The 109,598-nt window shown below is 58.8% G+C and carries 103 protein-coding genes and 1 pseudogene (1 of these 104 only partly in view); 54 read left to right on the top strand and 50 right to left on the bottom strand.

Features of this window, described 5'->3' with window-relative positions:
* Positions 1 to 92 precede the first annotated feature (92 nt).
* From PH5382_RS07960 to PH5382_RS07945, 4 genes are read left to right on the top strand one after another with little or no spacing between them, the layout of a single operon-like run.
* Complete coding sequence (locus tag PH5382_RS07960; RefSeq protein ID WP_304438336.1) at positions 93 to 833, top strand: ABC transporter ATP-binding protein; 741 nt, start codon at positions 93 to 95, stop codon at positions 831 to 833.
* A 39-nt stretch (positions 834 to 872) separates the two neighbouring features.
* Complete coding sequence (locus PH5382_RS07955) at positions 873 to 1,637, top strand: transporter substrate-binding domain-containing protein (protein WP_058333820.1); 765 nt, start codon at positions 873 to 875, stop codon at positions 1,635 to 1,637.
* A gap of 9 nt (positions 1,638 to 1,646) precedes the next feature.
* Entirely contained in the window at positions 1,647 to 2,399 is a 753-nt protein-coding gene (locus PH5382_RS07950; protein ID WP_058333819.1) for an ABC transporter permease, read from the top strand.
* Positions 2,396 to 3,172 (top strand): ABC transporter permease, encoded by a 777-nt coding sequence (locus tag PH5382_RS07945; RefSeq protein WP_058333818.1) that lies wholly within the window; start codon positions 2,396 to 2,398, stop codon positions 3,170 to 3,172. Before PH5382_RS07950 ends, PH5382_RS07945 begins: the two co-directional genes overlap by 4 nt.
* 78 nt (positions 3,173 to 3,250) lie before the next feature.
* Here PH5382_RS07945 and PH5382_RS07940 read toward each other — a convergent pair whose 3' ends face one another.
* Complete coding sequence (locus PH5382_RS07940) at positions 3,251 to 3,943, bottom strand: cysteate racemase (protein ID WP_058333846.1); 693 nt, start codon at positions 3,941 to 3,943, stop codon at positions 3,251 to 3,253.
* A gap of 87 nt (positions 3,944 to 4,030) precedes the next feature.
* The gene (locus PH5382_RS07935) at positions 4,031 to 5,050 is read right to left on the bottom strand and encodes a D-cysteate sulfo-lyase (RefSeq protein ID WP_058333817.1); all 1,020 of its coding nucleotides are present in this window, start codon (positions 5,048 to 5,050) and stop codon (positions 4,031 to 4,033) included.
* 117 nt (positions 5,051 to 5,167) lie between these two features.
* On the opposite strand from PH5382_RS07935, the gene PH5382_RS07930 reads away from it, so the two are divergent.
* Positions 5,168 to 6,157: a LysR family transcriptional regulator gene (locus tag PH5382_RS07930; protein ID WP_058333816.1), complete on the top strand. Its 990-nt coding sequence runs from the start codon at positions 5,168 to 5,170 to the stop codon at positions 6,155 to 6,157.
* Here PH5382_RS07930 and hisD read toward each other — a convergent pair.
* The 4 genes from hisD to PH5382_RS07910 all read right to left on the bottom strand — a co-directional run bounded on the left by hisD (position 6,143) and on the right by PH5382_RS07910 (position 11,331).
* Positions 6,143 to 7,426: a histidinol dehydrogenase gene (gene hisD, locus PH5382_RS07925; protein WP_058333815.1), complete on the bottom strand. Its 1,284-nt coding sequence runs from the start codon at positions 7,424 to 7,426 to the stop codon at positions 6,143 to 6,145. The genes PH5382_RS07930 and hisD overlap by 15 nt on opposite strands.
* Positions 7,427 to 7,430: 4 nt before the next feature.
* Positions 7,431 to 9,866, bottom strand: a complete 2,436-nt coding sequence (locus PH5382_RS07920; protein WP_058333814.1) for a GcvT family protein — start codon at positions 9,864 to 9,866, stop codon at positions 7,431 to 7,433.
* Between the two features lie 149 nt (positions 9,867 to 10,015).
* Positions 10,016 to 11,020, bottom strand: coding sequence for a LysR family transcriptional regulator (locus tag PH5382_RS07915; protein WP_231751826.1), 1,005 nt, complete (start codon positions 11,018 to 11,020; stop codon positions 10,016 to 10,018).
* Entirely contained in the window at positions 11,017 to 11,331 is a 315-nt protein-coding gene (locus PH5382_RS07910) for a hypothetical protein (RefSeq protein WP_231751825.1), read from the bottom strand. The genes PH5382_RS07915 and PH5382_RS07910 overlap by 4 nt, the downstream gene beginning before the upstream one ends.
* An 18-nt stretch (positions 11,332 to 11,349) precedes the next feature.
* Here PH5382_RS07910 and PH5382_RS07905 point away from each other — a divergent pair, with 18 nt between their 5' ends.
* From PH5382_RS07905 to PH5382_RS07885, 5 genes are all read left to right on the top strand, one after another.
* Positions 11,350 to 12,354 (top strand): taurine ABC transporter substrate-binding protein, encoded by a 1,005-nt coding sequence (locus PH5382_RS07905; protein ID WP_082645598.1) that lies wholly within the window; start codon positions 11,350 to 11,352, stop codon positions 12,352 to 12,354.
* Between the two features lie 73 nt (positions 12,355 to 12,427).
* Entirely contained in the window at positions 12,428 to 13,234 is an 807-nt protein-coding gene (locus PH5382_RS07900) for a taurine ABC transporter ATP-binding protein (RefSeq protein ID WP_058333843.1), read from the top strand.
* Positions 13,231 to 14,496 (top strand): ABC transporter permease subunit, encoded by a 1,266-nt coding sequence (locus PH5382_RS07895; RefSeq protein ID WP_058333812.1) that lies wholly within the window; start codon positions 13,231 to 13,233, stop codon positions 14,494 to 14,496. The genes PH5382_RS07900 and PH5382_RS07895 overlap by 4 nt, the downstream gene beginning before the upstream one ends.
* Positions 14,497 to 14,875: 379 nt before the next feature.
* Positions 14,876 to 15,424, top strand: a complete 549-nt coding sequence (locus PH5382_RS07890; RefSeq protein WP_231751824.1) for a TRAP transporter small permease — start codon at positions 14,876 to 14,878, stop codon at positions 15,422 to 15,424.
* Positions 15,424 to 16,737 (top strand): TRAP transporter large permease, encoded by a 1,314-nt coding sequence (locus PH5382_RS07885; protein ID WP_058333811.1) that lies wholly within the window; start codon positions 15,424 to 15,426, stop codon positions 16,735 to 16,737. The genes PH5382_RS07890 and PH5382_RS07885 overlap by 1 nt, the downstream gene beginning before the upstream one ends.
* A 32-nt stretch (positions 16,738 to 16,769) precedes the next feature.
* Here the strand turns inward: PH5382_RS07885 and PH5382_RS07880 are convergent, their stop codons facing one another.
* Entirely contained in the window at positions 16,770 to 17,795 is a 1,026-nt protein-coding gene (locus PH5382_RS07880) for an AraC family transcriptional regulator (RefSeq protein WP_058333810.1), read from the bottom strand.
* A gap of 121 nt (positions 17,796 to 17,916) precedes the next feature.
* Between PH5382_RS07880 and PH5382_RS07875 the strand changes: the two genes are divergently transcribed.
* From PH5382_RS07875 to PH5382_RS07865, 3 genes are all read left to right on the top strand, one after another.
* Positions 17,917 to 19,686: an acyl-CoA dehydrogenase gene (locus PH5382_RS07875; protein ID WP_058333809.1), complete on the top strand. Its 1,770-nt coding sequence runs from the start codon at positions 17,917 to 17,919 to the stop codon at positions 19,684 to 19,686.
* A 75-nt stretch (positions 19,687 to 19,761) separates the two neighbouring features.
* Entirely contained in the window at positions 19,762 to 20,568 is an 807-nt protein-coding gene (dmdD, locus tag PH5382_RS07870) for a methylthioacryloyl-CoA hydratase (protein ID WP_058333808.1), read from the top strand.
* A gap of 213 nt (positions 20,569 to 20,781) precedes the next feature.
* Positions 20,782 to 21,153 (top strand): VOC family protein, encoded by a 372-nt coding sequence (locus PH5382_RS07865; protein ID WP_058333807.1) that lies wholly within the window; start codon positions 20,782 to 20,784, stop codon positions 21,151 to 21,153.
* Positions 21,154 to 21,474: 321 nt separating this feature from the next.
* Here PH5382_RS07865 and PH5382_RS07860 read toward each other — a convergent pair whose 3' ends face one another.
* Complete coding sequence (locus PH5382_RS07860; protein WP_058333806.1) at positions 21,475 to 21,948, bottom strand: GatB/YqeY domain-containing protein; 474 nt, start codon at positions 21,946 to 21,948, stop codon at positions 21,475 to 21,477.
* 374 nt (positions 21,949 to 22,322) lie between these two features.
* On the opposite strand from PH5382_RS07860, the gene carA reads away from it, so the two are divergent.
* Both carA and PH5382_RS07850 read left to right on the top strand, forming a co-directional pair.
* Complete coding sequence (gene carA, locus PH5382_RS07855) at positions 22,323 to 23,486, top strand: glutamine-hydrolyzing carbamoyl-phosphate synthase small subunit (protein ID WP_058333805.1); 1,164 nt, start codon at positions 22,323 to 22,325, stop codon at positions 23,484 to 23,486.
* Between the two features lie 425 nt (positions 23,487 to 23,911).
* Positions 23,912 to 25,699 (top strand): glycosyltransferase, encoded by a 1,788-nt coding sequence (locus PH5382_RS07850; protein ID WP_231751823.1) that lies wholly within the window; start codon positions 23,912 to 23,914, stop codon positions 25,697 to 25,699.
* An 82-nt stretch (positions 25,700 to 25,781) separates the two neighbouring features.
* On the opposite strand, the gene PH5382_RS07845 is transcribed toward PH5382_RS07850, so the two are convergent.
* Entirely contained in the window at positions 25,782 to 26,432 is a 651-nt protein-coding gene (locus PH5382_RS07845) for a GntR family transcriptional regulator (RefSeq protein ID WP_058333804.1), read from the bottom strand.
* A gap of 158 nt (positions 26,433 to 26,590) precedes the next feature.
* Between PH5382_RS07845 and PH5382_RS07840 the strand changes: the two genes are divergently transcribed.
* The 3 genes from PH5382_RS07840 to PH5382_RS07830 all read left to right on the top strand — a co-directional run bounded on the left by PH5382_RS07840 (position 26,591) and on the right by PH5382_RS07830 (position 29,002).
* Positions 26,591 to 27,235, top strand: coding sequence for a pyrimidine 5'-nucleotidase (locus PH5382_RS07840; RefSeq protein WP_058333803.1), 645 nt, complete (start codon positions 26,591 to 26,593; stop codon positions 27,233 to 27,235).
* A 164-nt stretch (positions 27,236 to 27,399) separates the two neighbouring features.
* Positions 27,400 to 27,651: a hypothetical protein gene (locus tag PH5382_RS07835; RefSeq protein WP_058333840.1), complete on the top strand. Its 252-nt coding sequence runs from the start codon at positions 27,400 to 27,402 to the stop codon at positions 27,649 to 27,651.
* A gap of 124 nt (positions 27,652 to 27,775) precedes the next feature.
* Positions 27,776 to 29,002 (top strand): UbiH/UbiF family hydroxylase, encoded by a 1,227-nt coding sequence (locus tag PH5382_RS07830; RefSeq protein WP_058333802.1) that lies wholly within the window; start codon positions 27,776 to 27,778, stop codon positions 29,000 to 29,002.
* 86 nt (positions 29,003 to 29,088) lie between these two features.
* Here PH5382_RS07830 and PH5382_RS07825 read toward each other — a convergent pair whose 3' ends face one another.
* The 3 genes from PH5382_RS07825 to PH5382_RS07815 form a co-directional block, all read right to left on the bottom strand.
* Positions 29,089 to 30,213 carry an aminotransferase class V-fold PLP-dependent enzyme gene (locus PH5382_RS07825; RefSeq protein WP_058333801.1) on the bottom strand — a complete coding sequence of 375 codons (1,125 nt, stop codon included), beginning with the start codon at positions 30,211 to 30,213 and terminating at the stop codon, positions 29,089 to 29,091.
* A 167-nt stretch (positions 30,214 to 30,380) separates the two neighbouring features.
* The gene (locus PH5382_RS07820) at positions 30,381 to 30,857 is read right to left on the bottom strand and encodes an Lrp/AsnC family transcriptional regulator (protein ID WP_058333800.1); all 477 of its coding nucleotides are present in this window, start codon (positions 30,855 to 30,857) and stop codon (positions 30,381 to 30,383) included.
* Positions 30,854 to 31,309, bottom strand: a complete 456-nt coding sequence (locus PH5382_RS07815; protein WP_058333799.1) for an Lrp/AsnC family transcriptional regulator — start codon at positions 31,307 to 31,309, stop codon at positions 30,854 to 30,856. The genes PH5382_RS07820 and PH5382_RS07815 overlap by 4 nt, the downstream gene beginning before the upstream one ends.
* 131 nt (positions 31,310 to 31,440) lie before the next feature.
* Between PH5382_RS07815 and ilvC the strand changes: the two genes are divergently transcribed.
* The 3 genes from ilvC to PH5382_RS07800 all read left to right on the top strand — a co-directional run bounded on the left by ilvC (position 31,441) and on the right by PH5382_RS07800 (position 34,531).
* Positions 31,441 to 32,463 (top strand): ketol-acid reductoisomerase, encoded by a 1,023-nt coding sequence (ilvC, locus tag PH5382_RS07810; protein ID WP_058333798.1) that lies wholly within the window; start codon positions 31,441 to 31,443, stop codon positions 32,461 to 32,463.
* A gap of 109 nt (positions 32,464 to 32,572) precedes the next feature.
* Complete coding sequence (locus PH5382_RS07805) at positions 32,573 to 33,496, top strand: DMT family transporter (RefSeq protein WP_058333797.1); 924 nt, start codon at positions 32,573 to 32,575, stop codon at positions 33,494 to 33,496.
* Positions 33,497 to 33,604: 108 nt separating this feature from the next.
* A complete protein-coding gene (locus tag PH5382_RS07800) occupies positions 33,605 to 34,531 on the top strand; it encodes a DMT family transporter (protein ID WP_231751822.1) in 927 nt (308 codons plus the stop codon).
* A gap of 26 nt (positions 34,532 to 34,557) precedes the next feature.
* On the opposite strand, the gene folP is transcribed toward PH5382_RS07800, so the two are convergent.
* The 7 genes and pseudogenes from folP to PH5382_RS07765 all read right to left on the bottom strand — a co-directional run bounded on the left by folP (position 34,558) and on the right by PH5382_RS07765 (position 44,502).
* A complete protein-coding gene (gene folP / locus PH5382_RS07795) occupies positions 34,558 to 35,553 on the bottom strand; it encodes a dihydropteroate synthase (protein ID WP_058333796.1) in 996 nt (331 codons plus the stop codon).
* Positions 35,550 to 36,470 (bottom strand): dihydroneopterin aldolase, encoded by a 921-nt coding sequence (locus PH5382_RS07790; RefSeq protein WP_058333795.1) that lies wholly within the window; start codon positions 36,468 to 36,470, stop codon positions 35,550 to 35,552. The genes folP and PH5382_RS07790 overlap by 4 nt, the downstream gene beginning before the upstream one ends.
* A 208-nt stretch (positions 36,471 to 36,678) precedes the next feature.
* On the bottom strand, positions 36,679 to 37,329 hold the full coding sequence (locus tag PH5382_RS07785) for a cell wall hydrolase (protein ID WP_058333794.1): 651 nt from the start codon (positions 37,327 to 37,329) through the stop codon (positions 36,679 to 36,681).
* Positions 37,330 to 37,506: 177 nt separating this feature from the next.
* Positions 37,507 to 40,078, bottom strand: a pseudogene (locus PH5382_RS07780) (putative PEP-binding protein).
* 341 nt (positions 40,079 to 40,419) lie between these two features.
* On the bottom strand, positions 40,420 to 42,645 hold the full coding sequence (gene glyS / locus PH5382_RS07775) for a glycine--tRNA ligase subunit beta (protein ID WP_058333793.1): 2,226 nt from the start codon (positions 42,643 to 42,645) through the stop codon (positions 40,420 to 40,422).
* Between the two features lie 9 nt (positions 42,646 to 42,654).
* Positions 42,655 to 43,863, bottom strand: coding sequence for a sodium/glutamate symporter (gene gltS / locus PH5382_RS07770; protein WP_058333837.1), 1,209 nt, complete (start codon positions 43,861 to 43,863; stop codon positions 42,655 to 42,657).
* Between the two features lie 111 nt (positions 43,864 to 43,974).
* On the bottom strand, positions 43,975 to 44,502 hold the full coding sequence (locus PH5382_RS07765; RefSeq protein ID WP_058333792.1) for a DUF6446 family protein: 528 nt from the start codon (positions 44,500 to 44,502) through the stop codon (positions 43,975 to 43,977).
* Positions 44,503 to 44,596: 94 nt separating this feature from the next.
* Here PH5382_RS07765 and PH5382_RS07760 point away from each other — a divergent pair, with 94 nt between their 5' ends.
* Positions 44,597 to 45,319: a MarC family protein gene (locus tag PH5382_RS07760; RefSeq protein ID WP_082645596.1), complete on the top strand. Its 723-nt coding sequence runs from the start codon at positions 44,597 to 44,599 to the stop codon at positions 45,317 to 45,319.
* Here the strand turns inward: PH5382_RS07760 and PH5382_RS07755 are convergent.
* Entirely contained in the window at positions 45,307 to 46,260 is a 954-nt protein-coding gene (locus PH5382_RS07755) for a glycine--tRNA ligase subunit alpha (RefSeq protein ID WP_058333791.1), read from the bottom strand. The genes PH5382_RS07760 and PH5382_RS07755 overlap by 13 nt on opposite strands.
* Positions 46,261 to 46,536: 276 nt before the next feature.
* Between PH5382_RS07755 and PH5382_RS07750 the strand changes: the two genes are divergently transcribed.
* Positions 46,537 to 48,354 carry a trypsin-like peptidase domain-containing protein gene (locus tag PH5382_RS07750; protein WP_058333790.1) on the top strand — a complete coding sequence of 606 codons (1,818 nt, stop codon included), beginning with the start codon at positions 46,537 to 46,539 and terminating at the stop codon, positions 48,352 to 48,354.
* Positions 48,355 to 48,512: 158 nt separating this feature from the next.
* Here PH5382_RS07750 and PH5382_RS07745 read toward each other — a convergent pair whose 3' ends face one another.
* The 4 genes from PH5382_RS07745 to PH5382_RS07730 all read right to left on the bottom strand — a co-directional run bounded on the left by PH5382_RS07745 (position 48,513) and on the right by PH5382_RS07730 (position 51,290).
* The gene (locus PH5382_RS07745) at positions 48,513 to 49,154 is read right to left on the bottom strand and encodes an SDR family oxidoreductase (RefSeq protein WP_058333789.1); all 642 of its coding nucleotides are present in this window, start codon (positions 49,152 to 49,154) and stop codon (positions 48,513 to 48,515) included.
* A 26-nt stretch (positions 49,155 to 49,180) separates the two neighbouring features.
* Complete coding sequence (locus PH5382_RS07740) at positions 49,181 to 49,783, bottom strand: DUF1178 family protein (RefSeq protein WP_058333788.1); 603 nt, start codon at positions 49,781 to 49,783, stop codon at positions 49,181 to 49,183.
* Between the two features lie 145 nt (positions 49,784 to 49,928).
* Positions 49,929 to 50,696 (bottom strand): EcsC family protein, encoded by a 768-nt coding sequence (locus tag PH5382_RS07735; protein ID WP_058333787.1) that lies wholly within the window; start codon positions 50,694 to 50,696, stop codon positions 49,929 to 49,931.
* An 84-nt stretch (positions 50,697 to 50,780) separates the two neighbouring features.
* Positions 50,781 to 51,290: a GNAT family N-acetyltransferase gene (locus PH5382_RS07730; RefSeq protein WP_058333786.1), complete on the bottom strand. Its 510-nt coding sequence runs from the start codon at positions 51,288 to 51,290 to the stop codon at positions 50,781 to 50,783.
* A 136-nt stretch (positions 51,291 to 51,426) separates the two neighbouring features.
* On the opposite strand from PH5382_RS07730, the gene PH5382_RS07725 reads away from it, so the two are divergent.
* Positions 51,427 to 52,032 carry a flavin reductase family protein gene (locus PH5382_RS07725; RefSeq protein WP_058333785.1) on the top strand — a complete coding sequence of 202 codons (606 nt, stop codon included), beginning with the start codon at positions 51,427 to 51,429 and terminating at the stop codon, positions 52,030 to 52,032.
* Positions 52,033 to 52,065: 33 nt separating this feature from the next.
* Entirely contained in the window at positions 52,066 to 52,707 is a 642-nt protein-coding gene (locus tag PH5382_RS07720) for a CatB-related O-acetyltransferase (RefSeq protein WP_058333784.1), read from the top strand.
* 172 nt (positions 52,708 to 52,879) lie between these two features.
* Here the strand turns inward: PH5382_RS07720 and PH5382_RS07715 are convergent, their stop codons facing one another.
* Entirely contained in the window at positions 52,880 to 54,523 is a 1,644-nt protein-coding gene (locus tag PH5382_RS07715; protein WP_058333783.1) for a SulP family inorganic anion transporter, read from the bottom strand.
* A 105-nt stretch (positions 54,524 to 54,628) separates the two neighbouring features.
* Positions 54,629 to 55,138, bottom strand: a complete 510-nt coding sequence (locus tag PH5382_RS07710) for a DUF2938 family protein (RefSeq protein WP_197410016.1) — start codon at positions 55,136 to 55,138, stop codon at positions 54,629 to 54,631.
* Between the two features lie 74 nt (positions 55,139 to 55,212).
* Between PH5382_RS07710 and PH5382_RS07705 the strand changes: the two genes are divergently transcribed.
* The 5 genes from PH5382_RS07705 (at position 55,213) to PH5382_RS07685 (ending at position 59,361) form a co-directional block, all read left to right on the top strand.
* On the top strand, positions 55,213 to 55,641 hold the full coding sequence (locus PH5382_RS07705) for a helix-turn-helix domain-containing protein (protein ID WP_058333781.1): 429 nt from the start codon (positions 55,213 to 55,215) through the stop codon (positions 55,639 to 55,641).
* A gap of 177 nt (positions 55,642 to 55,818) precedes the next feature.
* Positions 55,819 to 56,706 (top strand): S-methyl-5'-thioadenosine phosphorylase, encoded by an 888-nt coding sequence (locus tag PH5382_RS07700; protein WP_058333780.1) that lies wholly within the window; start codon positions 55,819 to 55,821, stop codon positions 56,704 to 56,706.
* A gap of 165 nt (positions 56,707 to 56,871) precedes the next feature.
* Entirely contained in the window at positions 56,872 to 57,897 is a 1,026-nt protein-coding gene (locus tag PH5382_RS07695) for a DUF418 domain-containing protein (protein WP_058333779.1), read from the top strand.
* A gap of 53 nt (positions 57,898 to 57,950) precedes the next feature.
* Positions 57,951 to 58,583, top strand: coding sequence for a LysE family translocator (locus tag PH5382_RS07690; RefSeq protein ID WP_058333778.1), 633 nt, complete (start codon positions 57,951 to 57,953; stop codon positions 58,581 to 58,583).
* 238 nt (positions 58,584 to 58,821) lie between these two features.
* Complete coding sequence (locus PH5382_RS07685) at positions 58,822 to 59,361, top strand: adenine phosphoribosyltransferase (protein WP_058333836.1); 540 nt, start codon at positions 58,822 to 58,824, stop codon at positions 59,359 to 59,361.
* A 380-nt stretch (positions 59,362 to 59,741) separates the two neighbouring features.
* Here the strand turns inward: PH5382_RS07685 and PH5382_RS07680 are convergent, their stop codons facing one another.
* From PH5382_RS07680 to coxB, 10 genes are all read right to left on the bottom strand, one after another.
* The gene (locus PH5382_RS07680; protein ID WP_058333777.1) at positions 59,742 to 61,169 is read right to left on the bottom strand and encodes an FAD-binding oxidoreductase; all 1,428 of its coding nucleotides are present in this window, start codon (positions 61,167 to 61,169) and stop codon (positions 59,742 to 59,744) included.
* Positions 61,170 to 61,472: 303 nt separating this feature from the next.
* Positions 61,473 to 62,057 (bottom strand): GNAT family N-acetyltransferase, encoded by a 585-nt coding sequence (locus tag PH5382_RS07670; protein WP_058333775.1) that lies wholly within the window; start codon positions 62,055 to 62,057, stop codon positions 61,473 to 61,475.
* Entirely contained in the window at positions 62,057 to 63,322 is a 1,266-nt protein-coding gene (locus PH5382_RS07665; protein ID WP_058333774.1) for a M16 family metallopeptidase, read from the bottom strand. Before PH5382_RS07665 ends, PH5382_RS07670 begins: the two co-directional genes overlap by 1 nt.
* Before the next feature lie 10 nt (positions 63,323 to 63,332).
* Positions 63,333 to 64,721 (bottom strand): threonine synthase, encoded by a 1,389-nt coding sequence (gene thrC / locus PH5382_RS07660; RefSeq protein ID WP_058333773.1) that lies wholly within the window; start codon positions 64,719 to 64,721, stop codon positions 63,333 to 63,335.
* A 4-nt stretch (positions 64,722 to 64,725) separates the two neighbouring features.
* A complete protein-coding gene (locus PH5382_RS07655; protein WP_058333772.1) occupies positions 64,726 to 65,400 on the bottom strand; it encodes an SURF1 family protein in 675 nt (224 codons plus the stop codon).
* 107 nt (positions 65,401 to 65,507) lie between these two features.
* Positions 65,508 to 66,320, bottom strand: a complete 813-nt coding sequence (locus PH5382_RS07650; RefSeq protein WP_058333771.1) for a cytochrome c oxidase subunit 3 — start codon at positions 66,318 to 66,320, stop codon at positions 65,508 to 65,510.
* Positions 66,321 to 66,331: 11 nt separating this feature from the next.
* Positions 66,332 to 66,931, bottom strand: a complete 600-nt coding sequence (locus PH5382_RS07645) for a cytochrome c oxidase assembly protein (RefSeq protein ID WP_058333770.1) — start codon at positions 66,929 to 66,931, stop codon at positions 66,332 to 66,334.
* Complete coding sequence (locus PH5382_RS07640) at positions 66,931 to 67,119, bottom strand: hypothetical protein (RefSeq protein ID WP_058333769.1); 189 nt, start codon at positions 67,117 to 67,119, stop codon at positions 66,931 to 66,933. Before PH5382_RS07640 ends, PH5382_RS07645 begins: the two co-directional genes overlap by 1 nt.
* Position 67,120: 1 nt before the next feature.
* Complete coding sequence (gene cyoE, locus PH5382_RS07635) at positions 67,121 to 68,077, bottom strand: heme o synthase (protein ID WP_058333768.1); 957 nt, start codon at positions 68,075 to 68,077, stop codon at positions 67,121 to 67,123.
* Positions 68,078 to 68,184: 107 nt separating this feature from the next.
* On the bottom strand, positions 68,185 to 69,105 hold the full coding sequence (gene coxB, locus PH5382_RS07630) for a cytochrome c oxidase subunit II (protein ID WP_058333767.1): 921 nt from the start codon (positions 69,103 to 69,105) through the stop codon (positions 68,185 to 68,187).
* A gap of 198 nt (positions 69,106 to 69,303) precedes the next feature.
* On the opposite strand from coxB, the gene tldD reads away from it, so the two are divergent.
* From tldD to PH5382_RS07600, 6 genes are all read left to right on the top strand, one after another.
* A complete protein-coding gene (gene tldD, locus PH5382_RS07625) occupies positions 69,304 to 70,725 on the top strand; it encodes a metalloprotease TldD (protein ID WP_058333766.1) in 1,422 nt (473 codons plus the stop codon).
* Positions 70,726 to 71,079: 354 nt separating this feature from the next.
* Positions 71,080 to 72,351 carry a DNA-processing protein DprA gene (dprA, locus tag PH5382_RS07620; protein ID WP_058333765.1) on the top strand — a complete coding sequence of 424 codons (1,272 nt, stop codon included), beginning with the start codon at positions 71,080 to 71,082 and terminating at the stop codon, positions 72,349 to 72,351.
* A gap of 273 nt (positions 72,352 to 72,624) precedes the next feature.
* Positions 72,625 to 75,312 (top strand): type I DNA topoisomerase, encoded by a 2,688-nt coding sequence (gene topA / locus PH5382_RS07615; protein ID WP_058333764.1) that lies wholly within the window; start codon positions 72,625 to 72,627, stop codon positions 75,310 to 75,312.
* A 386-nt stretch (positions 75,313 to 75,698) separates the two neighbouring features.
* The gene (locus PH5382_RS07610; protein ID WP_058333763.1) at positions 75,699 to 76,418 is read left to right on the top strand and encodes a CoA transferase subunit A; all 720 of its coding nucleotides are present in this window, start codon (positions 75,699 to 75,701) and stop codon (positions 76,416 to 76,418) included.
* A gap of 2 nt (positions 76,419 to 76,420) precedes the next feature.
* A complete protein-coding gene (locus PH5382_RS07605) occupies positions 76,421 to 77,050 on the top strand; it encodes a 3-oxoacid CoA-transferase subunit B (RefSeq protein ID WP_058333762.1) in 630 nt (209 codons plus the stop codon).
* A gap of 320 nt (positions 77,051 to 77,370) precedes the next feature.
* On the top strand, positions 77,371 to 78,405 hold the full coding sequence (locus PH5382_RS07600; RefSeq protein WP_058333761.1) for a fatty acid desaturase: 1,035 nt from the start codon (positions 77,371 to 77,373) through the stop codon (positions 78,403 to 78,405).
* Between the two features lie 205 nt (positions 78,406 to 78,610).
* Here the strand turns inward: PH5382_RS07600 and PH5382_RS07595 are convergent, their stop codons facing one another.
* Entirely contained in the window at positions 78,611 to 79,429 is an 819-nt protein-coding gene (locus tag PH5382_RS07595) for a lytic transglycosylase domain-containing protein (protein ID WP_231751821.1), read from the bottom strand.
* Between the two features lie 412 nt (positions 79,430 to 79,841).
* On the opposite strand from PH5382_RS07595, the gene PH5382_RS07590 reads away from it, so the two are divergent.
* From PH5382_RS07590 to PH5382_RS07535, 13 genes are all read left to right on the top strand, one after another.
* A complete protein-coding gene (locus PH5382_RS07590) occupies positions 79,842 to 80,030 on the top strand; it encodes a hypothetical protein (RefSeq protein WP_058333760.1) in 189 nt (62 codons plus the stop codon).
* 91 nt (positions 80,031 to 80,121) lie between these two features.
* The gene (locus PH5382_RS19975; RefSeq protein ID WP_197410015.1) at positions 80,122 to 80,298 is read left to right on the top strand and encodes a hypothetical protein; all 177 of its coding nucleotides are present in this window, start codon (positions 80,122 to 80,124) and stop codon (positions 80,296 to 80,298) included.
* A 110-nt stretch (positions 80,299 to 80,408) separates the two neighbouring features.
* On the top strand, positions 80,409 to 81,269 hold the full coding sequence (gene cpaB, locus PH5382_RS07585; protein ID WP_058333759.1) for a Flp pilus assembly protein CpaB: 861 nt from the start codon (positions 80,409 to 80,411) through the stop codon (positions 81,267 to 81,269).
* A gap of 246 nt (positions 81,270 to 81,515) precedes the next feature.
* On the top strand, positions 81,516 to 82,910 hold the full coding sequence (locus PH5382_RS07580) for a type II and III secretion system protein family protein (protein ID WP_058333758.1): 1,395 nt from the start codon (positions 81,516 to 81,518) through the stop codon (positions 82,908 to 82,910).
* A gap of 21 nt (positions 82,911 to 82,931) precedes the next feature.
* Positions 82,932 to 83,561: an OmpA family protein gene (locus PH5382_RS07575; RefSeq protein WP_058333757.1), complete on the top strand. Its 630-nt coding sequence runs from the start codon at positions 82,932 to 82,934 to the stop codon at positions 83,559 to 83,561.
* A gap of 149 nt (positions 83,562 to 83,710) precedes the next feature.
* Positions 83,711 to 84,949, top strand: a complete 1,239-nt coding sequence (locus tag PH5382_RS07570) for an AAA family ATPase (protein WP_058333756.1) — start codon at positions 83,711 to 83,713, stop codon at positions 84,947 to 84,949.
* A 43-nt stretch (positions 84,950 to 84,992) separates the two neighbouring features.
* A complete protein-coding gene (locus PH5382_RS07565) occupies positions 84,993 to 86,429 on the top strand; it encodes a CpaF family protein (protein ID WP_058333755.1) in 1,437 nt (478 codons plus the stop codon).
* A gap of 2 nt (positions 86,430 to 86,431) precedes the next feature.
* Positions 86,432 to 87,400 (top strand): type II secretion system F family protein, encoded by a 969-nt coding sequence (locus tag PH5382_RS07560; RefSeq protein WP_058333754.1) that lies wholly within the window; start codon positions 86,432 to 86,434, stop codon positions 87,398 to 87,400.
* A 10-nt stretch (positions 87,401 to 87,410) separates the two neighbouring features.
* Positions 87,411 to 88,391, top strand: a complete 981-nt coding sequence (locus PH5382_RS07555) for a type II secretion system F family protein (RefSeq protein WP_058333753.1) — start codon at positions 87,411 to 87,413, stop codon at positions 88,389 to 88,391.
* An 11-nt stretch (positions 88,392 to 88,402) separates the two neighbouring features.
* Positions 88,403 to 89,005 carry a tetratricopeptide repeat protein gene (locus PH5382_RS07550; protein ID WP_058333752.1) on the top strand — a complete coding sequence of 201 codons (603 nt, stop codon included), beginning with the start codon at positions 88,403 to 88,405 and terminating at the stop codon, positions 89,003 to 89,005.
* A gap of 34 nt (positions 89,006 to 89,039) precedes the next feature.
* On the top strand, positions 89,040 to 89,888 hold the full coding sequence (locus tag PH5382_RS07545) for a tetratricopeptide repeat protein (protein ID WP_058333751.1): 849 nt from the start codon (positions 89,040 to 89,042) through the stop codon (positions 89,886 to 89,888).
* Between the two features lie 2 nt (positions 89,889 to 89,890).
* On the top strand, positions 89,891 to 90,397 hold the full coding sequence (locus tag PH5382_RS07540) for a prepilin peptidase (RefSeq protein ID WP_058333750.1): 507 nt from the start codon (positions 89,891 to 89,893) through the stop codon (positions 90,395 to 90,397).
* A 188-nt stretch (positions 90,398 to 90,585) separates the two neighbouring features.
* Positions 90,586 to 91,893: a hypothetical protein gene (locus PH5382_RS07535; RefSeq protein ID WP_058333749.1), complete on the top strand. Its 1,308-nt coding sequence runs from the start codon at positions 90,586 to 90,588 to the stop codon at positions 91,891 to 91,893.
* An 86-nt stretch (positions 91,894 to 91,979) separates the two neighbouring features.
* Here the strand turns inward: PH5382_RS07535 and PH5382_RS07530 are convergent, their stop codons facing one another.
* Entirely contained in the window at positions 91,980 to 92,462 is a 483-nt protein-coding gene (locus PH5382_RS07530) for a DUF4405 domain-containing protein (protein WP_058333748.1), read from the bottom strand.
* A 113-nt stretch (positions 92,463 to 92,575) separates the two neighbouring features.
* On the opposite strand from PH5382_RS07530, the gene PH5382_RS07525 reads away from it, so the two are divergent.
* The 3 genes from PH5382_RS07525 to PH5382_RS07515 all read left to right on the top strand — a co-directional run bounded on the left by PH5382_RS07525 (position 92,576) and on the right by PH5382_RS07515 (position 96,174).
* Entirely contained in the window at positions 92,576 to 94,990 is a 2,415-nt protein-coding gene (locus tag PH5382_RS07525) for a ligase-associated DNA damage response DEXH box helicase (RefSeq protein ID WP_058333747.1), read from the top strand.
* 43 nt (positions 94,991 to 95,033) lie between these two features.
* Complete coding sequence (pdeM, locus tag PH5382_RS07520; RefSeq protein WP_058333746.1) at positions 95,034 to 95,684, top strand: ligase-associated DNA damage response endonuclease PdeM; 651 nt, start codon at positions 95,034 to 95,036, stop codon at positions 95,682 to 95,684.
* 82 nt (positions 95,685 to 95,766) lie between these two features.
* Positions 95,767 to 96,174, top strand: coding sequence for a PaaI family thioesterase (locus PH5382_RS07515; RefSeq protein ID WP_058333745.1), 408 nt, complete (start codon positions 95,767 to 95,769; stop codon positions 96,172 to 96,174).
* A 56-nt stretch (positions 96,175 to 96,230) separates the two neighbouring features.
* Here PH5382_RS07515 and PH5382_RS07510 read toward each other — a convergent pair whose 3' ends face one another.
* Positions 96,231 to 97,007, bottom strand: a complete 777-nt coding sequence (locus PH5382_RS07510) for a LytTR family DNA-binding domain-containing protein (RefSeq protein WP_231751820.1) — start codon at positions 97,005 to 97,007, stop codon at positions 96,231 to 96,233.
* A 127-nt stretch (positions 97,008 to 97,134) separates the two neighbouring features.
* Between PH5382_RS07510 and PH5382_RS07505 the strand changes: the two genes are divergently transcribed.
* Together PH5382_RS07505 and PH5382_RS07500 are read left to right on the top strand one after the other, a co-directional pair.
* Positions 97,135 to 97,548 carry a DUF2306 domain-containing protein gene (locus PH5382_RS07505; RefSeq protein WP_058333743.1) on the top strand — a complete coding sequence of 138 codons (414 nt, stop codon included), beginning with the start codon at positions 97,135 to 97,137 and terminating at the stop codon, positions 97,546 to 97,548.
* A gap of 16 nt (positions 97,549 to 97,564) precedes the next feature.
* Positions 97,565 to 98,101: a hypothetical protein gene (locus PH5382_RS07500; protein WP_058333742.1), complete on the top strand. Its 537-nt coding sequence runs from the start codon at positions 97,565 to 97,567 to the stop codon at positions 98,099 to 98,101.
* Between the two features lie 64 nt (positions 98,102 to 98,165).
* Here PH5382_RS07500 and folD read toward each other — a convergent pair whose 3' ends face one another.
* The 11 genes from folD to tolR form a co-directional block, all read right to left on the bottom strand.
* On the bottom strand, positions 98,166 to 99,068 hold the full coding sequence (gene folD / locus PH5382_RS07495) for a bifunctional methylenetetrahydrofolate dehydrogenase/methenyltetrahydrofolate cyclohydrolase FolD (RefSeq protein WP_058333741.1): 903 nt from the start codon (positions 99,066 to 99,068) through the stop codon (positions 98,166 to 98,168).
* A 51-nt stretch (positions 99,069 to 99,119) separates the two neighbouring features.
* Positions 99,120 to 99,425, bottom strand: a complete 306-nt coding sequence (locus tag PH5382_RS07490; RefSeq protein ID WP_058333740.1) for a chorismate mutase — start codon at positions 99,423 to 99,425, stop codon at positions 99,120 to 99,122.
* Positions 99,426 to 99,485: 60 nt separating this feature from the next.
* Positions 99,486 to 101,162, bottom strand: coding sequence for a formate--tetrahydrofolate ligase (locus PH5382_RS07485; protein ID WP_058333739.1), 1,677 nt, complete (start codon positions 101,160 to 101,162; stop codon positions 99,486 to 99,488).
* Between the two features lie 186 nt (positions 101,163 to 101,348).
* Positions 101,349 to 101,924 (bottom strand): MOSC domain-containing protein, encoded by a 576-nt coding sequence (locus PH5382_RS07480; RefSeq protein ID WP_058333738.1) that lies wholly within the window; start codon positions 101,922 to 101,924, stop codon positions 101,349 to 101,351.
* Between the two features lie 263 nt (positions 101,925 to 102,187).
* A complete protein-coding gene (ftsH, locus tag PH5382_RS07475; protein ID WP_058333737.1) occupies positions 102,188 to 104,116 on the bottom strand; it encodes an ATP-dependent zinc metalloprotease FtsH in 1,929 nt (642 codons plus the stop codon).
* A 75-nt stretch (positions 104,117 to 104,191) separates the two neighbouring features.
* A complete protein-coding gene (tilS, locus tag PH5382_RS07470) occupies positions 104,192 to 105,442 on the bottom strand; it encodes a tRNA lysidine(34) synthetase TilS (protein ID WP_082645600.1) in 1,251 nt (416 codons plus the stop codon).
* A gap of 17 nt (positions 105,443 to 105,459) precedes the next feature.
* Positions 105,460 to 106,299, bottom strand: coding sequence for a tol-pal system protein YbgF (gene ybgF / locus PH5382_RS07465; protein WP_058333736.1), 840 nt, complete (start codon positions 106,297 to 106,299; stop codon positions 105,460 to 105,462).
* 4 nt (positions 106,300 to 106,303) lie between these two features.
* Positions 106,304 to 106,804, bottom strand: coding sequence for a peptidoglycan-associated lipoprotein Pal (gene pal / locus PH5382_RS07460; RefSeq protein ID WP_058333735.1), 501 nt, complete (start codon positions 106,802 to 106,804; stop codon positions 106,304 to 106,306).
* Between the two features lie 114 nt (positions 106,805 to 106,918).
* Positions 106,919 to 108,205 carry a Tol-Pal system beta propeller repeat protein TolB gene (gene tolB / locus PH5382_RS07455; protein WP_231751828.1) on the bottom strand — a complete coding sequence of 429 codons (1,287 nt, stop codon included), beginning with the start codon at positions 108,203 to 108,205 and terminating at the stop codon, positions 106,919 to 106,921.
* Positions 108,206 to 108,386: 181 nt separating this feature from the next.
* A complete protein-coding gene (locus PH5382_RS07450; protein WP_058333833.1) occupies positions 108,387 to 109,526 on the bottom strand; it encodes a hypothetical protein in 1,140 nt (379 codons plus the stop codon).
* Positions 109,527 to 109,552: 26 nt separating this feature from the next.
* Positions 109,553 to 109,598 carry the 3' portion of a protein TolR gene (tolR, locus tag PH5382_RS07445; protein WP_058333733.1) on the bottom strand. The gene runs 455 nt beyond the window's last position, so 46 of the gene's 501 nt are visible here — the last part of the coding sequence; its start codon lies off the right edge, out of view; the stop codon is at positions 109,553 to 109,555.

Genomic DNA, 109,598 nt, shown 5'->3' with positions numbered 1-109,598 from the left:
TGTACTTCGTAGGGGCCCAACTGCTCATATACTCCAGCTACCATGCTGGATTCACAAAATGAATCCCTCACCCGATTTGTGCAACAAAGCCCGTGCGCATTACCGACCTGCACAAATCCTTCGGCACGCTAGAGGTGCTCAAAGGGGTTTCTCTGACGGCCAAACAGGGGGATGTGGTGGCGATTATCGGTGGCAGCGGTTCAGGCAAGTCCACCATGCTGCGCTGCACCAATTTCCTTGAAACACCAACCTCCGGCAAGATTGAAATCGACGGCGAAGAGATCCAGATGCGCGCGGATGGCACCCCCGCCAACCAGCGCCAGATCGAGCGTATTCGCACCCGCCTGGCCATGGTGTTTCAGTCGTTTAACCTGTGGACCCATCGCAGCCTGCTCGAAAATGTCATCGAAGTCCCGGTCTATGTGCTCAAGCAGCCCCGTGCCGAAGCCATCGCATCCGCCCGAAAACTGCTGCAGCGGGTCGGCCTGGCCGACAAAGAAGACGCCTTTCCCGCCTTTTTGTCTGGTGGACAGCAACAGCGCGCCGCCATTGCGCGGGCACTCGCTGTGGATCCATCCGTCATGCTGTTTGACGAACCCACCAGCGCGCTGGATCCGGAACTGGTCGGCGAAGTTCTCACCGTGATCCGCGATCTGGCCGCCGAAGGGCGCACCATGCTGCTGGTCACCCATGAGATGCGATTTGCCCGCGAGGTCGCGGATCATGTCGTCTATCTTTACCAGGGACGCATCGAAGAGCAGGGTCCACCTGCCGAGGTCTTTGGCAACCCCCAGTCCGAGCGTTTGCAACAGTTCCTCAAATCCGTCTCGTGACAAAATCAACAAAACAAATCCATAACAGGGAGATACACAATGTCTATGAAAGCAATTCTGGCCGCTGGCCTGACCTTTGCCAGCCTCACAGCCGGTGCCGTCCAGGCCGAACAGGTCAAGATCGGTATCGCGGCTGAACCCTACCCTCCCTTTGCCTCGTTGGACTCCTCAGGCAAATGGGTTGGCTGGGAAGTTGACGTGATCGGTGCTGTCTGCGCCGCCGCCAACCTTGACTGCGTGCTGACGCCAGTTGCCTGGGATGGCATCATCCCCTCACTGACCGGCCAGCAGATCGACGCCATCATGGCCTCGATGTCGATCACCGAAGAACGCCTGAAGACCATCGACTTCTCCGACCCCTACTACAACACGCCCGCCGTGGTGGTTGCGGATAAATCCATGGATATCGCGGCGACCCCTGAAGGGCTCGCAGGCAAGATCATCGGCATTCAGGCCTCCACAATCCACCAGGCCTATGCGCAGGAATATTTCAAGGACTCTGAGATCCGCGTCTACCAGACCCAGGACGAGGCCAATCAGGACCTCTATGCCGGGCGCATTGACGCGACCCAGGCCGACAGCATCGCCATGGCCGATTTTGTTGCCTCCGACACCGGGGCCTGCTGTGAAATCAAGGGCACTGTTGCCGATGATCCGGAGATCCTTGGTCGCGGTGCAGGTGCGGGCGTGCGCAAAGGCGATGACGCCCTGCGCGAAGCGATCAATGCAGGCATTGCCAAGATCCTTGAGGACGGCACTCACGCCGAGATCACTTCGCGCTATTTCTCTGCCAGCATTTACTAAGGCACTGACGTGACGATGGTCCTCGAATGGCTCGGCCTGGCCGAAAGCGCGGCTTTGCTGTCGCTCTCGGCTCCCGGCTGGGGCATGAACCTTTTGCGCGGTCTGGCAAACTCTCTGCAGATCGCGTTTGGCGCCTTTGGCATGGGGCTGATGATCGGGCTTTTCGGGGCCTATGGAAAACTCTATGGCGGGCCAATCCTACGGGACCTGCTCGCCATATATACCACTGTTATCCGCGCGGTACCGGAATTGGTACTGATCCTGATCCTGTATTACGTCGGCACCGATCTCATCAATAAGGTCGCGCAGATGCTGGGCTATGGCCGGGTCGAGATCAGCGGCGTTGTGGCCGGCATCTGGGTCTTGGGCATCGTCCAAGGAGCCTATGCCACAGAGGTCTTGCGCGGCGCCATTCAGGCAGTACCTCCGGGCCAGATCGAAGCCGCCCGCGCCTATGGCATGCCGGCCTTTCTGACCATGCGCCGTGTGACTATCCCCGCCATGATGAGCTTTGCCACACCCGGTCTGGCCAATCTCTGGCTGATTGCAACCAAAGACACAGCGCTGCTGGCTGTCGTCGGCTTTAACGAGCTGACACTGGAAACCAAGCAGGCCGCCAGCTCTACCCGCGCTTATTTCACCTTCTTCCTCGCCGCAGGCGGGCTGTACCTGATGGTGACGCTTTGCTCCGGGGCCGTGTTTGCCCGGATTGAGAAATGGGCGCGGCGCGGCCAGCCCTCCCTGCGAGAGGGCGGATCATGAGCGGTCTGAAATCCCTGATGCAGCCCCATCGTATCCTGCTGATGGCGCTGTTTGGCGCTTTCGTGTTGTGGTGTGCGCTGTCGCTTCGCTGGGATTGGATTCCCAAATATGCTCCACTTGCGCTCGAAGGGCTCTGGACCACGATCTGGATCCTTGTCGTGACCACGGTTCTGGGGTTTTTACTGGCAATCCCGCTGGGCCTCGCACAGGCGATTGGGCCTTGGTATCTGTCGGCCCCGGCGCGGTTGTTTTGCACGGTCATCCGCGGCACGCCGCTGCTACTGCAGATCTGGTTGCTGTACTATGGGCTAGGCTCCCTGTTTCCACAGTTCCCCTGGATCCGCAGCAGCGAGCTGTGGCCCTATCTGCGTCAGGCCTGGCCCTATGCGGTGCTGGCGCTGACCCTGTCTTATGCAGGCTATGAGGGCGAAGTGATGCGCGGCGCCTTTTCCGGCGTCGCCAAGGGCCAGCTGGAGGCGGCGAAATCCTTTGGCATGCCGCGCTTTACCATGTTCCGTCGCATCTGGCTGCCACAGGCCATTCGCAACGTGCTGCCGACGCTGGGTGGAGAAACCATTCTGCAACTGAAGGCAACACCGCTGGTAGCCACCATCACCGTGGTGGAGATCTACGCCGTGTCTTCGCGTGTGCGGTCGGATACCTTCATCGTCTACGAGCCGCTTTTGCTGCTGGCTGCCGCCTATATGGTGATCGCAGGGCTGATCGCCCTTGCGTTCAAACGGTTCGAGAACCAAGTGCCAGAGCGGCGCTGACGGAAAGCGCACCTGTTCAAAAAGTAAAAGCCCTCGCAGGGATGCGGGGGCACTCTTTGCAAGCTTAGCTGCCCGGTTTCAGTCTTCGGCAAAACGCAGGGCTTCGGCCACAACGACATCCAGACTGTCCACAACTGGAACGGCCGCCGTGATGTCGCGGCTCTGCAACGAAAATTCGCTGCAGGCCACCAGAAGGCAACAGGCACCATCAGCGACCAACGCCTGCCCGGCTGCATTCAGTCCAGCAAGTGCCTCCTGCGAGGGCCCCTGTGCCTTGACGCTTTGAATGATCTGCAACAGCGTACTATCATCGGGAAGGTAGCAGGCCCGCAGCCCAAGCTCGCCCAAAGCCCGGTCAAACAATCCGGTGAGGCGCACAGCCGGTGAGGCCAGAATGCCAATCTTGCTGCCCACCGGAATCTCTGTTGCAATCTGCGCGCAGCTGCATTCGATCATACTGAGAAAGGGCACAGGCGTTGCCGCCTTTATCTGCGCTGCATAGTGATGCGCGGTATTGCAGGGCATGATCAGGGCTTCTGCCCCGGCCCGCTCCAAGCCCTGCGCCATGTTGGCCAGAACCGGACCGGGATCCGCGCCGGTGCCATGAATGAGCGCGTCGATACGCGACGGGACCTGGGTGTTGTTGTCGACAATCATTGGCACGTGATCGCAGTCGTCCGCAGCTTTCGTCGCAGCAATGATCCGCTGCATCATCAGCACTGTGGCTTCGGGGCCCATGCCCCCCAAAATACCGATCTTCCGCTTTGTCATTGCCTGCTCCTTTCGCCGACCCTCTGGATAGGCGAAGGGCGCAATGCTGCCATTGCGCCGCTCCAGTGTCACCTTTCGATATGCTGTTTAATTCGCAACCCAACGCCCAGAAAAGTCAAACGCCGCATCATAGCCAAACAGAGCCGCAGCGCCACCGGTGTGGATGAAGACAACGCGTTCGCCTTTCTTGAAATACCCCTTGCGAATGAGATCAATCAGACCTGCCGCCCCCTTGGCGGAATAGACAGGATCCAACAAAATGCTTTCGAGTTCGGCAAACATCTGGATCGCCTCCATGCCGCCTGCGGTGGGGATGCCGTAGCCTTCGCCAACGTAGTCTGTATTGGCCACCACATCCTCGCGGCTGACCACCCCGGCACAGCCCAGTTTTTCCGCCGTCTTCACCGCCAGATTATAGACGTTTTCTTCCTGCTTAGCCTTGGGCGCGCGCACGCCGATCCCCAGCAGTGGAATATTGGCGTTGGTGGCTTTCAAACCGGTGATCAGCCCCGCCTGTGTGCCGGCAGAGCCAGTCGCATGCACGATATGGTCGATCTTGGTGCCGGAGTTATTGACCTGCCCCAGTAGCTCATAAGCGCAGTTCACATAGCCCAGCGCGCCCGTCGGGTTGGAGCCGCCACCGGGAATCGTATAGACTTTTTTGCCAGTCGCGCGCATTTTTTCTGCGACGGCTTCCATCTCCGCCGCCATATCGGCGCCGCCTGGACGGGTTTCGGTTGTGGCGCCATGCAGATGGTCCAGCAGCACATTACCGTTGTTTTTGTAATTGGCATTGTTGGATCCGGTGCGATCCTCCAGCAGCAGATGACACTGCAGGCCCAGTTTGGCGGCAAACGCTGCGGTCTGGCGCGCGTGGTTGGACTGGGTCGCGCCCTGGGTGATCACAACATCGGCGCCTTCCATCTCGGCCTCAGCCATCAGAAACTCCAGCTTACGGGTCTTATTGCCGCCCGTGGACAGCCCCGTGCAATCATCACGTTTGATCCAAATCTCTGGCCCACCCAGTTCCTTGCTCAGGCGATCCATGCGCTCAAGCGGGGTGGGCAGATGGGCAATAAACCGGCGGGGGTAGCGAGCGAGATGCATGAGAGAGCCCTTATAAAGATGATATTTTCGCCAGTATGTGGCGGTGAAATTCGCATTTCAAATGCGAAATCTTACGTTTATAATGCACAGAATGCATATTAAGCACAGGAGAGGCCAATGCGGCTGGAATGGATCGAAGATATTCTGGCGGTGCTCAAAACCGGATCTCTGGCACAGGCCGCCGAAGAACGGCTGCGCACGCAGTCCGCTTTCAGCCGTCGCATTGCCGCACTCGAAAACCATCTTGGCGCGCCCCTGTTTGACCGCACCGCAAAACCATTGCGACCTCTGCCTGCAGTCTTGGCACAGGAAAGCACGCTGCGGGAGCTGGCAAGCCAGTTGCGCGCAGTGGAACAAGCATTGGGGCCAAAGGCTGCGGCACAACGCCCCCGTGTGACCATTGCCGGATCGCATTCACTGGCCACCACGCAGGCGCCTTTGCTGGTGCGCGGTATCCACGCGAAGTTTGGCCTGGGCGTTACTGTACAATCTGCGGATCGCGATCAGGCCATCCTGTCGCTCCTCTCCGGGGAGGCAGATTTTGCCCTGTTTTTTCAAAGCGCCGAAGGGAACGAAGTGCTGAGCCGTCTTGATGTGGATGTGGCTTCGATCGGAGAGGACATGTTGCTACCGGTCGCCACCAGAGATCTTTTTGAGCAGGTGATGACCTTACCTGATGCGCCCGATGAGCCTGATGCCCCTGCCCAGCCCTCCCATCCTTCTGTTACTTGTCCGGTTATCACCTACCCGGATGAGGTCTTTTTTGGGCGCCTGATCAACCAACGCCTGTTACCACAGCTTGCGAAAGAGAGGACACTCGATCTGGTGGCGACCACACCGCTGTCACATGCGGTATTGCAATTGGTGTTGCAGGGGTCAGGGGTTGGCTGGCTGCCAAGTTCCCTTGTCGACCAGCATCTAGCTGAGGGCACATTGCGGCAGTTGACCGCTCCCTTCCCGACGGCCCCTCTACAACTGGTTTTGGTACGCATGGCGCAGGCACAAAGCTCCGAGATCGCAGAGATCTGGGATTTCCTGCGCTCCACTTTTTCGAAAGAAGTTCGAAAGAAGACGGGGGCGCTGCCTGAAAGCTCAGCGCCGTTTTAGACGCTGCTCGGCCGACCTCGCGTGGCCCTCCATGCCTTCCATTCGACTGATCCGTGCCGTGCGCAGCGCCAGTTCCTGCGCCGCTTCTGCTGTGCAGCGCTGCCAGGTCACGGTCTTGGTGAATTTATGCACTGAAAGCCCGCCCGTATAGCGCGCCGCGCCACTGGTGGGCAGCACATGGTTTGGCCCCGCCGATTTATCGCCAAAGGGCACGGTTGTTTCCGCCCCCAGAAACAGCGAACCATAGGCGCTGAGCCGGGCCAGCCACCAATCCAGATCCGCCGCCTGCACATGCAGGTGCTCAGGCGCATAGCTATCAGCGACCTGAGCCATTTCTTCACGGGTCGTACAAAGCACCACCTCGGCGCGTTCGGCCCAGGCGATGCTGGCCACAGATCCGTTCGGCTCTGGCAAGGATCTTGCCAGCCTAGGTGCCAGCTCCAATACCGTATGGGCCAGATCCACATCTGTGGTGACCAGCCAGACCGGGCTGTCGGCGCCATGTTCCGCCTGCCCGATCAGATCCCAGGCGACGGTTTCGGGATCGGCAGTCGCATCGGCAATCACCAGTGTATCCGTAGGGCCTGCGAACATGTCGATACCGACCTGGCCAAACAGCATGCGCTTCGCCTCGGCCACGTAGCTATTGCCGGGACCGACCAGAATATCTGCCGCCTTGCCGCCAAACAGTCCCTCGGCCATGGCAGCAATTCCCTGCACACCACCCAGGTTCAGGATCCGGTCGGCTCCGCACAGATCCATCGCATAAAGAATTGCATCCGGAATGCCGCCTCCCAGCTCGAGCCCAGGTTTAGGTGGCGACACGGCTGTGATATCGGCAACCCCGGCCACCTTGGCTGTGGTGACAGACATAACCGCACTGGCGATATGACTGTAGCGCCCCCCCGGCACATAGCAGCCCGCACTGGACACCGGGATCTGCTTTTGGCCTGCGACATGTCCGGGGAACAGCTCGACCTCGCACTCCCCCATGGTGGCCAATTGGGCCTCGGCGAATTTGCGGATGTTATCATGAGCGAATTGAATGTCCGCCTTCACCTGGTCTGACACCCTTGCGCAGGCTGCTTGAAGCTCTTCTTGCGAGACCACGATATCACCGGTCCAGCCATCCAACGTCTCGCTGTAACGACGTACGGCCTGTTCGCCCTCGGATTTGATATTGGCAAGCATAATCGCCACGGTGTCGCGCAGATCGGAGTTTTCGCTAGCGGGCCGGGGATCAGCCTGTTTCAGATAGGTTATGGTCATAGGATCAGCTCCGCATCCGGGTGAAGTCTGGGTCATAGGGGCAAGGTGCGATGACACGCGCAGACACCTGTGCGCCATAGTGATCCAGCGACATATCAGTGCCGTGGCCTGCCAGATCCGGATCGACAAATGCGTAGGCCAGGTTCTGAGTCACCCGGTGCCCCCAGTCCCCCGAGGTGACAGTGCCAACCACCTTGCCATCCAACATCAGCGAGGCACCGAGATGAGCTGGCGATTTGCGACAGTCCACCTCCAGGCTCACCAACCGCTTTGTTGGCCCTGCTTCGACACGCGCCGTCAGCGCCTCTTTGCCGATGAATTCTGGCTTGTCCAGTTTGACAAACCGATCCAGCCCGGTCTCAAAGGGGTCAAATTCGGTGATCAAGTCAGCCTTCCAATGTAGGAAACCCATTTCCATCCGCATGGCATCCACCGCCCGTGCGCCAAACAGTTTTAACCCATGGGTCTCTCCAGCCTCTCGCAGGGCCTGATAGGCCGCATAGAGCGAGGCATTAGGCACGTGGATCTCATAGGCCAACTCACCGGAAAAACTGACCCCCAACACCGTGGCCGGGGCATAGCCGATGAAACATTCACGCGCCGAAAGCCAAGGAAAGCCTTCCTTTGACCAGTCGCCCCGGGCGCAGGCTGAGAGCACCGCCCTTGCCCGGGGGCCAGCCAAGACCAGAATGGTCTGGTCATTGGTCAGGCTTTTGATCTGCACATCCTCGTCACGGCGCAGATGCGCTTGCAGCCAGTCCATGTCATGCAGTTCGGATGCGGCGGCAGAGCCATACCAGATACGATCAGGTCCGCGATCAGAGGCAGGCAGGTTGGCCAGTGTCGCCTCGCCCTTGACCATGCCCTGATGGTTGAGCAGATAGCCCAACCCCACACGACCGGCTTTCTTTGGCGTGCGTCCGCAAAACATCCGATCTAGAAATGCAGCGGCATCCGTGCCGGTGATCTCAAACCGGTTGAAGCCGTTGACCTCGCAGAGGCCCACGTTTTCCTGCACATTCTTGACCTCGGCGGCGACAAGATCAAAGGCTTCGTCAAAGTCAAAGCTCAAGGAGGGATGGAAATCGGCGCTTGGTTTTATGTAGTCAACCCGTTCCCAACCGTTGACCACAGTGAATTCGGCTCCCTCAGCCGCCATTACCGGTGTCAGCGGCGTGGTGCGGGCATTGCGCCCGGCAGGGCGATGTTCATGTGGGAAGTGAAAACGGAACTCGTTCTGGTAGTCCTCGATCGCCTTTAGCGCTGTGAGTTCAACGTTGCTGTGCGGTCCAAAGCGGCGCGGATCAATGCACCAGGTGTCATACTGCGCCTCACCCTGCACGATTTGCTGCGCCAATAGCCAGCCATGTCCGCCACCCTCGCCTAGCCCGGCGCGCAGGCCGATAATGCAGTAAGCATTGCGCTTTCCGGGGATCGGCCCCACCAGCGGTGCCCCGTCGATGGTATAGGTGATTGGCCCGTTGACCACGGTGTGAATGCCGGTCTCCATCAGCGCGGGCATCCGCTCAAAGGCGCCTTCGAGCACATCCGTCACGCGGTCCAGATCATCTGGACACAGCGCGTTGACAAATTTGGGATCGATCCCGTCCATGCCCCATGTTTTGCAGTCCTGTTCATAGAACCCGACCAGCAGACCATTTTTTTCCTGACGGCAGTAGTAGTCAGAAATCGGACAGCGCAGCAGCGGCATCCGGTGGCCTGCATCCCGGATCGCGGGGATCTCTTCGGTCAGGAAATACTGATGCTCCATCGAGGCCACGGGGTGATGTACCCCCATCATCGAGGCCACCTCGTTCACCCGATAGCCGCAGGCATTGACCACGATATCGCAGTCGATATTGCCCTTGGTGGTTTCCACCGTCCAGGTGTCGTCTTTGTGCTGGATCAGGCCGGTGACGGGCGTGTTGCGATAGACCTCTGCCCCGGCGTTGCGTGCGCGGCGGGCCAGCGCCTGACACAGTTGCGCCGGGTCGATATCGCCATCCATCGGATCCCACAGCCCGCCAATCAGATTGTCAGTGGAAATCAGCGGATGACGCCGCGCGCATTCTTCGGCATTGATCACCTCAAACTCGACATCCATGCCCCGCGCCATCGAGGTGAAATGCCGGTAGCCCTGCATTTGGGCCTCGGTATTGGCAAGGCGAATGCCGCCATCGCCGTGGTGATAGTTGATCGGATAATCCGGGTCTTCGGCCAGCTCTTTGTACAGGTTGATGGAATGGGTTTTGAGTCCCACCATGGTCTGATTCATGCCAAAGTTGGTCACCTGTGCGGCTGAATGCCAGGTGGTGCCGCTGGTCAGCTCGTCACGTTCGACCAGCACCACATCGCTCCAGCCTTCCTGGGTCAGGTGATACAGGGTCGAACAGCCAGCAATGCCGCCGCCGATGACAACTACTTTGGTACGTGATTTCATGATTGGTGCTCCAGGAAGGTCTCTCCCAGAGATCAGTCGTTTTCAGCAGGATTGGTCAAGCTGCCGCCCCCCTGATCCTAAAAAACCGAAACTGACTTACGAATTGCCGCGACTTTTCCGAAAGTCGCAACCACAACCCAGACCGTGACCTAATCCTCGGTTTCCGTCTTGGCTGGCCCCGGCTCATCGCCCCCCAAAACCATGAATTCATGTGCCAACCAAGGAACCTTTGAGACCACCGGCTCGGTGAAATTGCGCGCAATCAGGCGACGCAGCGCGCTCGCGACGACCTCAGCCATGCCGGGCGGAAAAACATCGGTGCTGAACAGGGACAGGTTGCGGGCAAAGCCTTTGGCCGGAAACGGCAACAACGTCACCCGGTCGTGAAACCGCTTGGCGCGAAAGTAGCTGGCGGGGGTGCTGATCGCCCAACCGCTGCCCTCGGCCACCAATCCCATCAGGGAATGGTTGCTCTCCATCTCAAACCGGTTGGGAAGCGTCACCTTGAGGCGACGCAGATGGATTTCGATCAGATTGCCAATGATCTGCGCCCCGGAGTAACGCAAAAACGGCAGGCCGGATTTGCCACTTAGAAACTCTTCTGCGTTGAAGGTCGAACTCGACGGAACCGCCAACACGAAAGGGTCGCGAAGCAGCCGGTATTCCACCAATCCCGGCATATCGTTCAACGGCCGCGTGGCGACGGCGGCATCAAGTTTTTGCTCCACTAACAGCTGCAAAATCGCATGGCTTGGACGGGTGTAGTGCATGAAGCGGCATTTCGGCAGTGCCGTGGCTAGAAATTGGGCCAATTCCGGCGCCACTTCGCTGTCGAAATCATCAACCATGCCAAACCGCAGGTCACGTGATTCTGCCCAGTTGCCGGTCGTCAGTTCGGTCTCGCCGCGACGGATCAGGCGAATGCCGTCTTCCACGTAGCGCGCAAAGATCACCCCCGCCGAGGTCAGCTGCATCGGCCGTTTGGAATGATCCAGCAGCGCCACCCCCAGACTGCTTTGCAGACTATGCAGATGCTGCGAGACCGTGCTGGCAGACAGCCCGCTTTCGGCAGCGGTCTTTTGAATAGACCCCGTGCGCGCCGCCAAAAGAAATATCTCCAGCCAGCGCATACTCAGCTTTGAGCGATCCATCATCTGCAGGTTTCTCCTAAAGTTTGGTCACCAGTATCCATCAGCCTACCCTTCTTCGCGCCCAGCTGGGTCATCAGCCTATTGATCAGCTTTTGAAAGCACCGCCCTGCCCATTTTTCCAGCAACACCTCTATTTCGGTTTTTCCGATACTAGATTTCGACTTTCCAGAAAGACAGCGATTTGTGAAGCCATGGCCGCTTTGTTCGTTAGTTTTTTCGTACCGATAGCGCACGTTCGCGCCAATCAGCCAAAACACAGCAACAAGGCAGGCCAAACTGCCGCATGCCAAAGACCAACGATCCTCAAGGATCAAAGACAACAGGGTGAAAAAATGAAACTGACCAAAATGAAATCCGTGATGACATCGACAGCAGCTGCTGCCGCTATGCTCACTGCTTCACAGGCCGCAGCCCTAGATGAGCTGACAGTGGCCTATTTCCTCGAATGGCCAATGCCCTTCCAGTATGGCAAAGCCGAAGGCATCTATGAAAAAGAACTGGGTGTCAAAATCAACTGGGTTGCCTTTGATACCGGCACCGCGATGTCTGCGGCGATGGCCTCGGGGGATGTGCAAATCGCGGTCAGCCAGGGTGTTCCGCCTTTCGTTGTTGCCACATCGGCAGGTCAGGATCTGCAGACCCTGGATGTTGCGGTTAGCTATTCCGAAAATGACAATTGCGTCGTTGCCGAAGGCCTTGAGATCGACAAGGAAAACGCAGCTGAGCTGGCAGGCAAGAAGGTTGGTGTTCCAATCGGCACCGCCGCTCACTATGGCTTCCTGTCGCAGATGAAGCATTTCGGTGTTGACGTGAACTCGATGGAAATCGTCGACATGGCACCACCGGATGGCGCTGCTGCCTTTGCCCAGGGCAACCTGGACATGGTCTGCGGCTGGGGTGGCGCGTTGCGCCGCATGAAAGAGCACGGCAACATCCTGCTGACCGGTGCCGAAAAAGAAGCACTGGGTATTTTGGTGTTTGACGTTACTGCTGCGCCGTCGAACTTTGTTACGCAGGAACCTGATCTGGTATCGGGCTTCCTGAAAGTCACCGCCGACATGAATGCCATGTGGAACGCAGGCGACAAAAAAGACGTGATGCTGCCGGTGATCGCCAAGGACGCGGGCATGGATCTAGCCGATACCGAGGCCACCATCGCCACCTTCAGCTTCCCTTCCGTGGATGACCAGCTGTCGGACAAGTGGCTGGGTGGTGCAGCCCAAAACTTTATGCTGGGTGTCGCCAACGTCTTTGTTGACGCAGGCAGCATCGAAGGCGCACTCGATTCCTATGCAGCCACGGTCGAGACCGCCCCACTTGCTGCGGCTGGCAACTAGGCCCCTGCAAACTTTGATTTGGCCCGGATTTTTCCGGGCCATTTTCCACATAAAAAACAGCTAGGGGATGGCCATGACAGGATTGGACATCAGCGGGCTTTCTATGCGCTTTGATCTGCCCAATGGCAGTTCGGTACAGGCGCTGAAAGACGTGTCGATTTCACTAAAACCGGGGGAGCTCATGTCGGTGCTGGGGCCATCCGGCTGCGGCAAGACAACGCTTCTGAATATTCTGGCAGGCTTTCTTGCCCCGACCGAAGGTAAGATTGAGCTGAATGGCCATCTTGTCACCGGTCCCGATGCCGAACGCGGCATGGTGTTCCAAAAGGGCGCTTTGTTTGAATGGATGAGCGTGCGCGAAAACGTCGATTTTGGCCCCCGCATGAAGGGCATGCCCAAAGCCGAGCGCGACAAGATCGCCGACCACCTGCTGGAGGTCGTTGGCCTGCAGGATTTCAAGGAAAAGGCAGTTTACGAACTGTCAGGCGGCATGCAGCAACGCGTCGCCCTGGCCCGGTGCCTGGCTAATGAGCCAGATATTATCCTGATGGATGAACCCCTTGGCGCGCTGGATGCACTGACCCGCGAGAAGATGCAGGGGCTGGTGCTGAAGCTCTGGAAAGAGACCGGCAAGACCATCATCCTGATCACTCACTCGGTTGAAGAGGCCCTGCTCCTGGGCGAGCGCCTGCTGGTCATGGCACCACGCCCCGGCCGTATTCACAAAGAATACCGCCTGCCCTTTGCCGAACGTGGCGTCAACGCCGACCTGCGGGACGTGAAAAAATCCGAAGGCTTTGCCGAAACCCGCGATGAAATCCTGTCGATGATCTGGGAAATGGAAGAAGAGATCATGGGCCGCACGGAGGACGTGGCATGAGTGTACTTCTCTTCTACATCGGGCTGTTCGTAGGGGCATTTTTGCTGGTCAAAATGATCCGCAAGGGCATGACCGCTCAAAAAAGTTTCACCAGTCTCAAGACTGTGACCTTTGGCGATGAAAGCGCTGTGACACCCGATCGCGCGGCTTCGGTGATTTCAGTTCTGGTGATCTTTTTGATCTGGGCTGCCTTCACCGGCTCCAAGCTGTTGCCCTTCCACGTGCCCGGCCCGTTCACTGGCGAGACGGACTTCACCTATACCGTCGAAGACACGGATGGGCAGCGCCACGACGCAACCGTGTTCCTGCGCGTTGCCCCCTTTGGCGAGGATGCGGAAAAATTCGACGTCGACCCCGGCGATGGATTGGCCAAAAATGACTCCATTGCCATGACAGCCTCGCGTTCGGCGACGATCCTGTTTGACAAAAACGATGAGATCAAACGCAAAGCAGGTGCAAAAATAGTCGCGATCAATGGTGCCGCAGCTGCCTCCGACGGCAGCTTTGACGCAGGCGACGGCACCATCACCCTCAGCGGCAAGGGGGCCATCATCTATACGCCGGATCTAGGCATGCAGATGAACCCGATCTGGTTGCCCTCCCCCGAAAAGGTCGTCGCGCGGTTTTTCGAAATTTCCCGCGAAGGCTACCAGAATTTTTCTCTTTGGGAGCATCTCGGCTGGTCGCTTACCCGCGTTATAGCAGGCTTCATTCTTGGCTCGCTTGTTGGCATTCCACTGGGCTACGCCATGGGTCTGTCCGGCTGGTTCCGGGGCTGGTTTGACCCGATTGTGGAATTCATGCGCCCGGTGCCACCGCTGGCACTGATCCCGCTGGTGATCATCTGGTTCGGCATTTGGGAGACAGGCAAAATCGTGCTGCTGTTCCTGGCGGCCCTGTGGATCATGACCATTGCCGCACGGGCCGGTGTGTCCGGGGTGAATATCTCAAAGATCCACGCGGCCTACTCGTTGGGCGCATCCAAGGCACAGATCATGCGCTATGTGATCGTTCCCAATTCCCTGCCCGAGATCTTTACCGGGGCCCGGGTTGCCATGGGCGTCTGCTGGGGCACGGTTGTTGCGGCCGAATTGGTTGCGGCGCAAAAAGGTGCCGGGATGATGATCATTGCCGCCTCCAAGTTCCAGCTCACGGATATCGTGATCCTCGGCATCGTTTTGATCGGCATCATCGGCTACGGCATCGATATCCTGATGCGCAAAGCCGAAAACATCCTGGTGCCCTGGAAAGGCCGCAGCTGACCCCTGACTGGCTTTTGGGCAACCGATTGGCAACAACGCAAAAAGGCCCCTGATTTCAGGGGCCTTTTTTATAGGCCTCGCGGGCATTGCCCTGCGCGGCTGCCACCCAAGGTGCCAGACAAATTCACCTGCCGGACAAGACATTGATCTGCTGTCGTGGCCTGACGGGGCTTGACGGAAGGTAATGGGTAATGAAATATGATTATTAATATACATTTCAAATCGCAGGAGATCTCTGCCAGGAAATCTATGCCCAGGCAGGGCACTGCCTGACCAGGCAAAGGGCCTGCCTTGAACCCGAGACATGGCCGACCTGTGGTCTTGCTCTCGCTCTCCCGGCCCGGCTAGGGTCGGCCCAGACGCTGGAAAGATATCTCTTGTGAAACCCGACGACACCACATCCGACAGTGCAGCTCTGTTCCCCTGGGACATGCGGCTGCGACAGCCAAGCCTCTGGCGCTATATCGCGATTCTGCCGACATGGCTGGGGGCGGCCAGCCTGTTTGGCCTGATGACCATGACCTTTGCCGATGTGATTTTGCGCAGTCTGTTCAACAACCCGATCGAGGCCGCCACCGAATTGACCCGGCTGGCCATGGCCATCATCGTGTTTTCCTCTTTGCCGATCGTCAGCTGGAAAGGGGCCCATATCGTTGTGGATCTGATGGACCCGCTGTTTTCGCGCCGCTTAGCTTTACTGCGCGACATTCTGATTGACCTTCTGTGTGGCGTGATCCTGCTGTGGCCGGCAAAACGCGTTTGGGAGCTGGCTGAGCGCGCACGGTCTTATGGCGATATGACCGAATACCTTCACCTGCCCCAACACTATGCCGGATGGTTCATTGCCGGCTTTACCCTGCTGACCGCGCTGACCTTGCTGGCGCGCGGTGTTGCCCGAATAATTGCCCCCTCAAAGGTCCGTTTCTGATGCTTGCCTCTCTTATCGGCCTTGCTGCCGTGCTTGCCCTGGTATTCCTGCGGATGCCCATTGCCATTGCCATGGGTTTGGTTGGTTTTGCCGGCTACGCCGAACTGCGCGGATTTCGCGCCTCGATCTCCATGGTGGGGCGCCTGATAATCGACACCGCTCAGGACTATGGGCTGTCGGTGGTGCCACTGTTCATCCTGATGGGTCTTTTCGTCAACAAAGGCGGGCTATCGCGAGAGCTCTATCAGGTCTCCTATGCATTCCTTGGCCATATGCGCGGCGGACTGGCGATGGCAACGATTGTGGCCTGCGCCGGCTTTTCTGCCATCTGCGGCTCGTCCTTGGCGACGGCCGCGACCATGTCCAAGGTCGCCATGCCACAGATGCGCAAATACAAATACGCCGATAGTCTTTCGACGGCCTCGATTGCGGCGGGGGGCACCTTGGGAATTCTGATCCCGCCTTCGGTCATTTTGGTGATCTATGGCCTGCTCACGGAAACCAGCATCGGCAAGCTCTTCATCGCCGGGATCATCCCCGGCCTGTTGGGGGTCCTGCTCTATTTGGCTGCAGTCCGCTACACCATTTTGCGCAACCCGGAGGCAGGTCCTGCGGGCGCGCCGACCACCTGGACCGACCGTGCTGCTGCCCTGCGTGGAGTCTGGGCTGTGCTGTTGTTGTTCTTTGTCGTCATCGGTGGCCTCTATGGGGCGCTCGATTTCTGGCCACTGCATCTGACGTTCTCGCCGACCGAGGCTGCGGGCATGGGCGCTGCCGGGGCTTTTCTAATCGCCCTGTCACGGCGCAGTCTGACCTTTGAAGGCACCCTGCAGGTGCTGATCGAGACCGTTCAGACGACTGCCTCGCTGTTTGCCGTGCTGATTGGCGCCTGGGTCTTTTCCAATTTCGTCAATCTGGCTGGCCTGCCAGAGGCCCTGACCGAGCTGGTGCAATCCGCCGGGCTGGCCCCGATGGTAGTGATGTTGATGATCCTGGCGATCTATGTGGTGCTGGGCTGCGTTTTTGAGAGCCTGTCGATGCTGCTGCTGACGGTGCCAATCTTTTTCCCTCTGGTCACCGACCTTGGCTTTGATCCGGTCTGGTTCGGTATCATTGTTGTGGTCGTGACCGAGATCAGCCTGATCACACCCCCCGTGGGGCTCAATGTTTTTGTGCTCAAAGGAGTGGTTGGGGATGTCACGACAGCCACAATCTTTCGCGGTGTGACCCCCTTCTGGATTGTCGATGTCATTCGTCTGGCGCTGCTGGTGTTGCTGCCATCGCTGGTATTGTTCCTGCCCAATTCGATGTAGCGACCGTACAGCGTCAAAGACCTCACCCCACCTCAGGTCTTGGTATTTTGCTTGCGATAGGCCCCTGGGGTCACATTGGTCCATCGCCGAAACGCTCGGTGGAAATTCGCCGCCGAGGCGAAACCGATATCTTGTGAAATCGCCTCGATGCTCTTGATCCCCCGGGACAGATCGCGGATGGCAATATCGCGGCGCAGCCCGTCCTTGATCGCCTGAAAAGAGGTACCTTCGGCATCGAGCCGCCGGATCAAAGTGCGCGGCGTCAGGTTCAACGCCTGCGCCGCATCATCGAGACGAAAATCGAGCTGATCCGCCTGTTGCAACATCTCGCGCAGGCGCAGTGGCAGGGCATGTTCGCGGTAGCTGGTAAAGATCCAGTCCCGCGGAGCCCGCAACAAAAACTCCTGCATTTCAGCCTCGCTGCGAGCCACTGGCAGATCTCCTAGCTGAGCCTCGAATACGATCGACGAGACCCCCTGCCCGAACCGGATCGGCGCCGGGAACAGCACCAGATAGTCTTCGGCGAAATCAGGGCGCTCAAAGGCAAAGCCTACATCGCGCAGAGGCACCTCCTGCCCGGTCAGCCAGGATGCAATGCCATGTGCCAGTTTCAGCAACAACATATGGCCAAAACGCTGTGCTACAGCCCCGTCGCGCGGCTCCAAGACAATGCGCATTCGCTCAGATTCGGTTTCAAACACCAGGCTGAAATCGTCCAGCAACAGGTTCCAAAAGGAGGTAAACCGATACAGGGCTGCCGACAGGGACGACGCACCGCGCACCGAGGCACAGAGATGTTTCAGTGCCCCCGTACGCACTGGGCGGCTCCAGAGCCCCATCATTTCGTCGCCGGTTTCGACCGCCACCAGCTGATACAGACGCACGATCTGGTCATGGGTGACGCGACCGCCGGGCCGGACAGCACCGGTCAGCCCGATCTGCGCCATAAAACCCGCCAACTGCTGCGGCGGGCACTGCTGCCGCAGGGCCGTCAGCCAGTCTTCGAGAAAGGCCCGTGAAACGGTTGGCAGCACCGGAGAAGTCTGTTCAAAGTTCATAGCCCTGCTTCTACGCCGGTTTTGTCACTTTTGGCAAATTTGTCGTCTGCTGGGGAGATTGCGGGGCCGTAATAGCCTTCTTATCTGGCAGTAATAGCCAGCCAGTTGTAGGAGCCGACCCTTGACCTTTGTTGCCCCCGTGAAAGACATGCTTTTCAATATTGAACATCTCTCAAGGTGGTCAGAGGTCGTTGGCCTGGAAAAATACGCCTCTGTTGAAAAGGACGACGCGGCTGCGGTTCTCGAAGAACTGGGCCGGTTCTGCGCCGAAGAAATCGCCCCGCTGAATGCCCCCGGCGACCAGGCAGGCTCCCATTTCACTGATGGCAAAGTGATCTTGCCCGACGGGTTCAGCGCCGCCTACCAGCAGTTTGTCGAAATGGGCTGGCAAAGCCTACCACACCCCGGCGAATTCGGCGGACAGGACCTGCCCCGCGCTGTTGGTGCGGCCGCCACCGAGGTGCTGAACGCCGCCAACCTGAGCTTTGCACTGTGCCCGCTGCTAACCGATGGCGCGATCGAGGCACTGCTGACAGCTGGCTCGGCAGAAATCAAAGCGACCTATCTGGAAAATCTCGTCAGCGGCAAATGGACCGGCACCATGAACCTGACAGAACCGCAGGCCGGCAGTGATCTGGCCCTGCTGCGCAGCCGCGCCGAGGCGGCAGGCGATGGCAGCTACAAGGTTAGCGGCACCAAAATCTTCATCACCTATGGTGAGCACGACATGGCGGAAAATACCGTGCATCTGGTGCTGGCCCGCACCCCGGGAGCCCCCGCAGGCGTCAAAGGCATCAGCCTGTTTCTGGTGCCCAAATACATGGTCAATGCCGATGGCAGCCTTGGCGCGCGCAACACCGTGCAATGCCAGAGCGTCGAACACAAACTGGGGATCAAGGCGAGCCCAACAGCCGTGCTGGAATTTGACGGCGCCACCGGCTTTCTGATTGGCGAAGAAAATGCTGGCCTGACCTATATGTTTGAAATGATGAATTCCGCGCGCTACGCCGTTGGCCTGCAAGGGATTGCAGTTGGGGAACGCGCCTACCAGCAAGCGCTCGCATTTGCCCGTGAACGCGTCCAGAGCGCGCCTGTTGATGGCTCAACCCGCGAGGCGGTGACCATCATTCATCACCCCGATGTGCGCCGCATGCTGATGCGGATGCGCGGCCTCACTGAAGGCGCTCGCGCCATGGCGACCTATGCGGCGGGCTGTCAGGATCTCGCCCGGCACGCCCCCAGCGCTGAGGAACGCGCCGAGGCCAAGGCGATCTCGGAATTCCTTACCCCGCTGGTCAAAGGCTTCTCGACTGAAAACGGCGTCGAGGTTGCCTCGCTCGGTGTGCAGGTGCATGGCGGCATGGGCTTCATTGAGGAAACGGGCGCTGCGCAGCACTACCGTGATGCCCGCATCCTGCCGATCTATGAAGGCACCACCGCCATTCAGGCCAATGATCTGGTTGGGCGTAAAACCCTGCGCGATGGTGGTAAAACTGCGCTTCGCCTGGCCGCACTGATCGCTGAAACCGAACAAGAGCTGCAGCAGGGATCTGCCGCAGCACAGGCGGTCGCGGCACGTCTGGGTACTGCACGCAGCGCCTATGAAGAGGTGGTGACCCATCTTCTGGGTCTCGGCAAAAGTAAAATGCCTGCCGCTTTTGGCGCTGGTGTTCCCTATCTGATGCTGGCGGGGAATCTTGTTTCCGGCTGGCAGATGGCACGGTCATTGCTGGCTGCCGAAGCCGCCCTGGCGCGCGGTGAGGATCCCGACTTCATGGCGGCCAAGATTGCCACCGCCCGGTTCTACGCCGACCACATCCTCTGCGAAGCCGAGATGCAGCGCACCCGCTGTGTGGAGGGCGGCGACAGCCTGCTTTCTGCCCTGCTTTAAGGCCCGTTCCGGTGGCCCGGTTCCGGGGCCCCGACCTGAGCACATAGACTATATTAGTATACCAAGGATCAGATGATGACCCCAACCATTGATATCGCCCGCTACACCAATCTCGACCTCAAAGCCCATGACGATGGGGTCTGGGTGGTGACGCTGAACCGCCCGACCAAACGCAACGCGCTGGACATCGACACCATCGAAGAGCTGGTGGATTTCTTCTCGACCGCGCCACGCGCTGGGGTCAAGGCCGTGGTTCTGGCCGGTTCTGGCGATCACTTCTGTGCAGGCCTCGACCTAATCGAACATCACGACGAAGATCGCAGCCCTGCCGATTTCATGCATGTCTGCCTGCGCTGGCATGAGGCCTTCAACAAGATGGAATATGGCGGTGTTCCGGTGATTGCAGCCCTGCAGGGCGCCGTTGTCGGTGGCGGCTTGGAGCTGGCGAGCTCTGCCCATATCCGGGTGATGGACCAGACCACCTATTTCGCCCTGCCCGAAGGCCAGCGCGGCCTGTTCACTGGCGGTGGTGCCACCATTCGCGTCACCGATCTGGTGGGCAAATCGCGCATGATCGACATGATGCTCACCGGTCGGGTCTATCAGGGCCAGGAAGCCTGCGATCTGGGTCTGGCGCAATATATCGTCGAAGGCTCCAGCTTTGATAAGGCGCTGGAACTGGCACAACGTGCTGCGCAGAACCTACCCCTGTCGAATTTCGCCATCTGTTCCGCCGTGAGCCACATGCAGAACATGTCGGCCATGGATGCCGCCTACGCCGAGGCGGTGGTTGCCGGTGTGGTCAACACCCAGCCAGACGCACGCGCGCGGCTTGCCGCCTTTGCCGACAAGAGTGCTGCGCGCGTCCGTCCCAACAGCTAAAAACGAGCGAACAGGTCAGCCGAACAGATATCAAAGGCTGACCTGATCAAGATCGGAACACGTCCCAGGGCTCTTTCCCGAACCAGGATGTCTAAATACCGGGATGTCACAATCCGGTGAAACGACCCAAGGTCATTCAATCCCGCCCCCGTTCAGGGCTACTCAGATAAGATCGCACACGATAGCCTTTGGCAAACTTCAAAGGAAAATCTGATGATTGGATATGTCACCGTTGGCGTTTCGGACCTCGAAAAAGCCAAAGCATTCTACTGCGATCTCTTTGCCGAAAGAGGCGCAAAAGTTCTGATTGATGCAGGTCGCATCGCCATGATCGGAGCAACCCCGAAGGAGCCAATGATCTCGGTCTGCGTGCCGTTTGACGGCAACGACCCGCTCCCGGGGAACGGCAACATGATTGCCTTCAGGGCCGAAAACAAGGCCGAGGCGGATGCGCTGTATCACAAGGCCTTGTCCCTTGGTGCAACCTGTGAAGGTGAGCCGGGACAGCGTATCCCTGATCGCTTTTATGGCGCTTATGTCCGCGATCCTGACGGCAACAAGATGACTTTTTACGTCTTCGGTTAGTCGAGCATCCGGACCAGCGCCCTTTCGCAGGAACGGTTGAGCCGCCCTCTTTTGAGGTGGCTCAACCCAGATTTCGAAACCCAAAGATCCATAGATGATGGTCAATTGACCTAAGCCTGAAAAGTCCCCGTGAATTCACAACGGTTTGCTATTTTCAGCAGTGTGAGGCCAGCCTTCAATTGTGAAATCCCTCAGGTCGGCGTGACAGAGCATTTTACCAACGCCGACAGCCCAATGGAGCCCTTGAGGGCGCCACCCGGCAAATCGACAGCATCAAATCGACAGCATTGCTCGCCATCATTGTTCGCGGTCCACTACCGCCTAGCAGCCGCCATCCTTGCAAAGTTCATCCTTGACCATGGGGCCGACCTTGCCGAAATCCATCTGGCCGGTGAATTTGGCCTTCAGGGCCCCCATCACCTTTCCCATGTCGCGAATCGATGCCGCATTGGTCTCGATCACCGCGGCTTTGACAGCAGCGCGGATCTCTTCTTCGTCGAGCTGCTTTGGCAGGAACTCTTCGATGATGGTAATCTCTTCCAGCTCTCGCTCAGCCAGGTCCAGACGCCCGCCTTCTTCGTAGGCGCGCGCACTTTCGTTGCGCTGCTTGGTCATCTTGCCGAGAATCGCCAGGATCTCCGCATCGCCGATACTGGTTTCCCCATCGGTTCCGCGGGCGGCGATTTCCTTGTCCTTGATTGCTGCGTTGATCAGCCGCAAGGTAGTCAGCCGCTGGGCTGCCTTGTCTTTCATCGCCTGCTTCAGAGCCTGGTTGACCAGGGTTCGCGTATCCATATTCTCTACCCATTCAGAGGAAACCGGAACTCGCACCTCTATCCAATCGGTCTGTTCTTTTCAAGCGCCCGGCCCGGCGGGGTGACGCCGAGGCGAAACCCGGCCAGTTCCAGAGCCCGGCCAGTTCCAGAGCCCGGCCCGTTCCAGTGATTGGCCCGTTCCAGTGGTTGGCGGATATCATACAGGATCGGTTCTCGTCGCCCCGGTCAAAGACTGGACAGTGCGAAGACTGGGCCGTGCAAGGACTGGGCAGTGCAAGGGCTGGGCAGTGCAAACTCTGAACAATAGGGGGTGCCTGCGCTGTCAGGCAGGCTTGACCCCATGCGCGCCGCCCCCTAAAAGCCGATGAATTTCACCCTCAGGAGAGTCTCGTCATGGCCGATACCGCACCGTCCAAGCCAACCGCATGCCTGGCGCTTGCCGATGGCACCGTCTTTTATGGCACCGGATTTGGTGCCACCGGTCGATGTGTGGCCGAGCTGTGTTTCAACACGGCGATGACCGGTTACCAGGAAATCATGACCGACCCCTCCTATGCGGGCCAGATCGTGACCTTCACCTTCCCGCATATCGGCAATACCGGTATTACCCCCGAAGATGACGAGACCGCGATGCCCGTTGCCGCCGGAATGGTGGTAAAATGGGATCCGACCCTGTCTTCGAACTGGCGCGCCACCGAAGAGCTTTCGGCCTGGCTGACCCGCACTGGCCGGATCGCCATTGGCGGTATTGATACCCGTCGTCTGACCCGCGCCATCCGGCAGCAAGGTGCACCACATGCGGCCATGGCCCATGACCCCGACGGCAATTTCGACATCGAAGCTCTGGTTGCCGAGGCCCGCGCCTGGGCCGGGCTCGAAGGGATGGATCTGGCCAAGGATGTCACCTGCGCCCAAAGCTATCGCTGGGATGAGATGCGTTGGGCCTGGCCCGAAGGCTACAGCCGCCAGGAGAATGCTGTCCACAAGGTGGTCGCGCTCGACTATGGTGCCAAACGCAACATTTTGCGCTGCCTCGCCTCGGCAGGCTGTGACGTCACCGTCCTGCCCGCCACCGCCACCGCCGAAGACGTGCTGGCCCATAATCCTGATGGTATCTTCCTGTCCAATGGGCCTGGCGACCCCGCCGCGACCGGTGAATATGCCGTACCGATGATCAAGACCATTCTGGACGACACCGATCTGCCGGTCTTTGGCATTTGCCTCGGTCATCAAATGCTGGCACTGGCGCTTGGCGGCAAGACCGTCAAGATGAACCACGGCCACCACGGTGCCAACCACCCGGTAAAGGAAAACGCCACCGGCAAGGTTGAAATCACCTCAATGAACCATGGCTTTGCCGTGGATGCCCAGAGCCTTCCCGAAGGTGTGGAGGAGACCCACGTGTCGCTCTTTGATGGTTCCAACTGTGGCATCCGCATCGTCGGTCGTCCGGTCTATTCCGTTCAGCATCACCCCGAGGCAAGCCCGGGTCCACAGGACAGCTTTTACCTGTTCGAGCGTTTTGCGGAGGCCATGGCCCAGCGCAAAGTCTCGTAAACTTTAAGGTAACTTTAAATCAAATCGCTCCGCTTTAAAGTGTGGTTAACACTCTCTTAAGGCCACCTTAGCAACCTCGGATGTGTACCCCATCCGAGGTTGTTTTTGGTTTGAGTAATCGTATGAGAGGATCGCAGTTCAGGGTGTTTAACCGCCACAGGCATCCAGTCCGGATGCCGCGGCCAAAAACCTATGCCCCGCCTGTCCGGCCGGGCTTCGAGAACACCCTTCGCAAACGCAGCCTGGCCCAGCACCAGGCACAGAATCGCAGACTGCGCGGGTTGCAGATCGATTTTGACCCCCAAACGCTGGCCGCATCGCATGACCGGACGGCGCAGAATGCGACGCCCCGATGCGAGCGGTCAAGTCAGCCTTCGTGGCCTGTCGAACAGAACGCACCGCCCTTTGCGACCCGGCCCCCCGCGGTGACCAAACAGAGACCGGTACCCGACAAAAACCCCCTCAAAAACAAGCCCCGGAAAAGTGGACCTGTTGCCAACCAGACGGGTTTTGGCACTGGCACACCCTCCGGTGCACCGGTAGATCTCAGTGCGTTCCGCCCAAGCGCCCCTCTTCTGGCCCGTCAGCCAGCCAGCTTCTGGATCCGAAACTGCGCCATTCCATGGGTCCAGCTGGGGGACACCGTTGCCATCGCCTTTGCCGACCCCACGCAGATTGCATCCCTCACGGCAGAATTGACCGAAAGCTTTGGCCCTTTTATTCCGGTCATTGCTCCACGAGATCAGATAGCGAATTTGCTGTTGCAACACTTCAAGGCCCCCCTCGCGCGTCAAGCCAGCGTGAGCGTCGCCGCGGAGCTGAGTACCCGATCATTGCTGCAACGCCCTAAAAACATGGGGCATTTCCTGCCGGTCAGCACCGTACTCACACTTGCCGTGCTGTTTCCAATCGAAGTTTTTTCGGGTTTTTGCGCCCTGGCTCTGGCGCTGCTGCTGATGTTCACCGGGCTCAAGCTGGCGGGCCTCAGTGCACATTTTCGCCGCAACCTGGACAGGACAGGCCCGCAAACCCGCTCTTTGCCGGTGCAGGACTTGCCTGCAATCTCGGTCCTGGTCCCACTCTATCAGGAGGCCGAAATCAGCTCTGCTCTGCTCAAACGCCTGTGTCGGCTGGATTACCCAGAAGACAAGCTAGAGATCCTTTTGGTTTTGGAAGAGGGCGATACTGTGACTCGCAGCGCAATTGATGAGGCTGAACTGCCAGACTGGATTGCGGTCATCGAAGTCCCCATCTGGGGCGATCTGCGGACCAAACCGCGCGCCATGAACTATGCGCTGAACTTTTGCCGGGGCAACATTATTGGCGTTTGGGACGCCGAAGATGCGCCCCTGCCCGATCAATTGCAGAGGGTTGCCAGTGCCTTTGCAACTGCCCCACCAGAGGTTGTCTGCTTTCAGGGCATTCTGGACTATTACAACCCGCGGGCAAATTGGATTTCGCGCTGTTTCACCCTAGAATATGCCAGCTGGTTTCGTATCGTTCTGCAAGGCATTGCCAAATTGGATCTGGTGGTTCCACTGGGAGGGACCACCATGTTCGTGCGCCGCGCGGTGCTGGATGATCTTGGCGGCTGGGACGCCCATAATGTCACCGAAGATGCCGATCTGGGCGTGCGTCTGTTTCGGGCCGGCTATCGCACCCGCATGCTGCCCACCACCACCTTCGAGGAAGCCAGTTGTCGCCCGAATACCTGGATCCGCCAGCGTTCGCGGTGGCTAAAAGGCTTTATGGCCACCTATCTGGTGCATATGCGTCGCCCGGTGCAGCTGTGGCGGGATCTCGGCAGCGCTGCATTCATCGGCTTTCAGGCTTTTTTCCTGGGCACTGTCGGGCAGTTTCTGCTGGCGCCCTTCCTTTGGACCTATTGGCTGGTTCTGATCGGACTACCGCACCCAAGCGCCACAGTGGTGCCCCCGCAGGTGGTCAGCCTGACGATTGTGGCCCTGGTGTTTTTTGAACTGCTGGGAATTGTCATTGCCGCAACGGCGGCCTTTGCCTCCGGCAGGCCTAGCTTGGCAATCTGGGCCCCCTGTCTGTCTTTCTATTTCATGATGGGCGTCATCGCGGTTTACAAAGCTCTCTATGAGCTGTTGTGGCATCCGTTTTTCTGGGACAAGACCAGTCACGGCTTCCACCCTCCCAGCGCCCGGGATGAGGCGCATATTTCGGAGCAGATTCAGCAAAATCAATAGACTGAGACTATCCTGTCAAATCCCCGGCTTGCTCGCTTACAAGCGCCATGTTTTGCCACACCCGTCATAAGTTAGGACCACGTCAGCTCTTGCCTCGGGTCCCTGCATCCTGTTTCAGCCGGGTCATGAACGCAACCGAGATATGGTCCTTCAACGCCTGGCCTGCGGCCTCTTCGTCGCGTGCCTCGATTGCAGCAACGATGCGCTTGTGTTCGGCTTGGGCAATCTCGCCGCGCCCTTCGGCCGCCAGCGAAGTGGTCGCCATCAGCGCCATTGAGCGATGCACAAGGTTGAGTTGCTGCACCAGGTAGCGGTTGTGTGACGCCAAATGGATCTGCTCGTGAAACCGCCGGTTTGCCTTGGCCAGATCGCTTGGCTTGTCCACAAGGGCGTCATCCTCCGCCACCATATCCTTGAGCACGCGAATCTCTTCGACCGTCGCATGGCGGGCTGCCAGACTGGCGGCCAGCCCTTCCAACTCACGGCGCACCACATAAAGTTCTGCCATTTGGTTGTGGTCCAATGAGGCCACAATCAACGAACGCCCATCGCGCTCTAGCAGAGACTGGGTTTCAAGGCGCTGCAGGGCTTCGCGGATCGGGGTTCGTGACACCCCGAAGCGTTCAGCCAGATCGCTCTCCACCAAACGGTCGCCTGGTTTGTAAACACCGACGTCGATCGCCTCCAGTATCAGCGAATAGGCGTCTTTGAGGTTGCTGCGGCTCTGGTTCATCAGTTTTCCCACGTTGACAGTCGCTTTGTATTCCTACAGGTCAGCGCGCTGCATTCAAGCCTTGCGTGCCGACGTATCCCGGCAGTTTGGAGACAATATCACCGGCTGGTTCAGAAAATTGCGTTGCAAAACCCGGCGCTGCTGCCTACTGCGACCCTATGGTCAAGCATGCATTCTCTCACGTTCGTCACTGGGTCTTTGACCTCGACAACACCCTGTATCATCCCTCGGCCCGGCTGTTTGATCAGATCGAGGTCAAGATGACCGACTATGTGATGGCAGAACTCGGGGTCGATCAGGCCGAGGCCGACCGGCTACGCAAAACCTATTGGCGCGAACATGGCACCACGCTGGCGGGGCTGATGCGCGATCACGACATGGACCCGCTGCCCTATCTCGAAGCGGTGCATGACATCTCGCTAGCGCATTTGGAAAAAGACACCGATCTAGCCTCGCGGATCAGCGGTTTGCCCGGCAAGCGCTTTGTTTACACCAATGGCAGCGCCCCCTATGCAAAACGGGTTCTTGCCGCCCGTGGCCTGTCAGGGCTGTTTGATGGAATCTATGGCGTAGAACACGCAGATTTCCGCCCCAAGCCGGAGCGCGCCGCTTTTGATATGATCTTTGACAAAGCAGGGATAACGGCTGAAACCGCCGCCATGTTCGAAGATGATCCGCGCAATCTGGCAGCCCCCCATGCCATGGGCATGCGCACGGTACACGTCGCTCCCGAGGCGCATCACGGCGACCACATCCATCATCACACCGATGATCTGGCCGGGTTTCTCGCCAAGATCCTGTAACGAGATCGGCTCTCACAACCTATGAGATCACGCGCTAAGCATCTGAGAAGGCGCAAGACAATCCGCCGCAGGTGAATTGGCGCTATCTTGGTGAAACAGGTCTCCAAAATGGATCTTTGCAGGCCTATATGCTGGCGCGAACCATATTCAAAAGGATCGCGCGCATGGCTCTTGCCTATACTCTTCCCGAACGCCTGCCCCTGTGGCAGCGCATTCTCTTTGCCATTCCTCTGCTGGGCCGCATCTCCAAGGAGGTCGCCTATGGTGAGGCAGAAAACTTCACCTATGCGCTGGTCGCACTGGTGAGCCTCTGGGGCTGCTCGGTCCTTCTGTTTGGCATTCCCGGTCTCTATCTGCCTGCCGTTGCCATGGTGCCAGTGATGTTCACCATCCTGATCGCCATCTCACGCGGCTGATCCCCCCTTTCCTAGGGCTGTCCTTTCTATTCAGAACAGTCATGTCCGGAACAAGGGACCATATGCCACTTGTCATTGCCCCGCCTGCACGCCTATCTGAAGAGAAGACAGGAAAGGTGGGGCCATGACCAAACGTGACAATGCCGAGCGCAACAACCCAGAGAGCTGCGATATTCTAGTATCCGGCGGCGGGGTCGCCGGATTGACGGCGGCAGCGACCTTTGGCGCCGCTGGTTTCAAGGTGATCTGCGTTGACCCGACCCCGCCGGTGACCGAACGCGATGCTGCCGGATCCGATCTGCGCACCACCGCTTTTTTGCAGCCCGCGCAAGAGCTGTTGCAGCGCTTTGGCATCTGGGACGCATTGGCAGAACACGCAGCCCCGCTGCAGGTCATGCGCATTGTTGACGCTGGAGGTGCCGAGCCGACACCAAGAGTGGTTAAGGATTTCAACGCCTCCGATATCTCTGAAAAGCCCTTTGGCTGGAACCTGCCCAACTGGTTGCTCCGGCGCGAGCTGCTGAAACGCATTCAGACCCTGCCAAATGTGGATTTCCGTGCTGGCGCCGGTACATCCGCGCTGTTCACCCGCACCAATGAGGCCCGTGTCACATTGAGCGACGGGCGCGAGGTACGCGCCAAACTGGTTGTCGCCTGCGACGGGCGAAGCTCGCCTATGCGCGAGGCTGCTGGTATTCCAGTGAAAACCACCCGTTATGGGCAAAAGGCGCTGGCCTTTGCGGTGACCCACCCGGTGCCGCATGACAATGTGTCGACTGAAATTCACCGTTCTGGCGGGCCTTTTACCCTGGTGCCACTGCCAGATTACAACGGCCAGCCTTCCTCGGCTGTTGTCTGGATGGAGCGTGGCCCGCGCGCCGAAGACCTGCTGGCACTGGAGCCTGCCGATTTTGAGGCAGAGATGACCCGCCGCAGCTGTGGCTTGTTTGGTGATCTCACCCTGGCCTCCCGTCGCAGCATCTGGCCGATCATCAGCCAGTCTGCCGCCCGTCTCGATGGCGAACGTGTGGCGCTGATGGCCGAAGCCGCCCATGTGGTGCCACCCATCGGTGCCCAGGGGCTGAACATGTCGCTGGGGGATCTGCGCTGCCTGCTGGATCTCGCCGAAGCCCGCCCCGAAGGGCTTGGCGACGCCACCATGCTGAGCGCCTATCACAAGGCGCGCCACAATGAGATCATGCTGCGGGTGAAGGGGATTGATCTGCTGAACCGCACGTCAATGTTGACGCCCCGCCCGCTGCGGGATCTGCGGGCCATGGGACTGAACGCACTTTATTCGCTTGCGCCTGTGCGCCGGACCCTAATGCAGATGGGGCTTGGCGTTAAGTAAGGGCATGACGTGGCGCTGGCTGGGACCGGCTTTCCTGTTGGAAAGCCGAAGCCACCGGCGATAATTTTTTGGAAAAGTGAAGCCGGTTAAAGGACTGCGTCCAGCGCCTTTTTCAGCCGGGCCAGGGTTGCGTCGACATCGTATAGTTTGTCGAGACCAAAGAGCCCGAGGCGGAAGGTCCGAAAATCCGCAGGCTCGTCACATTGCAGCGGCACACCAGCGGCAATCTGTATGCCCAGTGCTGCGAATTTCTTGCCATTCTGGATTTCCGGATCCGAGGTATAGCTGACCACAACACCCGGTGCGCCAAAGCCATCCGCGGCAACGGATGTGACGCCTTTTTCCGCCAGCATGGCCCGTACGCTATTGCCCAGCTGCCACTGGGCCTCGCGCAGCTTTTCAAAGCCATAGTCACGGGTTTCCAGCATGGTATCGCGAAAGGCGCGCAATGCATCCGTGGGCATGGTGGCGTGATAGGCATGGCCGCCGTCCTCATAGGCCTGCATGATGGCGCGCCATTGTTTGAGGTTCAGTGCAAAACTGTCAGATGTGGTCTCTTCCAGTCGCGCAACGGCGCGGTCGGAAAACATCACCAGACCAGCAGAGGGCGAAGCACTCCACCCTTTTTGCGGGGCTGAGATCAGGACATCGACGCCAGTTGCTTCCATATCGACCCAGGCGCAACCCGAGGCGATACAATCCAGCACCATCAGCGCGCCAACCTCATGCGCCGCTGCAGCCATGGTCGTGACGTAGTCATCCGGCAGAATGACACCAGCTGCGGTTTCCACATGGGGTGCAAAAACGATCCCCGGTTTCTGCTCGCGAATGGCCGCGACCACCTCTTCTATTGGCGCCGGGGCAAAGGGCGTCTGGCTTTCGTTGCCAGACCGGCGCGCCTTGAGCACCGTTGCCGAAGCTGTCAGTCCGCCGGATTCAAAGATCTGACTCCAGCGGTAGGAAAACCAGCCATTGCGCACCACCAGAGCATCTTCGCCACGGGCAAACTGGCGGGCGATAGCCTCCATCGCATAGGTGCCGCCTCCAGGAACCAGAGCCACGGCGCGGGCATTATAGACCTCTTTCAGCATTGCGTTGATGTCGAGCATCACTGTCTGAAAGGCCTTTGACATATGGTTGAGGGAACGGTCGGTGAAAACCACTGAAAACTCATCCATCCCCTGCGGGTCTACGCTGTCCAAAAGTGCCATGTGGGCCTCCCTAAAACTGTGCCTGCCAGCCAGTGCTGCAAATCTTTGCCCACCCTACATCGGTCTGCGGCATGGGGTTAGCCCGCGCCCACCAACAAGACTGTCTAATTTTCGCGACGAATGATCTGATCAGCCCTGTTTCGTAGCCCATCGGCTACAGCCAAGGATCAGCTGATCTTTTGTGGCACCCCAAGCGGGCCCGGCCTGCGCTCTTCCGACAAAAGCACATTGGCATCTACTGAGCCCACACCAGGCAAGAGCATGATCCGGCGTCGCAGCACCCGTTCAAAATCGGCGATGTCGCGGGCCGTAACACGCAGCCGGTAATCATAGAGCCCCAGCACATGTTCCACCGTCTGCACCTCGGGGATGGCAGAAACGGCGCGTTCGAAATCTTCCAAACTGACCCGGCCCTTGGTGGCCAATTTCAAACCCAGAAAAACCGTGACCCCAAAGCCCAGCTTTTCGGGATTAAGATCGATCCGGCGACCGGTAATAATTCCCAGATCCTGCAGCCGTTTGATCCGTCGCCAGCAGGCCGGCTGGCTCAGGCCCAGCTCACGCCCCAGCGCCCCGGCAGATTGACTGGCATCCTGAGAAAGCGCCCGCAGCAGGCCGAAATCAATGTCATCAAGGTCGCTCATAGTGGCAGGCTCTCGTTGGATTTGATCCGGGCCACATGCATCAGCGCTTCGATATCCGCGATATGCGGCAGCGTTAGGATCGCCCTGCGATAGATGGTCTGATAATGCGCCATATCACGGGCAATCACCGACAGCCGCACATCGACTTGACCCAGGAAGGTCTGAATTTCCAGCACCTCTGGGATGGTGCGCGCCTGGGCGATGAATTCATCAAATGCGCGCGGGTTAGTCTTATCCAGCGTCACCCGCAGCGAGACCTCAACCGCGTAGCCAAGCGCGCGCCAATCGATCACTGCCCGCTGCCCCAGCAGAATGCCAGCCTCTCGCAGCTTCTCCAGCCGACGCGTCAAGCGCGACGGCGTCATCCCCAACCGATCTGCCAGATCAGGAATCGACTGTTCAGGTTCGCTTTGCATATGGCGCAATATGCGCCGATCAAGATCATCAAGCATGGATTTTACGATATTTACCCAAATAACGAATGACTAGTGCAAATTTGTAGAATTATCCAGTCATTGAGCCAGTGTATCTCTGGCCCTGATGCCTATGATGCTCTCAAACGACAACCAAGAGGATCTCCGATATGCGCGTATACTACGACCGCGATTGCGACGTTAACCTGATCAAAGACAAAAAAGTGGCCATCCTGGGCTACGGCAGCCAGGGCCACGCCCACGCGCTGAACCTGCGCGACAGCGGCGCCAAGAACCTCGTTGTTGCCCTGCGCGAAGGCTCTGCCTCTGCCAAAAAAGCCGAAGGCGAAGGCCTGAAGGTTATGGGTATCGCCGAAGCCGCTGCCTGGTGTGACGTGATCATGTTCACCATGCCCGATGAGCTGCAGGCCGAAACCTACAAGAAATACGTCCACGACAACATCAAGCCCGGTGCAGCCATTGCATTCGCCCACGGCCTGAACGTCCACTTTGGCCTGATTGAGCCCAAAGAAGGCATCGATGTGATCATGATGGCCCCCAAAGGCCCCGGTCACACCGTGCGCGGCGAATACACCAAAGGCGGCGGCGTCCCCTGCCTGGTTGCTGTCAACACCGACGCCACTGGCAAAGCGCTGGAAATCGGTCTGTCCTACTGCTCCGCCATCGGTGGCGGTCGCTCCGGTGTCATCGAGACCAACTTCCGCGAAGAATGCGAAACCGATCTGTTCGGTGAGCAGGCGGTTCTGTGTGGCGGTATCGTTGAGCTGATCCGCTGTGGCTTTGAAACTCTGGTCGAAGCTGGCTACGCGCCAGAGATGGCCTATTTCGAGTGCCTGCACGAAACCAAGCTGATCGTTGACCTGATCTATGAAGGCGGCATTGCCAACATGGACTACTCGATCTCCAACACTGCAGAATACGGCCAGTACGTCACCGGTCCACGCATCCTGCCCTACGAGCAGACCAAGAAGGCGATGAAAGAGAGCCTGCAGGACATTCAGTCCGGTAAGTTCGTGCGCGACTTCATGCTGGAAAACGCCGTTGGCCAGCCAACCATCAAAGCCTCCCGCCGTGCAAACGACGAACACCAAATCGAAGTTGTTGGTCAGAAACTGCGCGACATGATGCCCTGGATCTCGGCCGGCAAGATGGTCGACAAAGCAAAGAACTAAGGCGCCTTTTGGCAGGGCGGGATTTCCCGCCCCCCTTGTTCCTCTGCCGGGCGTTCCAATTCTTGGGACGCCCTTCCTTTTTTCAGGCTTATTTTTCAGGAACTTTCCCATGCAGGTCGCAGCACAGACAGGGGCCGGAACGGCCAATTGGATCAAGCTGATCATTCTTGGCCTGATCTGGGGATCCTCCTTCATGGCTGTGACCCTGGCGCTCGAAGGGCTGGGGCCAATGACCATTGCAGCGGCGCGGATATCACTGGGCGCGGCGGCGCTTTTGATCATTGTCTCTGTCATGGGGATCGGGTTGCCGTCCTTGAATGATCGCGTCGGCCGCCTGGTCTGGCTTTGTGCGCTTGGTATGGGTTTTTTCACCAATGCGCTGCCGTTTTCCCTGCTCAGCTGGGGGCAGACCTATGTGGCCAGTGGTTTTGCCGGGGTCTGCATGGCAGTCGTGCCGCTGTTTGTGTTGCCACTGGCGCATTTTCTGGTGCCCGGAGAACGCATGACCCTGCGCCGCAGCCTGAGCTTTCTCATCGGGTTTGCAGGTGTTTTGACACTGATCGGGTTCAAAGCCTTCGCCTCTGCCGGCACCGACTATGAATCACTTGCGCGCCTCGCCTGTCTCGGTGCCGCTTTGTGTTACGCCATCGGCTCGATCATCACCCGCCTTTGCCCTGCTGTAAATCTGCTGTCGCTGTCTGCAGCCGCCCTTAGCTGTGGTGCTATGATGATTGTGCCGACAGCCCTGTGGCAAGAAGGCATCCCCAGCCTGCCGGAGGGCCAGTCGCTGCTGGCCGTGCTGTACTTGGGCTTTGTGCCCACGGCGCTGGCACAGGTATTGCTGGTGCAGGTCGCGCGCAGTGCTGGCCCCGGTTTTTTGTCCACGGTGAACTATCAAGTCCCCGTTTGGTCAGTGTTTTTCGGCGCACTTTTGTTGAATGAAACACTGCCTCCGCAACTGTTTGCAGCCCTTGCGCTGATCCTGGGCGGGCTGTTGCTTAGCCGCGCCCCGGCCCATCGCCAGCGTCCTTGAAAAGACGGCCCTGACAACGGAATCCTTCGACCGACGCCGCAGCGTTGCTGATTGCACCAGAACAGTCCCCGGTGTTTGCTGTTTGCTGAAGCCTGCGAGAGCAACAAGATGCCAAAATCTACAGCCATGATCATGACAGAACCGACAGCCCGTCACTGGCTGATGATTGCGACATTGGGGCTGGTCTGGGGCTCTACCTTTATGGTCATTGAGCTGGCCCTGCAGGGCATCACCCCGGTCTGGCTGACAGCCGGACGCATTCTTTTTGCCGCCCTGTTGCTGGGCAGTCTTTGGGCGGCGCGCGGATTTCGGCTGTTTCTGGGACAGCCCAACTGGGGAATGCTGGTGGTCCTTGGCTGCAGCAATGCCGTACTGCCATTTTTGCTGATCAGCTGGGGGCAGCAGTTTGTGACCTCAGGTTTCACCGGTGTCAGCATGGCGGGAACCGGGTTGCTGGTGCTGCCGCTGGCGCATTTCCTCATCCCCGGAGAATCCATGACCAAGCGCCGATTTCTGGGATTTTCCATCGGTTTTCTGGGTGTTGCCACCCTGATCGGGGCGCAGGCCTTTGACAGCACAGGCTCGCCACTGGAACCTCTTGGCCGCGCCGCCTGTCTGGGAGCTGCCGCCTGCTACGCCATGTCCTCGATCCTGACGCGCCGCTTGCCTGCGATCGATCCGGTTGGACTGGCGGCATCGCTGCTGTGCATTGCCTCGGTGCTGATTGTGCCCATCGCCTGGGTGAGCGAAGGCCCACCGCCTTTGCCGGACCGCGAAACCCTGTTCTGGATCGCCATTCTGGGCCTGCTGCCGACCGCCGCTGCCAATTACCTGCGCGTTCTGGTGATCCGAAGCGTCGGCCCCACCTTCATGAGCCTGACCAGCTATCAGGTGCCAGTCTGGTCGGTTCTGCTGGGGGCGCTCTTTCTGGGGGAGCCGCTGCCTGCAACACTGCTGCTGGCGCTGGGGTTGATCCTGACAGGTGTCTGCATCAGCCAGTGGGGCGCTCTCAAGCGATTGTTTTCAATACGGTAAAAAGACCGCGAAGCGATCTGCCAGGTTCAGCGAATGGCCTGCCACAGGCGTAGGGCCTGCGCCGTTTCGGCGACATCATGCACTCTGAGCATCTGGACGCCCTTGGCAACACCCGCCAGCGCCACAGCAATAGAGCCTGGCGCGCGCTTGTCTGCCTGCGGCTCCTGACCGATGGTGCCGATGAATTTCTTGCGCGACACCCCAAGCAGGATCGGACAGCCCAGCCCGTGAAACAGACTCAGCCCCTTGAGCAAGGCAATATTATGCGCCTGCGTCTTGCCAAAGCCGATACCCGGATCCACCACGATCTGATCCCGCAGAATGCCTGTCGCCTCCAGTCGGTCGACCTGATCCGACAGAAAATCATACACGTCCAGCAGGACATTGGCGTATTTCGGGTCATCCTGCATGGTTTCTGGATCGCCCTGCGAATGCATCACGCAGACAGGTGCGCCAGCCTGCGCCGCCAGTGGCGCCAACGCCGCATCAAAGGTGAAACCCGACACGTCGTTGACCAGCTGCGCACCTGCATCCAGTGCCTCAAGCGCGACGGTAGCCTTGCGCGTATCAATAGAGACCGGCACCGAAGAGGCCGCCCGGATGGCCGCAATTACCGGAGCGGTACGGGCAACCTCTTCGTCCTCTGGGACAAAATCCGCGCCTGGCCGCGTGGATTCACCACCAATATCGATTATATCGGCGCCTTCCTCGACCATCCGCTGGGCTGCCGCGAGACCGGCCTCCACACCGGCGTGGCGCCCCCCGTCCGAAAAGCTGTCCGGTGTCACGTTGAGAATGCCCATGATCTGCGGCTTCGTCATGTCGAGACCTGCGATGGCGGCTCGGCGAAAGGTCAGACGATGCCGGATCTCTTCTGGTACCAAGCCAACCGGCACGATACGCGGCGGAGCCTCACGGCTGAGCAATTCAGCCTCGGAAAACCAAAGCGCGCCACCTGCCAAAGGAAGAGCCCCTTCGGGACGCGTTTCTCCATGCCGTACCAGTGGCCGGTAATACATCACAGCTGTGTTTGCTCCACATCCACGGCGCGCAGCGGAACCTGCGGGCAGGCAGGCACATCGGCGCCAATGACAATCATTTCGCCCGCCTCAAAGGTTGCCGCAAACCAGGCAGCCAATGCAACCGATTCAGATGGGGCCTCGGAAGGGCCATCCACAGCATCCAAAACGATCTTTGACGGGGCCCAGACGCAGATTTGCCCATTTTTCATGGCCCAATCCAGCTCGGTCCGGGTGGCAACCACCACGCAGCGATCGTCTTTTGCCGCCAGACGCCAGGCATTTTGTTCAATTGAAAGCAAATCAATCCGCCGCTGGGTCATCTTATGCCCGGTTTTCGGCGTCTCAAGCGGGTGCGCCCCCACACAGAGAATCAGTGGCCGCTGTCGGCATTCCATCTGATCAACCCAGCCGGTGAAATTGCCGCTGTCGATGGCCTCATTGGACAGATACATCAATCGCGGGTGCGGCGGCTCATCTTCTTCGACCGCATGCGTCACCTGATCCTTGGAGCGTACGATTTCCACCCCCAGTGCGCCCGGACCGCGATCCAGTTTTTCGATGCGTACAAAAACCCGCACTGCCTGGGGTTCTAACAAGATCCGTTCAGCGACACGCTCTGCCAGGGTTTCCAGCAGGTTCAAACGCTCCGCTGCCAGCTCATAGGCGATTGCCTCACTCACCTTGTCATACGACAGGATCCGATCAACATCATCATCCAGATCCGCAGGCAAAGGCGTGATTTCGACTACAACATTAAAACAGATCCGCTGGGTGGTCCCGCGTTCGGCCTGAAAGGCACCGATCTCGACCTCGACCATATGGTCACGCAGAGATATTCTGTCCAGAGGACCACGGGGAGCTGTGGCAACTGACCGCTCGGAGGGGTGCTCAAAGGCGAGGCGAACTTCTGAAGACATGGGTAATGGGCCTTTGGCTGGCTTGGACTTGCAGTGGACTCTTATCCTACTCTTGTGGCGCTGCCTTAACAGGCCCGCTTGCGCCAGACTAGGTCTCGAAAACGTCGCAGTGCTGCGCCATATGCGCCCAAACGCCAAAAGCACAGTGGGGCGCAGGCGGAAAAATTGCGGCCTGCCTCCTGAGAGACAGGCCATCATGAGGCAGGTTTTACTCGCTCGATGCGGTCCGATAGCGATCGTCGCGGTAAAACAGGTGCACCCCGATACGGGTGGTCTTGGTGAAGCTACGGCTCCACCGTGGACGCACGGCAGTGGTGTGGTAATAGGTAGCGCCCTCAGTGAGGTCCGGCGTTGCGCCATCAATCACCAATCTGGCCACTTTTGAGACCCTCTCATAGGCAGTCTGTTCGCGGATCACTTCTTCATGACCATCGCAGGTATAGGTGAACTGGCACTGATAGCGCCGCCCGGTTCCCTGATTGATTACACCGCACAGCGAATTGGGGAACTGCGCACTTTTCATCCGGTTCATGATCACTTCGGCAACAGCAAACTGTCCTTTGACTGTCTCGCCGCGGGCTTCGAAGTACAGCGCCTCTGCGAGGCAGGCAAAATGCTCGCCGCCCGTGGCTTTGGGCTGTTGATCCAGCCAGCTTTTGCTGAAGGTGACCGGACCCGCTGGTTTGGTGACCTTGGCGCGTGGCTTAAAGCCAAAAAAGCCTGAGAGACGTGTTTCAGGAACCGTGTTCAACGTGGATTGCTCGCGCTTGAACAGCGCTGCCAGACCGGTCTCGGCCTTGGCTATCTGTCCCGTCATTGTGGATGCTGCGACAAGGGCAGCCAGGGTCAGGAATTTCATCTCAGGGATCCTCGTTTATCCGGTTGCGCATGGCCTCCCCAGTCACATGCGGTCGCTCCCCATACCGAAAATCCCCTGAAACGTCCAGTTCATGAGCTGGGCCATAAAAACACCATCAAGAGCAGCGCAAAACTGCGCTGTTCATAAATTGAATAAAAATTCAATAAACACCATATGTTAAGCGTATGTTGGCGCTGCCGTTCCTGTTTTTTCGCCAATTGCAAGCTGAGCTGCCGCCAGCCGCACCACGGGTACGCGGAACGGCGAACATGAGACATAGTCGAACCCCGCCTCGCGGCAAAAGGCAATCGATTCGGGGTTGCCGCCATGCTCACCACAGATCGAAAGCGTCACATCCGGATTTGCAGCCCGACCCCGTTGCACGCCAAGCTTCAACAATTCACCGACCCCATCGACATCCAGAACATGGAACGGGTCCTCTGGGAAGACGCCCTGCTGCACATAATTCGACATGAAACGCCCGGCGTCATCGCGCGACAGCCCATAGGTCATTTGAGTAAGGTCATTGGTGCCAAAGCTCAGGAAAGCCGTATGCGGCGAGATTTCATCCGCCCGCAAAGCCGCACGCGGGGTCTCGACCATGACACCAAGCCGGTAGTCAAAGCTTTCCCCCTGTTCGCTGGCAACTGCCGCCGCCACCGCATCTATACGTGCCTTGACCAGCTCAACTTCGCGCTTGGCTGAAACTAGCGGGATCATCACTTCGGGAACAATCGGTGCACCGTCCTTGGAGGCCAGCAGCGTGGCCTCAAAAATAGCGCGGGCCTGCATATCGTAGATTTCCGGCACCGTAACGCCCAGTCGCACACCGCGAAGACCCAGCATCGGGTTATACTCTCCCAGCTCTTCGACCCGACGGGTCACATCGCTGACAGGAATACCCAAGGCCTCGGACAATTCGCGCTGCCCGGTGCGTGAGGTTGGCAGGAATTCATGCAGAGGTGGATCAAACAGGCGAATACAGACCGGCAGCCCTTCCATGATGCGGAACAGTTCCACAAAATCGTCGCGCTGCATCGGCAAAAGCCGCGCCAGCACCGCTGCACGTCCGCTTGATGTCTCAGCAAAGATCATCTCACGCATTACCGTCAGGCGACCGGGATCAAAGAACATATGCTCGGTCCGGCACAGGCCGATGCCTTCAGCATTGAAATTGCGCGCGGTTTGGGCATCCGCTGGAGTGTCGGCATTGGCCCGGATGGCAATGTCGCGCGCCTCGTCCGCCCAGGCGAGCAGGGTCTGAAACGCATCATCCTGCGCCGCCTCGAGCATTTCTGGCTCACCAGCAAGGATCTCGCCGCTGCTGCCGTCGACTGTGATGGTGTCGCCCGTGCGAAACACGCGTCCCCCTGCCGAAATCAGTTGTTTTTTCTTGGCGTCGAATTTCATATTCGACGCCCCGACGATGCTTGGCAGGCCGAGACCGCGCCCGATGACGGCGGCATGGCTGGTCATGCCACCCTTTTCCGTCAGCACTGCCACGGCGGCGTGCATGCCACGTACATCTTCGGGCGATGTTTCGCGGCGCACCAGAATGCAGGGCTCCCCGCGCGCAGCACTGGACTGTGCCTCGGCGGCGGTGAAAACCACCTGGCCGGTTGCAGCCCCCGGGCTCGCGGCAATCCCGGCCCCGATCACGTCACGCTCGGCAGTTGGGGCCACCTGGCGGTGCAAAAGTTCGTTCAGAACATGGGCATCCACCCGCATCAGTGCTTCATGCGCCGGGATGATGCCGTCCTGGGCCAACGCCACGGCAATGCGCACCGCCGCCCGCGAGGAACGCAGCACCCGCACCCCGTCCAGTATATGCAACTCACCATTCTGGATGACAAATTCGACCTGCATCTCTTCGCGCAGGCGCTGACGCATCAGGGCGGCATCCGCCTTGATGCCGGCAAAAGCCTCCGGCGCCAACTCCTCCAGCGAAGGACCTCGGTCGTCTTTTTCCAAAAACAATGCCTCGGTGCCTGCCCCCAGAGCCTCACGCCCCTGTGACTGGCTCAGGTAACGACCCGTCAGCTGTGGGCATCCGGTTTGCGAGTTCACCAGCTGCAAAACGCCAGAACCGCATTCGCCCTGCCCCAGGCCTGGGATCATTTCCTGCACTACCAATCCCAGACCAGCATCGGCGGGCGCCCCCTTGGCCTGTCGCAACAGCCGTGCCGATGTGCCTTCCCAGGCCCGCGCCATAGACCGCAGCACCGCCCCCAGCTGCTCGCCCGGATCCTGTGGAAAGACCTCGTCAGTTTCGGCCTCATAGGCCATCAGGATCTCGCGCAGGGCATCGGGGCCACCGTCTTCGACATCGTCAAAGACATCCGGATCCAGCCGCGCCACATGCACTGCATAAGATTGTACAAAGCGCAGATAAAGCGAGGCTGCCGCTTCCTGCCCAAGGGCTTCACTCAGGGAAACATAACGCGCATCATTCATGCCAATGTTGAGAATGGCACTGGGCCCGCCCCAGTCCGGCACCTCCGAAGAAGGCCGCACGCAAAGCAACGCATCCTCGGAAAACTCGCTTAGAATGGCCCGGACATCAGGAAGGACCCCGGCGGCCACATTCTTCACAGCCGCAAAGGACAATGCCACGGTGCAGGGCACCGGCAGATCCAGCCGCACCAGCCGTTGCAAACACTTGGCCCGCCCCCCATGGCTGGAGGTCGCAATCGGAGCAGTCGGGGTGATCAATGTTGCAATCGGGGTATCAGGCATGGTTTTTCTGCACTGCGGCACCTTTTCGTTCACCTGCAGCATAAGCAGGTGCCGCCACATCGCAAGAGCCAAGCCCTGCGCAGCTACCGAAAATCCCCAAACCACGTCACAAAGCCACATCCCCTGAACCCTAAAACAGCCTGTGAGGGTATTGGAGCGGGCTTTCAGAACCGGGGAATTGAGAGGGACGCTCGGACCGGGTGTAGGATCGGGTGTAGGTCAAGGCCCGCGCCAGCAGCCCTGCGCAGGGTTCAGCCTTTATGCACAGAACTGATCCTCTAACACGCCTCAGTCAAAATGAAAGGTCCGCGTCACACCGCAGCCCTTACAAACTAGCGACCATCTGACCTTCCGTCAGGCCTCGATACGGGTCAGATCCGCGACTTGACCACAGACCTTGCGGATATGGCTCAACAGATTCAGACGGTTGCGGCGCACAATTTCGGTGTCCGAATTTACCTGCACCGCTTCAAAGAACGCATCCACTGGTGCCCGTAGGGCCGCCATGCCGCCCATGGCGGCAGCGAAATCCTCGGCCTCGATGGCCGTGGAGATCGCCCCCTCGCTCGCTGCAAGCGCTGCAAACAGATCTCTTTCGCTGTCATCTTCGGCGAATTTCACATCCGCCCCATAGGAGTATTCCACCCCGTCCTTTTCTTCGGCCTGGGTCAGGATATTGTTGGCGCGCTTGAAACCCTGCAGCAGGTTTTCACCATCTTCCGACTTCAGGAAATCCTCCAGCGCGCGGGCGCGTTTCACCAGCAAGGTCAGATCGTCATTGCCCTCCATCGCGATACAAGCATCGATCACATCATGACGAATGCCCTGATCGCGCAGAAACACTTTCAGACGATCATGAAAGAAAGCCAGCAGGTTGTCGGATGTATCCGGCACCTTTTTTTCCAGATCCAGAAAGGCCGTCACAGGAAGACCGCTGATGCTATCCTTGACAGCATTAAAGGCTGCACCAAACACACCGTGCTCAGCTATCTGCATCAGCAAAGCACTCACATGTTCTTCCGGCAGCGCCCCATTTGTTGCACTTTCAACGCGCAGCAACTGGGCATCAAAGAACCGGTCCAGCGGCATGCGGGCCTTGTTTTCCAGCACCAGCCGGATCACACCCAGTGCGGCACGGCGCAGAGCAAAGGGGTCTTTTGACCCCGTAGGCTTTTCATCAATCGCCCAGAACCCAGCCAGGGTATCCAGCTTATCCGCCAGTGCGACCGCGACCGAAACCGGCTCTGTTGGGACATCATCAGACGGGCCCTGGGGCGCATAATGTGCTTCACAGGCATTGGCGACCTGCTGCGGAAGACCTGCTGCCTCGGCGTAGTAGCGCCCCATCAACCCCTGCAACTCGGGGAATTCATAAACCATTTCAGAGCTCAGATCCGCCTTGGCCACCCGGGCGGCTTGGTCGGCCAGATCCGCATCAGCGCCGACGGAAGGCGCAATTTCACGCGCCAAGGCGGCGATCCGGTCTATGCGTGCCGCTTGCGTTCCCAGCTTGTTGTGGAAGGTCACATTCGACAACTGCGCAGTCCAGGCTTCCATGCCGGTTTCCGATTTTGCCACCCGCAGATCGTTTTCCCAGAAGAACTTGGCATCCGCTAGACGGGCGCTCAGCACCTTTTGGTTGCCCGCAAGGATGGTTTTGCCGTGATCCGATGTCTCACGGTTGGCCACGGTGACAAAGCCCTCAATACGGCCTGTCTTGGGGTTTTTCACCGAAAAGAATTTCTGATGCTCTCGCATGCTGGTCTGCAGCACCTCTGGTGGCAGTTCCAGGAATTGCGCATCGATATCGCCCAGCAAAACCACCGGCCATTCGACCAGCCCCGCCACCTCGGCCAGTAGCGCCTTGTCTTCGACCAGCTCCAATCCGCGGGCAAAGGCCTGATTGCTCGCCTCCTGCCAGATCGCCTGGCTCCGCTCTGCCGGATCCAGCACCACATGGGCGCGTTTCAGCTTGGCTGCGTAGTCTTCGAAACCACTGACGGTGATTTCACTTGGTGCCATAAAACGATGCCCGCGTGTGGTGTTGCCTGTCGCGATCCCGTCAATATCCAGCGGCACCACTTCGGTCCCGTTTTCATCGCTCAACACGCAGAGGATCGAATGCAACGGCCGTACCCAGCGCAAAGAGCCCGTGCCCCAGCGCATGGATTTGGGCCAGGGGAAGTTGCGAATGGTGGCTTCCAGCACCTCGGCGATGATCGCGGCGGCGGGGCGCCCGGCCTTTTCGATGGTGGCGAAATAGATCGCACCCTTTGGGGTGTCGCGTTCTTCCAGCTGATCACGGGCAATCCCGGCGCCGCGCAAAAAGCCTTCGACCGCCTTGTCCGGCGCGCCAACTTTTGGACCTTTGCGCTCTTCACGGATGGTGGGGCTTTCAGCCAGCAGATCCTCCAGCGCCAGCGTCAGACGGCGCGGAGTTGAAAAGGCAGCGGCACCGCCATAGGTGAGACCCGCCTCGACCAAACCATCCGTCATGCGTTTTTTCAGATCCTCGGCTGCACGCGCCTGCATGCGGGCCGGGATTTCTTCGGAAAACAGTTCAATCAGCAGGTCGGGCATCAGAGATCCTCAGAAGTTCACAATCGCCTGGATGACGATCGCATTGGCGATATCTACAAAGAAGGCGGATACAAGGGGCAGTACCACAAAGGCAATAGGCGAGGGCCCATAGCGTTTGGTTACAGCGGTCATATTTGCAATGGCAGTGGGTGTCGCGCCCAGAGCAAAGCCGCCAAAACCCGCAGCCAGCACAGCAGCGCGGTAATTGCGGCCCAAAAGCGGGAACAGCACAAAAAGCACAAACGCGACCGCAAACAGCGTCTGCGCCAGCATGATCACAACGATTGTCAGGCCGAGATCGGCAATCGTCCAGAGCTGCAGGCTCATCAGCGACATGGCAAGAAAAATGCCAAGGCAAAATTCCGACACCAAAGCCAGCGCCGGGGTCCGTGCAACCGGCGGAGCCTTGGGCGCAACTAGCCCCCGCAGATTGGCAAGCGCAATACCTGCCACCAGACAAGGCACAAACAGCGGCAGTTTCAGACCGGCCAGTTCTGACAAGGCATGCAGCGCATAGCCCAGGATAACCGCCAGGTTGAGATAGAGCATGACGCGGATCAGCCCATGATGGTCGATTTTGGCAGTTGCCGCCTCATCATGGGCCACGCCAACTGTATGTTCTTCCTCCGGGCGATCCGGAACCAATGCGTGTCGATTGACCAGCGCCCGCGCAATCGGCCCGCCAATGAGCGCGGCCAGCACCAGCCCCAGCGTCGCCACAGCCACGCCCAGCTCAGATGCAGACGCAAGGCCCGTCGCCTCTGCGACATTGGGCGCCCAGGCAATTGCGGTACCATGACCGCCGATCAGCGAAGCCGAGCCAAACAAAACGCCCGCCTTGGCCGAATAGCCAAACAGAACCGCCCCTGCGGCCCCGATCACATTCTGCGCAAGAATAGTCAGAAACGTCAGCACCAGCAGGATCGCCAGCGGCTTGCCCCCGGCCACGAGATCCGAAAGGCGCGCATTCAGGCCAATGGCTGCGAAAAAGAACACCAACAATGCGTTGCGGCTATTCATCTCAAAACCGATCTGCCAGCCGGACAGGTGATAGATCAGCATCACCACAGCCGCGATTGCCAATCCGCCTGTGACCGGCTCCGGGATATTGAACCGCCGTAGCACCGCAAGCCTGTCATTCAGCATGGCCCCCAGCAAAAAGACCGCAAAGCCCAGCGTGACCGATATGAAATCCGGAATGGTGATCGCGACATCCATCGGGTCGTCTTGTCCTTGGCTGTTGGTTCCTGCCTGCGGATGCAGGCGTGGCGTCATCGGAGTGATCTTTGCGGCAGGGACTTTGCGCGGCGCGGATCACCCGCGTTATAATCAGTTGGCTTCGGGGCGTGGCGGGCAGTTCGGGCCGACCGCATGACCATTATAGGCCTTGCGACCACATTCGTTGAATTCATGCCAGACAAAACCCTGGCCTTTGTCGGTGACTGCGACGATGCGGTCGACACCATAGATCAGGTCTTTGACCGACACAAAGGCGGTGGCACTACCATCTGCCAGGGCTTCACCCAGAGCATCGGCATCAAAGCAGTCAAACCAACCCGGCGCGTTGCGCGGATGCTTTTGCGTGGCCTGCTGATACAGCTGCGCCAATTCTTCACGGCTTTGCGTGGTGGTGAAACATGCGCGATACCGGATCGGCGAGCTGTCTGCATCGATGGCGCGAAACTCCGAATACTCTATCGGCTGCGGCGCGCTGCCATCCAACGGTGTCAGCACCACATCCCGCCCAGGCCGCGGCGTGACCTCGTCGTAAAACCCATAAACCTGAAAATAATACATTGCGACCCCAGCCGCCAAGCCGGAGATCAGCAGAATGATCGTAAGGAATTTACCCAACATGCACGTGGTCCTGATTTTGGAATATTCTTGATGTAGCCAAACCCGTCTCGGTCTCTGTATGAGGGATAGAGATCAGAAACAACCGAGGCGTCTTATGGAACTGCATTTCGCCATAACCATGTTCGGAGCGTTGTTTGCCGTCATGAACCCCTTTGTGAACCTGCCGGTCTTTTTGGGCCTCACAAACGATCTTGATCGGGCGGCGCAACGACGGACGGCCATCAGTGCCCTGGTCTATACCGCTGTGACTTGCCTCATCGTGGCCGCTGCCGGCTCCGCCATTCTCAGCTTTTTTGACATTTCCATCGATGCCTTTCGCGTGGCAGGCGGGCTGGTTCTGATGCAGATCGGGTTTTCGATGCTCAATGGAAAAGAAAGCTCGGCCCACCACGGGACGGCTTCGGAAAAGGCAGCCCATGGCGACGCCCAGAGCATTGCCTTTTACCCGATGACCTTTCCAATGCTGGTGGGGCCGGGCACCATGACAACGCTGATCTTGTTCGCACACAAGGCCCATACCCCCACAGACTGGCTTGGATATACGGTCTGTGTGGCTGCGGTCCTGGCCATTCTTGGCCCGGTCCTGTTTTTTGCCGGCGACATCGGTCGTGTTATGACAACCACCATGCGCACTATCATGACCCGAATTATGGGCATGATACTGCTTGCAATCGCCGTGGGGATGATTGCCGCCGGAGTAACGGCCTTGCTGCCAGGACTGGCTAATCAGGCAAATCTGCCCGGAATGACGAATTTGGCCAGAATGGCAGATCTGACCGGAATGGCAGATCTGACCGGGGGCGCTCACGCAGCCTGACCTCCAGCTGCGGTCTGCACAAAAGCATCAGCGCATTGTTTGGCCAGATTGCGCACCCGACCGATATAGGCCTGGCGTTCAGTGACCGAGATCACGCCACGAGCATCCAGCAGGTTGAAGATATGGCTGGCCTTGATGCACTGGTCATAGGCAGGATGCGCCATGATGATGCGTTTTCCAGTCTTGGGATCGTCATGTTCCTGCGCTAGAATCGTGGCACACTCTGCCTCGGCTTCTTCAAAGTGGCGCAGAAGCACCTCGGTGTCGGCGACATCGAAATTCCAGCGGGCATATTCTTCTTCGGTCTGCTTGAAGACATCGCCATAGGTCAGCGGGATTGGCGCATCCGGGTCATTGAAGGGCATGTCCATCACGTGATCGACCCCCAGCACATACATCGCCAGACGCTCCAGACCATAGGTCAGCTCACCCGAGACCGGGTGGCAGTCATGGCCTCCGACCTGCTGGAAATAGGTGAACTGGCTGACTTCCATGCCGTCGCACCAGACCTCCCAGCCGAGACCCCAGGCACCCAGTGTCGGGCTTTCCCAGTCGTCCTCGACAAAGCGAATGTCGTGCATGTCCATATCGACGCCAATGGCCTCGAGACTGCCCAGATACAGCTCCTGCAGATTGGGCGGGCTGGGTTTGATCAGCGCCTGAAACTGGTAGTAGTGCTGCAAGCGATTGGGGTTTTCACCATAGCGCCCATCCGTCGGTCGGCGCGAAGGCTGTACATAGGCCGCGGCCCAGGGCTTGCTGCCGAGCGAGCGCAGGGTTGTCGCAGGGTGAAAGGTCCCTGCCCCCACTTCCATGTCGTAGGGCTGCATGATGGCGCAGCCCTTCATTGCCCAGTAGCTTTGCAGGCGCAGGATGATCTCCTGAAACGAACGCGGCGCGAGCCGGGTTTCGCCAGCTTTGGCTCCAGTGGTCTGGGTCATGTCCAATCCCTCGTCTAGGCTGTGAAATGGGGCAGCAAATGCAGCTTTCTTCCTATGCAAGCCCCCCGGCAGGGTCAACGGCTAGTCGTGCCAAACCAGGTGCGAAAGCTATAGCTGGCGGCTGGTTTTTGGCCTCTGATCCGAAATCCCCCCAAATGACTGCATCATTGCTGCATCAATGCAGGAATTCCCCCCCTGATGAGGAGTTCCCTTTACGGGCGCAAAATGCTTATCTGCGCGACAATAATTCAGTCTACCGGGATAGAGGTCCTGATAATGAAAAAAGTAATTGCCGCATTGGTCTTGTCGCTCAATGCGCTTGCCTTTGTTTTGACGACGCCCGCACAGGCGCAGCAAAACGCACAAGAAACGGTCTGGATTCAGATCGCCGCCCGCCCCTCGCTGGCCACAGCCCAGCAAGAGGCCCAAGACTTCGCCGCCCGCCTGCCCGACGTGGCCGGTTTTGCCCTGGGTGGCGGATGGTACGGAGTTCTGATCGGCCCCTATACTCGCGAAGATGCCGATCGCGTCTTGCAGGTCTATCAGGGGGAAAATCAGATACCACGGGACAGCTTCATCGCCCTGCCCGCCAATCTGCGTAGCCAGTTCTATCCTTTGGGCGCCGATGCAGCCCAAGCCACTCAGTCGGCCACCCAGCCAGCCACCCAGTCGCCAGCCCCTGCGCAACCCGCAGCCCCCAGCGCAGCGGAACCGGTCATCGTTGCCCAGGAAGCCGCTGAGCCAGCAGTCACACTGCCCGAAACAACTCTTCCGGATGAAAGCCCCGCCGAGGCGCGCCGCTCTGAGCGGCTGTTGTCGCGCGCCGAGCGCCAGGATCTGCAGATCGCACTCAAGGCTGCCGGGTTCTACAACGCCGCGATTGATGGCGCATTTGGCCGTGGCACACGCGGTTCGATGTCCGACTGGCAGCTGTCCAAAGGCTATGAGGTCACTGGCGTGCTGACCACAGCCCAGCGCAAAGTTCTGCTGGACGACTATAACGCACCGCTGATTTCCGTCGGCATGCGCCGCATCAGCGACGCCAAGGCCGGCATCTCTTTGGAGATCCCCGCCAAAGAGGTTGCTTTTGACAAGTACGAGCCCCCCTTTGCCCATTATGAAAGCACCGGTGATCTGGGCGTTCAGCTGCTGTTGATCAGCCAGCGTGGCGACAAGAGCACATTGTATGGCCTGTATGACATCATGCAGACGCTGGAGATCGTGCCGCTGGAAGGGCCACGCGAACGCAAAGGCAACAGCTTCACCCTTGAGGGGCGCAATGGGAACATCACCTCCTTTACCCAGGCCAGCCTGAAAAACGGCGAGATCAAAGGCTTCACCCTGATCTGGCCTGCCGGAGACGAGGCCCGCCGCGCCCGTGTGCTGGCTGCCATGCAGGCCAGCTTTGAACGCCAGGACGGCGTGCTGGATGATGCGGCCGGTGCCGATATCCAGCAGGATATCGATCTCGTCTCGGGGCTTGAGATTCGCAAACCCCGGATGTCGCGCTCTGGCTTTTTTGTCAGCGCTGATGGCGTTGTCATCACCACTTCGGACGTGGTGCAGGGCTGCACCCGCATCACTCTGGATCATGGCTACGCCGCTGAAATTGCAGCCAATGACGTCGAAAACGGCATGGCAATCCTGCGCCCCACCCAGGATCTGGCACCGATGGCGGTGGCCGAACTCAGCGCGCAAAGCCCGCGCCTGCAGTCCGAAATCGCCGTCTCCGGCTTCTCCTACGAAGGCGTTCTGGGTGCCCCCAGCCTGACCTGGGGCAAATTGGCGGATGTTAAAAACCTAGACGGCAATACCGGCATCGCCCGTCTGGAACTGGCAGCCCAGCCTGGCGATGCAGGCGGTCCTGTCGTTGATAGCACCGGTGCAGTTCTGGGCATGTTGTTGCCACAGGAAATCAAAGGCAAGCAACTGCCCGCAGGCGTCAGCTTTGCGGTCAATGCCGCCGCCCTGCGCAGCGCGCTGGAGGCCGCAGGAGTGACGCCCCAAAACCAGACCGGCGGCACCGCCCTGCCCAACCAGGCATTGGTTCACCGGGCAACGGGCATGACCGTTCTGGTCAGCTGCTGGGAATAATCAAGTCAGGGTCTGAGCCAGAGACAGCTCAGGGTCTGCTCGAAACATGCAAAACAAAAAAGGCGCCGGTGGAACACTCCACCGGCGCCTTTTATATACTCTTCGCATTGCCGCCTCGGGCAGGCCACCGCGCGCAACGCCCCAGCCCGCGAGCCTGATCAATAGGCGTGGATACGACCGTCCCAGGTGTGAAAACAGCCGGTGGTTTCGATGCACAGCGCGTCAAATTCGGTAATCAGCCCTGCCGCAGATTCCTCGACCGTGATATCGCCCTCTTCGCCGCCCATATCAGTGCGCACCCAGCCGGGGTGGTAGATACCGACGGCAATGCCTTCGGAGCGCAGATCCGTGGACAGGTTGCGGCCAATATTCAGCGCCGCCGCCTTGGAGGCGCGATAGGCATAGCTGCCGCCGGGTGCGCGGGCATGGCTGGCCATCTGTGACGAAATGATCGCAATCTTGGCATTTTCTGCCAGACGCAGATTCGGCAACAGCGCCTGCACCGTCAGGAACACTCCGGTCACATTGGCCGCCAGGCTCTTGGCCCAGACCTCGGCGGTATACTCCTCAAGCGCCATGCCCTTGTCCAGGTAGACCCCGGCATTACAGACCAGAAGGTCAATCGGGCGGGACTTCAGCTGGGCCGCAAATCGCGCCTGCTGGCCCGGGTCGGTGACATCCAGCCGCACACCAGAGGAATGATCACGGGAGGTGCCCGTTACGTCATGTCCGGCAGCAGTCAACTGGTTGACCATTTCGCGCCCAATCCCACGGCTGGTGCCGGTTATCACTGCATGCATTGGCTTTTACCTTTTCCCTGCGGTGTTCAGTTGGTCTTTCGATTGCGTCCAAATGGCAAAGGCAGGACCGAGATACCTTCCTCGATCAGGGCCTTGGCTTCTTCTGGTTTGGCCTCGCCGTGAATGGCTCTTTCCGGTGCATCGCCAAGATGCATCGCGCGCGCTTCGCTGGCGAAATCCTTTCCGACATAGTCGGAGTTTTTTTCTACCTGGCGCCGCAACTCTCCAAGAGCTCTCTCCATGTCGCTTGACGGGCTGCTCAGCACACCTGGGCCGCCTGCGCCCTGCGATAGGCCAAGCCCCTGGGCCGGGTCACTCCCTGGGGAGGCACCTAAGCCGCCCGCTGAAACAGCACCGGATTTGGCCGCTCCGCTCGTGGTGCTATCTGACGCCCCCCGGCCTACCACGTCTGACGTGTTACTTTCGGGCTGTTCGGGCTCTCCAACGGAAGAGACGGCCTTTCGACCGGTCCGAATCCGCGGTGCCATGATAGCTTTTTCAACATTGGAGCTGCCGCAAAATGAACAGGTTACCAGACCCGCTTTTGCCAGCTTTTCAAAAGCAGCGGCGGATTGGAACCAACTGTCAAAACTGTGGCCGTCGGCGCATTTGAGACTGTAGTTTATCATTCACTCACTCGTAGCAGGAAAGGCTGATTAACGGGGCAACAAAAACAAGATCAAGAGAAAAAATTCGCAACATGCACACAAAGTCAGGCCGCGAAACGCTCCTGCCAGTCGACGCGTACAGTCCGCGCGTGCGCAGCAAGGGCAATCAGTGCGTGAGCGGCAGACGGCAGGTAAACTGCTGCAGCAGATCCGCCTCGGGCTGATCCGCGTCGATGGCGAGTTTACGCAACCCGAAATGCACCAGCGCAATTTCGTGATAATACCCGGCATAAACGTAGTTTGCCGTCGCCCCGGCTGCGGCCCCCAAGATCGGCACTGACTGCGCTGCAAGCTTATGCCCCATGGCGCTGGCCAAACGGGGTGCAACGGCACTGATGAGCTGGTTCAACGCCTGCCCGGAAAGCCCCAGCCGCAGCGACAAAAACGCGGTCTCGGCTCCGTCATCGCGCGCCAGTGGCCCCGCAGAGGCAAACACTCGCAAACAATCGAAGGTCACGCTTTGCGCGTTGGGGTCAAACCCCTGAGCAGCCGCACCATCCTGGATCACGCGCAAAAGAAACGCCGTGGTGGCTGGCAGTTCCACCAATGCACCCGGCAGACCCGCAGCGCCACCGGCAGCCCCCATGGCGGTGCTGATCACGCGGTTTATTCTGGGAGATTGCCTGGGCAGAACCCGACGCGAATGCTGTGCGGCCTGCAGTGCCAGGCGCAGGGCCTGACCCGTCGCCTCCCCCAGCTGGGAACGTACGGGCCCCGGCAAGCGATCCAGCAGGTTTTCCGCCTGGCCACCCAGCAGGTTTAATAGATTGATCCCCAACCCGCTTGCTGCCTGATAGCGCCGTGCCAAAGCGTCGAGCTCTGCCTCTACTTCCGTCACAGACAAAGGGCGCAGCTCGGTTAAAACTTCACTCATATCAAGGCCTCCCTCGACATGAGATTGGCCCCGCTGGGGCCAGTTTCAAGTCCTGCCCCCTGTCGGGCAATGTGTCTCGCCACGCTACAGTGGCGCGTGTTGCCAGCGGATCACCCGCCCGCAAACCCCGTCCCAGGCACCTTCTGACAGGGCAATGCCCAGCACCCGGTCCGGGTTGGTGGGCGGCGGCATCTCGACCCCGGCAAGAGGTTCAAAGCCAAAGCGGCGATAGTAGGGCGCATCCCCCACCAACATCGCCCGCTGCCAGCCGCTTTCGGCGGCTTTGGCCAAACTATCGCGAATAAGCGAGCCACCAAGCCCTTCGCCCTGATGGGTTGGGTGCACAGCAACCGGCCCTAGCAGCAGCGCAGTTACAGTTTGGTCTTCACCTTCGATGTGAACGGGCCAGAAACGGATCGCCCCGGCCAAAATACCCAGCTCATCCCGCGCCACCTGGCTCAAGCCCGGAACCGGCGGCACATCATCACGCAACCGGTAGGAAGACAGCGCTTCGCGCCCCGGCGCAAAACACAGGTCATAAAGCGCCTCGACCTCCCAGCGGTCGTCGGGCCGTTCTGCTGTCAATTCGATCACGCCACTTGGCCTCCGCGCGCCTGTCTCTCACTCTCAACCCCGTTTGCATAGATTATGTACCTGCTCGGCACCGTCTCAGGGCTAGAAATCGCCCTAGCACGGGCGTAAGTCTGGGGCAAACAATTGGAGACGCGCCATGTTCTATCGCCCCGAAGAGGGTCACGGGTTGCCACATAACCCCTTCAACGCGCTGATCACGCCGCGCCCGATCGGCTGGATTTCTTCGCGCAGTACGGATGGCATCAACAATCTTGCACCCTATTCCTTTTTCAACGGCGTCGCCTATACGCCGCCGCAGGTGATGTTCGCCTCCACCGGCACCAAGGACGACCAGTCCGGCACCAAGGACAGCCTCGCCAATATCGAGAAAACCGGAGTATTTTGCGTCAATATCGTCGCCTTCGAGATGCGTGATGCGATGAATGCCAGCTCTGCGACGCTGCCCAAAGAGGTGGATGAATTTGCCCATGCGGGCCTTACGGCGACGGATTGCGACACTATCGAATGCGCCCGCATCGAAGGCGCCCCCGCCGCGCTGGAGTGCAAACTGACCCAGATCGTCACCCTTCCCGGGGTGGCCAATCGCGTCGCCTTTGGCGAGGTGACAGGCATCCACCTGCGCGACGACTGCCTGCATGACGGGATTTTTGATGTCACGCGCTTTCAGCCGCTCGCCCGTATGGGATATCGTGACTATGCCGTCGTGCGCGAGGTTTTCTCGCTGGCTCGCCCCGATGACTAACTTGCCCACTGATCCGATGAGTGAGACCAGCTAATGCCGCTACCAAACCCAGCCCTGCGCAATCCGATTGTGCTGCCTGACGGGCAGTCGCACGGTGGCACCGTGATGCTGTCACGCGCTATCGCGCACCCCAATTTTCAGGTCGGCGACTTTACCTATGCCTCGGATTTCTCGCCACCACAGGACTGGGCCACACATCTTGCGCCCTATCTCTTTGTCGGAGCACGCGAACGGCTGGTGATCGGGCGGTTCTGCCAAATCGCCCATGGGGTGCGTTTTATCACCGCTTCGGCCAACCACGCACAAGAGGGGCTCAGCTGCTATCCGTTTCCGGTGTTTGACCCGGCCCAGATGGCGGCATTCCAGCCTGACACCCGCGACACAATTGTTGGCCATGATGTCTGGATCGGTTATGGCGCTCTGATCCTGCCCGGCGCGCGCATTGGCGATGGCGCCATTATCGGTGCTGGGGCTGTGGTGCGCGGCACCGTGCCGCCTTACGCCGTGGTCACCGGCAATCCCGCCAGCGTGCAGCGGTTTCGGTTTTCAAAGCCACAGATCGCGCGTCTTCTGGGCCTGAAATGGTGGCACTGGCCCAGTGATCTACTGGCCCGCGCCGAACCTGCCCTGCTGTCTGGCGATCTCGACATGCTCGAAAGCCTCGCCCCCGACTAAGCCAACCTTCGCTTTGGGCCTGCTGTTTTGGTGAGTCCGGGGCAATACCAACCTCTGGTACCCCGGCCCGTTTTAGTCACCGCGATTTGTCTACAAGAGCCGCAAAACCCAACAAAAAAGCCGCGCCCCGGTAGGGGCGCGACCATCTGAAAATAGCAGGGACTAGTCGGTGTCAATGACCGCCAAGGATCCCGGTTTTGACCGAATAATCTGTCGCCACCTGGTATTCCGGATCGTCGTCACTATCGATCATCAGATGACCCGCCTTGGTCAGCAGCTGGTGACAATCCCGGCTGAGGTGGCGCAGCATCAGCGTCTTGCCAGCGGCTTCATACTTGCCCGCGATAGCTTCGATCGCCTGCAGCGCAGATTGATCCACCACCCGGCTGCGACCAAACTCGACGATCACTTTGTCAGGGTCGTTCTCCACATCGAAGAGCTCAATAAAGCCATCGGTAGAGCCAAAAAACAGTGGCCCTTCGATCTCGTAGACCTTGGCCCCCTGCTCGCTTTCGGACTGGCGGGTGACGGCATGGATGCGGCGCGCGTTGCTCCAGGCATAGGCCAGTGCTGAGACGATCACCCCAACCACAACTGCAATCGCCAGATCGCTCATGACAGTGACAACAGTCACCAGAACGATCACAAAAGCGTCCATCGGCGGAACCTTGGTCATGATCTTGAGGCTGTTCCAGGCAAAGGTTCCAATCACTACCATGAACATCACGCCGACCAGGGCAGCCAGCGGAATTTGTTCAATCAACGGTGAGGCCACGACGATAAAGGCCAGCAGGCACAGGGCGGCAAAAATGCCGGCAATACGGGTACGTCCGCCGGACTTCACGTTGATCATCGACTGGCCGATCATGGCACAGCCACCCATGCCGCCAAAGAAACCGGTAATCACATTGGCAGTCCCCTGCGCGATGCATTCCTGGCTGGCGCCACCGCGCTTACCGGTGATTTCACCCACCAGGTTCAGCGTCAGAAGGCTTTCAATCAAACCGATGGCGGCCAGAATGACGGCATAGGGCAGGATGATCCACAGAGTTTCCAAAGTCAGCGGCGCCAGCGCGTCGCCATAGATGCCAATGCCTTCGCCAAAGGGGCTGTGAATAAAGGGCAAACCGCCTTCAATCGAGGCCATATCGCCAACCCGCGGTACATCCAGCCCAAAGATGATCACGATGCCTGCAACGATGCCGATCCCGGCCAATGGTGCAGGAATGATCGACGTAATCTTTGGCGTGCCCCAGATGATCGCCATGGTCAGCCCGACCAGACCCAGCATCAAGATCATCGGCAGCCCCGAAAGCCACTCAGCCCCATCAGTTCCCGGCACTTTGAACTGGGTCATCTGAGCCAGGAAAATGACAATGGCCAGACCGTTCACAAAGCCCAGCATCACCGGATGCGGAACCAAGCGGATGAATTTACCCCAGTGCATGACACCGGCAATCAACTGCAGGATGCCCATCAGGACCACAGTGGCAAACAGATACTCGACGCCATGCTCTGCCACTAGGGCAACCATGACCACAGCCAGCGCGCCTGTCGCCCCAGAGATCATCCCCGGGCGCCCCCCGATCAGCGCCGTGACCAGCCCGACAAGAAAGGCTGCATAAAGCCCGACCAGCGGGTGCACCCCGGCAACAAAGGCAAAGGCCACCGCTTCAGGCACCAGCGCCAGCGCAACAGTCAGGCCCGACAGCAGTTCGGTACGTACACGCGCAACCGACCACCCCTCGTCCTGCATGATCGAAAGGTTCGGCGGGGAAATACGATTGGCCAGCAGGGCCATGGCGGCGCGTCTCATGGGGGATACCTGTGATTGGAGGAGCTTGGTGTTCGCTGCCCGCCCCTAGCCCAAATCCGCCAATGGCACAAGGCAGAAGAGCCGCATCAGCCCTCTCTGAGGCCCTCACAGCCCAACTTGAAACAAATTTAGAAACAGACTGCCCGCGTATAGCCCAAAGCCAAACACCCCATGAGTAATCAGGCTGTTGACCCGTGCCAGCGTCGGGTTGGGGGTTTTGCGGGCTGCAAAACCTGCACCTAGCGATGGCTGCATCAGGCAAAACGGCAGCGCGACCGTCGCCAGCCCATAAAGGGTCGGTACCATCGGTTCTGGCTGGGTCAGCCAGTTGAAACCATCGATCCCGCAAAATCCCAGGGCTAGCGCTATGCCCACAGCGTAGTGAAACACCCAACCCAACATCCGCTCCTGCGGTATCGCCGGTGTCTTCTTGTCTTGCGCCCGCAGAACCAGTCGGCCAACCCCCAGCCCCCAAATCCAGCGGCCAACCAGCCCCCAATCCGGCCCTATAATGCCGAACCAGCGCGCACGTGCCCATCCGGCCAGATCAATCACTCCCGTCGCGATCAACCCAGCCAGAGCTGCCTGCTGAATAGCTGTCCAATCCATGTCCATATTGATCTCCATTTCCTAGTCCGACTCTGCTATGGATCTGCAGTCTCCGAATTAAAGCGAACTTGAGGTCAAGAATGAAATCTCTGGATATCGCCGACGTCGCTCGTCACGCTGGCGTCAAGCCTTCGGCCCTGCGGTACTACGAAAGCCTTGGCCTGATTGCCGCTGACAGCCGTAAAGGATTGCGCCGCCAATATGATGCCTCGGTGCTGGATCGTTTGGCGCTGATTGCTCTGGGCCAGAGGGCCGGGTTTTCGCTGCAAGAGATCGCCGAGACCCTCGGTCCTGCCACCCAGGCCCAAGTGGAATTTGAGCTGGACCGCAATCGGATAACGGAGCGCGCCGATGAGGTTGATCGCCACATCCGCGCCCTGACCCTGCTCGCGCGCGCCCTGCGCCATGTGGCCACGTGCCAGGCTCCCAGCCACGCGGAATGCCCCAGCTTTCGCAAAATGATGGCCGAGGCTCTCAAATGGTCTGGCAAAGACCGCCAAAAGATCTGACAAAACCTCAGAAGATGTCGTTGTACCAAAGGCCTAGTCGAAGAAACAGCGCCATCACAGCAGATGCCTTGCATCTTTCTCTGTCCAAAACATCCCCGCCGAAGGCCACGCGGTTGTCAAACCGCGCTCGGGAAGGCACATATTCGCAGGCAGCCGTGACAGACAGGAGTGCAGCGCATGACCAAGGAAACCATGATCGCCGTGATCGGCGGATCCGGCATTTACGACATCGACGGGCTGGAGGGGGCCGAATGGATCACCGTCGACAGCCCCTGGGGCGCACCTTCGGATCAAATCCTGACCGGTAGCCTGAATGGGGTCAAAATGGCCTTTCTGCCCCGCCACGGCCGTGGTCATGTGCATTCCCCGACCGAGGTGCCCTATCGCGCCAATATTGACGCGCTGAAACGGCTGGGCGTCACGGATGTGTTTTCGGTTTCTGCCTGCGGATCCTTCCGCGAGGAAATGGCACCGGGAGATTTTGTAATTGTCGACCAGTTCATCGACCGGACATTTGCGCGCGAGAAAAGCTTTTTTGGCACCGGCTGTGTGGCGCATGTCAGCGTGGCACACCCGACCTGCGAACGTCTGTCTGATGCCGCCGAACAGGCCGCGCGTGACGCGGGTATCACCGTGCATCGCGGCGGCACCTATCTGTGCATGGAGGGGCCGCAGTTTTCCTCCGTTGCGGAATCAAAAATGTACCGCGAAAGCTGGGGCTGCGATGTCATCGGCATGACCAATATGCCCGAGGCCAAACTCGCCCGCGAAGCGGAGCTCTGCTATGCTTCCATCGCCATGGTCACCGATTTCGACAGCTGGCATCCGGAGCATGGCGCCGTGGACATCAGCGACATCCTGGCCACACTACAGGGCAATTCCAGCAATGGTCGCGAGTTGGTGCGTCGATTGCCTGCCATTCTGGGCAAAGAGCGCGCGACCTGTCCGCATCTTTGCGACCGCGCGCTGGAATATGCCATCATGACCGCCCCTGAAAAACGCGACCCAACCCTTTTGAACAAACTGGATGCAGTTGCGGGCCGAGTTTTGTCTCTGGCCAGCTAGGCGCATAGCCACAAAACTGGCCGTTCCAAAACAGAAGCTTACCCAAAAGACCAGGCGGCGCGAGCGATTATTGCCTGCGCCCCTTTAAATCAGAGCGGCCACGACCTTGATAAAGGGATGACTTCACTAATGATTTTCGCAACGACTTTTCCACGGTAATTGCCTATGCGCCTACATGGTTTGGACATCGCCCGCTTTCTGGCCTTTTGCGGCATGGTACTGGTGAATTTTCGCATCGCAGCACAGGTTACTCCGGGAAGTGATTTTGCCTCCGTTTTGACCAACAGCCTTGAAGGGCGCGCCTCGGCTCTATTTGTCATACTTGCCGGTATTGGTCTCTCAATGGGCCACGCCAAAGCAGAAAAAAGCTCCAAACTGGTTCTACTCGCCCGGGCCGGGTTTCTTCTGGCAATTGGTCTGGTGAACCTTTTGATCTTTGAGGCTGACATTCTGCACTACTATGCACTCTATTTTCTGGTCGCCCTGCCTTTTGTTTCGGCACCGGACCGCAGCCTGTGGATTGCTGCCCTCGGCGCTGTAGCACTGGGGTTTCTGGGGCTGATTTTTCTCGACTATGAGGCACATTGGAACTGGGAAACCCTGGCCTACGCCGATTTCTGGACCCTTGAAGGCTTTCTGCGGCACAGTTTTTTCAATGGCTGGCATCCGGTTTTCCCCTGGGTCTCTTTTGTCTTTTTCGGCATGTGGATCGGACGGCAGGATTTGTATCAGAAAACAATTCAAAACCGCCTGATCCTTTGGGGGCTGATCGCAGGTGCCCTGGGCAGCGTTCCAGGCCACCTGGTGCAAGACCCTGACCTGGCGTCCCTTTTGGGCACTGCATCGCTTCCACCGGGACCGTTTTATATTCTGACAGCCGGAGGCAGTGCCCTGGTCATGATTGGTGCCATGCTTCGTCTTGGCGCGGGACTGCACCGGCTCGGCATTGCTGAATGGTTGGCCGCCCCCGGTCGCATGGCGCTGAGCCTCTACGTAGCCCATATCCTGCTGGGCATGGGCACACTCGAAGCTATGGGCCAACTTGATGGGTCTCTCACAACAGAACAGATCTTTGGCTTCAGTCTTGGATTTTGCGCCCTCTCGATGTTGCTGACCTGGATATGGATGCTAATCTTCCCGCATGGCCCACTAGAGAGCCTGATGCGGCGCTGCACTGAAATCTTTCGTTGACCATCGCGGCATCACAGGCCTTTGCTAGCGACGATTGAAAAAAGGAGACCAAAATGGACTTCAATCTTTGGCTGGCCTTTGTCGCAGCCTCCACAGCACTTTTGCTGATCCCGGGACCGACCGTGCTTTTGGTGCTCAGCTATGCTTTGTCCAAGGGCCGCTCGGTCGCAGTTGCATCGGCTCTGGGCGTGGCGCTCGGAGATCTCATCGCCATGAGCGCTTCTTTGGCTGGACTTGGCGCCCTGGTGATGGCCTCGGCTGCGTTGTTTTCAGTCTTGAAATGGCTCGGCGCGGCCTATCTTTTGTGGCTTGGCATCAAACTTTGGCGCAGTGCTGCCGATGCACAGGGGCTGACAGGGCTGGTGCCAACAGATGGCATCAAGGCGCGCGGTGTCTTCTCACATGCAGCAGTGGTGACGGCGCTCAACCCCAAGTCCATCGCCTTTTTCATCGCCTTTGTGCCGCAGTTCATCCGCCCCACCGAGAGTCTTGCACCGCAATTCGCCATATTGATCGCCACCTTCGTGGGGCTAGCCGCAATCAACGCACTTGCCTACGCCTTGCTGGCTGACCGGCTGCGCAGCTGGATCGCGCGCCCCCGCGCCATTGCCAACCTGACCCGGACCGGTGGGGCCGCTTTGGTCGGGATGGGCATCGCCACTGCGTTCTTACGTCGCCCCGGCTAGACCAACCAGTCTGCCAGCCACTGTAAAGGTTTCTCACTTAGGCACGGGCCCTTGGACGCCGAACGCCCCCGGAGCCCCCCCCAAGGGCGCTCCGTTTGCAGCAGAGTTTACCCTGTTGGGACTTGCCAGCGACGCCCTGTTCCGCCAAACCCCGGGTGGCCAATTTGTTCGACCGTTTTTGCCGCCCGAACGCCAACCAACGACCATTAAGATGTGCCCAACAACAGAAAGCCGCCCCATGCCTAAAAAGACCGTCGTAAAGGACTATATCCGAACCATCGTCGACTTTCCGCACGAAGGCATCATGTTTCGCGATGTGACAACGCTGTTTGCTGATCCACGCGGATTTCGCATGGCGATCGACCAGATGCTGCACCCCTATGCCGGAGAGCGCATCGACAAGGTTGTCGGTCTTGAGGCACGCGGCTTTATCCTTGGCGGCGCCATTGCCCACCAGCTGAGCGTCGGTTTTGTGCCGATCCGCAAGAAAGGCAAACTGCCCGGCGCCACCATCAGCCAGGATTACAAACTGGAATATGGCGAGGCCATCGTCGAGATCCATGACGATGCCATCCAGCCCGGAGAAAAGGTCCTGGTGGTGGACGATCTGCTGGCCACCGGCGGTACTGCCTCGGCCGGGATCAAATTGATTGAACGGCTCGGCGGCGAGATCGTGTCTTGTTCTTTCATCGTTGACCTGCCCGCTTTGGGGGGCCGCAAAGTGCTCGAAGATATGGGCATGGATGTTCATGTCCTATGCGAATTCGAAGGTGATTAACCTGATAGTCGGGACCTAACGATTGGAGAGCATGCGCTCCCGCCCGTCAGGTCCTCACTAACGTGAAGCCCTTCCCGTTGGGCATGGCCTCTCTGGCTCAATGAGCCAGAGAGGCGCGCCGCGCTTTCGCGCAGCGCTCGGCCCAAGCCGGTTGAAGCGCTCCGACAGGAGGGCTTGATCTGCGCGGGAGCCCTCGAGCCGGATCTGGCAACGTCTCAGCCTCGTCTCGGGCTGACCTCACTCGTCTCCGGCTAAGATCAGGCCGTCTCTTTGCGTGTCCCCTCAAACACAGGAACGAGTAGGCACCGCATTTTTCAAACGCTGAAAAATCAAATGTGTCGTTACATTTACCCAAGCCGATTTCTGTGCCGACGCAGCACCTAGCCAAGAACCGGAAGCACCGCGCCGGGGTTCATGATCCCGATGGGATCCAGTGCCTGCTTGATCGCCCGCATCGTCGCCAGTTTCACTGGATCGCCATAACGCTGCAAATCAGCCACCTTCATCCGCCCCACCCCGTGTTCGGCACTGAAAGAGCCGCCCATCTGCTGTACCAGATCGTGGACCGCCGATTTCACTGCCCCTCGCATATCCTCGTAGTCACGGCTGGTCCTGCCAGCAGCCGGAAACACATTGTAGTGCAGGTTGCCATCGCCCAAGTGGCCAAAACAGTTGATCCGCATCGTCCCATCCCCAAGGGCTGCAATGACTTTCCCTCCGCGCTGGATGAATTCCGGAATAGTCGAGATCGGCACCGATATATCATGGCTCGACACCGATCCCACAAGGCGATTGGCTTCGGGGATCTGTTCACGTAGAGACCACAACGCCTGCCGCTGAGCCTCAGACTGGGCGATCACCCCGTCCTGCGCCAGATCGGCCTCCAGCGCCGCCTCAAACAGATCAGTCAAGGCCGTGACAGGGGACTGCCCCTGAGCCATACCCAGATCAATCAGAACCGACCATTCCGGCGTCTCTGAGAATGGCTGGCGGATCTGGGGCAGATGCTCGGCCAGAAATTTCAGGCCCTGTCTGTGGATCAGCTCAAAGGCGCTGACAACCTCTCCCAGCTGGCTGCGCGCCAGGGCCAGCAGCGAAATCGCCGCTTCGGGGTCGGGGACCACGAAAAGCGCTGTGCCCTGCTGCGCCGGGATTGGCGACAATTTCAGGGCCGCAGCGGTGATGATGCCCAGCGTGCCCTCCGCTCCGACCAGCAGATTGCGCAGGTCATAGCCAGTGTTGTCCTTGCGCAACCGGGTCAGCCCGTTCCAGATCTCACCCGAGGGCAGCACCGCCTCCAGTCCAAGGCACAGATCGCGCGCATTGCCATAGCGTAGTACATTCACCCCGCCGGCATTGGTTGCAAGGTTTCCGCCGATGCGAGCCGAGCCTTCAGAAGCCAGCGACAGCGGAAACAGCCGGTCCTGCGCCTGGGCTGCCTGCTGCACATCGGCAAGAATTGCACCAGCCTCGGCGACCAGTACGTTTTCCTGCGGGTAGACCTCACGGATCTTGTTCATCCGCTCCAGCGAAATCAGCAAAGGCGGCGGCCCTTCCGGCAGGACCTGCCCGCCAACCAGCCCGGTACCGCCCCCATAGGGCACCACCGCCACACGGGCGGCATTGGCTTCGCGCAGCAACAGGGCCACCTCCTGCGCCGAGCCGGGCTTGGCCAACACACCCACCTGCCCGGTATAGCGCCCGCGCGGCTCTTCCTGATAGCGCGGCTCAGACGGACAAAGGACCCCTTCTGGCAACAGCGAAGAAAGATGGGTGGCAAAGGCGGGATCAGCTGGAGCATAGGTCATACCCCTGCATCCCCAATCCGAGCGCTCATGGCAAGCCCTACCACTGCCGACCGAGCCCCCAGTCTAGTTAAGTGGCCCTCAATGCGTGCATCATTTTTGATTTTGCATCTCTGCCACGGCTGCACCTTTGTCGTTGTGGCTGCGACAAAACCCGACCGCGCCGCGCGACAGCGCGGCGCCGGGCCCAACTCCGCTGGTGGTGGTTTGGCCAATTCGGCCAAGGCACCGCCCGGAGGCGGGAGCCCCCCGGCGCGCTATCTGTGCCGCCTGCAACGATGTCATTCATCTGCCGGCAAACAAAACCTATCCCGCCTGGGTGCGACCCCGGCGGTCGTGACGCAGGGCAGCATACAACACATGGGTGCGCCAGCGCCCACCGATCTGCAGATAAGACTGCGCCACACCTTCATATTTGAAACCGGATTTTTCCAACAAGCCGCGCGAGGCGGCGTTTTCCGGCAGGCAGGCGGCCTCAATCCGGCTCAGATCCAGCTTGCCAAAGGCGTGGTGCACCACTGCACCAATGGCCTCGCGCATGTAGCCCTGCCGCCCAAACGGCTGTCCCGTCCAATACCCCAGTGTGCCAGCCTGTGCCGGGCCACGCCGGATATTGTCGAGCGTTATCGCCCCCAGCACCACCTGATCTTCGCGTCGGATCAGAAACAGTGGCAGCGCTGTGCCGCCCGCAACCGAGCGGCGCGCCCAGTAGACCCGGTTGGTAAAGGACTTGCGTCCCAGATGATCCGCCGCCCAGGCTGGCTCCCACGGGATGAGATAAGCTTGGCTTTTCAGTCGCAGGGCCGCCCACTGCTGAAAATCCGAATGCACCGGCGGCCGCAGCGTCAGCCGCTCGGTTTCCAGTCGAAGTGTACGACGGCCCAGCAGCATCAGGCGATACGACGCTCCTGCAGAGTGGCAAGGCTCGGCGCGCCCTCGACAGGCCCATAAAGCGCCATGGCCACTGGGGCACGCACAGCCAGGTCTTCGGCCATCGCACGCACATCGGCAGTGGTGACCGCATTGATCAACCCAACGGTTTCCTCCAGAGGCGGCACCCGGTCCCAGATCTGCACCAAACGCGCCAGACGTTCGGCGCGGTTGGTCGGGCTTTCCAGCCCCATCAGCATACCGGCCTTCATCTGCGCGCGTGCGCGCTCCACCTCGGCGTCATTCATATCGTCGGCGGCGCGCTTCATCTCATCCACAGTGATATTGGCCAGCTCTTCCAGCTGCTCGCCCGAGGTGCCCGCATAAAGTGTGGTGCTGCCGGTATCAGCATAGGCACCAGCCTGAGCAAAAATGGTATAGCACAGCCCGCGTTTTTCGCGCACTTCCTGAAACAGGCGACTCGACATGCCACCGCCCATCACGCCCGCATAAATCTGCGCCGTGTAAATCGCATCATCGCGGTAGCCGGGGCTTTCGAACGAGAGGGCAAAATGCGCCTGCTCCAGCTCTTTGATATGCCGGGCTTCGCTGCCGCCGGTGAAATGCCCCGCCTCCATCACCAGAGATGGTTTGGAGACCATATCGCCAAACATCTCTTCGGCCAGTTTGACCAGACTGTCATGATCCACCGCCCCTGCAGCCGACAGAATCATCTGGCCGGGGCCATAGTGCTCTGCCACGAACCGGGTCAGATCTTCGCGACCAAAGGCGCTGATGTTTTCGGCAGGCCCCAGAATGGTGCGTCCCAGGGGCTGGTCGCCGTAGCTTTCTTCCTGCAGCCAGTCAAAAATCACGTCATCGGGCGTGTCCAGCGCTTGGCCGATCTCCTGCAGAATCACCCCGCGTTCGACCTCAATTTCTCGTGGGTCAAACACCGGATTGCGCAGGATATCCGCCAGCACGTCCAGCGCCAATGGCACGTCATCCTTGAGCACGCGCGCATAATAGGCTGTCACCTCGCGCGAGGTATAGGCGTTGATATAGCCGCCCACGTCTTCGACCGCCTCGGCGATCTGCAAGGCCGTGCGCCGCTTGGTGCCCTTAAAGGCCATGTGCTCCAGAAAATGGGCGATGCCGTTCTGTTCCAGCCGCTCGTTGCGCCCGCCGGCGGTGACCCAGATGCCGATCGAGGCCGACTGCAAACCGGGCATCGCTTCGGTCACAATACGAAAGCCATTGGCGAGTTGATGCTGCTGTACGCTCACTGATTTTGGCTCACTGTTTGATATTCTTTCTGATGTGATCTTCGATAGCGCCAAGGTCATTGGCAATGCCGCTCACCCGTTCGTCGCGATCATATAGATCCGCCATACGGGCAGGAAGGTCCGGATAGATGCCCGAGGCCTGTTCCACCGCTGCCGGGAATTTCGCCGGATGCGCCGTGGCCAGAGTGATCATCGGCACAGCGGCTTCGCGCTGCTCATTTGCCACTTTGACACCAACCGCGCCATGCGGGCAGAGCAACTCTCCGGATGCGGCCATTTCCGTCTTGATGGTTGCCAAAGTCTCCTCCTCGGAGGCACGACCTGATTTATAGGTTTCCGACAGCGCCTGCATGGCACCCTGGCTTACGTCAAAGCCGCCCTCTTTCAGCTCTTCCATAAGCTGCGCCACCGCATTCGCGTCCTTGTCATAGGCAAAATAAAGCGCACGTTCAAAGTTGGAGGAGACCTGAATATCCATCGACGGAGAGATCGAGGGCTGGGTTTCGCCCTTGTGATAGCCCGCGCCCTGCAGGCAGCGGTGCAAAATGTCATTCTGGTTGGTCGCTACCACCAGATCCTTGATCGGCAGCCCCATCTGTTTGGCAATGTAGCCTGCAAAGATGTCGCCAAAATTGCCGGTCGGCACGGTAAAGCTGACCTCGCGCTCTGGCGCGCCGAGCGACACAGCGGAGGAGAAGTAATACACCACCTGCGCCAGCACCCGCGCGATGTTGATCGAGTTCACGCCGGCCAGTTTGACCCCATCGCGGAAATCAAAATCATTGAACATGTCTTTGACGCGAGCCTGGCAATCGTCAAAATCGCCATCCAGCGCCAGCGCATGCACGTTTTTGTCGGCAGGCGTGGTCATCTGGCGGCGCTGCACCTCAGAGACACGACCATGGGGAAACAGGATGAAGACATCCACATTGCTGAGGCCGCGAAAAGCCTCCATCGCAGCAGAGCCTGTGTCCCCTGAGGTGGCGCCAGCAATGGTTACGCGATCACCCCGACGTTCCAAAGCGACCTGAAACAGCTGGCCGATCAGCTGCATGGCAAAGTCTTTGAAGGCCAGCGTCGGGCCGTGAAACAGCTCCAGCAGGAAATGGTTCGGTGCCAGCTGTTTCAGCGGCGCGCGGGCAGCATGGCCAAATCCAGCGTAGGCGCGCGAAATGATGCCGCGAAATTCCTCATCAGTGAAACAATCACCCAGAAAGGGGCGCATCACCCGGAACGCGGTTTCTTCGTATGACAGCCCAGACAGGGCCTTTATGTCATCGTGGCTCAGCTGTGGGATTTCGGCGGGCACATACAGGCCACCGTCACGGGCCAGCCCGGTCAGCATCGCCTCTTCGAATGTCAGCTCGGGCGCCTGCCCACGGGTGGAGATATATTTCATCGCATCAGCCTTCGGATTTGGCGTTTGAGCGCCACAGAAAAGAGGCGGTCATCGCGGCCCAGACAAAGGCCAGCGAAAACCAAGTGATCGCATATTGCAAGTGGTTGTTCGGAATGCCCGCAGTTGTCACAGCCTGCGGTATCACAGTTGTTTCAGGAGAGATGCTGCGGGCAACAATCAAAACCGGTTCTGTGCCCAGAAGATTAGCCATATAGGCGACGTCGCGGGCATAAAGGATATTGGTGTCGACTTCTGGTGCAGGCGTTGTCCAATCCCCCTCATCCGGCCACAAAAGATTACCTGTCACCGAAACGGCACCAGATCTGCGGGGGCTGTTCTTGTCGGCCGCCGGAATGAAGCCACGATCCAAAAGCAGGCGGCGTCCATCACCCATGACAAGGGCCGAAATCACACGGTAGCCTGTCTCGGCATCCTTGGTGACCCAGAACACATGCAGATCCTGCGCTCCCAGCTCACCTTCCGCGGTGACGGCACGGTAGCGGTCTTTCGTCTCAGTCGGGCCGTGCGGAACAACAACGGGGGCGGCGGCGATACGGGTCCCGATGGTTTGCACAAGGTCGTCTTTCCAAGCCAGGCGCTTGAGCTGCCAAGTACCGAGACTCAAGAGTGTCGCCAGCCCAAGCCCGCCAATCACCAGAAAGAAGAACAGTCGCCGCATGGCACCCTCTCATAGAAACAGCGCGCGAGGAGGCCTCGCGCGCTGTGGTAGATACGGTTTCAGTGCGATTTTGAAAACCACAAAGATGTACCCGGTACATTCCGGTCTTACATGCCGGAGGTGCCCCAGAGGTAGACAGCAAAGAACAAGAACAGCCAGACAACGTCCACGAAGTGCCAGTACCAGGCAGCGGCCTCGAAACCAACGTGCTGTTCAGGGGTGAAATCACCCTTCATCGCGCGGATCAGACAGACGAGCAGGAAGATAGTCCCCAAGAGAACGTGAAAGCCGTGAAAACCAGTGGCCATGAAGAAGTTCGAGTAGAACTCATCTTCGCCGAATTTCCAGCCGTCATGTGCAATCAGCTCATAGTACTCATAGCCCTGCAGCGCGGTGAAGAATACGCCCAGAACGATACCAATCGACAGGCCCTGGATCAGCGCCTTGCGATCGTTGTTGTGCACCAGCGCATGGTGTGCCCAAGTCACGGCACAGCCTGACAGAAGCAGAACCAGAGTGTTGATCAGTGGCAGGTGGAAGGGGTCAACCGCGTGGATCGCAGGCGCCACATATTCAGTGCCGAAATAGCTCTCCATTGGATAGATCGCGTGTTTAAAGAACGACCAGAACCAGGCAAAGAAGAACATGACTTCGGACATCACAAACAGGATGAAACCGTAGCGCAGACCGATGCGGACCACTTTGGTGTGGTCACCCTGACGGGCCTCTTTGACCATCTCGGACCACCAGGCAAAGCTGACATAGAGCACCATTACCAGGCCACCCCAGAACATCCAGGCGGTGATGTCGCGCATCCAGAGAACCGCCCCGAAGAGCATGATGAAACCACCGAGGGCTGCCATGAGAGGCAGAATCGACGGAGGCAGAATATGAAAATCGTGATTTTTAGCGTGCGCCATTTAAGTGTCCCTCACCCATCGGCCTGGTTCGTAGTAAGATCTGCCCCGGTGTTTTCCCCGGTATCAAGAGCGACATAGCCCTCGGGTAGATCGATTTCATAAAACGTGTACGAAAGCGTGATCGTATGCACGAATTTTCCGTCCCGGTCGGTAACGATTTCCGGGTCGACGTAAAAGGTCACGGGCATCTGGACCCGTTCCCCTGGTTGCAGCACCTGCTCGGTAAAGCAGAAGCAGTCGATTTTTTCAAAGAACGCACCTGCGGAATAGGGCGTCACATTGTAAGAGGCCTGGCCCGCGATGGGCCGGTCCGTCGGATTGTAGGCCTCGTAAAAGGCCAGCCCGGTTTCGCCGATCTTGATCTCCATCTCACGCTGGGTCGGGGTGAAATCCCAGGCCATGCCGCGTTCCTTGGAGGCGTCAAAGCGCACCGTGATGGTTTGATCCAGAACCGTATCAGAGCCCTGTTCGGCAACGCCTGTGATGCCGCCAAATCCGGTCACCCGGCAGAACCAGTCGTAAAACGGGACCGAAGCCCAGGACAGCGCGCCCATGGTGATGACCACGGCCACCAGCTGCACAACCGTCTTTTGTGGGCCCTGCAGCGCCATCAGTTCTGATCACTCTGCGTGCTGGACGGGGTGCTGGACTGGGTATTGGGGAACTGGAAGCCGTTCGATGTCACCTTAACCATAGTCAAAGCCAGAACCAGCACCACAAAGCTGCCGAGCAACAGGCCAACGCCCAAGTTGCGGCCAAAGCGGCGTTTGTGCAGATCATGTTCCTTGCGCAGAGCCATGTTACCAGCCTCCCAGACCATAGGGTTTCAGCAGGGCTTCCACCAGGATCGCACCGAAGTGCAAAAACAGATAGAGCAGTGAAAGTTTGAAAAAGCTGCGTTCCGCCTTGAAGTTATCCTCTTCGGAATTGTCTTCATTCCGGCGGAAGATCTTCCAGGCACCCAGCAGGAACAGCGCGTTCATTACCACGGCCACGGCCAGGTAGATCGGGCCACCAATGCCGGAAAACGCAGTACCAATCGCCAGCAAGGCCAGCAGGATGGTGTAGACCAGAATATGCACCCGTGTGGCGCGACGGCCATGGGTCACGGTCAGCATCGGAACACCGGCATCATCGTAATCCGAGCGCATGAACAGGGCCAGCGCCCAGAAATGCGGTGGCGTCCACATGAAGGTCAGCGCGAACATCAGCCAGGGCTCTACCGACATGGTGCCGGTTGCGGCGATCCAGCCAATTACGGGCGGAAAGGCCCCAGCGGCACCGCCAATAACGATGTTCTGCGGCGTCGCGCGTTTAAGCCACATGGTGTAGACGACCACGTAGAAAAAGATGGTGAAAGCCAGGAAAGCCCCGGCAAAGATATTTGTCGCCAGCGCCAGCATGATCACCGACAGGCCAGACAGGGCCAGTCCCAGGCTCAGCGCTTCGCCCGCTTCGACTTTACCAGCTGGAATGGGGCGGCCTTTGGTGCGTTTCATCACCTGATCGATATCGGCGTCCCACCACATGTTCAGCGCACCAGAAGCGCCGCCGCCAATGGCGATGAACAGCACGGCACAAAACCCGATTACCGGATGCACCCCAACCGGAGCGGCCAGCAGGCCGACAAAGGCGGTAAAGACCACCAGCGACATGACGCGTGGCTTCAGCAGGGCGAAGTAGTCGCCAAAGCTGGCCTCGTCCTCGCGCGAAATCTCGTCGCGCAATGTGCTGGCGTTGATGCTTGCGTCGCTCATCGTTGTCCCTTTTGCGGCACCGAAAAGCGCAGTTTCCTGCGCTTTTCCAGACTTTTGTTTTGGTCACATTCCCGAATGCAGAGCTCTCTCAAGCGCTGCAAATGGGATCAGTTGGAAGCGACCTGATAGGCCTTTGGCAGATCAAGATCGGCATATTCTTCCTTGGCACCTTCAAGCCAGGCGTCATAGGCCTCCTGGCTCACCACCTTGACGGTGATTGGCATATAGGCATGTTCCTTGCCGCACAGCTCGGAGCACTGGCCAAAGTAAACACCTTCTTCGGTGGCTTCGAACCACAGTTCTGCCAGGCGCCCGGGAACCGCATCCTGCTTCACGCCAAAGGCGGGAATGGTCCAGGAGTGGATCACGTCGGCCGCAGTCACCTGCATGACGATGACCTTGTTGACCGGAACCACAACGGCAGTGTCGGTGGCCAGCAGGAACTCGTCTTCGTTGTAACCTGCATCGACCAGCTTGGCGCGCATCGCATCATCCAGCACGAAAGGCGTCACATCAGCATCAGCAGCCCGGCTGCTCTCGTCGGTGGTTGCGGTGTTGCCGATCATGTAGCTGTCGAAACCGAATTCGTGGTCGACATATTCATAGCCCCAGTACCACTGGTATCCGGTAACCTTGATGGTGATGTCGCCTTCGGGAATTTCCTGCTGGCGGAACAGTTCCGGCAGCGAGAAAGAACCGATGAACACCAGGATCAGGATCGGGATCAGGGTCCAGGCGATCTCTACCGGTGTGTGGTGCGTAAAGCTGGCTGAATTTGGATTTGCGCGTTTGTTGAACCGCACAATTGCATAGAGCATCAGCCCCGCCACGAAAATGCAGACGGCTGTGATGATGATGAGAATCATCCAATCCAGTTTGTGGATGCCCTCCGCCAGTTCCGTCGCCGCCGGCTGGAAGTTCAGGCCGCCATCCGTCGGCTTGCCAATAGACTCCAAACCTTCTTGCGCCATGGCTGGAAGGCTGGAAAGGCCAGCAAAAAGGCCCGAAAGCATCAAAGCATTCTTCATATCATGTCCTGATCGTTAGTGATCGCATTGTTTGCGGCACCGGATCACGCCCTCCAGAATCAATGATTCCACAAAACGCGCCAACCCCGTTGTCTTTGACGCTGCTTAAAATCATATTCAGGCGTACAGATAAAGAGGCAGGCAAGCGTCAAAGCGTCGCTTTCTTGATTTAGATCAAAAAAACCCGAGGTCCGTGACATGGAAAACTCAGCCTTTCGACCCTTTGAGACCGCCCTCCCCGAGGATGAAGCCCTGCCAATCCTGCAGGCCACTCTGTCCGGAGCAGAGGATGGCGAGATCTTTGCCGAGCGCCGCAAATCCGAAACCCTGGTGCTTGATGACGGGCGGTTGCGCAGCGCCAGCTATGACGCCTCAGAAGGCTTTGGATTAAGGGCCGTGAACCAGGATGTAGCCGGCTATGCCCATTCCACCGAGGTCTCGATCGCGGCGCTGAAACGGGCCAGCGAAACCGCCCGGCTGGCCGTGGGTGCTGGCGGCGGAACCTATGCCGACCCACCCAAACCGACCAATTTGAAACTCTATACAGATGACGATCCCATCGGCGCCCTGCCCTTCCCGGTCAAGGTTGAGACCCTGCGGGAGATTGATGCCTTCGCACGTGATCTGGATCAAAGAGTCGTACAGGTCTCAGCCTCGCTTGCGGCGTCGCTGCAAGAGGTCGAGATCCTGCGCGCCGACGGCGTGCGGGTCCGCGATGTGCGCCCGATGACGCGGCTGAATGTCTCGGTGATCGTGGAACAGGACGGACGCCGCGAAAGCGGCTCTGCCGGCGGCGGCGGTCGCGTTGGCCTGGACGGGTTGATCGACCCGCGCGCCTGGCAGGAAAAGGCAAAGGAAGCTCTGCGTATCGCTCTGGTTAATCTAGAGGCTGTGCCTGCCCCGGCCGGCCCGATGGAAGTGGTGCTTGGCCCCGGCTGGCCCGGCATCCTGCTGCACGAGGCGATCGGCCATGGGCTGGAAGGTGATTTCAACCGAAAGGGCTCTTCTGCCTTTGCAGGCCTCATGGGGCAGCGCATTGCCGCCCCCGGCGTCACCGTTCTGGATGATGGCACCATCGCCGACCGGCGCGGCTCGATCACCGTGGATGACGAAGGCACGCCCAGCCAAAAAACCACCCTGATCGAAGACGGCATCCTGGTGGGGTTCATGCAGGACCGACAGAACGCGCGCCTCATGGGGGTTGATCCCACCGGTAATGGGCGGCGGGAAAGCTATGCCCATGCGCCAATGCCGCGTATGACCAATACCTATATGCTGGGGGGCGACAGCGATCCCGGCGATCTGGTCGCGGGGATCAAGGATGGCATCTGGGCTGTCGGATTTGGCGGCGGCCAGGTCGATATCACCAATGGCAAGTTCGTCTTTTCCTGCACCGAGGCCTACCGGGTTGAAAACGGCAAGGTAGGAGCCCCAGTTAAGGGCGCAACCCTGATCGGTGACGGCGCGACGGCCCTTAAACAGATCCGCGCCCTTGGCAATGACATGGAACTGGATCCCGGAATGGGCAACTGCGGCAAAGCCGGACAATGGGTGCCGGTTGGCGTCGGCCAACCCAGTGTGCTGATGGATGGGCTGACTGTTGGCGGTTCCGCAACCTGAAGCAGCAGACCTTAGGAAGCAGATCAGGGGCCCGGAATCGTCTCCCGCCTCTGGTCTCGCCTGGCTCCAGAAGATCTCGAAAACATGTCTCTGAACTGAGCATTTAACACGGAACGCGGCCCTCTGGGCCGCGTTTTATCGCTTCTTTTACGTCGCACCTCTACAATAATGCGACATAATACAGCTTCACCCTCCCCAGTTTTACTGAACATTATCAAAGGACTGAATGGCCCTACCACAGAACTTAAGGGACTGATTTCCCTTTATTGAAAAACTTTGGAAAATTTTCGGCCATTCACCACCTGTTAACTCTTTCTGGGGTATTTCTAATTCTGCAAACAGGCGGAGCCAAGGATGACCGAGGAAGCACACTCTTCCACTCACCCCCCACTCCCACCCACCACGGAAGATCTTTGGTATTCAAGGCTCCGTCTGTTGCGTTCTCGACGCGTTGGTCCGGTAACCTTTCACCGCCTGCTCGAGGAATACGGTTCAGCGCAGAACGCGCTGGAAGCGCTGCCAAAAATGGCACGCACCGCCGGAATGTCAGGATATGAAATATGTCCTGTGCGCGCGGTAGACTCCGAAGTCAAACTCGCAAAAGCCGCCAAAGCGCGGCTTTTGTGCTTTGACGACCCTCTATATCCCAAGGCCCTTGGACAGATCGCCAATGCCCCGCCTCTGCTCTGGGCAATCGGTAACCTTGATCTGCTCAGGCGTCCGATGATTGCCATTGTCGGGGCGCGCAACGCCTCGTCGCTGGGCACCCGTATGGCCCGGGCCCTGGCACGGGATCTCGGGGCACAGGGCTATACCATAGTCTCCGGCCTCGCTCGCGGCATCGATACAGCCGCCCATCTCGCCGCTGTCCAAACTGGCACCATCGCCGTGGTAGCAGGCGGCTGTGATGTGATCTACCCGGCCGAAAACACCGGGCTTGCCGAAGACATCATGTCCCAGGGCCTTTGCCTGTCGGAGCAGCCCATGGGGTTGTCCCCACAGGCGCGCCATTTCCCCAAACGCAACCGCATCATCGCCGGGCTTGCCCAGGCGGTTATCGTGGTCGAGGCCGCCGGGAGATCCGGCAGCCTGATCACCGCCCGCGACGCGCTTGATATGGGCCGCGAGGTTCTGGCGGTCCCGGGCCATCCGTTTGACGGACGGGCGGCTGGCTGCAACATGCTGATACGCGACGGAGCCCAGCTGATACGCGGCGCCGAAGATGTCATTGCAGCGCTGCCACCCTTTGATGCCAGCGCTGTCACCGGCACCCTCGACATAGCAGCAGACCCGCCACTCACCGACCGGACCGGCGCAACGCGGCGCATTTCTGCAGGACACGCAACAGAGCCTTCGTCCCGGCAGTATTCTGCATCACAACCGCAGGTCGCGCTGCCAAATCCACCCCCAGAGCAGCGGAGCCTGCGCGAAACCGCCGCACTGCACCAACAAATCCTGGACCGGCTAGGCCCCAGTCCCACCGCCGCAGATCAGCTGATGCGAGAACTGGATGTCGCGCCCCCGCGTTTTGCGCCAGTGGTCACCGAATTGGAACTGGACGGCAAGATTGACCGGCTTCCGGGCGGGCTATTGGTCCGCAACCAGCGCAATGACCCGCAGGATTGACGCCCAGGATTGACGCGCCGCTTTCAGACCACACCCCGGACTGTTGGTTCTCGGCAAACGAGCTGCGCCAGACAACAGACCGTCGATGGGTTTCGACATGCCGCAACAGGCAAATCTTTCGCAAATCATCTGAAGAACTGCCCATTCCCGGGATGAAAACAAGTGTTGCATTTGCCGCCTCCATTGCTGCCGGATTGACATTCCCCCCTTGCGCCGCTGATCTAGCGCGGCCATAGAACGATAAATTGCGTACCCAAGAGGCTTAAGAAATACATGCCAGTTGTTGTTGTCGAATCCCCAGCCAAAGCCAAAACAATCAATAAGTATCTGGGCTCCGATTACACGGTTCTCGCCTCTTATGGGCATGTGCGCGACCTGCCAGCAAAAAACGGATCGGTCGACACCGACCATGATTTCGAGATGACATGGGAGGTCGGCAATGACAGTCGCAAGCATGTCAAAGCCATTGCCGACGCCCTAAAAGAAGACAACGAACTGATCCTCGCGACTGACCCCGATCGCGAAGGCGAGGCGATCAGCTGGCACCTGCAACAGGCACTGACCAAGCGCCGTTCGATCAAGAAGGACACGCCCGTGAGCCGGGTGACCTTCAACGCGATCACCAAGGAAGCCGTGACCGAAGCCATGCGCAATCCGCGTCAGGTGGATATGCCGCTGGTCGAAGCCTATCTGGCGCGCCGCGCACTGGACTACCTCGTGGGGTTCAACCTGTCGCCGGTTCTGTGGCGCAAGTTGCCCGGTGCCCGCTCTGCTGGCCGTGTGCAGTCGGTCTGCCTGCGCTTGATCGTAGAGCGTGAGATGGAGATCGAAGCTTTCAATCCGCAGGAATACTGGTCAGTCAAAGCCAGCCTTGCGACCCCGCGCGGACAAGAGTTCGAGGCACGTCTGACGGTTCTGGGCGGCGACAAGCTGGACAAATACAGCCTGGCCAATTCCACCGCAGCCGAACTGGCGGTGCAGGCCGTCGCCAGCCGCAATCTGACGGCTAAATCGGTTGAGGCAAAACCAGCCTCACGCAATCCTTCCGCGCCTTTCATGACTTCGACCCTGCAACAGGAAGCCAGCCGCAAGTTCGGCATGGGGGCCAAGCAATGCATGAACGCAGCCCAGCGTCTGTATGAAGCCGGTCTCATCACCTATATGCGTACCGATGGCATCGACATGGCGCCCGAAGCAGTCCAGGAAGCCCGCGCCGAAATCGAGACCCGCTATGGTGCCGAATATGTGCCAAGCTCGCCCCGGATCTACAAGAATAAGGCCAAGAACGCCCAAGAGGCGCACGAATGTATCCGCCCGACAGAGATGAGCCGCGATGCAAAAAGCCTCAAGGTCTCTGAGGACGAACAGCGCAAGCTCTATGATCTGATCTGGAAGCGCACCCTCGCCTGTCAGATGGAAGGCGCACGCCTTGAGCGCACCACGGTCGATTTGGGATCGGATGATGGCCAGGTGGTGCTACGCGCCACAGGGCAAGTGATGCTGTTTGACGGCTTCCTGCGGGTCTATGAAGAGGGCCGCGATGATGTTGTGGATGAGGACGACAAGCGCCTGCCACAAATCATGCAGGGTGAGGCGATGAAGTTTGCCTCCTCGCTGGCGCCACAGGCCGAAAAAGCCGGGGCCGAGGCTTCGCTGTTGTCGGAAAATGCCGCCGTTCTGGGTCTGCAGCACCACACCCAGCCGCCGCCCCGCTTTACCGAGGCCACGCTGGTCAAACGGATGGAAGAGCTGGGCATTGGTCGTCCCTCGACCTATGCCAGCGTCATCACCACCATCCAGGACCGTGAATATGTCCGCAAGGACAAGAACCGCCTCTTCCCCGAAGACAAAGGGCGGATCGTTACGATCTTTTTGCTGAACTTTTTCCGCACCTACGTGGGCTATGAGTTCACCGCCAACCTTGAGGCCGAGCTGGATGATGTCAGCGCCGGAGAGCGCGACTACAAAGATATCCTGAGCAAATTCTGGCGCGATTTCTCCGCCGCAATTTCCGAGACCTCAGATCTGCGTATTTCCGAAGTGCTGGATGTGCTCGATGACGCCCTGGCACCACAACTCTATCCGCCCCGCGAAGATGGCTCGGACCCGCGTGTCTGCCCCAAATGCGGTGTCGGCCAGCTGCACCTGAAGACCTCGCGCACCGGCGGCTTTGTTGGCTGCGGCAATTATCCCGAATGCACCTATACCCGCCCGATTGCGGGCGAAGGGGCCGATGGCGAAGAAAAACTGCTGGGCACCGATGGCGAAGATGAGATCTGGCTAAAAGATGGCCGCTACGGCCCCTATGTGCAGCGCGGTGAGCCAACACCCGAAAATAAAAAGCCCAAGCGCAGTTCCTTGCCACAGACCCGCCATGGCGGCTGGTCCAAGGAACAGACGACGCTGGAGCAGGCGCTGCAGCTGCTCAGCCTGCCGCGTCACGTTGGTGACCATCCCGAAGGCGGGCGCATCAGTGCCAACCTCGGTCGGTTCGGCCCCTATATCATGCACAAGCTGCCGGATGCCGAAAAGCCGACCTATGTAAATCTCAAGCAATGGCACGAGATGTTTGAGATCGGCATGAACCATGCGGTTGAGCTTTTGGCGGAAAAGCGCGCCAATCCGGGTCGTCGGGGCGGTCAGGCCGCAGCCAAGCCCCTGAAAGAGCTGGGCGAGCATCCCGAAAGCGGTGGCGCCATCAACATCATGGACGGTCGTTACGGCCCCTATATCAAGTGGGAGAAGGTGAACGCCACCCTGCCCAAAGACACCGAACCAGCAGATGTCACCGTAGAGATGGCACTGAAGCTGATTGCAGAAAAAGCAGGCAAAACCGGCGCCAAGAAAAAGGCTCCGGCAAAAAAAGCCGCTGCCAAAAAACCGGCCGCAAAAAAGAAAGCGCCCGCCAAAAAATCTGCGGCGAAGAAAACTGCTGCAAGCAAAACAGCCGAAGACGAATAGCAAGCCAACACGCGGCTTGATGGTACTGGCGGAGCTGAGAGAGCTGAACGTGGAGCTCCCGCCCGTCTCGGGTGATCCAATGGATCCCCCTCCCCCGTTGGGCCCAGCGCCGCGCCTTTGGCGCGGCGCTGTCACGTTTTGATCAACGCGTGCGCTTTAAAAATTTCGTGCCATCGCTTCAATGCGATGAAGCGCCGTGCTTCGCACGGCGCCCGGCCCAAGGCTTTTTGGTGTTTTGAATTTCAAGACATCCACAAAGGGGCGGGAGCCCCCCCCTTTCCTGTTCTCTCGCGCTCCGTAGTAATACGCTCTCGGCTCCGTATTATTGACTCTGCGCGGCCCCAGGGCCAGAACCATGTCCAACTGGCAGTTGACGGGAGAACTCCATGAAAAAGGTCTATTCCAACGCCGCTGAAGCCCTGGACGGGTTGCTTCACGACGGCATGTTCATTGCGGCAGGCGGCTTTGGCCTCTGCGGCATCCCCGAGCTTTTGCTCGAAGCGATCAAGGAGGCAGGCACCAAGAATTTGACCTTTGCCTCCAACAACGCAGGCGTTGACGACTTTGGGATCGGCATTCTGCTGCAGACCAAACAGGTCAAAAAGATGATCTCTTCCTACGTGGGCGAGAACGCCGAATTCATGCGGCAGTATCTGTCGGGTGAGCTGGAGCTGGAATTCAACCCGCAAGGCACCCTGGCCGAGCGCATGCGCGCCGGTGGCGCTGGTATCCCTGGCTTCTTTACCAAAACCGGTGTTGGCACCGTGATTGCCGAAGGCAAAATGGAAAAGCAGTTTCCTACTGGTGCAGACGGCGCCATGGAAGACTACATCATGGAAGAGGGCATCTTTGCTGATCTCGCCATCGTCAAGGCCTGGAAAGCGGACGAGACCGGCAACCTGGTGTTCCGCAAGACTGCGCGCAACTTCAACGCACCTGCCGCCACCTGCGGCAAGGTCTGCATCGTCGAGGTCGAGGAAATCGTGCCCACAGGCTCGCTTGATCCCGACAGTATCCACCTGCCCGGCATCTATGTACATCGCATCATCAAAGGTGATCACGAAAAACGCATTGAACAGCGCACCGTGCGCCAGAAGGAGGCGTAACCATGGCTTGGGATCGCAATCAAATGGCGGCGCGCGCCGCACAGGAACTGCAAGACGGCTGGTATGTGAACCTGGGCATCGGCATTCCGACGCTGGTTTCCAACTACATCCCAGAAGGCGTCGAAGTGACGCTTCAGTCGGAGAACGGCATGTTGGGCATGGGCCCCTTCCCCATTGAGGGTGAAGAAGACGCTGATCTGATCAATGCTGGGAAGCAAACGATCACCGAGCTGCCACAGACCGCCTATTTCGATTCTGCGCAGAGCTTTGCGATGATCCGCGGTGGTAAGATCGCCATGGCGATTCTGGGCGCGATGGAAGTGGCCGAGAACGGCGACCTCGCCAACTGGATGATTCCCGGCAAGCTGGTCAAAGGCATGGGCGGCGCAATGGATCTGGTGGCTGGCGTTGGCCGCGTGGTCGTGGTCATGGATCACACCAACAAACACGGCGACAGCAAGGTGCTGAAGGAATGCACCCTGCCGCTGACCGGCCAAAAGGTCGTCGACCGCATCATCACCAACCTGGGTGTGCTGGACGTGGTCGAGGGCGGGTTGAAAATCGTCGAATGCGCAGATGGTGTCTCCGAAGAAGAGCTGCGCGCTGCCACTCAGGCAACCCTCGTAGACTAAGCCCTTAAGGGCGATGCACATGCGTCACTCCAAAGCGGCCCGCCTTCATTTTCGAAGGTGGGCCGCATTTCTTTTGATCCTGCACTCGGATCATTGGCAATGATTTCTCGCAAGGCCCGTCTCAACCCTTGAGTGAGAGATGCCGACAATAATCTCACTTTCAGTACATTTCGGGACTGCAGCGCAGCTGGGGCGGCACAATTTGTGAACCTTTTTTGACGGCATAAAGTCGCTGTGAACACAATGTAGGCATAAATAACTTGCCAAGCGGCACAGGTAGTTTATCCGAAAGCCCATACACAAACGAGCACGGCAGGCGCATGACAGATAGCAATGACCTTCCCAAATCGCAGTCCACTGCGCGGTCTTCCCGCGACTGGGTGAAGATTTTGGCGCAATACCGCGAGCCCAATGAGCTGCGCAGCAGCTTTGAGCTGGGCGTAAGCGCCATACCCTTTATCCTGCTTTGGGCGCTGGCCTGGTACGCTCTGTCGATCAGCTACTGGCTGGCCTTCGGCATCTCGGTCGTCAACGCGGCCTTCCTGTTGCGTCTGTTCACCATCCAGCACGATTGTGGTCATGGTGCTTTTTTCAAAAACCGCATGTTGAGCGATTGGGTAGGCCGGATCCTTGGAGTGGTCACGCTGACCCCCTATGACGTCTGGCGCCGCACCCACTCTGAACATCACAGTGCTGCGGGCAATCTTGATAAGCGCGGCATGGGTGATGTGCACACGCTCACCGTGGCAGAATATCAGGCCCTGTCGACATTCGGAAAAATTCACTACCGGATCTACCGCAGCCCGGTGACACTGTTCGGCCTCGGCCCAAGCTATCTGTTCCTGCTGCAAAACCGTATTCCGCTGGGTCTGATGAACAGCGCGCGCTATTGGACCAGCGCTATGGGGACCAACCTGACGCTGTTGCTGATCCTTGGCGCGATCTGGTACTTTGGCGGCTTGCTGCCGCTGCTGCTGATCTTTCTGCCCTCGACGATTTTGGCGGCCACCGCCGGTGTCTGGCTGTTCTATGTACAGCATCAGTTTGAGACCACGCATTGGGAAAACGCCGACGACTGGCAGCTGCATGATGCCGCTCTGAACGGCAGCTCCTATTACGTTCTGCCCAAAGTCCTGCAGTGGTTCACCGCAAATATCGGCATCCATCAGGTACATCACCTTTACAGCCGAATTCCCTTTTACCGCCTGACCGAAGTGATCCGCGATCACTCCGAACTGGCGATGAAGAACCGGCTGACCGTCCGTGAAAGCCTGTCCTGCGCCCGGCTGCACCTCTGGGATGAGAACAGCAAACGCCTACTGTCTTTCTCTCAGGCGCGCGCGCTATACGGCTGAGCCGAAGCACCTTACAAACTGATGAAACGAAAAAAGAGGGCTGATTTCAGCCCTCTTTTCTTTTTCCGCATTCATTTCATTCGCCGCGCTCGAATCTGTTACTACACGCGGCTGTCAGGTAGCGTATCCAGCAACACAGGCGGCGCTGAGATACAGGCGGATGTGGTCAGCAGTGTCATCGCAGGCGCCCGAAGCGCGCCATGGCTCATTTCAGCTGACGAAAGACACAGCCATCCGTGATCAGCTCCGGCGGCGTCATGCACAGCCCGCGCGCCACCTGATACGCCGCCAGCACCTTGGGGACGTAGTCGCGGGTCTCGGCATAGGGCGGCACGCCACTGTGATCCCGTACGGCCCCTTCGCCCGCATTGTAGCCTGCCAGTGCCAGAACCGCATCATCAGAGAATTTCTCCATCAGCCAATCCAGATATTTTATACCGCCTGCAATGTTCTGTTCTGCGACCAGGGCATCCGTAACTCCAAACCGCGTGGCCGTATCCGGCATCAGCTGCATCAGCCCCGTGGCCCCCGCAGAACTTACCACGTCACTTTTTCCGGCGGATTCCACCGCAATCACCGCCAGAACCAAAGCAGGCGACACACGGGTACCTGCGCTGGACAGCAAAATTGTCACCGCCTGCTGCTGAACAATGTCCTGCATCACCTGCAGCCGGGGGGCTGCGACCGGGTTTGTTGCTGTACGCAGCGCCAGCAGCGCTTCATCCAGACGGTGTGCGCCGGTGGTGGCCTCCTGCGCTGAGGGCACACGATCCCAGAACCAGCCATACTGTCCAACAGCCGTTGCATCCCCCTGCGCCCCTACCTGCGTATCCGTGACGATCTGTGACGCGGTCGCAGGCTGCTGCTCTTTGATCTGAACCGTGATCCGTGGCGGGGTACCAGCCTTTGGCGCCGAGATCCGCTTGGCCTCAAAACTCGGAAATGGGCGCGGTGCAGTCGGCGTTGAGGCCTCCGGGACCGCAATCGCCTGCTGGGCACGGGAATCGCCCGCTCCAAAGGTCATTCCAAGCGTCGCAAAAAGAAAAAGCGAACCGATATGGGACTGAAAGTGCATTTTTCGCGCGGGCCTTGTCGATTTTCACCTGAGAGACTCGCCGATCCGGGCGGCAAAATCCAGCTATAGCGCCTGAAATCTGGCACAATCGCCATAATTGCTAACCGGCACCCGGTCAAATTTACCTTCGTTGACAAAAAGTAAACTTTTATATCGCGTCATTTCAGAAGCTTAGCCCACCTCCTTATGAGAAGTTAAAATTGGGCGGTAATTTCCAGAATCCGGCCCAATTCCTGCCACGCTCTACCGGCTATATGTACTCATCCAAGCGACACAGGGTCGGTGAGAGAGAGAGACAGACCCTGAACAGACGTCGCCGGGAAACTTAAAAACCTTAGAGATCCTTTGGAGGGACTACACTATGATCAAATTCATCAAAAACTTCCGCAAAGACGACTCCGGCGCCGTGACTGTTGACTGGGTTGTTCTGACCGCTGCTGTTTGTGCCCTGGCTGGCGCAGCTTACACCTCGATCCAGAGTGGTGCATCAGACCTGACCGGTAAGACCGAAACATACCTCGGCACCAAAGGCCCAGTTGATCCTGCATAAGTCGCAGACTAGATCTTCGTAAGTTGTTGGGCCGCGCCTTTAAGCCAAGGGCGCGGCCTTTTTCCCAAGCCAGATACGAGCGAGGGCCAAAATGAAAAAAATTTGGGCATTTATCGCCAGTGACGATGGCGCTGTAACTGTCGACTGGGTGGTTCTTACTGCTGCGATGGCAGGATTGGCCGCCTTGATTTCATCACAGATGCAGGATGGTGTTTTGGGGCTCACGAATGCCTTGGTCTCCTATATGTCGAACTGGGACTTCAGCTGACCCACAGGGGTCTGACACGCCAGAAGGCCGCAATATTGTCACTGTATGAATAGTCAATCTACCGGCTCCGCCATCAGGTGGGGTCGGCCTTAGCTACAAGAGGTCACACAATGCGCGCAGTATTCGGACTAGTCCTGATTGTCGGGGTCGCCCTCGCCGGCGGCGCGGTGATGATGGCGAAAAACTATATCTCGGCCTATCAGAATGAACTGGAACGCGAACGTGCGAACCGCGGAGATGTCATTCCGACCACCGAGGTTTTTGTCGCGGCGAAACAGCTAAAATACGGCGAACGCCTGACCAAGGAAACCATCCGCAAGGTGCTTTGGCCAACGGCTTCGGTCCCGGAGGGGGCCTTCACGACGCTGGATGCCCTGTTCCCCCCAGCTCAGCCTGATGATCTGCGGGTGGTGCTGCGCACCATGGAGAAAGACGAGGCAGTTCTGGCAGTCAAGGTGACCAATCCTGGCAAAGATGCCGGTATCACATCACAGCTGCAACCAGGCATGCGCGCCTTTGCCATCAAAGTGGATGTGTCATCTGGCGTTTCCGGCTTCCTGCGCCCCGGCGATCACGTTGATGTCTACTGGACGGGCGCCTTACAAGGGTCGGACCAGCGCGGACGGCAAGAGATTACCCGTCTCATTGAGCCCAGCATCGAACTGATCGCAGTCGATCAGAGCGCCAGCACCGACATAAATGGTGCCACGATCGCACGCACCGTTACCGTTGCTGTGCACCCGGCGCAGGTCGCAGCCCTGGCACAAGCCCAGACCACGGGCCGCTTGTCGCTCTCCCTGGTCGGTGCCGGCGATGACACCATCGCTTCGGTTATCGAAGTGGACCAACGCAAGCTTTTGGGTCTGGGCGCATTGCAAGCTCCTGATCAGGTCGAACAGAAACGCGTCTGCACCATTCGCACCCGTCGCGGCGCCGAGGTGGTAGAAATTCCGATCCCCTGTACCAACTGATAACCTGATATCAGACAACAGCTTACCCTTCTGAAAGCCTCCCCAACGGGGGGCTTTCCTGCGCGCCCCCAACAAAGCCAATGCCCCCTGAGCGCCACTGTCTGTTGCAGAGGCTCCACAGCCCGCAGCCATCAAGAAACTCGTCGAAGCCATTGATTCTTGCAAAAATTCGCAAACTGCAGCACAGTGCCCGAAAGAACGGGCAAAAAGACCCGATTTTGAGGCGTGATCGGAAAGGCAGGTCACATGGAATTTCGACGGTTTATTGCGGCAGCCCTAACCGGGCTATCGCTTTTCTGTATATCTGCTCCAGACATGGTGCAGGCAAATGGGCTGCGAGTGGTCAAAAAGGGGACATCCGTCACTCTTGATGTGCCGATGAACCGCGCTGTTGTGGTCGAAAGCGATGATCCCTTCGCGGAGTTGAGCATTGCCAACCCCAGCATCGCGGATATTTCCTCTTTGTCGGATCGCACCATTTACGTTCTCGGAAAATCGCCCGGACTGACCACGCTGACCCTGCTTGATGCCTCTGGCAGATTGATCACCAACGTGAATGTCCGTGTCGCAGCCGATGTTTCTGAATTCAAGGAACGTCTGCGCCAGATCCTGCCCGGTGAAAAAATCGAAGTCCGCACCGCCAATGATGGCATCGTGCTGTCCGGCACAGTTTCCAGTTCATCGCGACTGCAGCGCGCCCTGGATCTGGCAGAACGCTATGCCCCAGACCGCGTCAGCAACCTGCTGAGCGTCGGCGGCGTGCAGCAGGTCATGCTGAAGGTCCGCTTTGCTGAAATGCAGCGGTCTGTCTCCAAGGCGCTCAAATCATCCGTAGCACTTGGCAATGCCGGTGGCGACGTGGCGGGTGAAACCGGAACCTGGCTTTTGGGCAACAACGGCCTTGGGAACCCCGTCGAAGTCTCTGATGGCACCACCAATGCGCTGGCCTTTCAATTTGGCGTCGGCTCCCTGCAAGTCGGCATACTGCTCGAAGCTCTCGAGAAAAAGGGTGTGGTACGGACCCTAGCGGAGCCCAATCTTTCTGCCCTTTCCGGTCAGGAAGCAAAATTCCTTGCCGGTGGCGAATACCCCATTCCGGTCTCGCAGGATGGCGGTGTCACCACCATCGAATTCAAACCATTCGGGATCGAGCTGAACTTCATTCCCCGCGTTGTGGACAAGAATCTGATCAACCTTGAACTCAAGGCGGCAGTTTCCGCCATTGATCCGACCAATTCCATCACCACAGGCGGGCTCTCCGTGAATGCTTTCTCGCGCCGCGAGACCTCCACTACTGTGGAATTGGGTGATGGCGAAAGCTTTGCCATTGCAGGCCTTGTACAGGATGAATTCCTCGACAATTCCTCGCAACTGCCCTGGATTGGCGATGTTCCGATCCTCGGTGCGTTGTTTCGCAGTGCAGACTATCAGCGCGAGCAGACCGAACTGGTCATTATCGTCAGCGCGCATCTTGTCTCTCCGACCCGCGGCGAGGCTCTGACCCTGCCAACGGATCGGTTGAAGCCGCCAAGCGAGGCAGATCTGTTCCTGTTCGGCCGCACTGAACGGGGCCAGAAGGGCCCTGCCAGCGAAGTCGCCAATCAAGATTTCAACGGCTCCTACGGCTACGTGCTGGACTGAAGAAAAAGGAAAACCGGGTAGATGATCACAAGAACACTGATCCTGGGACTGGTTCTCACCACCGCCTCCTGTGGCTATCGCGAAGCCGGAGAGCCCCTGGACGGCGCAGTCTTTGGCGTAGCTGCCAATGACAATGCCGCCGTCATGAGCGGTGAACGCGATTTTGCGGTTCAACTGGCTGAACGCTTTGCGCGGGAAGTGCCAACCACAATCAACTTCGATTTTGACGATGCCCGCCTAGACGGGACCGCCCGTGCGGTGCTTGACCGTCAGGCGGCCTGGATCAAACAATTCCCCGAAGTCAGGTTCCGTGTTTATGGCCATACTGATTCGGTTGGGGGCTCGGGCTACAACAAACAGCTTGGTCGCCGTCGCGCCCGCGCGGCAGTCAATTATCTGGTCTCCAAAGGCATCAGCCGCGCCCGGTTGGAGGCCATGGTCTCTTATGGTGAGACCCAGCCTCTGATCCTGACCAATACCCGCGAACGGCGCAATCGGCGCACCGTGACTCAGGTCAGCGGCTTTTACAAAGGTCATCCATCTGTTCTGGATGGAAAATATGCGCAGGTGGTCTATCGCGAGTATGTCGAAAGCGCCGTGCCAGCCACCACGCTGACAGTCGAAGAGTCTCTGTCGTCCAACCTGGAATAAGTATCGACAATCTTAAGATCTCTTAACAATTCCCAATAATTGGGGCTTTTTGGCCCCAATCTCGCCTAGATCTTCACCGACATTCGTCCTCAGAAGAAACCTGATCTCCATATTTGGCAGGTACCTTCGATAAAAAGAGGATGATCTCGATGAGCAGCGACCTACCGCAAACAGAACAATCTGCCATTGTTGCCTGCACCATCAGCCGTGATGTGCAGAACTTCGACCTCTTGATTGAAGACATGGAAACCGCACTGGGTGAAGCCTGGGGCGATTTGGGCTTTAACGAGACGCTGGCCTTTTTCTCGCAACCCGAAGCCGAGACGCTGGAATTCGTCGCCCTGGCGATGGATGCCGAGGATGAGGCAAATCTGGCTCTGATGGGCGAAATCATCACCCAAGCCAAGGCCCGCGACATCAAGGTGATCCTGATCGCCGAAGAGGTGAGCCCCGCCGCGCTGCATACCCTGCTGCGCCAGGGCGCCGACGAATTCATCCCCTACCCGCTGCCGGAACAGGAACTGCAGGCGGCCATCGAGCGTCTCAGCGCACCGGAACCCGAAGCAGCCCCGCCGAGCAACCTGCACCCGTTGCAGGCCGATGCGCGTCGCGAAGGCGCCGTAATTGTTTGTCATGGGCTGGCTGGCGGCACCGGGTCGACCACACTGGCGGTGAACCTCGCCTGGGAGCTGGCCGAGATGAGCGATCAGAAGACACCCTCTGTCTGCCTGCTGGATTTTGACATGCAGCAGGGTTCGGTCTCGACCTATCTGGACATTCCGCGCCGCGAAGTGGTGATGGAGATGCTGAGCGAGACCGAAAACATGGATGCGGATATGTTTGGTCAGGCCCTGATGCCTTTCCAGGACAAACTGCAGGTTCTGACAGCTCCCAGCGACATGATCCCGCTGGATTTCATCTCGGTCGAAGATGTCGAGCGAGTGGTCGAAATGGCGCGCAGCCATTTTGATTTTGTCATCATCGATATGCCACACACGCTGGTGCAATGGTCCGAAACCATTTTGCAGATGGCGCATGTCTATTTCGCATTGATCGAGCTGGACATGCGGTCGGCGCAAAATGCCCTGCGCCTGAAACGCGCCCTGCAATCCGAAGGCCTGCCCTTTGACAAACTGCGTTTTGCCCTGAACCGGGCCCCGAAATTCACCGACCTCAGCGGCAAAAGCCGGGTCAAGCGGATGGCCGAAAGCCTCGGAATTTCGATTGATCTGCAACTGCCTGATGGCGGCAAACCGATCACCCAAAGCTGTGATCACGGGCTGCCACTGGCAACCTCAAATGCCAAAAACCCCCTGCGTAAGGAGATCGCCAAACTGGCGCGCTCACTGCACGATCTGGGGGCCAGCGAGGCCGAGGCAGCCGCCTAGTTTCGGACAACTTTCATTTCAATGAGTAACCGGGGGGTCTCTCATGTTTTCCAAGTATAAGAAACAAACAGGTAAACCAAAGGTCGAGGCGCCCGTCGCCGAGGCGGCCGCAGCTGCGCCCGCAGAAAAAACCACGACCAGCCTGCGCCGCCCAATGGCACGTCTTGCCGCCGAGGCCACAGCGCAGGACAAGGACCGCAAGCGCCAGGAACGCCTGAGCGAGATCAAGGTACAGCTGCACCGCGACCTGTTGGAAAACCTCAACTTGGCAGCATTGGAAAACGCCCCCGAAGCAGAGCTGCGTGGCGAGATTTCAGCAATTGCTGCAGAGATTCTCGAAGAAAAGAGCATCGTGCTCAACCGCGAAGATCGTATGACCCTGAACAAGGAGCTCTACGACGAGGTTACCGGGCTCGGTCCACTAGAGACGCTTTTGCAGGACGACACCGTCAGCGACATTCTGGTCAACGGTCCCCACCAGATCTTTATTGAGCGCAGCGGCAAACTGCAGCTGAGCAATATTGCCTTCAAAGATGAAAAGCACCTGATGCGGATCATCGACAAGATCGTCTCGGCCGTGGGTCGGCGTGTTGATGAAAGTAACCCCTACGTCGATGCCCGTCTTGCGGATGGGTCTCGTTTCAACGCCATGGTACCCCCGGTTGCCGTGGATGGCTCGCTTGTGTCGATTCGAAAATTCAAAAAAGACAAGCTGGCAATTGATGATCTGGTTGAATTTGGTGCTTTCACGGAAGAAATGGCCGCCTATTTGCAGGCTGCTGTCTCCACCCGGCTGAATGTGATCGTGTCTGGCGGGACCGGTTCGGGTAAAACCACCACGCTGAACGCGCTATCTTCGTTCATTGATAATGCCGAACGCATCCTCACCATCGAGGATACGGCGGAATTGCAGCTGCAACAGACCCATGTGGGCCGGATGGAAAGCCGTCCGCCAAACGTTGAAGGCAAAGGCGAGGTCTCCCCCCGGGACTGCCTGAAGAACGCCCTGCGGATGCGCCCGGATCGCATCATCGTGGGGGAGACTCGCGGCGAAGAAGTGATCGACATGCTGCAGGCGATGAACACCGGCCACGATGGATCCATGACCACAATCCACGCCAACTCGGCGCGTGATGGTATCAGCCGCCTGGAAAACATGATCGCCATGGCCGGGATCGAAATGCCTCTCAAGGCGGTGCGCAGCCAGATCTCGTCAGCTGTGAACGTAATTGTGCAAGCCTCACGTCTGCAAGATGGCTCACGCCGGATGACCTCGATCACCGAGATCACCGGCATGGAAGGTGATGTGATTTCCATGCAGGAACTGTTCCGGTTTCAACGCGTTGGTCTGACGCCAGACAACAAGATCATCGGCCACTTCACGGCCACCGGCGTGCGCAGCCACTATTCCGAACGCTTCCGCCTTTGGGGCTATGATCTGCCGCCATCGATCTATGAACCCAGTGTGATGGAGGTCTGAAGATGCAATTAAGCGCAGAACCCATCATCTACATCCTGATCTTTGTCGGTGTCATCGTTCTGGTCGAAGGCATCTATCTGGTCGCCTTTGGCAAATCCATCAGCCTCAACAGTCAGGTCAACCGCCGTCTGGAGATGATGGAAAAAGGCAGCACCCGCGAACAGGTGCTCGAACAGCTGCGCAAGGAAATGGGGCAGCACGGGAAATCCCGCTCCATTCCGCTATATTCGCTGCTGGCCGAAAAGGCGCAAAAGGCGGCCATCGCCTTTAGCCCAAAACAGCTGATGCTGATCATGGCCGGTCTGGCCGTTTTTGCCTTTGTCGGCCTGAGCGTTGGCACCAGCACCCCGCTGGGTGTCCGGGTTCTTGCCTCGATCGTGATTGGCGTTGGTGGTGTGTTCTTCTGGGTCAACAACAAAGCCAAAAAACGCTTGGCTATGATCGAAGAGCAGCTGCCCGACGCAGTTGAGCTGATGGTCCGCAGCCTGCGGGTTGGCCACCCCTTTTCCTCAACCGTCCAGATCGTCGCCCAAGAAGTGGGGGATCCGCTGGCTACCGAATTTGGCATTATCGCCGATGAAAGCGCCTATGGTCGCGATGTTGGCGAAGCGCTCAAGGAAATGGCCGAACGCCTTGATATTCAAGACATGCGGTTCTTGTCGGTGGCCGTGACTATTCAGCAGCAGTCCGGTGGTAACCTCGCCGAAGTTCTGTCGGGCTTAGCCAAGGTAATCCGGGCGCGTTTCCGACTGTTTCGCCGGGTCAAGGCGATCACCGCCGAAGCGCAATGGTCGGGTAAATTTCTGTCCGCCTTTCCATTGCTGGCCCTTATTGGCCTCTTGGCCAAAGATCCCAATTACTATGACTCCGTGATGGATCACCCCTGGTTTATCCCGGCCTGTTTCCTGGTTGGTATCATGCTTGCCATCAACCTGTTCGTGATGCGGGTTCTGACCAACATCAAGGTTTGAGGAGCAAAAAATGAACATTATCGCCCCAATCGAGACCTTCCTGACAGGCCAGTTCGGCCCCTTCGGCCCCCTGCTTGTCCTCGGCGTGCTCGGGCTTGTCATGGTGCTTCTAGCATTGATGCTGCTGCTCAATCAGCCGGAAGATCCGCTGAAGAAACTACAACGCAGCATGGCCCCGGAAACCCGGAGCCAGCCGCAAAAGGAACGCCTGCGTCAGGGCAATCGCAACGAAAAGCTGCAGAAATTCGCCAGTTTCCTGGAACCGCAAAATGCCGAAGAGCTCTCGGCGATGGAGTTGAAACTGCGCCAGGCCGGCTACCAGTCCAAGGACGCGGTGCGCTTCTTTCACTTCGCACAGATGGCGCTTGGCCTTGTCGGGTTGGCGGCCGGGCTGTTCTATGTTTACGTGATGAACGCTGATTTCGAATTTGACGGCCAGGCCATGGCTCTGCGGATCATCGGGCCGGGTGGCGCTGGCTACATGTTGCCGAAATACTGGGTCACCCGCCGTATTGCCGAACGCAAGGAGCAGATCGAGGCAGGCTTTCCAGACTCGCTCGACATGATGCTGGTCTGCGTCGAAGCCGGGCAATCTCTGGACCAATCCATTGTACGGGTCGCCGACGAGCTGCGCGCTTCCTATCCGGATCTGGCCTTTGAATTTCAGATCGTCGCCAATGAAATGAAAGCCGGTAAAGACAAGGAAAAAGTCCTGCGCGATATGGGAACCCGCTGTGGTGTTCAGGATATCTCTTCCTTTGTTACCGTGATGATCCAATCGGCGGCCTTTGGTACCTCCATTGCCGAAGCCCTGCGGGTCTATGCCGGGGAAATGCGGGATAAACGCGTGATGCGCGCCGAAGAGGCCGCAAACAAGTTGCCAGTGAAGATGACCCTTGCCACAATGATGTTGACGGTGCCGCCGCTGCTGATCATCCTGGTCGGCCCCTCCATTCAAGGCATCACCAATATGGGCAACACTGGTAACTGATCGGGCAATTGATGACGACAGATTTCGAACGAGGCCCTCTCGTTCGCCATATCCGCACGGTAGCCGCCACCCTTGCGCTCGCAGGGGTGGCGGTTGGCTGTACAGAAAGCCGTCCTGCAGATCCGGCTGCGCTTTGGGCTCCGGGGGTTGATAGTCGCAAAGACGCCGAAGACGGGCTTGTCGTTGGTCACCGGCTGATGGCGGCCGGTGAATATGAACTGGCGTTGGATGCCTTTACTCGCGCCACATTGGATCACGGCCTCAGCGCCGAACTCCTGTCCAGTCTTGGTACGGCCAACCTCGGGCTTGGGCGGCTTGGTCAGGCCGAAGACCTGCTGCGGCGCGCCACCGCCAAGGAACCGGATTGGCCGGAACCGCTGAACAACCTCGGTATTGTACTGATGGAACAGGGCCAAACCTCGGAGGCGGTGCAGGTTTTCAAGCGGGCCTATGCGCTGGACAATGGCGAAAGTGACGCAATCCGGGATAATTTCCGCTTGGCACTCGAAAAACTTGAAAATCCCCCGCATAGTGATGCGCAAAGCACAGAAAACAACGACTATAAGTTGGTGCGGCAAGGCGGCGGGAGTTACGCGATTCGCAAAAACCCCTGATCGCAGAAGGCAGAGCAGCAAAAAGGACGCAAAAATGCGCCAAATGTTTCTATTCTCCGCATGCCTGGCAGGCGCCTTTGCGCTGTCCGCCTGCGAAAAAGACGCCGATGAAACCGTTGAACGCGCCTTTCAGGACGTGAACGTCATCGACGAAAGCAATCTCAATGATGTCATGCTCACGGTGGCGGACCCGAACGAGGCGGTGAATTATTTCCGCAATACGCTGAAAGAACACCCGGATCGGATTGATCTGCAGCGTGGTCTGGCGATTTCCCTGATCCGCGCCAAGCGCAACACCGAAGCAGTTTCGGCCTGGAAGAAAACCGTCGCGTTGCCCGGCGCCACCAGCGAAGACCGCACGCGGCTGGCCGATGCGCAGATCCGCACCAGCGACTGGGATGCCGCAAAGGCCACGTTGAACGCCATCCCCCCGACCCATGAAACCCACCAGCGCTACCGGCTGGAGGCCATGGTGGCGGATGCAGGCAAAGACTGGAAACGCGCCGACAGTTTTTATGAAATTGCCGCCGGGCTGACCACACGCCCCGCCAAGATCATGAACAATTGGGGCTATTCCAAGCTGACACGCGGCGACTATGCCGAGGCCGAGCGCCTGTTTGGCGAAGCCATCCAGCAGGACCGTGACCTGTTCACCGCCAAGAACAACCTGGTTCTGGCCCGCGGTGCCCAGCGTAACTACGCCCTGCCGGTCATCCCCATGACCCAGACGGAACAGGCGCAGCTGTTGCACACCCTTGCCCTCACGGCGGTAAAACAGGGGGACGTCAAGCTCGGCGAAGGCCTGTTGCGCGAGGCAGTAGCGACCCATCCGCAGCATTTTGAAGCCGCATCTAAGGCTCTTACAGCCCTGGAGAACGGCTGAAGATGACCTTTCTGGCCGGACCGGCAACGACCGCCCTTTGGTTCCTGCCTTTCGTGCTGCCGCTGTGCTATGCGGCGGCACTGACAGACCTGCGCGGCATGCGCATTCCCAACTGGATCAATGACTGCCTGGGCGGGTTGTTTGTGGTCCTTGGGGCTTTCCTCCTGCCGACCTGGACAGACTACGGCTGGCAGCTGCTGCATCTGCCGGTAGGGATCGGATTTGGGTTTCTCTTCTATAGTGCCGGCATGATTGGTGCAGGCGACGCCAAATTCGCGGGCGCTGCCGCACCCTATGTGGCCTTTGCCGACCTGCCCGCGCTGTTGATTATCTTTACTGCCAATCTGCTCGCCGCCTTTGTCACCCACCGGCTGGTCAAATACACACCGCTGCGCCGCCTCGCCCCCGACTGGCAAAGCTGGAACGTCGGCAGCAAGTTTCCCATGGGGCTGTGCCTTGGCGCGACACTTGCGATCTATCTCGGGCTGGTTGCAGCCTTTGGCAGCTAGACTGGGTTTGCCAAGCCCGTGCTAAGAAAACTCCCTATCCGAAGCTCATTAAAATCCTTGCGAAGCAGTCGCCAAATTGCTCGCAGATTGCCTCTCTCTCGCCACAGTGGTGAATAGACTGTTGCTCAACGCCTTTCCCAGCTTTGCTGTGGAATCTCAGCAATCGTGACAGTCAGAGCAGGCCCCAGATGAACATGCAAAACAGCCCCGTCACTGCCCCTCCCGCCCCCAAGGGCCTGGAGCAGATGAAGCTTCCGATCGTGATGATGCGGGACATCCTGCTGAAGACGATATTTCGCAAGAACGTCAATGTGGTCAGCGAAGTCGCCGAGGCCATCTGCCTGCCGATCCCGGTCACCCAGGAATTGATCGACATGGCCCGCGAGCAAAAGCTGCTGGAGGCCACCGGGACGCTGAATGCCAATAGCGGCAATGAGATGGGCTATCAGCTGACCGATGCAGGAAAATCACGTGCCCAGGACGCGCTGAGCCAGTCGGAATATTTTGGCGCGATGCCAGTACCGCTGGATGTCTACCGCGAACAGATCAAGCGCCAGTCGATCCGCAATATCATGGTGACGCGCAACCAGCTGGTGAATGCCATGGGCCATCTGGTGCTGCCCGACAGCCTGCTGGATCATCTTGGCCCCGCTGTCAGTGCCGGGCGCTCGATTCTGATGTATGGCCCACCCGGCAACGGCAAATCTTCGATTTCAAACGGGATCCGCGACGCGCTTGGCGATCATGTCTATGTGCCGCGTGCCATCGAATATGCCGGCCAGGTCATCACCGTCTATGACCCCATCGTGCATACTATGATTGATGAGGCCCCCGAAGACCCCACCGCCATTCGCCGACCCAAACGGTTCGACAGCCGCTATGTGAAATGCGAACGCCCAACCGTCATCACCGGCGGTGAGCTGTCGCTGGACATGCTGGATCTGGTTTATAACCCCACAGCGCGCACCTATCAGGCACCGCTGCAGCTGAAATCCACCGGCGGCATCTTCATCGTCGATGACCTTGGACGTCAAGCCGAGCCACCGCAGTCGCTGGTCAACCGCTGGATTGTTCCACTCGAAGAAAACAAAGACATTCTGGCGCTGCAATCGGGCGAAAAGTTCGAAGTGCCATTTGATACTCTGGTGATCTTTTCCACCAACTTTCATCCCAACGAGATCTTTGACCAGGCCGCCCTGCGCCGGATCTTTTTCAAGATCAAGATCGACGGGCCCAACCAGGAAAACTTCCTCAAGATCTTTGCCATGGTGGCGCGCAAGAAAGGTGTTCCGCTGGACGAAGGCGCGCTGGTGCACCTGCTGAAAGCGAAATATCCGACCATCGACAATACCTATGCCAACTATCAGCCGGTCTTTCTGATCGACCAGATGATTGCGATCTGCGAATTTGAGGGTATTCCCTATCAGATGTCGCCTGAATTGATCGACCGCGCCTGGGCCAACATGTTCGTCAAGGACGAACATATCGTCAAATAGCAGCCCGCAGCGGCGCGTTCTCAGAACGAAAAGGGGCCTCTCGGCCCCTTTTGTTTGCTGGTGTCTCTGCTGGGATCAGCCCGCAGCTAAGGGTCAGGAAACAGCACCTCGATCACCTGCATCTGACGGCCACGATCACCGCCTGTCAGGGATGCAATCGATGTCGTCTCATCCGCGACCAGACCAGCTGCGGCCAATTGTTCAAGGCCAGTGGTCACGTCCTGCCCGCTTAGCGCAATCACCGTGCCAACATCAGACAGCGCCATCGCCTGCATCACTTTTTGGGCCGGATTGCCGCCGCCTGCGACCGGCCAGAACGACAGCGCCAGCACCACGGCCCCCAGCGCCATGATGGCGCGCGCTGCCGGGCGCTTGAGATAGGTGGAGAAGGGACGCCAGTTCAGCACCAGATGCGCCGCAACTCCCAGCACCATCAACCAGCCCGCCCATTCATGCAGAGGTACATTCAGACCGCTATCCAAATGAAAAAACATCAGAATTCCCGTCACACCCATAATCAGGAACGAAGCAACAGTCAGGGGGGTGGCCCATTTACGCAACGACGACATCTCAAAACTCCTGTGTTCATCTTGCTTTTAAACCAAACGCAACCCGGCCGCTTTTCCGTCGCAGTTTTGTGAATTCTGTTCCGCCTGTTTCGGGATCAGACTATCCTCGCAGCATGACGAGGCTTCCTGACGTTCTGACATCCTGGTTCACCACACGCGACTGGTCCCTGCATCCGCATCAGCAAGAGATGTTGATACGCGCGCAGGCCCCCGCGACCCTGCTGATTGCCCCCACTGGCGGCGGCAAGACCATGGCTGGTTTTCTGCCTTCATTGGCCGATCTCGCAGATGGCAGCCATCAGGGGCTGCACACGCTCTATATCTCGCCGCTCAAAGCACTGGCGGCGGATATAAAACGCAATCTGCGCACACCTGTCGAAGAGATGGGCCTGCCCATCCGTATCGAGGACCGCACGGGCGACACGCCACAGTCCAGACGCCGCCGCCAGCGGGCAGATCCACCGCATATCCTGCTGACGACACCAGAAAGCCTTGCTCTGCTTACTTCATACGAGGATGTTGCGCGCACCTTCAAAGGTCTGCAGCGCATCGTCATCGATGAAATCCACGCGCTGGCCGAAAGCAAGCGCGGCGACCAGCTGATGCTGGCGATCAGCCGACTGCAAGCGCTATGTCCGGATCTGTGCCGGGTAGGTCTGTCAGCTACGGTAGAGAACCCGCAAGCCATCGCCCACTATCTTGCCCGCTATCCAGACCCCTGCCAGATCGTGCAGGCCGATCCCGGCCCTGCCCCCGATATCAAGATGCTAGAGACTGCCGAGGCCCCGCCCTGGGCCGGGGGTGGGGCGGCCCATGCCATTCCTGCAGTGCTGGCGCAGATCAAAGCACACAAGACGACACTGATCTTTCACAACACCCGCGCACAGGCAGAGATCTTCTTTCGCAACCTCTGGCTTGCCAATGATGCGGGGCTGCCCATCGGCATCCACCACGGATCACTGGATCGCACCCAGCGTGAAAGGGTCGAAGCCGCCATGCAGCGGGGCGAGCTGCGCGCCGTTGTCTGCACCGGATCCCTTGATCTGGGCATCGACTGGGGCGATGTCGATCTGGTGATCCAGATTGGTGCCCCCAAGAATGTCAAACGTCTGGTGCAACGCATTGGCCGCGCCAATCACCGCTATAATGCGCCATCCAAGGCCCTGCTGGTGCCCGCCAACCGGTTCGAGGTGGTGGAATGCCACGCAGCACTTGAGGCCGTGCGCGCTGGCGATCTTGACGCCAGCCCCGCAGCAACTGGCCCACGCGATGTCCTGTGCCAACATATTCTGATCCGGGCCTGCGCCGGGGAGTTTGCGGCAGAGGAACTTTATCGCGAGGTCATCACAGCCGGGGGCTATGCAGCGCTTTCGCGCAAAGACTTTGACGCCTGTCTCGAATTCTGCGCCACCGGCGGTTATGCCCTGCAACGCTATGATCAATGGCAGCGATTGCTGCAGCGCCCCGATGGCAACTGGCAGCTGCGCGATCCGCGCGCGACCCAAAGGATCCGGATGAATCTGGGCACCATTCAGGATGCTGACCTGCTCAAGGTCCGACTGAAACGCGCCCGGGGTGGCCGCCCGCTGGGTGAGATCGAAGAAGCCTTTGCCGCCACCCTGACACCGGGCGACAGTTTTTTGATCGGTGGTCAGGTGGTGCGCTATGAATCACTGCGCGACATGACGGTCGAGGTCAGCCGCACCCCGGGGCGCAAACCCAAGATCGCCGTCTTTTCCGGCAGTAAATTCGCCACCTCAACCGAGCTTTGCGACCGTATTCTACAGATCTTTGCCCAACCTGATTGGGCCAATCTACCACCGCATACAGCGGATTGGCTGCACCTACAGCGCCAGGTCTCGGAACTGCCTCGCCCCGGTCATTTGCTCATCGAGAGTTTCCCCCATGACGGGCGCGCCTATAGTTGCCTTTATGGGTTTGCCGGACGCAACGCCCAGCAGACCCTGGGATTGCTGCTGACCAAACGGATGGAGGAGCTGGGACTTGACCCGCTAGGCTTTGTCGCCACTGATTACGCGACCCTGATCTGGGGGCTTGAGCCGATCCTCGATCCTGCACCCTTGCTGAATATCCCAGACCTGCGCGCGGGGCTGGAGGGCTGGCTGGCAGGCAATGCAGTGATGAAACGCGCCTTTCGCGGGGCTGCCACCATTGCCGGGCTGATTGACCGCAACACGCCGGGCCAGCGCAAGAACGGGCGTCAGGCGACGTTTTCCTCCGACATTCTGTATGACACGTTGCGCAAATACGACCCCGATCATCTGCTGCTGGACATCACCCGCGAAGAAGCGCTGCGTGGACTGGTCGATTTTGGCCGCATCGAAGAGATGGTCCAGCGTATTCAGGGCAAGGTCACCCTGCGCAGGCTGGACCGGATCTCGCCGCTGGCCGCCCCGATGCTGCTGGAAATGGGCAAGGTTCCGGTCAAAGGCGCCGGGGCAGAAAAACTGCTGCTGCAAGAAACCCAAGCGCTGATGGCTCAATCCGGCCTTGGGGATCTGACGTGATCCGCGCTTGCACAGTTGTCCGTGCAGGCGCAAAACAAGCGATATGAACGGCTATTCCTTTTCCTTGTGCGGTGCAGATCTGGTGGCCCTGCCACAACGTGCTTTGTGGTGGCCGGATCAATCCCTGCTCTGCGTCTCTGATCTGCATCTGGGAAAGTCCGAACGGGCTGCCCGCCGGGGCGGCCCTTCCCTGCCCCCCTACGAGACCACCGATACTCTGGCACGGCTTGAGACGCTATTGATGGAAAGCGAGGCGCAGACTGTGATCTGCCTTGGCGACAGTTTTGACGACCCTGCTGCAGCAGCGGCCCTTCCTGACAAGGAAAAGGCCCGGATTGAACAGATGATGCAGGGGCGGCGCTGGATCTGGATTGAGGGCAATCATGACCCCCTGCCCACCGGGTTTTCGAGGGACCATCTGGCGGAAATCACGCTGGGGGGCCTCAGCTTTTGTCATATTGCCAGACCAGGAGCGGTCGGCGAAATCTCGGGGCACTACCACCCCAAAGCCGGGCTGCGCGGCATCCAGCGTCCGGCGTTCTTGGTCGACCAGAATCGGCTGATCCTGCCGGCCTTTGGCACCTATACCGGGGGCCTGCGCAGTTCGGGTCCTGTCTTGTCCGCCTTGATGCACCCCAAGGCTCTTGCCATTTTAACCGGAGCACAGGCCCTGCCGATGCCAATGCCACGCTAGATCAAGTTTTGCGTGGCGTCATCTCCAACGCCTGGTCCCCACCCTGTAAGGTCAACCTCAGACAACAGATAGGAAGACCAATTTGGAACAACGCATTCGCGAGAGCTTTGACCAGCAAAGCATGATGGAAACCCTTGGCGCGCGGATCGCCAGCGTCGCTGCCGGTGAGGTGGTGATCGAGGCACCGATCCTGCCCGGAAGCCGCCAGCAGCAGGGCGTCGCCCATGCGGCGCTGACCTTTGCAATTGGTGACAGTGCTGCGGGCTATTCCGCCCTGACGATGCTGCCAGAGGATCAAGATGTGATGACGGCGGAAATCAAGGTGAACCTTCTGGCTCCGGGGGCAGGCGACTTTTTGCGCGCCAAAGGCCGGGTGATCAAGCCGGGCCGCAGGCTGGTGGTGGTCAGTGCCGAGGTGTTTGCCGTAACCGGTGACACCGAAAAACTGATCGCGGTGATGCAGGGAACAATGGTGCCAGTTACACCCTGATACATCCTGATTTGTCCCGGCATTTCCGCCCCGCCAGGGCAGTACATTGAAATCGATCAGAACAACCCGGCAGCCCGGGCGTTTTCTTTGTAGCTGCGGCTCACCGGAACGACACAATCATCGCGCAAGGTCAGCACATCGCGTCCCTTATTGCGCGCGTGAGCAGTCACCTGTCCGGGCACAACCCAATGCGAGCGATGCACGCGCAGCCCCACCGCGCCCAGCTCTGCCTCGGCGTCGCCCATGCGTAATAAAAGTGTCTCACTGCCCTTATCCGTCACCACCAAAAGATAATGGTCCTGTGCTTCCAGCCGGATCAGCTGACCGCGCTTTGAAATCGGCAAGCGCCGCTGAAACAGCACCTCAGGGCTGGGGGGCACAGCCTCTGTCCTGTCAGACACTTCAGCACCCGGGGTCTGCGGCCTCTGATCTCCGCGCAGATGAAAGACATGCCGCGCCAGAAAGATGCCCGCCTCGACCAGAAAAACCGCGCTGAGCGTCACCAGAACCAGAAAACCAAAATCAGCCCAGCCGCCCCACTCGGGAAAGATCACCAGGTTCATGCCATGGGCAACCAGAGCAAGGAAAACCCCATAGGGGATCTGCGTCAGCAGCCGCAGAGCTTCAGGCTGGCCGCGCAACAGATGCTTTTGCAGCACGGTCAGACCTATGGCCAGCCCCACGATCACCGCCCAATAGGCAAAACGCGCAGGCAGCCCCAGAACCTCGAAAGTGCCAAAGGGACCCGTAGCGGCGGCAAACCCGGTGATCAGGACCCAGAGCAGACCTAACCGCAGTGTGCCCGTCCCTAGCCTGCCCAGCGGTTCACGCATCGTGAATGACATCCCGTCCAAATTCCCTGCACTTCACGACGCGAGCACGCTTTTTGCGCAATGCGCTTTGTCTTTGATGAAGGGAAATTGCCACGTCTTGGGCAGAGATATCAACACCGGAGATCCCATGTTTCTTGCGCCCCTGCTTGCAGCGCCGCTGCCCGTTCAGATCCACGTCTTTGCTGCCCTGTGCCTGATCCCGCTGACCCTGGCCCAGTTTAGCCTGCCCTTGTTTAGGCTGGAGCACGGCAGCCGCCTGCATCGCAGACTGGGCTGGAGCTGGATCATACTGATGGCGCTGGTGGCGCTGTCCAGTTTCTGGATCCGGGAGATCCGGTTGATTGGCGGTTTCAGCCCGATCCATCTGCTGTCTGTTGTCACGCTGGTCTCCCTGGTGGCCGCTGTGCTGGCAGCCCGCTCCCACCGTGTTCATCACCATCGCCGGGCAATGACTTGGCTCACCTACGGGGCCCTGATGGGGGCAGGTGTTTTCACACTTTTGCCGGGGCGGCTGATGAACGCCGTTCTGTTTGGGCTTTGAAAGGGGAGTTTAAAAAATGGAATTGTTTACAGGTATTCTGACTGGCATTCTAACCGGCGCGCCGCTCTGGATCTGGCCGCTGCTGCTGTTGCTCATCCTGCTTGGGCTGCATGCCAGCCGGGATCGCGAGATGTCGATCCTGCCCTATTCTCTCATGCCCTTGATCGCCTTGAGCAATGTGCCCGTGCTCATAGTTCAGCCAGAGGCAGGGATGGCCTTTGGCGCCTGGGGGCTGGCTTATATCTGCGGCGCAGGTTTAGGATTTCGCATACAGGCGCGCTGGATCATTGCCCGTCGAGGCCTACGCGCAGAAGTCGCCGGAGAATGGCTGAGCCTTGCTGTCATGATGCTGCTGTTCTGGGCAAACTTTGCCAACGGAGTCACTGTCGCCGTCGCGCCTGATCTGGTTGCAAGCAGCGCCTATCAGATCCTTTTCCCGGCGCTGCTCGGGCTGGCCTCGGGCAGCTTTCTTGGCCGCCCCGTGCGCATCCTGTTGTGGCCGAATGCACCTGTCGCCACAGGGTATGGCCGCAAGCAAATGCCGCAACACTGATCCAAACAAAAAGGGGCGCTCCATGAAGGAACGCCCCATCATGTTAGTCGTCGCAATCTGAAGCTTAGGCAGTCAGGCCTTCGGGCTCTGCTAGTCCATTGGCGCGACAGCAGGCAGTGACGGTATTAGCCAACAGGCAAGCAATGGTCATCGGGCCAACGCCACCGGGAACCGGGGTGATAGCACCGGCGCGTTGGGCGCAGCTGGCAAAGTCGACATCGCCGACCAGTTTCATCTTACCTTCGCCCTTTTCAGGCGCCGGGATACGGTTGATGCCAACGTCGATGACGGTGGCGCCTTCCTTGATCCAGTCACCTGGCACCATTTCGGGGCGGCCAACGGCTGCAACCACGATATCGGCGCGACGGACAACATCAGGCAGATCTTTGGTGCGGCTATGCGCGATGGTCACGGTGCAGCTGTCGCCCAGCAGCAGCTGCGCCATGGGCTTGCCCACGATGTTGGAGCGGCCAATGACCACAGCATCCATACCCGAAAGCGAGCCATGGTAGTCGCGCAGCATCATCAGGCAGCCCAGCGGGGTGCAGGGTACCATGCTCTTCTGACCGGTGCCCAGCAGACCAACGTTGGAGATGTGGAACCCATCGACATCTTTTTCAGGCGCGATGGAATTGATGATCAGGTCTTCGTTCAAATGAGCGGGCAGCGGCAGTTGCACCAGAATACCATGAACTGCGGGGTCGTTGTTCAGCTTTTCAACAACCGCCAGCAGGTCCGCCTCGGACGTATCCGCATCCATCTTGTGCTCGAACGAGTTCATACCAACTTCGACGGTCTGCTTGCCCTTGGAGCGCACATAGACCTGGCTTGCAGGGTCTTCGCCCACCAGCACCACGGCCAGACCTGGGGTGATGTCGTTCTCTTCTTTCAGACGGGCAACATGGCCTGCCACTTTTTCACGTACTGTGGCGGCGAAGGCTTTGCCGTCAATGATGTTTGCTGCCATTGCATTCTTCCTTTTGCCGCAGACCGGGTCGGCCCGCTTTACGTCTCGTATCTATGTCTCATGGATCACGCGGGCTTCGCGCATGATCGACCACTCCACCAGCTGGCGCCACAGACCCTCTACCAGATCGGGGTCAAGCCCGGCCTCCCCCGCCTTGGTGCGGGCATTGGCGATGACTTCTTCCACCCGTGCCGGAATACGTGCCGGCCAGCCATTGAGGGTCTTCAGCTCAACCGCGCGGTCAATATATCCGGCACGTGTCGCAAGAAGATCCACCAGCTGTTTGTCCAAATCATCAATCTGGGCGCGTAATTCGGTCATATCGGCGCAGTTCTGCGCAGGGATCAGTTTTGTCATCTTTAAAAACTCTTGCGGCCCGAGAGTATCTCTCGGGCCGCAGAAAGCGCATTTTGCGTCTTAGAACAAGCCTTCGATCTGGCCGTCGTCATTTAGGCAGATATTCTCTGCCGCAGGTTTGCGGGGCAGACCTGGCATGGTCATGATCTCGCCGCAGACCGCAACGATGAAACCTGCACCTGCCGACAGGCGAACTTCGCGTACCGGAACCGAATGGCCAACAGGGGCGCCACGCAGGGTCGGATCGGTCGAGAACGAATACTGGGTTTTCGCCATGCAGACCGGCAAATTGCCATATCCGGCGGCTTCCCATTCTTTCAACTGGTTGCGAATCTTGTTATCGGCCAGCACTTCGTCGGCGCGGTAGATGCGCTTGGCGATGGTGTCGATCTTGTCGAACAGTGACATGTCATCGGGGTAGATCGGGGCAAAGTTTGCCTGACCCGCATCGACGATTTCCACAATCTTCTCTGCCAGCGGCGCGGAACCTTCCGAGCCAAGCTCCCAGTGACGCGACAAGATTGCCTCGACACCGTGGGTAGCTGCGTAGTCCTTGACCGCCGCAACTTCGGCATCGGTATCGGTGACAAAGTGGTTGATGGCGACAACAACGGGCACACCAAAGCTTTTGATGTTTTCGATGTGGCGACCCAGGTTGGCGCAACCGTTGTTCACGGCTTCGACGTTTTCTGCACCCAGGTCCGCCTTGGCAACGCCGCCGTTCATTTTCATGGCGCGCACAGTGGCAACCAGCACCACAGCCGAAGGCGCGATACCCGCCTTGCGGCATTTGATGTTCATGAACTTCTCAGCGCCCAGATCGGCACCAAAGCCTGCTTCGGTGACGACATAGTCGGCCACTTTCAACGCGGTCTTGGTGGCGATAACCGAGTTACAGCCGTGTGCGATATTCGCGAAGGGGCCGCCGTGCACAAAGGCCGGGTTGTTTTCCAGGGTCTGCACCAGGTTTGGCTGCATCGCGTCTTTCAGCAAAACAGTCATGGCGCCTTCGGCTTTGATGTCGCGGCAGTAAACGGCGGTCTTGTCGCGGCGGTAGGCCACGATGATGTCGCCCAGACGCTGCTCCAGATCTTTCAGATCGTTGGCGAGGCAAAGGATTGCCATGACTTCGGAGGCCACGGTGATGTCAAAACCGGTTTCACGCGGGAAACCGTTGGACACGCCACCCAGGCTGGCCGTGATCTGACGCAGCGCGCGGTCGTTCATGTCAACAACGCGACGCCAGGCCACACGACGCACGTCGATTTCGCACTCATTGCCCCAATAGATGTGGTTGTCGATCATCGCAGACAGCAGCGAGTGGGCCGATGTGATGGCGTGGAAGTCACCGGTGAAGTGGAGGTTCATCTCCTCCATCGGAACAACCTGGGCGTAGCCGCCACCTGCAGCGCCGCCCTTCATGCCGAAGTTCGGGCCCAAGGAGGCTTCGCGGATGCAGACCATGGCGTTTTTGCCAATACGGTTCAGACCATCGCCCAGACCCACGGTTGTGGTGGTCTTGCCTTCGCCCGCTGGCGTTGGGTTGATGGCGGTGACGAGGATCAGCTTGCCGTCCTCTTTGCCCTGAACCGAGTTGATGAACTCCTGGCTGACTTTGGCTTTATCATGGCCATAGGGCAGCAGATCGTCGCTCGACATGCCGATCTTGGTACCAATCTCTTGGATTGGGAGCTTGTTCGCCTCACGGGCGATCTCGATATCACTCTTGTAGCTCATGGCCTGGTTCCTGAATGTGAGAAAACATCTACCGGCGCCGATACGCCGATTACGGCACAGATTTAGCCAAAATGCGTCAATATGCGCGCGTGATTTCCGACATTATCCGGCCATGAAGCGGCGTCAGCCCAAAGTTTGAGAACCGAAAGTCCACAAAACGAAATTTTGTGGTCCATTGGAGAGCCCTCAGGGGGCCCAGGCGCGCTGATCGGGGATGAACAGGGCCAAATGATCTCCGAGTTTCAGCGCCCCGGGACGTTCGACCCAGGCGGTGATTCCCCGCCGCGTCTTGGCTGCGGGTTTGAATTTGGGACCGAACCCGGCATGGGCCTTGTCTATTTCACGGCCCGGAAAAATACAGGGGCGGTTTTCAATATCGACCGTCAGGGTCACTCCGTCCGGCCCCTGCAGTCGCGATGAAGGCGGCACATAAGTGAAATCGGGAATACCACGCAGCACCAGATTGGCGCCCAGACTGGCGGGATCGACACGGGCGAGCCCCATGTCAGCTGCGATCAAAGCAAGCTCTTCTTCCGACAGGATTGTCAGCTGGCGGGTATTGCGGATCTCGGTCCCTTCTGGATGGATATTGACAACGCGAATACAAGAAGCCCGGTTCTCACCTGCGTGCCGCTCTGCCTTTAAGCCTTCAAAACCCAGACCCAAACTCTTGAGCGCTTCAGAGGACACACCAGCATTCGCTGGTGTTGATCCGGCCCAGACAACTTCGCCTTTGTATTGGGTTTTTAAAAAGACCGGCATTTTGGTTTTCCTGTGAATTTATTGTGTGCGGTGTCCCCAGCCACGATGGGCAGAACCATGATAGGTCAGACCATAGTGGTTATGCCTGCATTGAAAACCCTCTTTGGGTCGGATCGCAAAGCGATCCGACCCGGGCGCGGGGGTGGCAGGCAGCTTTGCTGCCTGCCACCCCCGCGCCACCCCCAAATTCAGACCTACCGCACAACAAAAAACCCGGAAGAAACTCAAGTCTTCCGGGTCTTTACGATACGTATTTAGTTGGCTTAAACCGTTGGTTCCGGCTCCATATCGCCATCCGAGCCGCCTTCTTCGGCTGATGGTTTTTTCGCCTTACCCTTTGGAATGGCTGTAACCGAGGCTGCACCGCCGCCTTCGTCATCCTCAGCATCGCCGCCTTCGTGTGGCGGCTCCCCTTTCATCACCCGCTTGATCTCATCACCGGTGAGGGTTTCATATTCCAACAGCCCCTGCGCCAGCCGTTCCCACTCATCCTTGAATTCCGTCAGGATCTGGAACGCGCGGTCATAGCCGTTCTGGATAAAAAGCCGGACCTCTTCTTCGATCATCTCTTTGGTATGAGCAGAGACCGAGAACCCGGTGGTGTTGCCGCTGTAGCCTTCATGGGCTTCGGCATAGTCGATGTTACCGATCTTGTCGGACATGCCCCAGCGCATGATCATCGCCCGCGCAAGCTGGCTGGCCTGCTGGATGTCACCGGCTGGACCGTTTGATACGTGATCTTCACCGTATTTGATGATCTCGGCCGCCTTGCCTGCCATGGTCATGGCCAGCTTCTGGTTGCACTCATCCTTGTGCCAGTTGAGGCGGTCCATTTCCGGCAGCGACACAACCATACCCAAAGCACCACCACGTGGAATGATCGTGGCCTTGTAGACCGGGTCACATTCCGGCAGTTTCAGGCCAACAACAGCATGACCCGCCTCATGATAAGCGGTCTTTTCTTTCTGGTCCTGCGTCAGCACCATCGAGCGACGCTCGGCCCCCATCATCACCTTATCTTTAGCGGATTCAAAATCCTCCATGGTGACAAAGCGGCGACCAACACGCGCTGCCATCAGGGCAGCCTCATTGACCAGGTTGGCCAGATCCGCACCCGAGAACCCAGGGGTACCACGCGCAATGATGCGCAGATCGACATCGGGACCAAGTGGGGTTTTACGGGCATGCACGCCCAGAATTTTCTCACGACCTTTGATATCGGGGTTGCCGACGGTCACGTTACGGTCAAAACGACCCGGACGCAGCAGAGCTGGGTCCAACACATCTTTGCGGTTAGTGGCCGCCAGGATGATGACACCCTCGTTGGCCTCAAAGCCGTCCATTTCAACCAGCAGCTGGTTCAGCGTCTGCTCGCGTTCATCATTGCCGCCACCATACCCGGCACCACGATGGCGCCCGACAGCGTCGATCTCATCGATAAAGACGATACAAGGCGCGTTCTTTTTCGCCTGCTCGAACATGTCGCGCACACGGGATGCACCGACACCGACGAACATTTCGACAAAGTCGGAACCCGAAATGGTGAAGAACGGCACACCAGCCTCGCCTGCGATGGCACGCGCCAGCAGGGTCTTACCAGTGCCCGGAGGGCCAACAAGCAGCGCGCCCTTGGGGATCTTGCCGCCGAGACGCGAGAACTTCTGCGGGTTGCGCAGAAACTCAACGATCTCTTCCAGCTCTTCTTTGGCTTCATCAATACCTGCGACATCGTCAAAGGTAACGCGGCCCTGCTTTTCGGTCAGCATCTTGGCCTTGGATTTGCCAAAGCCCATGGCACCGCCTTTGCCGCCGCCCTGCATCCGGTTCATGAAATAGATCCAGACACCGATCAGCAGCACAAAGGGCAACAGAGTGATCAGGAAAGATTGAAAACCAGACTGTTGCTGTTTTTCGGCCCGGACCGGAATGTTGTTTTCGATCAGAAGTGCTGTGACTTCGGCATCGCCCGGTTTGATGGTGACATAGCTTTGCCCATCCGAGGTGGTAAAGCGGACCTGCTCCCCATCCAGAATAACCGTGCTGACCTGTCCGCCTTCTACTGACGCGACAAAATCCGAGAAAGTGCGTTCACGGCTCTGCATCGTGCTGCCTGATCCGCTGAACAAATTGAACAGCGCCAGGATCAACAGGAACAGAACAACCCAGAATGCTATATTACGTGCGTTGCCCAAGGACAGTCTCCCAATATTCGGTCTCCCGCGCAGGGAGCCCTCTTTGCGCTTAAAATAAGGAACATTCAGGCAGGTTCAATGCGATAAAAGGGATGCAAAGAACTCTTCTGCACTATTTTTTGGTTCAGCCGAGCTTCCATTGGCATATCCGGCCACAGGAGCGGCCTTCAAATCGTCCCCCTCCCACAGTGCTGGGGTCACTTCCAGCACCGGCCCAGGCACACTGGTTGCACGCCAGTCCGGACACTGGGCCAATCCTGCAGGCCCAAGGGCACGAACCTCGCAACCTCCTAATTCGCCAGCATAAACCCGCCATCGCTGATCCCACAGATCGCCTGAACGGGCGCTATGATCCCGCACTGCGTTAAACTCGCGACAGATCCAGACACCGCATTTGCGGCTCAGAATACGACATCCGGCCAGCGTCGTCGAATTACCGCGCTGTGCGGTCGCGACGGCCTCGATCATTGGCAGGCGTCTCGGCGGGTATTGGCCACCGGAAATCCATAAAATTGCCTCCAGCAGCAAGCGATGCGAGATTTCATCCGGCAAAGTCCGAAATTTACGCAGCTCGAAAACGATCGCGCCGGCCTCAAACCGGGCCATATCGCGGGCGGCCAGAAACACATACCAGTCCAGCGCCCGACGCGCCTTGTGCATGTTCTGCGCCACAGTCGACAGCGCCTCAACAGTCAGTCCCAGATCCTCCAGCGCGCCAAGCGCCTTGCGCATTCTGATACGCTCAAAGGTTTCGTCGTCATTTGAGGGATCCTCGATCCAACGGGTTCCCCGTGCCTGCAGATACTGCCGCAACGTGTCACGGCGCACCTCGAGCAGCGGTCTGAGCAAGCCAATTCCATTCAGAGTGCGACGCTGGGGAATGCCTGCCAGCCCGCTGACGCCTGAGGCCCGTTTGAGCCGCATCAGAACGGTTTCCGCCTGATCATCCGCAGTATGCCCAAGGGTCAGAACAGGAATGCCATGTTTGCGCGCCCAAGCGGATAGCAACCGATACCGGGCCTCGCGGGCCTGATCCTGCAGATTTCCGCTCTCTTGCGGCCCCTCCTGCCAGCTGAGGATTTCATGGCGAATCCCCAGATCGGCGGCCAGCGTCGCCACATATTCGGCTTCACTGCGCGAGGCGTCACGCAGGCGATGATCAACGGTCGCCGCCATCAGTTCGACGGGCTGATCCCCGAAACAGTCGTGCAACAGGTGCAGCAGCGCAACCGAATCGCCGCCGCCGGAGACGGCAATGCCGATCCGTGCCGGCGGGTTTGAAGTGAACTGCCGCCGCAACTCAGCGACGATTTCCGCATGTTTCATGGCCACTTGTTTCGCAGTCACGAGCAGCTCAGGACCGCCATTTCGGCCGCCGCCTGATCTACGATTGTCTCTCCTGGAAAGCGCACCTCCACCTCGGAAAGGGTAATACAGGCTTGATCCTTCTGCCCGAGACGCCCCAGCGCCGCTCCAAGCTCAAACAGGGCCTGCGGGGCAATTTCGCCGGTCGCATTGCCGGTAAAGGCTGCCAGGTAGGCCCGTGCAGCTTCGCGCGTGTCGCCCAATCCATCCAGTGCCCTGCCTCGGTGGAAATCCGCCTTGGTCGCCAGCGGGCTGCCCGGATAGGCCTGGGTAAAGCTGGCAAATTTCTCGGCAGCGCCCTGATAGGCGCCTTCGGACAGCGCCAGCTTGGCGGCTTCAAAATCAGCCAGCTCGCCAACGGCAAGTTCACCATCGCTCTCCGCCTCTGGTAGGGTGTTTGCAGGGGTCGCATGACCGTCCTCGGCATCGCCGCCCAGCGTTGTGGTCTCTCCCAGGGCGCTGATATCGCCGCCTTCCAGTTCAACCAGCCGGAATTCCAGATCCCCAATGCGGTTGGTGCCATCGGTGACGATCCGGTTGATACGGTGTTGCAGCTGTTCGGTCTGCGCCGTCAGCCGCTGCAATTCGACCTCAATGGCACCGACGCGGTCCAGAACCGAACTGCCTGTCGGCGCACTGGCACTGACGCCGCCTGTGGTGGACAATTCCCGTTTCATACGCTGGATATCGACATGCAGAACCGTCAGCTCCTGGCGGATATCCGCCAGAGTTTGCGTATTCTGCGCCGCCAGTGGCAGCGGCGCCAAAACCGGCGTCAGCAAAGTAGTGGCCAAAAGGGCGGCGCGGAACAATTTCATAGTCTTATCCTGTCAGTCCGCCGGCCAGCACGGTGACCGCGCGGCGGTTCTTGGCATAGCAGCTCTCGGCGGAACAAATTTCCAACGGGCGTTCTTTGCCAAAGCTCACCACCTGAATACGCGATCCGGCAATACCCTGTGAAATCAAATACTCGCGGGCAGAATTGGCCCGGCGCGCGCCCAGTGCAAGGTTGTATTCACGGGTTCCCTGCTCATCCGCGTGCCCCTGGATGGTAACGACATAATCCGGATTTGAGCTGAGCCAGCGCGCTTGCCCCTGCAGGATCACTTCGGCCGTTGGGTTAAGGCTGGACTGATCCACCAGAAACAGCACCCTGTCGCCGATTTCCTGCTGGAAATAGGCCGGGCTGGCCGGATCCAGCGCGCTTGCGCCCGTGCCCGCGCCACCCAGGTTTGTTGTATTGGTATCATCCCAGGCTGCATTGCTGCATCCCGCAAGCCCAAGTGCTGCAACCAGCATAATTGCTTTCCTAAAACCGCTCATGACTATGCTTATTCCTTTGCGTTTCTTGCCCTGAGCCTAGCACAGCGGCTGTGTTGATTCTATGCGGGTGTTCCTGCCCTTGCTTTTTGCAGCCTAAGCTTTTCAGTCGTATTTCTATTGCTGAAGCGGCGACCAAGCGGGGTCTGACGCCCCATCAGGAGTGCGGACAGGTTTCAGATTGCGTCCCAGGATATCCACCGAATAGAGCAAAGCGCGCCCGGTGGCCCCCTGGGTTTCACGGGTGAACATGATCACGCGCCCATTGGGGGACCAGCTTGGCCCTTCATCCAGGAACGAGGCCGTCAACAGGCGCTCTTCGCTGCCATCCAGCCGCATGACCCCGATGTGAAAACGCCCCTTGTTCTGCTTGGTAAAGGCAATCAGATCGCCGCGCGGTGACCAGACCGGTGTGCCATAGCGCCCCTTGCCAAAGCTGATGCGGCGCGCTTCACCGCCGCGGGCGGGCATCACATAAAGCTGCGGAGCTCCGGAACGGTCGCTTTCAAAGACGATCTGGCTGCCGTCGGGCGAATAGGAGGGCGCCGTTTCAATCGAAGGGGCGCGGGTCAGCCGGGTGCGGCTGCCGGTGGCAATATCCATGGTATAAAGATCGGTATTGCCGCCTTCGGCCTGCGAAAACACGATAGTGTTGCCATCCGGCGCAAAGCGGGGCGCAAAGCTCATGATGCCATTGTCTGCTGACAGAACCCGGCGCTGCACCTTACCGACATCCAGCACATGGATCTGCGGAAAGCCGCTTTCATAGCTGGTATAGAGCACCCGATCACCGGTTGGCGAAAACCGCGGCGCCAGCACGATTGCCGCACTATTGGTCAGATACTGCACCCCTGCCCCGTCATAATCCATGATCGCCAACCGCTTGCGCCGGTCATTTTTTGGCCCGGTTTCAGAGACAAAGACCACGCGGCTGTCGAAATAGCCGCTTTCGCCGGTGATCCGGCTGTAGATCGCATCTGCCACTTTGTGGGCCATGCGCCGCCAGCCATCGGTGGTGCCAGTGAACTGCAGGCCAGCGCCAAGCTCTTTGTCGGCAAAGACGTCATAGCCGCGAAACCGCACGGTCAGCTGTTTGCCATTCACCGAAACGCCGCCGGTGATTAGCGCCTGGGCGTTCACCGCTTTCCAGTCGGCAAATTTCACCGGAGCGTCAAAGTCGCTGACCGTAGAGATATGCGCCGTGGCAGGGACTTCGCGAAACAGGCCGGTGCCGCTGAGATCGGCGGCGATCACGCGGGTAATCTCGCGCGCCAGTTCTGCGGCGGCGGGGGTGTCGGCAATGAAATCCGGCACCGCATAGGGCAAAGGCTCAATCACCCCGTCGGTGATTTCAATGCGCAATGGCCCGTTCTGCGCCCCGGCAGTCGTGCCAAGGACCAGCATCGGTACCGCCAGCAACAGGCCTGCTACAAAAGCCGTCAGCGAAATCCTCATGTGCCCTGCATCCTTTCTGGATCAATCATCTTCTCAATATCGCCCCGGTACAGCCGCTTTGCAGGGGGAAGATTCGGTGCCTCTTCCTCATAGCGGAGCTTTGCCGCTGGTGCTTTCACGATCTGGTGTCTCATTTGATACGCATCTTTTCAGGGTTGAAAGTCATCACAATGTCACGCCAGTGACCGTATTTTTCGCTTGGCAGCTGGAACCCCTTCGCCCCGCAGCGAATGATAGCACGCCGTGCCGCCTCATAGGCCTGTTTGGCCGCTCCCGCAGATCCCCCTGTGCTGGAGACCATGCGCACGGACCCAGCCACGATTTTCCCGTTCTGTTGCAAAGAGACCGAGACTTCGACGGTCGTTTTCAAAGCTTCCGACGAGAGCGAGCCGACGTTCCAGCATTTCGACACTGATACCCGCAACGCATCCTTTTCTCCCGCTGTGAGCGGCGGGCCAGATGGTTCTGGCGCAGCGACTTCGCCCCCCCCAGCAATGGCAGCCGCCAACGCATCTTCGATGGCAGAGCGCTGGTTTGTCTCGGGATCGGCAGCCGGGGTTTCGGCAGCAGTCTCGGATGGGGCTGGACGACGAGGGCGCGTTTTAGGGCGGACGGATGTGCTGGGTGCCGTGACAGGCACCGTTGGCGTTGCCTCATCGCTTTCATTCGCCTCGGTCACGATGCGGTCACTCGCGGCTTCGGGGGCTGTTGCCTCCTGCACCTCTTGTTCGCTTTCAGCACCTGCCTCCGGGGCGACCTCTGGCTGTACCAGATCATCAATGGTGACTTCCGGCTCGGGGGCTTCAACCGGAACTGGGGCCACACGATCCGCCGGGCGCAGCTGCTCTGGGGTGGGCTGCACAGGAACAATGCTGGGGGTCGCGGGACTGTTTGTGTCAGGTTGCTGCGGCGGCTGGGGAATTTCTGCTGCGATTTCAGGTTCCGGCTGCGGCTCTGGCAGTGTTGTCGCAGGCATCTCAATGCTTGGCGCTGTGACCGCCTCAGGCACGGTGACTTCAGGGCGGCGCTCGGGCCGTTGCGAGACCTGCGGCTGGGTCGTCGGGTCCTCGGGCGGCGGCAGCGCACTGGGGTTTTCCGTGACCTCAGGCGCCTGGATCTGCTGGCTGAGCCGGGCAAATTCTTCGGCAGAGATCACCGAGACCTCCTGCACCTGAAAGGGCAAGGGGTCCGAAGAAAACCAGGCGCCAAAGGCCGCCCAGCCCACCAGAAGCCCATGTCCTGCAAGAGAGATTTTGGTTCCGGTTTGCACGCCCATGTGAACGCCCGCGCCCCCGCCTACTGATCCGCGCCGCGGCCGGCAACACCGGTCGAGGCCGCATCC

The sequence above is a fragment of the Phaeobacter sp. CECT 5382 genome (assembly GCF_001457775.1).
In the GTDB taxonomy this organism is placed as follows: Bacteria; Pseudomonadota; Alphaproteobacteria; order Rhodobacterales; family Rhodobacteraceae; genus Pseudophaeobacter.
This window is presented reverse-complemented; position numbering and strand designations above follow the sequence as displayed.

What these genes read in the sequence shown, in the direction of transcription:
- PH5382_RS07955 (WP_058333820.1), top strand. Translation starts at nt 873, where the DNA reads ATGTCTATGAAAGCAATTCTGGCCGCTGGCCTGACCTTTGCCAGCCTC.
- PH5382_RS07945 (WP_058333818.1), top strand. Translation starts at nt 2,396, where the DNA reads ATGAGCGGTCTGAAATCCCTGATGCAGCCCCATCGTATCCTGCTGATG.
- PH5382_RS07940 (WP_058333846.1), bottom strand. Translation starts at nt 3,943, where the DNA reads ATGACAAAGCGGAAGATCGGTATTTTGGGGGGCATGGGCCCCGAAGCC.
- PH5382_RS07935 (WP_058333817.1), bottom strand. Translation starts at nt 5,050, where the DNA reads ATGCATCTCGCTCGCTACCCCCGCCGGTTTATTGCCCATCTGCCCACC.
- PH5382_RS07930 (WP_058333816.1), top strand. Translation starts at nt 5,168, where the DNA reads ATGCGGCTGGAATGGATCGAAGATATTCTGGCGGTGCTCAAAACCGGA.
- hisD (WP_058333815.1), bottom strand. Translation starts at nt 7,426, where the DNA reads ATGACCATAACCTATCTGAAACAGGCTGATCCCCGGCCCGCTAGCGAA.
- PH5382_RS07920 (WP_058333814.1), bottom strand. Translation starts at nt 9,866, where the DNA reads ATGAAATCACGTACCAAAGTAGTTGTCATCGGCGGCGGCATTGCTGGC.
- PH5382_RS07915 (WP_231751826.1), bottom strand. Translation starts at nt 11,020, where the DNA reads ATGATGGATCGCTCAAAGCTGAGTATGCGCTGGCTGGAGATATTTCTT.
- PH5382_RS07905 (WP_082645598.1), top strand. Translation starts at nt 11,350, where the DNA reads ATGAAACTGACCAAAATGAAATCCGTGATGACATCGACAGCAGCTGCT.
- PH5382_RS07900 (WP_058333843.1), top strand. Translation starts at nt 12,428, where the DNA reads ATGACAGGATTGGACATCAGCGGGCTTTCTATGCGCTTTGATCTGCCC.
- PH5382_RS07895 (WP_058333812.1), top strand. Translation starts at nt 13,231, where the DNA reads ATGAGTGTACTTCTCTTCTACATCGGGCTGTTCGTAGGGGCATTTTTG.
- PH5382_RS07885 (WP_058333811.1), top strand. Translation starts at nt 15,424, where the DNA reads ATGCTTGCCTCTCTTATCGGCCTTGCTGCCGTGCTTGCCCTGGTATTC.
- PH5382_RS07880 (WP_058333810.1), bottom strand. Translation starts at nt 17,795, where the DNA reads ATGAACTTTGAACAGACTTCTCCGGTGCTGCCAACCGTTTCACGGGCC.
- dmdD (WP_058333808.1), top strand. Translation starts at nt 19,762, where the DNA reads ATGACCCCAACCATTGATATCGCCCGCTACACCAATCTCGACCTCAAA.
- PH5382_RS07865 (WP_058333807.1), top strand. Translation starts at nt 20,782, where the DNA reads ATGATTGGATATGTCACCGTTGGCGTTTCGGACCTCGAAAAAGCCAAA.
- PH5382_RS07860 (WP_058333806.1), bottom strand. Translation starts at nt 21,948, where the DNA reads ATGGATACGCGAACCCTGGTCAACCAGGCTCTGAAGCAGGCGATGAAA.
- carA (WP_058333805.1), top strand. Translation starts at nt 22,323, where the DNA reads ATGGCCGATACCGCACCGTCCAAGCCAACCGCATGCCTGGCGCTTGCC.
- PH5382_RS07845 (WP_058333804.1), bottom strand. Translation starts at nt 26,432, where the DNA reads ATGAACCAGAGCCGCAGCAACCTCAAAGACGCCTATTCGCTGATACTG.
- PH5382_RS07840 (WP_058333803.1), top strand. Translation starts at nt 26,591, where the DNA reads ATGGTCAAGCATGCATTCTCTCACGTTCGTCACTGGGTCTTTGACCTC.
- PH5382_RS07835 (WP_058333840.1), top strand. Translation starts at nt 27,400, where the DNA reads ATGGCTCTTGCCTATACTCTTCCCGAACGCCTGCCCCTGTGGCAGCGC.
- PH5382_RS07830 (WP_058333802.1), top strand. Translation starts at nt 27,776, where the DNA reads ATGACCAAACGTGACAATGCCGAGCGCAACAACCCAGAGAGCTGCGAT.
- PH5382_RS07825 (WP_058333801.1), bottom strand. Translation starts at nt 30,213, where the DNA reads ATGGCACTTTTGGACAGCGTAGACCCGCAGGGGATGGATGAGTTTTCA.
- PH5382_RS07820 (WP_058333800.1), bottom strand. Translation starts at nt 30,857, where the DNA reads ATGAGCGACCTTGATGACATTGATTTCGGCCTGCTGCGGGCGCTTTCT.
- PH5382_RS07815 (WP_058333799.1), bottom strand. Translation starts at nt 31,309, where the DNA reads ATGCTTGATGATCTTGATCGGCGCATATTGCGCCATATGCAAAGCGAA.
- ilvC (WP_058333798.1), top strand. Translation starts at nt 31,441, where the DNA reads ATGCGCGTATACTACGACCGCGATTGCGACGTTAACCTGATCAAAGAC.
- PH5382_RS07805 (WP_058333797.1), top strand. Translation starts at nt 32,573, where the DNA reads ATGCAGGTCGCAGCACAGACAGGGGCCGGAACGGCCAATTGGATCAAG.
- PH5382_RS07800 (WP_231751822.1), top strand. Translation starts at nt 33,605, where the DNA reads ATGCCAAAATCTACAGCCATGATCATGACAGAACCGACAGCCCGTCAC.
- PH5382_RS07790 (WP_058333795.1), bottom strand. Translation starts at nt 36,470, where the DNA reads ATGTCTTCAGAAGTTCGCCTCGCCTTTGAGCACCCCTCCGAGCGGTCA.
- PH5382_RS07785 (WP_058333794.1), bottom strand. Translation starts at nt 37,329, where the DNA reads ATGAAATTCCTGACCCTGGCTGCCCTTGTCGCAGCATCCACAATGACG.
- glyS (WP_058333793.1), bottom strand. Translation starts at nt 42,645, where the DNA reads ATGCCCGACCTGCTGATTGAACTGTTTTCCGAAGAAATCCCGGCCCGC.
- gltS (WP_058333837.1), bottom strand. Translation starts at nt 43,863, where the DNA reads ATGGATGTCGCGATCACCATTCCGGATTTCATATCGGTCACGCTGGGC.
- PH5382_RS07765 (WP_058333792.1), bottom strand. Translation starts at nt 44,502, where the DNA reads ATGTTGGGTAAATTCCTTACGATCATTCTGCTGATCTCCGGCTTGGCG.
- PH5382_RS07760 (WP_082645596.1), top strand. Translation starts at nt 44,597, where the DNA reads ATGGAACTGCATTTCGCCATAACCATGTTCGGAGCGTTGTTTGCCGTC.
- PH5382_RS07755 (WP_058333791.1), bottom strand. Translation starts at nt 46,260, where the DNA reads ATGACCCAGACCACTGGAGCCAAAGCTGGCGAAACCCGGCTCGCGCCG.
- PH5382_RS07750 (WP_058333790.1), top strand. Translation starts at nt 46,537, where the DNA reads ATGAAAAAAGTAATTGCCGCATTGGTCTTGTCGCTCAATGCGCTTGCC.
- PH5382_RS07745 (WP_058333789.1), bottom strand. Translation starts at nt 49,154, where the DNA reads ATGCATGCAGTGATAACCGGCACCAGCCGTGGGATTGGGCGCGAAATG.
- PH5382_RS07740 (WP_058333788.1), bottom strand. Translation starts at nt 49,783, where the DNA reads ATGATAAACTACAGTCTCAAATGCGCCGACGGCCACAGTTTTGACAGT.
- PH5382_RS07735 (WP_058333787.1), bottom strand. Translation starts at nt 50,696, where the DNA reads ATGAGTGAAGTTTTAACCGAGCTGCGCCCTTTGTCTGTGACGGAAGTA.
- PH5382_RS07725 (WP_058333785.1), top strand. Translation starts at nt 51,427, where the DNA reads ATGTTCTATCGCCCCGAAGAGGGTCACGGGTTGCCACATAACCCCTTC.
- PH5382_RS07720 (WP_058333784.1), top strand. Translation starts at nt 52,066, where the DNA reads ATGCCGCTACCAAACCCAGCCCTGCGCAATCCGATTGTGCTGCCTGAC.
- PH5382_RS07715 (WP_058333783.1), bottom strand. Translation starts at nt 54,523, where the DNA reads ATGAGACGCGCCGCCATGGCCCTGCTGGCCAATCGTATTTCCCCGCCG.
- PH5382_RS07710 (WP_197410016.1), bottom strand. Translation starts at nt 55,138, where the DNA reads ATGGACATGGATTGGACAGCTATTCAGCAGGCAGCTCTGGCTGGGTTG.
- PH5382_RS07705 (WP_058333781.1), top strand. Translation starts at nt 55,213, where the DNA reads ATGAAATCTCTGGATATCGCCGACGTCGCTCGTCACGCTGGCGTCAAG.
- PH5382_RS07700 (WP_058333780.1), top strand. Translation starts at nt 55,819, where the DNA reads ATGACCAAGGAAACCATGATCGCCGTGATCGGCGGATCCGGCATTTAC.
- PH5382_RS07695 (WP_058333779.1), top strand. Translation starts at nt 56,872, where the DNA reads ATGCGCCTACATGGTTTGGACATCGCCCGCTTTCTGGCCTTTTGCGGC.
- PH5382_RS07690 (WP_058333778.1), top strand. Translation starts at nt 57,951, where the DNA reads ATGGACTTCAATCTTTGGCTGGCCTTTGTCGCAGCCTCCACAGCACTT.
- PH5382_RS07685 (WP_058333836.1), top strand. Translation starts at nt 58,822, where the DNA reads ATGCCTAAAAAGACCGTCGTAAAGGACTATATCCGAACCATCGTCGAC.
- PH5382_RS07680 (WP_058333777.1), bottom strand. Translation starts at nt 61,169, where the DNA reads ATGACCTATGCTCCAGCTGATCCCGCCTTTGCCACCCATCTTTCTTCG.
- PH5382_RS07670 (WP_058333775.1), bottom strand. Translation starts at nt 62,057, where the DNA reads ATGCTGCTGGGCCGTCGTACACTTCGACTGGAAACCGAGCGGCTGACG.
- thrC (WP_058333773.1), bottom strand. Translation starts at nt 64,721, where the DNA reads ATGAAATATATCTCCACCCGTGGGCAGGCGCCCGAGCTGACATTCGAA.
- PH5382_RS07655 (WP_058333772.1), bottom strand. Translation starts at nt 65,400, where the DNA reads ATGCGGCGACTGTTCTTCTTTCTGGTGATTGGCGGGCTTGGGCTGGCG.
- PH5382_RS07650 (WP_058333771.1), bottom strand. Translation starts at nt 66,320, where the DNA reads ATGGCGCACGCTAAAAATCACGATTTTCATATTCTGCCTCCGTCGATT.
- PH5382_RS07645 (WP_058333770.1), bottom strand. Translation starts at nt 66,931, where the DNA reads ATGGCGCTGCAGGGCCCACAAAAGACGGTTGTGCAGCTGGTGGCCGTG.
- PH5382_RS07640 (WP_058333769.1), bottom strand. Translation starts at nt 67,119, where the DNA reads ATGGCTCTGCGCAAGGAACATGATCTGCACAAACGCCGCTTTGGCCGC.
- cyoE (WP_058333768.1), bottom strand. Translation starts at nt 68,077, where the DNA reads ATGAGCGACGCAAGCATCAACGCCAGCACATTGCGCGACGAGATTTCG.
- coxB (WP_058333767.1), bottom strand. Translation starts at nt 69,105, where the DNA reads ATGAAGAATGCTTTGATGCTTTCGGGCCTTTTTGCTGGCCTTTCCAGC.
- tldD (WP_058333766.1), top strand. Translation starts at nt 69,304, where the DNA reads ATGGAAAACTCAGCCTTTCGACCCTTTGAGACCGCCCTCCCCGAGGAT.
- dprA (WP_058333765.1), top strand. Translation starts at nt 71,080, where the DNA reads ATGACCGAGGAAGCACACTCTTCCACTCACCCCCCACTCCCACCCACC.
- topA (WP_058333764.1), top strand. Translation starts at nt 72,625, where the DNA reads ATGCCAGTTGTTGTTGTCGAATCCCCAGCCAAAGCCAAAACAATCAAT.
- PH5382_RS07610 (WP_058333763.1), top strand. Translation starts at nt 75,699, where the DNA reads ATGAAAAAGGTCTATTCCAACGCCGCTGAAGCCCTGGACGGGTTGCTT.
- PH5382_RS07605 (WP_058333762.1), top strand. Translation starts at nt 76,421, where the DNA reads ATGGCTTGGGATCGCAATCAAATGGCGGCGCGCGCCGCACAGGAACTG.
- PH5382_RS07600 (WP_058333761.1), top strand. Translation starts at nt 77,371, where the DNA reads ATGACAGATAGCAATGACCTTCCCAAATCGCAGTCCACTGCGCGGTCT.
- PH5382_RS07595 (WP_231751821.1), bottom strand. Translation starts at nt 79,429, where the DNA reads ATGACCTTTGGAGCGGGCGATTCCCGTGCCCAGCAGGCGATTGCGGTC.
- PH5382_RS07590 (WP_058333760.1), top strand. Translation starts at nt 79,842, where the DNA reads ATGATCAAATTCATCAAAAACTTCCGCAAAGACGACTCCGGCGCCGTG.
- PH5382_RS19975 (WP_197410015.1), top strand. Translation starts at nt 80,122, where the DNA reads ATGAAAAAAATTTGGGCATTTATCGCCAGTGACGATGGCGCTGTAACT.
- cpaB (WP_058333759.1), top strand. Translation starts at nt 80,409, where the DNA reads ATGCGCGCAGTATTCGGACTAGTCCTGATTGTCGGGGTCGCCCTCGCC.
- PH5382_RS07580 (WP_058333758.1), top strand. Translation starts at nt 81,516, where the DNA reads ATGGAATTTCGACGGTTTATTGCGGCAGCCCTAACCGGGCTATCGCTT.
- PH5382_RS07575 (WP_058333757.1), top strand. Translation starts at nt 82,932, where the DNA reads ATGATCACAAGAACACTGATCCTGGGACTGGTTCTCACCACCGCCTCC.
- PH5382_RS07570 (WP_058333756.1), top strand. Translation starts at nt 83,711, where the DNA reads ATGAGCAGCGACCTACCGCAAACAGAACAATCTGCCATTGTTGCCTGC.
- PH5382_RS07565 (WP_058333755.1), top strand. Translation starts at nt 84,993, where the DNA reads ATGTTTTCCAAGTATAAGAAACAAACAGGTAAACCAAAGGTCGAGGCG.
- PH5382_RS07560 (WP_058333754.1), top strand. Translation starts at nt 86,432, where the DNA reads ATGCAATTAAGCGCAGAACCCATCATCTACATCCTGATCTTTGTCGGT.
- PH5382_RS07555 (WP_058333753.1), top strand. Translation starts at nt 87,411, where the DNA reads ATGAACATTATCGCCCCAATCGAGACCTTCCTGACAGGCCAGTTCGGC.
- PH5382_RS07550 (WP_058333752.1), top strand. Translation starts at nt 88,403, where the DNA reads ATGACGACAGATTTCGAACGAGGCCCTCTCGTTCGCCATATCCGCACG.
- PH5382_RS07545 (WP_058333751.1), top strand. Translation starts at nt 89,040, where the DNA reads ATGCGCCAAATGTTTCTATTCTCCGCATGCCTGGCAGGCGCCTTTGCG.
- PH5382_RS07540 (WP_058333750.1), top strand. Translation starts at nt 89,891, where the DNA reads ATGACCTTTCTGGCCGGACCGGCAACGACCGCCCTTTGGTTCCTGCCT.
- PH5382_RS07535 (WP_058333749.1), top strand. Translation starts at nt 90,586, where the DNA reads ATGAACATGCAAAACAGCCCCGTCACTGCCCCTCCCGCCCCCAAGGGC.
- PH5382_RS07530 (WP_058333748.1), bottom strand. Translation starts at nt 92,462, where the DNA reads ATGTCGTCGTTGCGTAAATGGGCCACCCCCCTGACTGTTGCTTCGTTC.
- PH5382_RS07525 (WP_058333747.1), top strand. Translation starts at nt 92,576, where the DNA reads ATGACGAGGCTTCCTGACGTTCTGACATCCTGGTTCACCACACGCGAC.
- pdeM (WP_058333746.1), top strand. Translation starts at nt 95,034, where the DNA reads ATGAACGGCTATTCCTTTTCCTTGTGCGGTGCAGATCTGGTGGCCCTG.
- PH5382_RS07510 (WP_231751820.1), bottom strand. Translation starts at nt 97,007, where the DNA reads ATGCGTGAACCGCTGGGCAGGCTAGGGACGGGCACACTGCGGTTAGGT.
- PH5382_RS07505 (WP_058333743.1), top strand. Translation starts at nt 97,135, where the DNA reads ATGTTTCTTGCGCCCCTGCTTGCAGCGCCGCTGCCCGTTCAGATCCAC.
- PH5382_RS07500 (WP_058333742.1), top strand. Translation starts at nt 97,565, where the DNA reads ATGGAATTGTTTACAGGTATTCTGACTGGCATTCTAACCGGCGCGCCG.
- folD (WP_058333741.1), bottom strand. Translation starts at nt 99,068, where the DNA reads ATGGCAGCAAACATCATTGACGGCAAAGCCTTCGCCGCCACAGTACGT.
- PH5382_RS07490 (WP_058333740.1), bottom strand. Translation starts at nt 99,425, where the DNA reads ATGACAAAACTGATCCCTGCGCAGAACTGCGCCGATATGACCGAATTA.
- PH5382_RS07485 (WP_058333739.1), bottom strand. Translation starts at nt 101,162, where the DNA reads ATGAGCTACAAGAGTGATATCGAGATCGCCCGTGAGGCGAACAAGCTC.
- PH5382_RS07480 (WP_058333738.1), bottom strand. Translation starts at nt 101,924, where the DNA reads ATGCCGGTCTTTTTAAAAACCCAATACAAAGGCGAAGTTGTCTGGGCC.
- tilS (WP_082645600.1), bottom strand. Translation starts at nt 105,442, where the DNA reads ATGAAACATGCGGAAATCGTCGCTGAGTTGCGGCGGCAGTTCACTTCA.
- ybgF (WP_058333736.1), bottom strand. Translation starts at nt 106,299, where the DNA reads ATGAAATTGTTCCGCGCCGCCCTTTTGGCCACTACTTTGCTGACGCCG.
- pal (WP_058333735.1), bottom strand. Translation starts at nt 106,804, where the DNA reads ATGAGCGGTTTTAGGAAAGCAATTATGCTGGTTGCAGCACTTGGGCTT.
- tolB (WP_231751828.1), bottom strand. Translation starts at nt 108,205, where the DNA reads ATGCTGGTCCTTGGCACGACTGCCGGGGCGCAGAACGGGCCATTGCGC.